Origin of the sequence: Sphingobacterium sp. UBA5639 (genome assembly GCF_002421245.1) — a bacterium.
Taxonomy (GTDB): domain Bacteria; phylum Bacteroidota; class Bacteroidia; order Sphingobacteriales; family Sphingobacteriaceae; genus Sphingobacterium; species Sphingobacterium multivorum.
Genome location: NZ_DIJR01000019.1, coordinates 346029 through 461371, shown reverse-complemented (window position 1 = coordinate 461371; position 115343 = coordinate 346029). Strand labels below are relative to the sequence as shown.

General features: G+C 39.5%; 96 protein-coding genes (2 of these 96 cut by a window edge). 41 read left to right on the top strand and 55 right to left on the bottom strand.

The genetic code is table 11. From position 1 onward, the window contains the following. On the top strand, positions 1–521 hold the 3' end of the coding sequence (locus B4Z90_RS12905) for a hypothetical protein (protein ID WP_286802411.1). It extends 1093 nt beyond the left edge of the window; only the last 521 of its 1614 coding nucleotides appear in the window; the start codon falls outside the window, past its left edge; it ends in the stop codon at positions 519–521. A 97-nt stretch (positions 522–618) separates the two neighbouring features. Here the strand turns inward: B4Z90_RS12905 and recN are convergent, their stop codons facing one another. After that, positions 619–2292, bottom strand: a complete 1674-nt coding sequence (recN, locus tag B4Z90_RS12900; protein ID WP_112374212.1) for a DNA repair protein RecN — start codon at positions 2290–2292, stop codon at positions 619–621. Between the two features lie 302 nt (positions 2293–2594). Here recN and B4Z90_RS12895 point away from each other — a divergent pair, with 302 nt between their 5' ends. Both B4Z90_RS12895 and B4Z90_RS12890 read left to right on the top strand, forming a co-directional pair. Next, positions 2595–3209: a sprT domain-containing protein gene (locus B4Z90_RS12895; RefSeq protein WP_112374213.1), complete on the top strand. Its 615-nt coding sequence runs from the start codon at positions 2595–2597 to the stop codon at positions 3207–3209. A 67-nt stretch (positions 3210–3276) separates the two neighbouring features. Next, positions 3277–3690, top strand: a complete 414-nt coding sequence (locus tag B4Z90_RS12890; RefSeq protein ID WP_112374214.1) for a hypothetical protein — start codon at positions 3277–3279, stop codon at positions 3688–3690. A gap of 175 nt (positions 3691–3865) precedes the next feature. Here the strand turns inward: B4Z90_RS12890 and B4Z90_RS12885 are convergent, their stop codons facing one another. From B4Z90_RS12885 to B4Z90_RS12875, 3 genes are all read right to left on the bottom strand, one after another. Next, complete coding sequence (locus B4Z90_RS12885) at positions 3866–4126, bottom strand: hypothetical protein (protein WP_070567197.1); 261 nt, start codon at positions 4124–4126, stop codon at positions 3866–3868. 167 nt (positions 4127–4293) lie between these two features. Continuing rightward, the gene (locus B4Z90_RS12880) at positions 4294–5307 is read right to left on the bottom strand and encodes a PDDEXK nuclease domain-containing protein (RefSeq protein WP_070567198.1); all 1014 of its coding nucleotides are present in this window, start codon (positions 5305–5307) and stop codon (positions 4294–4296) included. A gap of 170 nt (positions 5308–5477) precedes the next feature. Beyond that, the gene (locus B4Z90_RS12875; protein ID WP_112374215.1) at positions 5478–7658 is read right to left on the bottom strand and encodes a S41 family peptidase; all 2181 of its coding nucleotides are present in this window, start codon (positions 7656–7658) and stop codon (positions 5478–5480) included. Positions 7659–7863: 205 nt separating this feature from the next. On the opposite strand from B4Z90_RS12875, the gene B4Z90_RS12870 reads away from it, so the two are divergent. The 3 genes from B4Z90_RS12870 to B4Z90_RS12860 all read left to right on the top strand — a co-directional run bounded on the left by B4Z90_RS12870 (position 7864) and on the right by B4Z90_RS12860 (position 9467). Beyond that, on the top strand, positions 7864–8067 hold the full coding sequence (locus B4Z90_RS12870) for a hypothetical protein (protein WP_070567203.1): 204 nt from the start codon (positions 7864–7866) through the stop codon (positions 8065–8067). Positions 8068–8209: 142 nt separating this feature from the next. Beyond that, positions 8210–8995: a lipase family alpha/beta hydrolase gene (locus tag B4Z90_RS12865; RefSeq protein WP_070567205.1), complete on the top strand. Its 786-nt coding sequence runs from the start codon at positions 8210–8212 to the stop codon at positions 8993–8995. Positions 8996–9005: 10 nt separating this feature from the next. Next, entirely contained in the window at positions 9006–9467 is a 462-nt protein-coding gene (locus tag B4Z90_RS12860) for a hypothetical protein (protein ID WP_070567207.1), read from the top strand. 89 nt (positions 9468–9556) lie between these two features. Here B4Z90_RS12860 and B4Z90_RS25210 read toward each other — a convergent pair whose 3' ends face one another. After that, a complete protein-coding gene (locus B4Z90_RS25210) occupies positions 9557–9760 on the bottom strand; it encodes a WGR domain-containing protein (RefSeq protein WP_083296024.1) in 204 nt (67 codons plus the stop codon). A 212-nt stretch (positions 9761–9972) separates the two neighbouring features. Here B4Z90_RS25210 and B4Z90_RS12855 point away from each other — a divergent pair, with 212 nt between their 5' ends. Together B4Z90_RS12855 and B4Z90_RS12850 are read left to right on the top strand one after the other, a co-directional pair. Beyond that, complete coding sequence (locus tag B4Z90_RS12855; protein WP_139145027.1) at positions 9973–10713, top strand: hypothetical protein; 741 nt, start codon at positions 9973–9975, stop codon at positions 10711–10713. A 393-nt stretch (positions 10714–11106) separates the two neighbouring features. Then, positions 11107–11634 (top strand): hypothetical protein, encoded by a 528-nt coding sequence (locus B4Z90_RS12850; RefSeq protein ID WP_070567618.1) that lies wholly within the window; start codon positions 11107–11109, stop codon positions 11632–11634. A gap of 69 nt (positions 11635–11703) precedes the next feature. Here B4Z90_RS12850 and B4Z90_RS12845 read toward each other — a convergent pair whose 3' ends face one another. Beyond that, positions 11704–14055, bottom strand: a complete 2352-nt coding sequence (locus B4Z90_RS12845; RefSeq protein ID WP_286802410.1) for a BamA/TamA family outer membrane protein — start codon at positions 14053–14055, stop codon at positions 11704–11706. An 8-nt stretch (positions 14056–14063) separates the two neighbouring features. Between B4Z90_RS12845 and B4Z90_RS12840 the strand changes: the two genes are divergently transcribed. Next, on the top strand, positions 14064–14813 hold the full coding sequence (locus tag B4Z90_RS12840) for a TrmH family RNA methyltransferase (RefSeq protein ID WP_070567214.1): 750 nt from the start codon (positions 14064–14066) through the stop codon (positions 14811–14813). 25 nt (positions 14814–14838) lie between these two features. Here B4Z90_RS12840 and B4Z90_RS12835 read toward each other — a convergent pair whose 3' ends face one another. Continuing rightward, positions 14839–15219 carry a VOC family protein gene (locus B4Z90_RS12835; protein ID WP_112374217.1) on the bottom strand — a complete coding sequence of 127 codons (381 nt, stop codon included), beginning with the start codon at positions 15217–15219 and terminating at the stop codon, positions 14839–14841. Between the two features lie 221 nt (positions 15220–15440). Between B4Z90_RS12835 and B4Z90_RS12830 the strand changes: the two genes are divergently transcribed. From B4Z90_RS12830 to B4Z90_RS12810, 5 genes are all read left to right on the top strand, one after another. Then, positions 15441–16616: an MFS transporter gene (locus B4Z90_RS12830; RefSeq protein ID WP_070567216.1), complete on the top strand. Its 1176-nt coding sequence runs from the start codon at positions 15441–15443 to the stop codon at positions 16614–16616. Positions 16617–16724: 108 nt separating this feature from the next. After that, entirely contained in the window at positions 16725–17639 is a 915-nt protein-coding gene (locus tag B4Z90_RS12825; RefSeq protein ID WP_286727382.1) for a hypothetical protein, read from the top strand. Next, the gene (locus B4Z90_RS12820) at positions 17636–18313 is read left to right on the top strand and encodes an ATP-binding cassette domain-containing protein (RefSeq protein WP_286727383.1); all 678 of its coding nucleotides are present in this window, start codon (positions 17636–17638) and stop codon (positions 18311–18313) included. The genes B4Z90_RS12825 and B4Z90_RS12820 overlap by 4 nt, the downstream gene beginning before the upstream one ends. 26 nt (positions 18314–18339) lie before the next feature. Next, positions 18340–18888, top strand: a complete 549-nt coding sequence (locus tag B4Z90_RS12815; protein ID WP_286727384.1) for a GNAT family N-acetyltransferase — start codon at positions 18340–18342, stop codon at positions 18886–18888. Between the two features lie 143 nt (positions 18889–19031). Further along, positions 19032–21767: a DNA gyrase/topoisomerase IV subunit A gene (locus tag B4Z90_RS12810; protein WP_115047656.1), complete on the top strand. Its 2736-nt coding sequence runs from the start codon at positions 19032–19034 to the stop codon at positions 21765–21767. A 96-nt stretch (positions 21768–21863) separates the two neighbouring features. Here B4Z90_RS12810 and msrA read toward each other — a convergent pair whose 3' ends face one another. Together msrA and B4Z90_RS12800 are read right to left on the bottom strand one after the other, a co-directional pair. After that, a complete protein-coding gene (gene msrA / locus B4Z90_RS12805; RefSeq protein ID WP_286709853.1) occupies positions 21864–22379 on the bottom strand; it encodes a peptide-methionine (S)-S-oxide reductase MsrA in 516 nt (171 codons plus the stop codon). Positions 22380–22530: 151 nt separating this feature from the next. After that, a complete protein-coding gene (locus B4Z90_RS12800; protein ID WP_070567228.1) occupies positions 22531–23562 on the bottom strand; it encodes a N(4)-(beta-N-acetylglucosaminyl)-L-asparaginase in 1032 nt (343 codons plus the stop codon). A 420-nt stretch (positions 23563–23982) separates the two neighbouring features. Between B4Z90_RS12800 and B4Z90_RS12795 the strand changes: the two genes are divergently transcribed. From B4Z90_RS12795 to B4Z90_RS12780, 4 genes are all read left to right on the top strand, one after another. Next, the gene (locus tag B4Z90_RS12795) at positions 23983–25209 is read left to right on the top strand and encodes an NlpC/P60 family protein (RefSeq protein ID WP_286709854.1); all 1227 of its coding nucleotides are present in this window, start codon (positions 23983–23985) and stop codon (positions 25207–25209) included. A gap of 8 nt (positions 25210–25217) precedes the next feature. Then, positions 25218–26273, top strand: a complete 1056-nt coding sequence (locus tag B4Z90_RS12790) for a dipeptide epimerase (RefSeq protein ID WP_083296002.1) — start codon at positions 25218–25220, stop codon at positions 26271–26273. 122 nt (positions 26274–26395) lie between these two features. Next, complete coding sequence (locus tag B4Z90_RS12785; protein ID WP_286727385.1) at positions 26396–29602, top strand: SusC/RagA family TonB-linked outer membrane protein; 3207 nt, start codon at positions 26396–26398, stop codon at positions 29600–29602. Between the two features lie 16 nt (positions 29603–29618). Next, positions 29619–31088, top strand: a complete 1470-nt coding sequence (locus tag B4Z90_RS12780; protein WP_201639512.1) for a RagB/SusD family nutrient uptake outer membrane protein — start codon at positions 29619–29621, stop codon at positions 31086–31088. A gap of 50 nt (positions 31089–31138) precedes the next feature. Here B4Z90_RS12780 and B4Z90_RS12775 read toward each other — a convergent pair whose 3' ends face one another. The 6 genes from B4Z90_RS12775 to alaS all read right to left on the bottom strand — a co-directional run bounded on the left by B4Z90_RS12775 (position 31139) and on the right by alaS (position 39880). Beyond that, positions 31139–32557 carry a M14 family zinc carboxypeptidase gene (locus B4Z90_RS12775; protein ID WP_070567235.1) on the bottom strand — a complete coding sequence of 473 codons (1419 nt, stop codon included), beginning with the start codon at positions 32555–32557 and terminating at the stop codon, positions 31139–31141. A 1-nt stretch (position 32558) separates the two neighbouring features. Further along, positions 32559–33614 carry a S66 peptidase family protein gene (locus B4Z90_RS12770; RefSeq protein WP_070567237.1) on the bottom strand — a complete coding sequence of 352 codons (1056 nt, stop codon included), beginning with the start codon at positions 33612–33614 and terminating at the stop codon, positions 32559–32561. 9 nt (positions 33615–33623) lie between these two features. Next, a complete protein-coding gene (locus tag B4Z90_RS12765; RefSeq protein ID WP_070567239.1) occupies positions 33624–34961 on the bottom strand; it encodes a dihydroorotase in 1338 nt (445 codons plus the stop codon). A gap of 238 nt (positions 34962–35199) precedes the next feature. Beyond that, positions 35200–35895, bottom strand: a complete 696-nt coding sequence (locus B4Z90_RS12760; RefSeq protein WP_046672195.1) for a response regulator transcription factor — start codon at positions 35893–35895, stop codon at positions 35200–35202. 103 nt (positions 35896–35998) lie between these two features. Continuing rightward, the gene (locus B4Z90_RS12755; RefSeq protein ID WP_070567241.1) at positions 35999–37096 is read right to left on the bottom strand and encodes a TlpA family protein disulfide reductase; all 1098 of its coding nucleotides are present in this window, start codon (positions 37094–37096) and stop codon (positions 35999–36001) included. A 168-nt stretch (positions 37097–37264) separates the two neighbouring features. Next, positions 37265–39880, bottom strand: a complete 2616-nt coding sequence (gene alaS, locus B4Z90_RS12750) for an alanine--tRNA ligase (protein ID WP_112374227.1) — start codon at positions 39878–39880, stop codon at positions 37265–37267. Between the two features lie 422 nt (positions 39881–40302). Here alaS and B4Z90_RS12745 point away from each other — a divergent pair, with 422 nt between their 5' ends. The 7 genes from B4Z90_RS12745 (at position 40303) to B4Z90_RS12720 (ending at position 49350) form a co-directional block, all read left to right on the top strand. After that, on the top strand, positions 40303–41151 hold the full coding sequence (locus tag B4Z90_RS12745; protein ID WP_070567245.1) for a universal stress protein: 849 nt from the start codon (positions 40303–40305) through the stop codon (positions 41149–41151). A 10-nt stretch (positions 41152–41161) separates the two neighbouring features. Next, positions 41162–42004 carry a universal stress protein gene (locus B4Z90_RS12740; protein ID WP_070567247.1) on the top strand — a complete coding sequence of 281 codons (843 nt, stop codon included), beginning with the start codon at positions 41162–41164 and terminating at the stop codon, positions 42002–42004. Between the two features lie 90 nt (positions 42005–42094). Next, positions 42095–43444: an OmpA family protein gene (locus tag B4Z90_RS12735; RefSeq protein WP_070567249.1), complete on the top strand. Its 1350-nt coding sequence runs from the start codon at positions 42095–42097 to the stop codon at positions 43442–43444. A 145-nt stretch (positions 43445–43589) separates the two neighbouring features. Then, positions 43590–44915 (top strand): OmpA family protein, encoded by a 1326-nt coding sequence (locus B4Z90_RS12730; RefSeq protein ID WP_070567251.1) that lies wholly within the window; start codon positions 43590–43592, stop codon positions 44913–44915. Between the two features lie 110 nt (positions 44916–45025). Further along, a complete protein-coding gene (locus tag B4Z90_RS25205) occupies positions 45026–45187 on the top strand; it encodes a S41 family peptidase (protein WP_112374317.1) in 162 nt (53 codons plus the stop codon). Positions 45188–45539: 352 nt separating this feature from the next. After that, complete coding sequence (locus B4Z90_RS12725) at positions 45540–47405, top strand: DEAD/DEAH box helicase (RefSeq protein WP_286802409.1); 1866 nt, start codon at positions 45540–45542, stop codon at positions 47403–47405. Positions 47406–47583: 178 nt separating this feature from the next. Beyond that, on the top strand, positions 47584–49350 hold the full coding sequence (locus B4Z90_RS12720) for an AMP-dependent synthetase/ligase (protein ID WP_112374231.1): 1767 nt from the start codon (positions 47584–47586) through the stop codon (positions 49348–49350). A gap of 60 nt (positions 49351–49410) precedes the next feature. Here B4Z90_RS12720 and rlmB read toward each other — a convergent pair whose 3' ends face one another. Further along, a complete protein-coding gene (gene rlmB, locus B4Z90_RS12715; RefSeq protein WP_046672182.1) occupies positions 49411–50199 on the bottom strand; it encodes a 23S rRNA (guanosine(2251)-2'-O)-methyltransferase RlmB in 789 nt (262 codons plus the stop codon). A 76-nt stretch (positions 50200–50275) separates the two neighbouring features. After that, positions 50276–52120, bottom strand: a complete 1845-nt coding sequence (locus B4Z90_RS12710) for a DNA polymerase III subunit gamma/tau (RefSeq protein ID WP_070567258.1) — start codon at positions 52118–52120, stop codon at positions 50276–50278. Between the two features lie 375 nt (positions 52121–52495). On the opposite strand from B4Z90_RS12710, the gene B4Z90_RS12705 reads away from it, so the two are divergent. Continuing rightward, complete coding sequence (locus B4Z90_RS12705) at positions 52496–53191, top strand: hypothetical protein (RefSeq protein ID WP_201639516.1); 696 nt, start codon at positions 52496–52498, stop codon at positions 53189–53191. A 113-nt stretch (positions 53192–53304) separates the two neighbouring features. Here B4Z90_RS12705 and B4Z90_RS12700 read toward each other — a convergent pair whose 3' ends face one another. From B4Z90_RS12700 to B4Z90_RS12675, 6 genes are all read right to left on the bottom strand, one after another. Further along, positions 53305–55320, bottom strand: coding sequence for a calcineurin-like phosphoesterase C-terminal domain-containing protein (locus B4Z90_RS12700; protein WP_201639517.1), 2016 nt, complete (start codon positions 55318–55320; stop codon positions 53305–53307). A gap of 100 nt (positions 55321–55420) precedes the next feature. Then, positions 55421–56695 (bottom strand): BACON domain-containing protein, encoded by a 1275-nt coding sequence (locus tag B4Z90_RS12695; RefSeq protein WP_236560146.1) that lies wholly within the window; start codon positions 56693–56695, stop codon positions 55421–55423. 13 nt (positions 56696–56708) lie between these two features. Beyond that, on the bottom strand, positions 56709–57602 hold the full coding sequence (locus B4Z90_RS12690; protein WP_070567266.1) for a DUF1735 domain-containing protein: 894 nt from the start codon (positions 57600–57602) through the stop codon (positions 56709–56711). Between the two features lie 78 nt (positions 57603–57680). Continuing rightward, entirely contained in the window at positions 57681–59729 is a 2049-nt protein-coding gene (locus B4Z90_RS12685) for a RagB/SusD family nutrient uptake outer membrane protein (RefSeq protein WP_070567268.1), read from the bottom strand. 23 nt (positions 59730–59752) lie between these two features. Continuing rightward, entirely contained in the window at positions 59753–62884 is a 3132-nt protein-coding gene (locus B4Z90_RS12680) for a SusC/RagA family TonB-linked outer membrane protein (RefSeq protein WP_070567270.1), read from the bottom strand. A 19-nt stretch (positions 62885–62903) separates the two neighbouring features. Further along, positions 62904–64229 (bottom strand): IPT/TIG domain-containing protein, encoded by a 1326-nt coding sequence (locus B4Z90_RS12675; protein ID WP_070567272.1) that lies wholly within the window; start codon positions 64227–64229, stop codon positions 62904–62906. 1260 nt (positions 64230–65489) lie between these two features. Here B4Z90_RS12675 and B4Z90_RS12670 point away from each other — a divergent pair. The 3 genes from B4Z90_RS12670 to B4Z90_RS12660 all read left to right on the top strand — a co-directional run bounded on the left by B4Z90_RS12670 (position 65490) and on the right by B4Z90_RS12660 (position 67513). Then, the gene (locus B4Z90_RS12670) at positions 65490–66506 is read left to right on the top strand and encodes a helix-turn-helix domain-containing protein (protein WP_070567275.1); all 1017 of its coding nucleotides are present in this window, start codon (positions 65490–65492) and stop codon (positions 66504–66506) included. Between the two features lie 287 nt (positions 66507–66793). Continuing rightward, entirely contained in the window at positions 66794–67027 is a 234-nt protein-coding gene (locus tag B4Z90_RS12665; RefSeq protein ID WP_139145028.1) for a hypothetical protein, read from the top strand. Positions 67028–67150: 123 nt separating this feature from the next. Then, positions 67151–67513: a hypothetical protein gene (locus B4Z90_RS12660; protein ID WP_070567277.1), complete on the top strand. Its 363-nt coding sequence runs from the start codon at positions 67151–67153 to the stop codon at positions 67511–67513. A gap of 57 nt (positions 67514–67570) precedes the next feature. Here B4Z90_RS12660 and B4Z90_RS12655 read toward each other — a convergent pair whose 3' ends face one another. Genes B4Z90_RS12655 through B4Z90_RS12645 form a run of 3 tightly spaced genes read right to left on the bottom strand, consistent with a single transcriptional unit; the run spans position 67571 to position 73143 of the window. Next, positions 67571–68941 (bottom strand): RagB/SusD family nutrient uptake outer membrane protein, encoded by a 1371-nt coding sequence (locus tag B4Z90_RS12655; RefSeq protein WP_070567280.1) that lies wholly within the window; start codon positions 68939–68941, stop codon positions 67571–67573. Positions 68942–68956: 15 nt separating this feature from the next. Then, entirely contained in the window at positions 68957–72166 is a 3210-nt protein-coding gene (locus tag B4Z90_RS12650; RefSeq protein WP_167450453.1) for a SusC/RagA family TonB-linked outer membrane protein, read from the bottom strand. Continuing rightward, complete coding sequence (locus B4Z90_RS12645; RefSeq protein WP_112374241.1) at positions 72163–73143, bottom strand: TlpA family protein disulfide reductase; 981 nt, start codon at positions 73141–73143, stop codon at positions 72163–72165. The genes B4Z90_RS12650 and B4Z90_RS12645 overlap by 4 nt, the downstream gene beginning before the upstream one ends. Before the next feature lie 1151 nt (positions 73144–74294). Here B4Z90_RS12645 and B4Z90_RS12640 point away from each other — a divergent pair. Further along, a complete protein-coding gene (locus B4Z90_RS12640; protein WP_070567287.1) occupies positions 74295–74567 on the top strand; it encodes a helix-turn-helix transcriptional regulator in 273 nt (90 codons plus the stop codon). Positions 74568–75013: 446 nt separating this feature from the next. On the opposite strand, the gene B4Z90_RS12635 is transcribed toward B4Z90_RS12640, so the two are convergent. Both B4Z90_RS12635 and B4Z90_RS12630 read right to left on the bottom strand, forming a co-directional pair. Further along, positions 75014–75244 carry a hypothetical protein gene (locus B4Z90_RS12635; RefSeq protein ID WP_070567291.1) on the bottom strand — a complete coding sequence of 77 codons (231 nt, stop codon included), beginning with the start codon at positions 75242–75244 and terminating at the stop codon, positions 75014–75016. Positions 75245–75292: 48 nt separating this feature from the next. Then, positions 75293–75874, bottom strand: coding sequence for a PD-(D/E)XK nuclease family transposase (locus B4Z90_RS12630; RefSeq protein WP_115047619.1), 582 nt, complete (start codon positions 75872–75874; stop codon positions 75293–75295). Between the two features lie 174 nt (positions 75875–76048). On the opposite strand from B4Z90_RS12630, the gene B4Z90_RS12625 reads away from it, so the two are divergent. Next, on the top strand, positions 76049–77248 hold the full coding sequence (locus B4Z90_RS12625; RefSeq protein ID WP_236560145.1) for a hypothetical protein: 1200 nt from the start codon (positions 76049–76051) through the stop codon (positions 77246–77248). Positions 77249–77409: 161 nt separating this feature from the next. Here the strand turns inward: B4Z90_RS12625 and B4Z90_RS12620 are convergent, their stop codons facing one another. The 3 genes from B4Z90_RS12620 to B4Z90_RS12610 form a co-directional block, all read right to left on the bottom strand. Next, positions 77410–77847, bottom strand: coding sequence for a hypothetical protein (locus B4Z90_RS12620; protein ID WP_115047617.1), 438 nt, complete (start codon positions 77845–77847; stop codon positions 77410–77412). Between the two features lie 105 nt (positions 77848–77952). Further along, positions 77953–79410, bottom strand: a complete 1458-nt coding sequence (locus tag B4Z90_RS12615) for a hypothetical protein (protein WP_070567296.1) — start codon at positions 79408–79410, stop codon at positions 77953–77955. A gap of 83 nt (positions 79411–79493) precedes the next feature. After that, a complete protein-coding gene (locus B4Z90_RS12610; protein ID WP_236560144.1) occupies positions 79494–82262 on the bottom strand; it encodes a TonB-dependent receptor in 2769 nt (922 codons plus the stop codon). 433 nt (positions 82263–82695) lie between these two features. On the opposite strand from B4Z90_RS12610, the gene B4Z90_RS12605 reads away from it, so the two are divergent. From B4Z90_RS12605 to B4Z90_RS12595, 3 genes are all read left to right on the top strand, one after another. Next, on the top strand, positions 82696–83337 hold the full coding sequence (locus B4Z90_RS12605; RefSeq protein ID WP_115047615.1) for an ABC transporter ATP-binding protein: 642 nt from the start codon (positions 82696–82698) through the stop codon (positions 83335–83337). Between the two features lie 46 nt (positions 83338–83383). Continuing rightward, complete coding sequence (locus B4Z90_RS12600) at positions 83384–84778, top strand: ABC transporter permease (protein WP_115047613.1); 1395 nt, start codon at positions 83384–83386, stop codon at positions 84776–84778. 120 nt (positions 84779–84898) lie between these two features. Beyond that, entirely contained in the window at positions 84899–85375 is a 477-nt protein-coding gene (locus tag B4Z90_RS12595; protein ID WP_115047611.1) for a hypothetical protein, read from the top strand. A gap of 82 nt (positions 85376–85457) precedes the next feature. Here the strand turns inward: B4Z90_RS12595 and B4Z90_RS12590 are convergent, their stop codons facing one another. From B4Z90_RS12590 to B4Z90_RS12550, 9 genes are all read right to left on the bottom strand, one after another. After that, positions 85458–86171 carry a 16S rRNA (uracil(1498)-N(3))-methyltransferase gene (locus B4Z90_RS12590; protein WP_286802407.1) on the bottom strand — a complete coding sequence of 238 codons (714 nt, stop codon included), beginning with the start codon at positions 86169–86171 and terminating at the stop codon, positions 85458–85460. A gap of 17 nt (positions 86172–86188) precedes the next feature. Continuing rightward, positions 86189–87502, bottom strand: coding sequence for a hemolysin family protein (locus B4Z90_RS12585; RefSeq protein ID WP_115047607.1), 1314 nt, complete (start codon positions 87500–87502; stop codon positions 86189–86191). An 8-nt stretch (positions 87503–87510) separates the two neighbouring features. Continuing rightward, on the bottom strand, positions 87511–88053 hold the full coding sequence (locus tag B4Z90_RS12580; protein WP_115047605.1) for an inorganic diphosphatase: 543 nt from the start codon (positions 88051–88053) through the stop codon (positions 87511–87513). A gap of 8 nt (positions 88054–88061) precedes the next feature. Continuing rightward, a complete protein-coding gene (locus B4Z90_RS12575; RefSeq protein ID WP_115047603.1) occupies positions 88062–88712 on the bottom strand; it encodes a DedA family protein in 651 nt (216 codons plus the stop codon). A 143-nt stretch (positions 88713–88855) separates the two neighbouring features. Beyond that, positions 88856–89272 (bottom strand): HIT family protein, encoded by a 417-nt coding sequence (locus tag B4Z90_RS12570; protein WP_046674212.1) that lies wholly within the window; start codon positions 89270–89272, stop codon positions 88856–88858. A 238-nt stretch (positions 89273–89510) separates the two neighbouring features. Beyond that, the gene (gene greA / locus B4Z90_RS12565) at positions 89511–89984 is read right to left on the bottom strand and encodes a transcription elongation factor GreA (protein ID WP_046674213.1); all 474 of its coding nucleotides are present in this window, start codon (positions 89982–89984) and stop codon (positions 89511–89513) included. Positions 89985–90127: 143 nt separating this feature from the next. Continuing rightward, positions 90128–90826 (bottom strand): response regulator transcription factor, encoded by a 699-nt coding sequence (locus B4Z90_RS12560; protein ID WP_046674214.1) that lies wholly within the window; start codon positions 90824–90826, stop codon positions 90128–90130. A 15-nt stretch (positions 90827–90841) separates the two neighbouring features. Beyond that, on the bottom strand, positions 90842–92500 hold the full coding sequence (locus tag B4Z90_RS12555) for a sensor histidine kinase (protein WP_088160664.1): 1659 nt from the start codon (positions 92498–92500) through the stop codon (positions 90842–90844). A gap of 12 nt (positions 92501–92512) precedes the next feature. Continuing rightward, entirely contained in the window at positions 92513–94393 is a 1881-nt protein-coding gene (locus tag B4Z90_RS12550) for an alpha/beta hydrolase family protein (RefSeq protein ID WP_070567315.1), read from the bottom strand. A gap of 177 nt (positions 94394–94570) precedes the next feature. On the opposite strand from B4Z90_RS12550, the gene B4Z90_RS12545 reads away from it, so the two are divergent. Continuing rightward, positions 94571–94861 carry a DUF4286 family protein gene (locus B4Z90_RS12545; RefSeq protein ID WP_070567317.1) on the top strand — a complete coding sequence of 97 codons (291 nt, stop codon included), beginning with the start codon at positions 94571–94573 and terminating at the stop codon, positions 94859–94861. A 20-nt stretch (positions 94862–94881) separates the two neighbouring features. On the opposite strand, the gene B4Z90_RS12540 is transcribed toward B4Z90_RS12545, so the two are convergent. From B4Z90_RS12540 to B4Z90_RS12515, 6 genes are all read right to left on the bottom strand, one after another. Continuing rightward, positions 94882–95232 (bottom strand): DUF983 domain-containing protein, encoded by a 351-nt coding sequence (locus B4Z90_RS12540; RefSeq protein ID WP_070567319.1) that lies wholly within the window; start codon positions 95230–95232, stop codon positions 94882–94884. 109 nt (positions 95233–95341) lie between these two features. After that, on the bottom strand, positions 95342–95605 hold the full coding sequence (locus B4Z90_RS12535; RefSeq protein WP_070567322.1) for a hypothetical protein: 264 nt from the start codon (positions 95603–95605) through the stop codon (positions 95342–95344). A 27-nt stretch (positions 95606–95632) separates the two neighbouring features. Further along, complete coding sequence (locus B4Z90_RS12530; RefSeq protein WP_070567324.1) at positions 95633–96334, bottom strand: RluA family pseudouridine synthase; 702 nt, start codon at positions 96332–96334, stop codon at positions 95633–95635. 141 nt (positions 96335–96475) lie between these two features. Next, entirely contained in the window at positions 96476–97480 is a 1005-nt protein-coding gene (locus B4Z90_RS12525) for an MlaD family protein (RefSeq protein WP_070567326.1), read from the bottom strand. Positions 97481–97485: 5 nt separating this feature from the next. Continuing rightward, positions 97486–98259, bottom strand: a complete 774-nt coding sequence (locus tag B4Z90_RS12520) for an ABC transporter ATP-binding protein (RefSeq protein WP_046674221.1) — start codon at positions 98257–98259, stop codon at positions 97486–97488. Positions 98260–98265: 6 nt separating this feature from the next. Beyond that, positions 98266–99024: an MlaE family ABC transporter permease gene (locus B4Z90_RS12515; RefSeq protein ID WP_046674222.1), complete on the bottom strand. Its 759-nt coding sequence runs from the start codon at positions 99022–99024 to the stop codon at positions 98266–98268. Positions 99025–99278: 254 nt separating this feature from the next. Between B4Z90_RS12515 and B4Z90_RS12510 the strand changes: the two genes are divergently transcribed. From B4Z90_RS12510 to B4Z90_RS12500, 3 genes are all read left to right on the top strand, one after another. Beyond that, positions 99279–100808, top strand: coding sequence for a DUF6600 domain-containing protein (locus B4Z90_RS12510; protein WP_286802405.1), 1530 nt, complete (start codon positions 99279–99281; stop codon positions 100806–100808). Between the two features lie 159 nt (positions 100809–100967). Then, the gene (gene pncB, locus B4Z90_RS12505; RefSeq protein ID WP_070567330.1) at positions 100968–102149 is read left to right on the top strand and encodes a nicotinate phosphoribosyltransferase; all 1182 of its coding nucleotides are present in this window, start codon (positions 100968–100970) and stop codon (positions 102147–102149) included. Further along, a complete protein-coding gene (locus B4Z90_RS12500) occupies positions 102142–102843 on the top strand; it encodes a class I SAM-dependent methyltransferase (RefSeq protein ID WP_046674368.1) in 702 nt (233 codons plus the stop codon). The genes pncB and B4Z90_RS12500 overlap by 8 nt, the downstream gene beginning before the upstream one ends. A gap of 26 nt (positions 102844–102869) precedes the next feature. On the opposite strand, the gene B4Z90_RS12495 is transcribed toward B4Z90_RS12500, so the two are convergent. The 8 genes from B4Z90_RS12495 to B4Z90_RS12460 all read right to left on the bottom strand — a co-directional run bounded on the left by B4Z90_RS12495 (position 102870) and on the right by B4Z90_RS12460 (position 112947). Continuing rightward, positions 102870–103802 carry a DUF4097 family beta strand repeat-containing protein gene (locus B4Z90_RS12495; RefSeq protein ID WP_070567332.1) on the bottom strand — a complete coding sequence of 311 codons (933 nt, stop codon included), beginning with the start codon at positions 103800–103802 and terminating at the stop codon, positions 102870–102872. A gap of 97 nt (positions 103803–103899) precedes the next feature. Further along, on the bottom strand, positions 103900–104721 hold the full coding sequence (locus tag B4Z90_RS12490; RefSeq protein WP_201639522.1) for a hypothetical protein: 822 nt from the start codon (positions 104719–104721) through the stop codon (positions 103900–103902). After that, entirely contained in the window at positions 104711–105268 is a 558-nt protein-coding gene (locus B4Z90_RS12485; protein ID WP_201639523.1) for an RNA polymerase sigma factor, read from the bottom strand. The genes B4Z90_RS12490 and B4Z90_RS12485 overlap by 11 nt, the downstream gene beginning before the upstream one ends. Positions 105269–105495: 227 nt before the next feature. Then, a complete protein-coding gene (locus B4Z90_RS12480) occupies positions 105496–105978 on the bottom strand; it encodes a hypothetical protein (protein ID WP_201639524.1) in 483 nt (160 codons plus the stop codon). Positions 105979–106046: 68 nt separating this feature from the next. Next, positions 106047–107642 carry a SusD/RagB family nutrient-binding outer membrane lipoprotein gene (locus B4Z90_RS12475; RefSeq protein WP_201639525.1) on the bottom strand — a complete coding sequence of 532 codons (1596 nt, stop codon included), beginning with the start codon at positions 107640–107642 and terminating at the stop codon, positions 106047–106049. A 12-nt stretch (positions 107643–107654) separates the two neighbouring features. Next, on the bottom strand, positions 107655–110912 hold the full coding sequence (locus tag B4Z90_RS12470) for a SusC/RagA family TonB-linked outer membrane protein (protein ID WP_236586105.1): 3258 nt from the start codon (positions 110910–110912) through the stop codon (positions 107655–107657). A gap of 187 nt (positions 110913–111099) precedes the next feature. After that, positions 111100–112200 (bottom strand): FecR family protein, encoded by a 1101-nt coding sequence (locus tag B4Z90_RS12465; protein ID WP_115047588.1) that lies wholly within the window; start codon positions 112198–112200, stop codon positions 111100–111102. Positions 112201–112389: 189 nt separating this feature from the next. Beyond that, positions 112390–112947, bottom strand: a complete 558-nt coding sequence (locus B4Z90_RS12460; RefSeq protein WP_201639526.1) for an RNA polymerase sigma factor — start codon at positions 112945–112947, stop codon at positions 112390–112392. A 215-nt stretch (positions 112948–113162) separates the two neighbouring features. Here B4Z90_RS12460 and B4Z90_RS12455 point away from each other — a divergent pair, with 215 nt between their 5' ends. The 3 genes from B4Z90_RS12455 to B4Z90_RS12445 all read left to right on the top strand — a co-directional run bounded on the left by B4Z90_RS12455 (position 113163) and on the right by B4Z90_RS12445 (position 114490). Continuing rightward, entirely contained in the window at positions 113163–113681 is a 519-nt protein-coding gene (locus B4Z90_RS12455; RefSeq protein ID WP_070567343.1) for an NADPH-dependent FMN reductase, read from the top strand. Between the two features lie 82 nt (positions 113682–113763). Then, positions 113764–113985 carry a VF530 family DNA-binding protein gene (locus B4Z90_RS12450; RefSeq protein WP_046674232.1) on the top strand — a complete coding sequence of 74 codons (222 nt, stop codon included), beginning with the start codon at positions 113764–113766 and terminating at the stop codon, positions 113983–113985. A gap of 55 nt (positions 113986–114040) precedes the next feature. Further along, entirely contained in the window at positions 114041–114490 is a 450-nt protein-coding gene (locus B4Z90_RS12445) for a KTSC domain-containing protein (RefSeq protein ID WP_070567345.1), read from the top strand. 128 nt (positions 114491–114618) lie between these two features. Here the strand turns inward: B4Z90_RS12445 and B4Z90_RS12440 are convergent, their stop codons facing one another. Then, positions 114619–115343, bottom strand: partial view of a carboxypeptidase-like regulatory domain-containing protein gene (locus B4Z90_RS12440; protein ID WP_147282011.1) — the 3' portion only. The gene runs 1066 nt beyond the window's last position; the window shows 725 of its 1791 coding nt (coding positions 1067–1791); the start codon falls outside the window, past its right edge — the gene reads right to left on this strand; it ends in the stop codon at positions 114619–114621.

The window sequence follows — 115343 nt, the reverse complement described above, 5'->3', positions numbered from 1 at the left end:
AATATTTCCTACCACTAGCACCTAAAGATCTTTTTAGAGTACAATATAATTATACTACTCGCACGACAAACGGAAAAAATCCTCAACTATTGATAGTATACACATCCGTAGAGAGTGCTCCGGGAGATCGTCGTACGATGGTAAATCTTAATATCCCAATCATAAATTGGAATATCAAATCTAATGCGCCAATTTGGAAAATCTCTTTAGCAGAAGTTGATACTCAGGAGGAAATTTTTGAAAAAGAGACTGTAACTAATGAATTTGCGACTAATTTTGGAACAAATTTTTCCATCTTCAAAATCGGATTTAATTTTGGTCACTCAAATAAAGAAACTTTCTCGAGAGAAATATCTACCAGAAGAACTTTAGGAGAAGATAATTTAGGTAGTATTTTAGTAAATTTTGGTGATCCTATTCTTAAAACGACCAAAGATAGATTCGGAGCTGATACGTATGTATTAAACTCATATAGTAATGCTTATTTTACTATCTCCGTGATGCCGGTCAAGACATTTTAAAATAACGAAGAAATAGGGAATTCCTTTAAAAATTTAGAAATTCCCTATTTCTTCGTTACTAATGATAGATTATACTAATACAAATCCCGAGCTATTTTCAGGGTTTAAGAGATTTTTTCAACAATAACTCTGCGTGTTCAAGTGCCGCATCTGTTGGATTAGCGCCACTAAGCATCTGAGCAATTTCCTTGACTCTCCCCTCTTGATCTAAACGAACAATGTTAGATATGGTTCGGTTGGCTTTGTCTTCCTTATATACCTTATAATGCGCAGCACCTTTAGCTGCAATTTGGGGCAAATGGGAAATAGCAATAACCTGCATATTCTCAGCAAGACTTTCCATCACCTCTCCTACGCGTAGCGCAACCTCTCCAGAGATTCCTGTATCAATCTCATCAAAAATAATAGTAGGTAATGCGGAAGTTTTAGCAACTAAGGATTTAATGGCCAACATAACACGAGAAAGCTCTCCTCCGGATGCAACCTTATGAATGGATTGCAATGCCTGTCCTTTATTGGCCGAAAATAAAAACTGTATTGAATCCATCCCCGATTCCCGCATATCCCCTTCCTTCAATGGTTCTAGATTAATTTGAAGTCGTGCATTCGGCATACCTACATTTGACAAGGTCGCCTGCACATCCTTTGCGATCATCTCCAGTACCTTTCTTCTGGCTGCTGATAGTTCCTTTGCATTTTTTTGGGCAATGGCTAATTTAGCCACAACCTCTTTTTCCAATCGCTCCAATTGCTCATCCGAAGAATTTATAGCAAACAGTTTGGATTCAAGATCATCACGTAATTTGATCAGCTCCTCAACGGAGTCCACATGATGTTTTTTCTGTAAGGAATACAATAAGCTCAAGCGCTCATTGATTTCCAATAAAGTACCTTCGTCGATTTGGGTATCCTCCTCAAGAGAGCTCAGCTCTGCTGCGACATCCTTCAGCTCAATCCATGTGCTCTTCAATCGTGCAGCCAAATCTGCAGCCTCAGGCAGAAATGAGGCAATGCCTTCCACCTGGCTCATCGTCTCTTTTAAACGGCTTAAAACTGCTGTATCTTCGTTTTCCAAAAGATGTGATGCCCCAGTTAGTGCACGCTTGATATCTTCTGCATTTTCCAACTGCCGCTGTTGTACTTCGAGTTGTCCCTGTTCATCTGCTACCAATCGGGCGGCGTCAAGTTCATCAAATTGAAACTGAAAATAATCCTGTTCTATTGCAGCCTTTTTTACAAGATCTTTAAATTCTTCGAGTTCTTTTTTTGCTTTCTTATAAGCGAAGAAGCTCTCTCGATAGCTTTGCTTCAGTCCGAAAGAGCCTGCTACACTATCCACTACCAAAAACTGAAAATCTTCTGTATTAATCTGCAATGTTGCATGTTGAGAATGCACATCAATCAACTGCTCGCCTAAAGCTTTAAGGATAGCAAGGGTGACGGGAGAATCATTAATAAATGCCCGGGATTTACCATCGGGAGATATCTCTCTTCGAATAATCGTGTGGTCCGCGTAATCGAGATCATTTTCCTCAAAAAAACGAAGTAGCTGGTAAGGACCAATTTTAAATTCCCCTTCAATCACACATTTCTTGGTTGGGTCGAAAAAATGCTTGCCCTCTGCTCTATTTCCTAAGATCAACGATAACGCTCCCATGATAATAGATTTACCAGCACCGGTTTCACCGGTAATCATATTTAAACCTTTATCAAATTGGATTTCCAATTCGTTGATGAGCGCATAATTTCTAATATGTAAGGTATCTAGCATATTCTTGAAGGTCTTATTACAGTTTAGAGGAAATACCGTTCCTCAATCGGATCCTATGTTTCATGAACCTTTCTGTAGGTAATTTACCTAAAACTCAGGCGATTTCAATATATTTTATTAAAAAAAACAGCTACTCTGCTCCAATAACATGCCCACTTTTAATATTCGCAGGTACTAAATACTAAAAATAATATCATTTTTCCAAATTAAAAACTACTATTTTTAGCAAAATGATTTTATTTTTGACAAAAGAATGTTCTCATTTAGCACTATTGACATGAATAAATTCCTATTTTTATGTCATGCAAGATTATAGTGCTACGCTTAAAAAATACATGCCTGAAGAAGCTGCGCCGATTATATCCAACTGGATTAATCATACCCGCTGTTTATTTAAGATCTCTCGTTCAAGGAGTACCAAACTAGGAGATTACCGTGCACCGTTTAGAGGAAGCCCACACCGCATCTCAGTCAACCATGACTTAAATTCCTATTCATTTCTGATTACGACGATCCATGAATTTGCCCATTTACAAACCTGGAACAAACACCAGCATCGTGTCAAGCCACATGGTACTGAGTGGAAAAATAATTTCAAGGAATTGATGGAGCCCTTCCTTAAATTGAATATTTTTCCAATCGATATTAGCAGTGCCATTCATCGCTACATGGAAAACCCCGCGGCTTCAAGCTGCACGGACCTTCACCTGTTTCGCACCTTAAAATCATACGATACCGTCAAAACCAGTGCCCTTACGGTGGAATCTTTGGAGGATGGCCATTTCTTTAAACTAAAAAATGGTCGTTCATTTCAACGCATTGAAAAGATAAGAAAACGCTATAAGTGCATGGAATTGACCAGCAAACGCATGTACCTATTCAATCCAATAGCGGAGGTATTTCTGTTGGAACAATGATTTTTGATAAATACATTCATTATATTTTTATCTTTGCTAACTTAGGAAATAATTAAAGAGAGCTTTTATGTTACACTTACACTCGACTATAGCAATTGTATTATTGCTAGCCCTGGTGATATCGATCGTGATCACCCTATCAAACTACCTAGGCAACAAACCGTACAACCGTAAAATTGCTTTATTGGGTTTTATCGCATCGCATATTCAATTATTGGTGGGATTGATTTTATTCTTTTATTTAAAGTATCCATCGATGATCTCTGGCGCCGTAATGAAAGATCCGACATTACGTTTTAAAATCATCGAACACCCTTTGACAATGATCATTGCTATTGTATTGATCACAATTGGTTACTCTAAAGCTAAAAAGATTGAAAATGCAAAAAAAGCAAACCAAACGGTTGTTATTTTCTATATCATCGGTTTGATTTTGATCCTTGCTCGTATTCCTTGGTCTACTTGGTCACTTTTCGCATAGTCTGCGATAATCATACAAAAGAAGGCCTCACCGTTGTGAGGCCTTTTTTGTGCCTTATAGATCATGAAAGCATAACGGGACGGGATCGTCAACAATGAACTTGAGTTTAAAAAAAGGATTAAAATAAAAAAGCCCCAGTAAACTGGGGCTTTCAAATATCTTAGTTTACTTTTAATTAGTCACGGTTTTTTCCAAATCCCAAAATTCCGAAAACGGTTTTGAATGCGATAAGTGCACCTACGATCATAGCAATATTAGCTATTGCGGAAAACAAAAAAGTTTGTTGGCCCAATGCCGTACATACATCCGGTACAAAACGGATAAATGTACCTATTAAACCTAAAGCGATCGCTACTACCAATGTTTTGTAGTAATGAGTTTGGTTCGCATTATTATCAGTTGTCTTTGGACCTCTTGGTTGTACAGTTTCTGCCATTTCAATTTCGATTTTATTCGATACAAATGTACAAAATAATCTATGTTAGAAAAATAAAAATGAAAAAAGCGGAACCACTGTCATTTCATCCCCCAATACTGATAAATTAACCCCGTTTGACGCATTTAAAATATCTTTAAATGGCGCCGTATAGACGCTTGAAAAATCTACTCAGCGTCACCTTTACCTACAAAACTATCCAACTCTTTATTTACCTCATCCAGCAACTGTTGCTCTGTTGGTAAATAAAGCTCATATTGACTGGCGACAATCTGCTTTTGGTCTTCCGGAAGGGTAAATTTGACGACCGCATCGTTTTTACTGGCACAAAGTAAGATGCCAACTGTCGGATGCTCATGCGGAAGTTTTTCTATACGATCATAGTAATTGACATACATCTGCAATTGACCGATGTCCTGATGCGTTAATTTATGGGTTTTAATTTCAATGATCACAAAACTTTGCAGCAGACGGTTGTAAAAGACCAGGTCAACGAAAAATTCATCGCCCTCGATATGGATCCGTTTTTGTCTAGCGACGAATGAGAAGCCATTTCCTAATTCGAGTAAGAACTCTTGAAGATGGGCAATAATGGCTCCCTCAAGATCTTTCTCATAGTAAGCGCTTTCGCGTTTCAAACCCAAAAATTCCAGTACCATTGGATCTTTGATAATCTCCTTCGCATCAGAAGGTATCTTTTCCTTTTTTGCTACAGCCAGTACACTTTCCTTATCGTTGCTAAGCAGCAGGCGTTCATATAGATTAGTATTAATCTGCCGCTCAAGCTGTCTGACTGTCCAATTATTCTTTATGGTTTCGGCAATATAAAACTCCCGCTGTTCCTCGCTATTAAGACTTAAAAGCAGCTTATACTGGCTCCAACTCAATTGCGTCCACAGTGTAGACACAATTGGAAATGTGCGATAAAATTGGCGGTACCAATTTAGCTGTCTATACGAAAAACCACTACCAAACTCAGGCTGTAATTCTGCTGAAAGATATTTTATGATGTATTTCCCATAATCCGCTCTATCCTTACCTTCCTGCTCCTGTTCAAAAATACGTTGGCCAATATGCCAGTACATCAATGTGCGCTGATGATCGACAGCACGAATCGCATTATCTTTGGACTGCGCAATAATTGCCTTTATATCGGATACTAAAGTTTGATCGGACAACATAATTGTTTATTTTATTGGTATTACTTCTGTAAGTGAGCAATACAAAGATAGCAAAAAAACAAACAATATACTAAATATTTTAGTAAATAAATTAAAAAATAATTTCCTTTAGCATGTCTGACTTTAAATGTATAATACCTCAATAACAACCATCCTATGGAAGGGCTAATCTATTGACTTAGATACTCCAATGCTTTTTCCATTACCTCATCCCTACCTTCGCGAATCCCCTTGATACTCGGTTTGACAATCTCATCAATTTTAATACCTACACGCTGGGTTTCACGTTGATCGGGATAATATATCCCCAGTCCGGAAAGCATTGTCCGCTGATTGCCCGGTAACTCTATGGAACTGACATTGCCATCAGCACCCGCTGTCGGTGATCCGAAAACCTTGACATTGGAAGCTGCCTGATAAGCCATCACATGATATTCCGCAGAACTCTGGGTATCTTCATTGACCAGAATAGCCACTTTCCCCTGATAGCAATCATTGGTATTCTCCCCAACTTGTAATGGGCTGCTCATTACAAAAGTGCCGGGATATTGAAGGCTCGTACTGCTAAAACGAACGAAATCAGTAGGCTTGGTCAACAACAAGGGTGTAAGCTTGAATACTAAAAAATCACCGGGATAATTGCGGTTATCAATCACAATACCTTTTACCTTGCTCCAGTTTGCCATATTTTCTGTGATCATCTTAGCACGCAGTAAACTGTGATTGATATACAAAATATTATTGTCCAGCATCTTAAAAGGCACGGTATCTCTTGAAGCAGGTTTAATTTGGCTAGAGGGTATCGCAGCAATATCTACTTTAATCGGCCGGCCATCACGCACTAACTCACAGGGCACAATCTCGCTATTGCTTGTCACAAGCTTTCGCGCCAGATCACGGTTGGCTACAGCTTCATTCGGTGTACTCATATAAGCCCAAAGCGAATCTCTGATTTCTTCAATCTTTTTATGTTCCTTACTGATGAGCACATCTCCTATGCTAAGTTTATCTCCGGATTTCTCACTATCAAAAACTTTAGTTACCACAGCTTTTCCTTCTATCATTCGGATCTCCACCGGCATACGGTACTTGCCATAATAATTTATCAGTCCTTTGGGCATGCTCCAGAGTCCGGTATGTGCATCTTTTACCTGGGATACCATCTTGAGAAGTGAAAGGCCATAAGAACGATCATCCCGACTCAGGATCATTTCGGGCACAGCGGTCTTTAAAACAGCATCCCATTTCGGATCCGTCAGATGTTTATAGGGGGAAAAATATTCGATCATATTCCAAAAGCGAAAGAGCGCCAATAAACGAAACCCCGCATCTGCAGAAAATACATTTTCATATTTTTTTTCATTCTTGAAAAGAACATTGCCAGCACCTCCAGCAAAACCAAAATAATGATGTTGATCAAAATTACTGTAGCGAATACGTCTTAATTTATTCTTGATATCATTGTTAAAAGAGAGACCATCAATCCAGCTATAATCTACTTCATGAACCACATTTTCAAGCTGTGGCTTGGCATAGTTGGCCGTGGCACCGAGACTGTCTAAGAGCATCGCATAATGAGCCTCAACAGATTTATTATCCTTTGCTCTAATAATAGCGTCAATGGACTTAAACAACTGCTGATCCCAATCATATTTTCCTTGCGCCACAGCGGGATGTCTATATTTCAGGAAACCCCATATTCTCCCTAAATCCACTAAGCGTTGATCAATCTCGGGCGTAGTATTAAAATCAGAAATCCCCGAACTTGCAGGTTCACTGATCCCTTTCGCAAATGGCACAAACATTCCTACTTCTTTGGTAATATCCTTACCATCTACAGTAATGAGCACATCATCAACCCACATCTTACCTTCCCCAGAAAGAAAAAATGCAATGGATATCCCTTCGGTCTGGTTTGGCACCAATTTAGTTTTCAGCTTAATATTTTCCCAGTTTTTTGTCCCATTCATTTGGCGGTTAGCCATATTGTCGAAAAAGACTTTGGGATCGATCCGTAGCATCATCGACGCATAAGACCCTGCGATGATATTCTCACGCTTGATCATCGCAGACACTTCAATGGAATCCCCCTTTAAATTTGATGGTAACCACATCATAATCCCTCCGAAAGCGCTGTTCTTCTTTATACTTTCAATCCGAAGTGCTCCTTTTGCACTATAATACGTATCGTGATCTATACCACTCTTAAAAGCCGTCGTATCCCCAACCTTGAACCAGGGATTTATAATCGGTTGATCAAATGAAAAGTTAAAATTTTGTTGACTAAACACAGGAGTAGCTACCGTTGTTAGAAAAACAACAAGGAAAATAAATAGGCGATTAGATTTCATAATTGAAAATTTTCATTAAATTAACCATTTAATGAATTATTAACAAAACATTTTTAACTTTCCACAACAATCTTTTTCTCGCTTTCCTCCGAGATTTTAAAATTTTAGGTTCGTTATAACAAGCAGACAGAAAAGGAAATACACTACAATTTACTTTTATTCTATCATCAAGTTTGACTAAATTCACAAACAAGAAGAAAAGCAAATGAAAATAGTAGACAATTATTTATCTGGTTTAAAGAAAGCATACTATAGTAATGGTGGTGAAGAAACCTGGGATCATTTTGAACGGATTAAACATGGTGCAAGCAAAATAGATCTAGCGAAACTCCAGGAAGCATTTCCGGCAATCCCTCAGGGACTGGTAGATTTGCTCGAATATGTCGACGGGACTTATTGGCGGACCTGACAATAGACTAGCCCTTTAATGAAAATGAGTCGAATAGCTTAATTATAGAACCTGTTCATATAATCAATCCAGATCAAAAAATAGCAAGATAAAGCTGATTTACAAAACCTATTGGATGGATGAAGATGTATAAAAAAACTCAATGACTGCCTTTACATTAAGATATCCCATCATATTGATCCACGGCACGGCTGCTGGGGATAACAGTTTATTTTGGGGCAGGATCCCCAAGACTTTCAAAAAAAACAATATCTCATTTTTTTATGGCAAGACCGATGGTTGGGGCAGCGTGGCTAACAATGCACAGATGCTGAAAAGAAATCTGTCAGATCTTGCAGAAAAAACAGGTGCCACTAAATTTAATCTCATCGCGCATTCTAAAGGAGGGATCGACGCCCGCTATTTTATTTCAACGCTAAAGGGACATCAAATGGTAGCCTCCTTAAGCACAATATCCACACCACACTTAGGAACACCAATAGCAGACTATCTAATGGAAAAACATCTATCCAGAGATTGTGTTACAAAAAAACTGATCCAACGTCTTTCTTTCTTATTTGGAGGGCAATCTCCCGCACCAATCGAACTAATTCGAGATCTCAGTGTAAAAGAAATGCGTGTTTTCAACCAGCTCAACCCCAATATGGACAATGTATTTTATCAGAGCTTTGCTTCGACAATGACTAAGCCACAAGATGATTTGTTCTATGCTTTGAGTTTTAAATACCTGAGGCGACTGGTAGGTGAAAATGATGGGATGGTCCCATTAGAAAGTGCAGTTTGGGGAGCAAACTTTAAACATATTCATGCTTCTCAGGGTATCTCACATGCTGGTATTACCGATGTCATCCGTAAAAATATTGGGGATGTGGATATACCGCAAATCTATTTAGACATTATTCGTGGATTAGGAGCTTTAGGATTATAACTATTAACAAATGTATACACTATACACGCTGATTTTTTTGATATGGTTTGGCATCCCAGGCCTATTCATCTATTTCACGTACTGGATCCTAAAAAAGTCTGGCCGTAAAAAGTTGGGAACTATCGTCTCGATTATTTTAATCTTGCATTTTCTTATATTCACGCTATACTTGCTATTTGATGATCTATTATTCTCTAAATCTGATGCAAGAAAACTACTCAGCGAACACCATATCACGCTAAAAGATGATTTTAAAATTATTTCCAATCAAAGTGGCGGCTTAAGAGATTACACACATCAATTTGAACTATCTATCTCCGAAAAAGACAAACAATCTTTTATTGATCAACGAAGCTGGAGTGACAAAATGGATGAAAGAATAGAAGTTCATACCACTGCAGTAGACAGATATGAAGGTGACACACTACGCGCTAATTATCACGACAAAGATTCCTATATTTATTCCATGTAACGTCCGAATGGCAAAGGTATCGTTCCGACATTTATAACTATTCGCGTATCAAAGAGTAAAAACACATTGACATACGAAGAGATCTTAGACTAATTCAATAACTGGCTGGCAGCCGTTGACTGTCGAACAGCGGATCCTCTTTCCTTGCTATCTGCATCTACAGCACCATTCTCAGAATAGCCTTTTTTAGTCTTCTCCGCAATTAGTTTTTCAGCATCCTTTAGACGGGCTTCCTCAGAATCAAAGGTTTTACTTTGCCCAGCCGTTCCGTTTCGTCCGTAGTTGACATCAATTAATTCGCTTACTGTTTAAATATAATGAAAGTAGCGCAAAAAAACGTATATTGACATTAAATCACAGACAGATCATGCGTATATATTTCTTATTCAGTTTTTCACTGCTATTAGTTACATTAACTTCAGAAGCCAAAATTTCAACAGTGGAAGAGTATACCCGAATATGGTCCGATCCCCCTTCTGACAATATGAAAAAGTACATGATTAAAATGGCTATTTCAGAAGGCTTAGATAAAAAATCCATAAAAATAGAAACCGATAGCTGGGGAGAAGTTATTCTTTCAGATATGTGGAGAAATACCATTAAATTTAGACGAGGTAGCCTGGGTGAATATACAACCGTAAATAAGAGTGGTATTAAACTGACTATAAAAGAAGACTTTTCAGGAAATATTGCCGTAAAAGATGAGGATGGAGGTGAAACTACTGTCAGAAAAAACAGTAGCGGCGATTTCGATCTTCCTAATCTAGACAGAAGTCCGTCCACAGTTTTTAAAAATATACACGGCAATTTAGAAATACGTGATGAAAAAGGAAATGTAAAAACTGTATCAAAAAATATTTTTGGAGGTCTCGACATCCGAGATAATCAAGGCAATAGCTCAACGATATCTAAAGATATTTTCGGCAATATGGAGATTCGAGATAACAAAGGTAATTCAAGCCGGATAACAAAAGATATTCTTGATAATCTCACTATCGAAAATAGCAATGGTCAACGTACCACAGTGAGAACTGATATTCTAGGTGGTAAAACAATTGAAGATAACAGGGGAAATCGTGTTTCCGTTCGAAAAGATATATTTGGAAATTATGAAGCTAGCGACAACAATGGAAATAGTGCATCCATGAAAAAAGACATTTTTGGCAAAATAGTTATTGATGATCCAAAAGGTATTTTAAATGACGCAGTGAAATTGCAATTGATCCAAGAACTTTCAAAGAACTAATTTTTTTCGAAAATTCACCTATTTTACAAGTGAATAATCCAAAATTACGATGGATCAAATATTATCGATTTAATTATAAATGAACTAACAAAACATCCTGAAATATCATACCGCAGGTCAAACACAAATGAGCTAAATATCTTTTGCACTCCTACTCAGGATTTTGACAGCACCTTTTTTTGAGGAATGATGAAAGGCTCAAGAACGTATTTACAAAGGTTTCAACATTCGCATAGTTAAAGATTTTCAAAAGAAAATTAAAATCCCTAAAATTGCAGTCTCATTTCAAGGAAATCGGATTTGATGTATTGATGCTATCAATCCTCAAATGATATTAGCGCTATGCAAATAGACCCTAAAAAGGGAAAACGCGAATTGAATAAAAATAAAACGATGAAAAAGATTATATTTTTTCTATTACTGATACCTTTTTGGGCAGCTGCTCAAGAACAAAATATTCAAAACTTTATCGTAAAAGAAAACCTTTCCAAAAATGGAAAACTGGCTGTAGTTGCATTGGATTCATTGGGAAACACCAATGAGACCATTAATGGCAATTACCTATTTACCATCAATGGTTTCTCGCAACCACTACAATTTCATGAGGGTGTTGCTGTCCCTAATCAGAAAATTGAGTCATCAACCTTTGTTTTCTTTAGCCATAAGAATCAACAAACTTCCAAGGGACGTTTATTCTATATCTATAAGAGCGATAGCGGACTCTCTCCTTTTGCCATTAGCGGATTGATGTTTTTGATTATCCCGGCCATTGTGTTAGGAATAGCTTACATGTTTAAAAAAGTGATTATGACGGCCATCGCGCTGGCTATAGTTTTCTTTTTATTCAACCATTCCCAAGGTTTGGATTTGAGTAAAATTTTTGAATCAATATTTTCAAGTCTCAAAAATCTCATCGGTTAACAAAGCGGTTTGTCTGAATGTCCCATCAACTGGTGGGATCAACGTAAATCATAACGAAACAGTTAGACATTAGAACGGCATACCGATTCCAAAATTGTATTGAATAAAATTGTACCTGTCGGGCCTATGGGTTTCATAATATTGGGCCTTAAATTCTTTGGAATCAAAGAAATGCTTGATAACCCATTGATCAGCACCTGAGAATTGCGGATCTTTTAGTTTAAGCCCGGCATCTAAGCGAATGACAAAATAGTCCGAATCGAAACGAAGTCCGAAGCCGGTACCAATGGCGACCTGCCCAAGAAATTTATTGAATTTAAACTCCCCCCCCGGATTTAGTTCTTCATCCTTCTTCAGTCGCCAAACATTTCCCATATCCAAAAATGTTGCTCCATTCATCTTTGCGCCCAGGAAGTTATTGAGTAACCTGAATCGATATTCGGCATTTGCTTCCAGTTTAATCTCCCCCAGTTGATCCAAATTACGCAGGTTTAAACGCAAATCCTCACTAAGACTCTGCCGGTTATAGGCACCTGGCCCCAAGGTACGTGCCTGCCATGCGCGTATGCCATTCATCCCGCCGCTATAAAAGCTCTTTTCAAAAATCAACAGTTTAGAGTTATTACCATAAGGAATCGCTATCCCCGGATTAAAACGGAAGACAAACTGCCTATTTCCACCGAGATTTCGGTATAAACGATAATCGAATTCTGTCTTGGCGTATTGAAGAAAGGGCACACCGAATATTTTTTTCTCACCATCGGCATTCTTAGGCAATTTTGCCAAGGAGCTAATAAGATCCAATACGTTTCCACTCACGTCCAATGTTCCTCTGAAATATTGAAAGTCCTCCTTGCTATTCAATTTTTTACCATTCAGGATAAAGGTATATTGTGTCCCTAAACCAAAATACTGACGGTCGTTGCTACGTACATACAGCTGATAACCTTCCTGTACAAGCTTGTTCCGAAAATTGGAATCCAAGCGTCCATCCCGATACTCCAACACAATAGGCGTAAAACTATGGTACTTATTTTCTGTTTCATACCATGAGTAATTCAGCGACGTGATGAAATAGCGGTTTGAATAGGTTTTATCTTGATCGAACAACTGCAATGTCATCGAGTAGGTCGTTTTGGGCAAACCAAACTTTCCACCTGGATTAATATGAAAGGGAACCATTAGACGAGGAATGACCAAATTTACGCCCGCTTGAAAATCGTTATTGAATATTTTGCTGGAAAGCCCACCTGCGAGGCGCGGATCAAACAATACACCATAACGTAATTTCACTTCCAATTGCTCCGAACCACCAAAGATATTACGTTGAGAGAATGTATTTCCAATATTAAATCCGCTCATACCCGAACTAAAGGTATACTCGCCCTCTATCTGGTTTCCCATCCGCGGTCTTGGAACGAAATCATAGTGCACATCGAGTTTATTGGAATCTTTTTTGACAAACTGCATCTTGACAGAACGAAAACCATTCATCTCATACAATCGGTCATATGACTTATTTTCCTCCCGCAAGGAATAGTACTGACCTGAGCGTAGATACATATAGCGTTCCAAAGGTTTCCACCTGAAACTATTTGTTTCATCAACAAATAAAAGACGTTTTGCAGAATCTAGGATACGACGTGGCTCCTTCTTCGACATTGTTCCATAATTCCTTATCGTCATATAAACACTGTCTATTTGATACTTTTTATGTATCGTAGAGTCAGATGGATTTTCGACATTAATTTTCAAGTCGATCAAAGGTCCATCGATAGTTGAATCTACCCCAGCACGCATATATTGCCTTACATAATCGTAATACCCATTGTTACGCATCGAAATATAAAGTTTCTCCCGCTCATCGAGCAACTTTGCGGCATCGTACTGGGTATTGGATTTTACAGCAGTTTTGGGGAGTACCTCCCGTTCAAATATTGCCTTAATATCTTCATCCTCAAATTTTCGATCTATATTTCTAACTTGATATGGGACACCTTCATCCACTTTAAAATCGATATGTGCTCCCTTTTTGGAAACTGAAATTGTTGGTTCGACCTTAGCTTTGAAATAACCTTTTGAAAATAGAAAGCGTCGGATTTGATTGGCGGATAAATCGACCATTGCCGAATCCAACAAATGAGGTGGTTCGCCAACATTCCGAATTTTCTTGGTTTTATAACGCCCGTTTTTAGTATTGAACGTATTGTAAATAAATAGATTTACCCTTGAATTAGGTCTTATTTGATTGGAAATATACGTTTCGGATGATTCTTTCAATGCAGGGGTGACACCAGAAATCTGTACTTTTGTAACCAGAGCTTGGTCATCGTCAAGATATTTTGAAGAACGGCATGATGCAAAAAATAACACTAAAAGCGTTATACTTGCAAATCCGATAAAACGAGGATACTTAATCATCAATAAAAATGTTGTCAAAAGCGCAAATCAGTCTAATAACGTCTCTACAAAATAAAAAGTATAGAAAACAACACGGCCTGTTTATCGTTGAGGGTATAAAATCCGTGATGGAATTTATTTCATCAAGCTATGAGGTTGAGTCTATTTTCTACACGGGCGACGCAAACACAAAAGTGGGTAAAATCTCGCATAATATAAAATCCTATGAACTAACGGATACTGAATTCCAAAAGATTAGTACACTGAAATCGCCACAAGGTATCCTCGCTTTGGTCAAACTTCCTTTACAGCAGAAAATTGTACCAAGTAATTTAAAAAACAAGTTTAGCCTTGTACTCGATGATGTGCAGGATCCAGGCAATCTGGGTACAATTATCCGCACGGCGGAGTGGTTTGGAATCGAACATATTATCTGTTCCATTGGAACTGTAGACGCCTACAACCCTAAAGTAGTGCAAGCAACCATGGGCTCACTGGCTAGACTGCAAATCCACTATACTGATTTAACGGATTTTATTCCGGCTACTGGATTAAAAGTGTATGGCGCCCTACTTAATGGTCAATCCATTTATCAGACTGTGTGGGCTAATGAGGGGCTAATTGTTATGGGGAACGAGGGAAATGGCATCAGTGATGAAATAATAGCGTTGATCGATCAAGCTATCACTATTCCGCGCATAGGCCAAGCCGAATCACTCAACGTAGCCGTTGCAACGACCATCTTCTGCAGCGAAATAGTCCGGCAACAGTTGATCTAGTAAGCTATATGATCTGAATTGCCGCTTATAACTTTTGATGTAGCCCGATCCTATTTCCTTCAGAATCTTCAATCTCCGCAACAGCAAATCCCAGATCGGCATGAAAAGTGGCGGGATATAGCTCTTTTCCACCCAAGCTCATGGCCCTTTCCAACGTAGTAGATATGTTTTCTACATGTAAATAAAGGAGTACTCCCTCGCGTGTAGGTTTATAAATTTCGCCTTTCGCCAGGGCGCCAGTAATCCCAGATAAGGTTTCTTGAAATGGAAAGTAAGCCATGTGGTTATCGTCAAAATCTTCCTGTTCAAAGGTAAAATTGAATAACTGGCTATAAAACGCGATTGCGCGATTCAAATCCGATACCGGAATTTCAAAATAAACACCAGGATTTCTAAGTTCTTGCATGTTCTAAATAAAGGGTCTTCCCAAAAATAATCTTTTTTTAGGCACTAACGTCCTCGCCTTCGTATTTTCTATCTTATATAAAGAATTCTATTATTTTTCCACCAAAAGAAACCGCTTAATCGTTCCAAAAACTGTACATTTGCTCCATTCCCTAGAAGGATGGATAATCGCCACAATCCATTATTCTTTTTTGAATACTCACACACGATAAAAATAGCGCCATGCCAGCTGAACAGAAATCCATCTATACGCTTCAATTTATTTTACTTTGCTTAAGCTCACTCCTATTTTCTTCTAGCTTCAATATGATCATCCCCGAACTACCCAATTATCTGAGCAGTTTGGGCGGAGCAGAATACAAAGGGTTGATCATAGCGCTGTTTACATTGACTGCCGGAATTTCGCGGCCTTTTAGTGGTAAATTGACCGATCGCTGGGGACGTGTACCAGTCATGGCCATTGGATCCATTGTCTGTTTCATCTGTGGTTTTCTTTATCCCATTTTAACATCAGTCGCGGGCTTTCTATTCTTACGATTGATACATGGTTTTTCCACTGGTTTTAAACCTACCTCAACTTCTGCTTATGTCGCCGATCTGGTTCCACAAAAAAGATGGGGTGAGGCGCTTGGGATGCATGGATTGGCCTTTAGCGTCGGTACAGCTGTCGGCCCAGCAATTGGCAGCGCTATTTTCGAGGCCTTTGGTATCAATGTGATGTTTTATTGCTCTTCTTTCATGGCACTTCTCTCCATCCTTATCGTCATTAACATGAAGGAAACACTGGCGAAAAAAGAGAAATTCAATCTCTCCATGCTCAAAATAAACCGAAAAGATATCATTGAATGGCGTGCACTACCTGCGGGAATCGTCACGTTTTTATCTTACACCGCTTATGGAGTCATTTTAACCCTAATTCCCGACTGGAGTGAATACCTTGGACTCAAAAATAAAGGGCTATTTTTCCTAGCCTTCACCATTGCGTCAGTATTGATACGTTTTGTTTCCGGCAAAGTTTCGGACCGTTATGGAAGACCTAAGGTTATTGTTGTCGGAATAGTTATTATCGCGATTGCACTCGTTGCTATTGGCATTGGAAATAGTTTCATTGGCATGATGATCGGCGCAAGCATCTATGGTGTAGGCACGGGTATACTCTCCCCTGCTGTGAATGCCTGGACGATTGACCTTAGTTTACCCGAACATCGCGGCAAGGCGGTTGCAACCATGTATATCTCCCTTGAAGCCGGAATAGGACTTGGCGCACTGCTTGCTGGATTGTACTATAGTGATGTTATCCTACGAATTCCAGTCATTATGTATGCCAATGCAGTAGTTTTGCTACTTGCTCTGACCTATATGCTGAGCTGGCAGAAAAGACACAGGGCCGTAAAATAAAGAAATTCAAGCGTCAAAACGACCAACAATCGATCGTTGCAAGGCCGAAATAAAAATAAGGGAACAGTCCCTTGTTTTTAACTTCGATTTTTTACTTTTGATCGTATCATGGTTAGCAATTATTTAAAGCTTCAATATACTTTACTGTCTCGGCATATTCGCGCTACAGGACTGCCGGTTTGGCTCGCCTTTCTCCTGTTGTTTGGATTATGTTATTTTGCTTATTATGCATTGGTTCAATATCCGCTTTTTGGTTGTTATGCCCTACTGCTTGGCAATTTCCAAGCACTGTTTCTGCTCACAGAAAAAAACAGAAATGACTTTCTCAAAAATACATACAGTAAATACGATTTCCACAAAATCAGAATATTGGAAAATGGCTTGTTAACGCTGCCGTCCTTCATCATTCTTTTCCTCCACAACCAATGGGGCTATGCAGTGTTATTAGCTATTTTGGCTATTATCTTTGCATTTTTGACATTTAAGGCTTTCGGAAAATCTATTCCGACACCTTTCGCAAAAAAACCTTTTGAATTTATCATCGGATTCCGACGGAGCTACCTGCTCTTGCTTGTATTGTATCTCTTGGCCGGAATCGGCTTTTATGTGGCCAATTCCAATCTTGTTTTATTTTGTGTGGTTTGCATTGCGCTCGCCTGTGTTTTCTATTATCAATTACCGGAACCTATTTTTTACCTTTGGAATAACCATTATACACCAACAGTCTTTCTGATGCGAAAGTTTAAAAGAGGAATTTTACAATGTCTACTCTTGGTACTGCCCCTTCTTTTTCTGTATGTTATAATCTTTCCATCGGATTTATTTAATGTCTGTATTGTATTGGGCGGAATATTACTTTTGCTTCCTTTTGCAATCATCTTAAAATACGTCGCTTATCCACGGGAGATCAATTTCCCCGAAGGTTTTGCATTGGCACTTTGTTTTAGCTTTTACCCCTTGATCCTTGCGCTATTGCCCTTTTATTATATCAAAGCAATCAACAATCTAAAAAACCACTTATGATCGAGCTTACGAATATCAGCAAGTCCTTTGGACGGCATCAAGTGCTCCACGAGATTACTTACACTTTTGAAAGCGGAAAAGTATATGGTATCGTCGGTGAAAATGGCGCCGGAAAGACAACGCTGTTTCGATGTATTGCTGGACTGGAAACCGCCTCGGGAAGTATAAAATCTGATTTGGCGCCGCTCAAAAACAATTTAGGTTACCTGACCTCCGATCCATATTTCCTCTCTAAGCTCACAGGTGAAGAGTATATTTATCTGCTGACAGATGCGCGTGGTAAACAGATCAAAAACCTCAGTGAAAGAAATATTTTCGAGTTGCCCTTAAAAGAGTATGCGAGCGACTATTCCACGGGTATGAAAAAAAAACTAGCCCTGACAGCTACTTTACTTCAGGACAATAATTATTATATCCTTGACGAACCTTTTAATGGCATTGATCTACAAAGCAGCATTATTCTTACGGAGATTATATTACGCTTAAAAGCGATGGGTAAAACGATCCTAATTTCGTCGCATATCTTTTCCACACTAAAAGATACCTGCGATGAAATCTTGGTACTCGAAAATGGCAGAATCAGTAAATCTGTTAACAAAGAACTGTTCGGAGACTTTGAGGAGGAAATGAAAGACAAAATACTACAAAAAGATATCGACAAATTGTGGCTTTAGCATGCCTAACACTTGAGATAAACAATATGGAAAAACACTTACCTATACTGGAAACTGAACGTTTAATTATCCGTCCAATAGAGATGGATGATGCCGCTTATTTTTTCGCGATGGATTCACAGCCGGAGGTTCATACCTTTCTGAATAAGGAGCCTGTTCAATCCATTGAAGAAATGAAAAAAGCCATCGCGCCTATTCAACAACAATATGAAAAATACGGTATAGGCCGTCTAGGGGTCGTTGAGAAATCAAGCAATCAATGGATAGGCTGGACGGGATTTAAATATATTGATGAATTGGAGAACGGACGTATCGGTTTTTTAGACCTTGGTTACCGTTTCAGAACGGAATCTTGGGGAAAAGGCTATGCGACAGAAGCTGCACAAGCCTGCATGCAATATTATAGAGAACAGCTGATCCATTTTGAAGTACATGCCATCACACATACGGGAAATCTGGGTTCAAGACATGTCTTGGAAAAAGTAGGATTTCAGGTGACTGAAGAATTTCATTTCGATCTATGGGATATTCCCTGTTATTGGTATGATTTGGCCACTGACAACGAAACAAGCTAATTATATTAGTTTTAAAAACTAATTTTTTTAACTTTTCATAGTTTCGCTGGGATAAAACAAAATGGTTTTGTATTTTTACACGTTCGAATAAAATACTATTTCGAACATTTCTGTATTGTACAATTTAATCTATTGCTGAGTAAATGAGTGACGAAACGAACTTCCCAACGGAAGATAATCAAGAAGAACTGGGATCAGGAAAAACAGAGAGCGGAAGTCAGACGATACCTTTATCAGGACTATACGAAAACTGGTTTTTGGACTATGCATCCTATGTTATCTTGGACAGAGCCGTACCACATATCAATGACGGTTTGAAACCCGTACAACGTCGTATCCTCCATTCCTTAAAGGAAATGGATGATGGAAGATATAATAAAGCTGCCAACGTCATTGGTAACACGATGAAATATCACCCACATGGTGATGCTTCTATCGGTGATGCCATGGTACAATTGGGACAAAAAGATCTCTTGATTGACTGTCAAGGTAACTGGGGTTTCCCAATTACGGGTGACTCTGCTGCTGCTCCACGGTACATCGAGGGAAGATTATCCAAATTTGCAAATGACGTTGTCTTCAATCCCGAAACGACTGAGTGGCAATTAAGTTACGATGGACGGAATCGCGAACCTGTCACCCTTCCTGTAAAATTCCCGTTATTATTGGCTCAAGGTGCCGAAGGGATTGCTGTTGGTTTAGCGACCAAGATTATGCCCCACAATTTCATTGAGCTAATTGACGGATCAATTCAGGTATTACACGGTGAACGTCCGAATATCTTCCCAGACTTCCCTACGGGTGGTATGGCCGACGTTTCAAATTATAATGAGGGGCAACGTGGTGGTAAAATCCGTGTACGTGCAAAAATTGAAGAACGCGACAAAAAGACGCTCGCAATTACAGAAATTCCATTTGGAACGACAACCGGCGGTCTGATTGAAAGCGTGGTTACCGCAAACGATAAGGGAAAAATTAAGATCAAAAAAATCGAGGATAATACAGCGGGAAATGTAGAGATCATTGTACATTTGGCTCCTGGAATTTCTCCCGATGTAACGATCGATGCATTATATGCCTTTACCGCCTGTGAAGTCTCTATCTCTCCTAACACCTGTGTTATCAAGGATGAGAAACCTCACTTTATGAGTGTCAACGACATTCTGACTGAAAACACAATAAACACCAAAAATTTATTGAAACGAGAATTGGAGATTCGTTTAAACGATCTTCAAGAAAAAATCTTCTTCAGTAGTTTATTAAAAATATTTATTCAAGAGGGGATGTACAAGCATCCGGATTATGAAAATGCAGGTGACTTTGAGGTTGTTGTGCAAGTTCTGAATCGCTTATTTGAGCCTTTCTTCGATCAATTTTACCGCGAGATTCGTCCAGAAGATTACAAAAAATTGATCGATAAACCAATGAGTAGCATTACACGTTTCGACGTTAAAAAAGCGGACGAAATGATGAAAACACTCGAAAATGAGATCAAAGAAGTCAAGCGTCATCTACGTCAATTGACGGAATATGCCATTGCATGGTTTGAGAAATTGCGTGATAAATATAGTAAAGACCGCGAGCGTAAAACTGAACTGCGGGTATTCGACAAAGTAGAAGCGACCCAAGTTGCGCTAGCAAATACCAAACTATATGTCAATCGCGAAGAAGGATTTATTGGTTCGGGAATGAAGAAAGATGAGTTTGTATGCGACTGTTCGGATATCGACGATATTATTGTATTCCGCGAAGATGGCAAATATGTTGTCAGTAAAATTCAGGATAAAGTATTTGTTGGAAAAGGAATTATCCACGTTGCTGTTTTCAAAAAAGGTGATGAACGGACAATCTATAACGCCATCTATAAAGAAGGTGAAACTGGAACCAGTTTTATCAAACGTTTCTCGGTAGTAGGAGTTACGCGAGATAAGGAATATGATGTGTCCAAGGGATCCAAGGGCTCAAAAATCCTGTATTTCACAGCCAATCCCAATGGTGAAGCGGAAGTCGTTAATATACAGCTTAAGCCGCACACAAAATTGCGTAAGTTGAATTTTGACATGGACTTTGCCGAGATTGCAATCAAGGGCCGTGCTTCACAAGGAAACATTGTATCAAAATATCCTGTCAAAAAAATCAGCTTTAAAAGCTCTGGAGTCTCCACACTAGCAGGACGAAAAATATGGTACGATACCATCATGAAACGTCTAAACGCAGATGAGCGTGGACAATACCTTGGCGAGTTTGACGGCGACGACAAGATATTAGTAGTCCTTTCGGATGGTAGCTACGAATTAGCAAACTTTGATCTAAGCAACCACTTCGACGAGAAAATGATCCGGATCGAAAAATATTATCCAGACCATATCTATACAGTCGTGCATAAGGACGGCAAGAGCGGAACGTACTTTGTCAAACGTTTTAAATTTGACGATCAGCCTATTGGAAAACGTATTTCCTTTATCAATGAAGATGCAGGATCCAAACTGATCCTGATGAGTAATGCAGCTGAACCGATGGTCAAATTGGAGATTTTAAAAGGCAAATCCCAAACGGAAGAAACCCTTGATCAACCTTTGACTGAAATTATTGACGTAAAAGGAATAAAAGCGCAAGGAAACCGCCTATCTTTCCATACCGTAAAATCGGTTACACTATTGACAGCGGATGAAGATTTAAGTCAAAAAAGTAAAGAAAAGGCAGCCGAATCAAGTACTGATACCACAGAACCAACAGTTGATAGTACGACGACAGAAGTTGACAGTTCCGTGAACGAAAAAGAGGTCGAGTCAACCGAAAAAAATGACGACATCAAATTGGAGATCACCAATCCAAATGATATTCAAATCGATGATAAAGGACAGATGGAAATGTTCTAACTCATATTAAATACACAAAAAAAGCTCGAATAAATATTCGAGCTTTTTTTTGGGATACAACACCTTAAATATTGTCTTTTTAAAAATATTGTCTTTTTAAGCTTTAAATTCTTTTAGGAATTTTTGAAGTTTTGGAGCAATGACTACTGAACAAAATGGATTTTCAGGATGATCATTGAAATAATTATGATGATAATCTTCTGCCAACCAAAATGTAGACGCAGGTTCTACCGCTGTGACAATAGGGTCCTCGTAAACATCCTCATTTTCCAATTCATCGATAAAATTCTGTGCTAAGATCTCTTGTTCTTCATTATGATAAAAAACAACTGATCGATACTGCGTACCCACATCGTTACCTTGACGGTTTAATGTCGTCGGGTTATGGGTCTTAAAGAAGATTTTCAAGAGATCTTCATAATTCACCAGCTCGTCGTCATATTCTAGCTCGACAACCTCAACATGATCAGTTGTCCCCGTACAGACCTGCTCATAAGTCGGCTTATCTACATGTCCCCCCATATAACCAGGTAATACCGATGTTACCCCTTCAGTGTTTTGGAAAATAACTTCTGTACACCAAAAACATCCTCCTCCAAATGTTGCTTTCATACTTTTATAACCTTGCGTATTTTACTCTCACTTTTATAAACCTATAGCCGATGCATCAGCTGCGGCTATAGGTTTAAACAAATATAATGATTAATCGGCAATGATATACCTTGCTTTCATCGCTCCTCGAACCCGTAAGCCCCTATTTTTACTATTTATAGTAGTGCTTTCCTTTAATCAATAAATCTTGTTGTTTACTGTCACAAACCGCATAGGAAAAACCTTGTTGTAGCGCATAGGCACCATATTCCCCTTTTTTATTAATTGCTAAGAATCCAACTTGGATTTCCTTTGCAATTGCAGGCTTCTTCTTAACGATACGCATAACAGCTTCCTTACAGGCATCTTCGGGAGAATAACCCTGACGCATCAATTCGACTACCAAAAAACTACCTACATTTCGGATAACTTCTTCACCAACTCCGGTCGAAGTAGCACCCCCAACTTCATTATCGACATAAAGTCCGGCTCCAATAATAGGGCTATCTCCTACCCGACCATGCATCTTGAAAGCCATACCACTCGTGGTGCAGGCTCCAGAAATATTTCCATTGGCATCCAACGCCAACATACCGATCGTATCGTGGTTGTATTGATTTCCCGGCAAACGTTCTGCGGCAAAAGATTGGTTTTCAATATTGGCTACAGGTTTGTATTTTTTCTCTTTCAACCATTCCTTCCAGGCCTTTTCACCTTCCGGGGTCAGTAGATTTTCTTCCTTAAAACCATTTTCTAACGCAAATTGCAATGCGCCTTCGCCTACTAGCATGACATGGGGTGTTTTTTCCATAACCAGCCGTGCTACAGATATTGGATGTCCAATTTTTTCCATTCCGGCAACAGCACCGCAGTTACCATCCGCATCCATGATACAAGCATCAAGTGTGACGTGACCGTCGCGATCTGGATAACCACCTTTACCAACTGTCATATTTTTGAGATCAGCCTCGGGTACACGTACGCCTTGTTCAACGGCATCCAATGCCTTACCACCTTTCGACAATATTTCCCAAGCGGCTTTATTTGCTGCGATCCCAAAGTCCCAAGTTGAAATTACAATAGGGTATTTTTTAACACTGCCTTTTGCTGCAATCGTCAATCCTTTCGCATCAAATGCGGTTAATGTCCCCATTGTCGTCGCAGCAATCAAACCTTGCCGAATAAAATCACGTCTTGAACTCATTTCCTTATTACTATTTTATAAAACTATCGCTATTTATTAATCCGGCAAAAAACAATCATTAAAACTGCTTTCAGTCTACCGAATACAAGAAATTTTCATCATTGACTGTACAAGTGCATCACTTTCTTTTCTAGCATATTACACTATCTTGCATCAGATCTCCCCCAAACCTACTTCGTCAATATCCGCTGTAAAATGTTATGCTACATTTTTACAGCTTCGCCGTAAACGGAAGAAGAATGTTGCCGTCACAATCAATAAGCAATATTACAAAATGGTTTTAGCAAATAGATGATTTAATTAAAATTAAACCTAAAAATTCGTTTTTTAGCAACATAACATCAAAATCACTTAAAAATCGACAATAAAAATTGACTTATATTATGAATTAATCCTATCTTTAGAAACAAACTAATTCGCATGAAAAACACTCTTAAATTCGCTATTTTAGCTTATGCAAGCCTTATAGGGGTTGAAAGCAGTCAGGCGCAGCAGCTAGATTCCACGACTTATTTCACGATCAAAGAGTTGCAAGAAAACGTAAAACGTGAATTTGCTCCCGATAAAAGAACCAAGATCGTGGCCATCCAGAAAGCGGATATAGCACAGAACCAATATGTGCTCGAAACAACTGAAAAAAATGCTAAATTCGTTTTAGAGCAAAAGGCAAAAGATATATCAGCCAATATTCAAGTACAGCTCTTGCCCGATGCAAGTGTAGGCGAAAAAACGACTGGAGTAATCAGACTCTCCGTCGCAAATATGCGCACATTTCCAGATAATGCTGCCGAGCTGACTAGCCAGGTTTTATTAGGAACGCAAGTTGACCTTCTTCAAAAAAAGAGCGGTGACTACCGTGTCCGTACACCCGACGGCTATATCGCATGGGTTCCTAGTTCGTCTATTGAAGCCATGGACAAAACCATGCTGGCCAATTGGCGACAAGCGGAAAAAGTGATTTATACAGCTGAATTTGGAAAATCATATTCTGAACCCAATGAAAAAAGCCAGCGGGTATCTGATCTCGTTTATGGTGACATCCTTCAATTGAAAGGACAGAAAGGCAATTTTTATGAAATTGCCTATCCGGATGGACGTTTAGGTTATATTAAAAAATCAGAAAGTCTAACCTTAAAAAATTGGTTTGAAACACGCCAACCTACGGCGGAAAATATTATTGCCAGTGCAAAAACAATGTTGGGTCTACCCTATTTATGGGGTGGGACATCAGTAAAAGGCGTAGATTGCAGCGGTTTTACTAAAACAAGTTTCTTTATGAACGGCTTCGTAATTCCGCGAGATGCATCGCAACAAGTACTTGCAGGTGAAAAAATCGACATTTTAGATCAAGAAGGGCATTTCGACCCTGAGAAAGCACTTAAAAATCTGAAACCGGCAGACTTATTATTCTTTGCGGCAGGCAAAAATAGCAATCCTAATGCGCGTGTAACACACGTTGCACTCTATATCGGCAATGGAACCTTTATTCATGCTGCAGGCTTGGTACGGATCAACAGCATGCTAAAGGATGCAGCTAACTATGATGATTTTCAAACCCGAACTGTGGTTGCTGCACGCCGTTACCTCGGAGTTCACGATAGCGCAATACAGAAAGTCGTTGAAAACAATTACTACAACAATAAATAAACATAGCGATGAGCAATCAATCTGAATGGATTAGTAAAGATTTTGGGGCCTTTAAATTAAGGTTTCGGCCTTACACGCTAACTTTGCGCCATGTCTTTACAGTAGCTTCCTTTAGCCGAAGCACAACACCGGTTGTATTGACCGAATTAGAGTATGATGGCGTTATCGGTTATGGCGAAGCGAGTATGCCACCCTATCTTGGCGAGTCGCAAGATAGCGTGATTTCGTTTTTGAATCAAATTGATCTCACAGGTTTTAACTCACCTTTTCAAACCGAAGAGATTCTGCATTATATTGATCAGCTTGCTTCGAAAAACACGGCTGCAAAAGCGTCCATTGATATTGCCCTACATGATATCCTTGGTAAAATTATGAACCAGCCCTATTATAAAATCTGGGGGTTAAATCCTGACCTTATCCCACCGACGTCCTACACCATCGGAATCGATACAGAAGAAATGATCCGCCAAAAAGTTGCCGAGGCTGATCAGTTTAAAATTTTAAAGGTGAAGCTGGGGCTCGACACCGACAAAATGATTATTGATACCATCCGTCAGGTTACGGATCGACCATTATGCGCCGATGTGAACCAGGGTTGGAAAACACGTGAAGAAGCCTTGGAGATGGCGCATTGGCTTGCAGAAAGAAATGTTTCTTTCTTAGAACAGCCTATGCCTAAAGAGCAGATCGATGATAATGCTTGGTTGACAGAACATAGCCCAATTCCCACAATCGCCGACGAAGGATGCCAACGATTGGTCGATGTGCCGGGTTTAAAGGGGGTTTATTCGGGTATTAACATTAAACTGATGAAATGCACGGGCATGCGCGAAGCGAAGCGAATGGCAGAACTTGCTCGTTCTTTGGAAATGAAAGTTATGATCGGCTGTATGACAGAAACTTCTTGCGCCATCAGTGCAGCGGCACAACTTGCACCATTAACAGACTGGGCAGATCTAGACGGTGCTTTATTAATTGCAAATGATATATACGACGGCATGACCGTGGTAAATGGCAATTGCCTTCTCCCCGACCGTCCGGGAATTGGAATTGTAAGAAAATAACCCTATATTCAGTGCAATGTTTTTTTCTTAAAGAAAAGATTGCACTGAATTGCTATCGCAAGTTTGACCAACACTCGACAGCACCAAAATATTAACAACTAAATTAATCAATTCACACTTTTATGAAACAACATGTGCTCACAACGTTGTGTCTCATAGCCTGTAGTTCGATGCAGTCTTTATATGCACAACAGATCCAAATTGCTGGTAAAATAACAGACAGCAACGGAAAACCAATTAGCGGAGTTACGATTAATGTAAAAGGCGCTAATCAAGGGACATCCACAAACGAAAATGGCCTGTTTACCCTAAACGCAAACGCCAATGCAACATTGAGTATATCTGCCGTAGGTTATAGCTCACAAGAAGTACAGGTCAATGGCCGCAAAACTATCGGTATTTCACTTAACAGTGATGAAAAAGCTTTGGACGAAGTCATTGTCATTGCTTATGGAACGGCTAAAAAAAGCACCTATACCGGTTCGGCGGCACAAATAAAATCAGATGCTATTGATAAACAACCTGTCACCTCTTTTGAAAAAGCACTTACCGGTCGTGTCGCGGGTCTACAAATGTCAAATGGATCGGGGCAAGCGGGGGCTACTTCGGCGATTCGTATTCGAGGCATAGGCTCCATGAACGCATCGAATGAGCCATTATATGTTATTGACGGTGTTCCAGTTATTTCGGGAAGTGTCGGACAAATGGGAGATTACATTGTTAATACAAACAACGTCATGAGCACATTAAATCCGAGTGATATAGAATCAATCTCTGTGCTTAAGGACGCCGCTGCCTCTTCTCTTTATGGATCCCGAGCCGCAAATGGCGTCATCATCATCACCACCAAAAGGGGTAAAAATGGAGATCCAAAGATCAATGTCAAGTCTTCTATTGGCATTAGCCCTTCCTGGGCAACAAAAAATAATGAACCTGCTTCCGTACAGGATCAAATCAACATGCTTTATAGCGTTTTATATGATTCTAGAATAGCAGCTGGTCAAACCGCTGAACAGGCGAATAAAAATACTTTATTCCGCTTAAATTCCTTGGACTGGAATCCAAATTCGGCAAATTATGGTAAGCCAACTTCTTCTTATGGTTTTGGTATTCATGGTTATCAATTTAGTACGGATGGGACCACCCAATGGGAGAACGTACATATTTCAGGAAAAACTGATGGTGTCGTGAATAGAGATGGTCAATATTATGACTGGAACAATGCTTTATTCAGAACGGGAATATTCAACAGTAACGATATTTCGGTAAGTGGAGCAACTGAAAAAACCAATTATTATGCTTCCTTAGGCTATACGCAGGACAAAAGTAGGGTGATCGAGAATAATTTTGACAGAATTAATGGGCGGATTAATTTGACGCAAACAATTGGAAAATATCTTGAATTTGGATCAAATGTCAACTACGCCAACAACAAGCTTATTGGAATGAATGACACCCGAAATACAGGAACAAATTACCTGTATCAAACCAGTAATTTATTATGGCAGATGTATTGGCCAACGGATTATAAAACTGGTAAGGAATATACGGCTCGCTACGGTAGTCTTGCATACAATCCTTTATACTATAATAAAGAATGGGAAAACTCTTCGAAAACGAGCAAATTATCAGCTATAGAATCTCTATCATTGAAGTTATTGCCTGAACTTACCTTGAAGACTATTTTCTCCTATGACAGAACAGAGGTCAAAGATCATATTTACTATAGTGCGAAACATTATAACGGAATGGCAGATAATGGCCGTGTTACCGAGGTTTCTACGTCCATTGAGAAATTGGTATCATCCACAACCGCCAATTACAACAAAAGCTTCGGCTTACATCATATCGGGTTGTTAGCAGGCTTCGAGGCTGAAAAAAATACAACGGATTTTATCCGTGCCACGGGGAAAGATCTACCATCCTCTTCCCTTCATACGGTCGCCACTGCAGGTATATTGGATGCATCGGCCTATTCTTGGGGCAATAATATGATGTCTGTACTATCGCGGGCCGAGTACAATTATGATGAACGCTATTTTGCATCAGCATCCTTTAGAAGGGACGGTTCATCACGCTTAGCACCAGGTCCTCGTTGGGGTAATTTTTGGTCTTTAGCCGGCTCCTGGAATCTGGCAAAAGAATCTTTTATTAAAGGGATTGAGGAAATCAACAACCTCAGAATCAAAGGTTCATATGGCGTAAATGGAACATTACCTACCGACCTTTTTGCCTGGAGAAATCTGACAAGCTATTCCAACAAATACATGACGCAGCCAGGAGGTGGTCTAAATAATCTAGGCAATCCGGACGTCGCTTGGGAGAAAAATTACTCCACAAACGTCGCATTAGAATTTGGCCTGTTCCGCAACAAACTATTTGGTACTATTGAATATTTTAACAGAGACTCGAAGGACCTACTACAGAACGTTCCAATCTCCACAATAACTGGTTTCGGCTCCATACTGCGAAATGTTGGTGAAATGAACAATAAAGGGATCGAGATTGAATTAGGTTCAGATATCGTTAAAAACGAAAATTGGAAATGGACATTAAGCGCAAATGCCGCAATCATCGGATCTAAAATTACAAAATTATATGGTGGACGGGATATCGTTTGGTTCGATCCCACAGGGGGAGACGATAGAGCCCGATTTATTTACCGTGAAGGAGAGTCATCCTTATCATTCTTTGGCTTGGAATGGGCAGGTACCGATCAAACCAATGGTAAAAATGTCTGGTATACAAATGATGGCACTAATGGCGACTTTATATTTAATGGAAAGGCGGCAAGTTATGACTACAAAAAAGCGAAACAAACCATCATCGGAAATGCAAATCCTAAGTTATACGGAGGTATAAACTCTGATGTTGACTATAAAAACTTTTCACTAGGATTTAATTTCGCTTATAAAATAGGCGGTAAACTTTATGACGCTACATCCAAAGATGTTGCCGACGATGGCTATTATTGGGAGCGAATTCATGCGGCTTATTTTACGGAAAACAGCTGGTCACCATCAAATACCGGAGGATCTTACCCAATGGTAACGGGAAGAGATCTGGAAGATGTTAACCAAATCAGTAGCAGGCAGCTATTTGACGCATCCTATCTTAGATTAAAAAACATTTCTTTGAGCTATAGATTACCAAATGAGTTTTTAAAGCGGGCCGGCATTTCCAATGCAAGAGTATTTTTCAATGGAAGCAATTTGTTGACTGTTTCGAAATATAAGTATATGGATCCGGAAGTCAACCAGTTTGGTACGCGCGGTTGGGAAACACCATTGGCAAAAACATACACTTTTGGTGTCGAATTTAGTTTTTAATAAAAAAAACAGTATTATGAAAAAGCTTTTTATTGCCTCGTGCATAACAATATCATTAGCAATCAGCTCTTGTAGCAACTTTCTGGATGTCACACCGACTAATATGGGTGACTCTAATTCCTCTATCCAAACTGCTGCCGACGCAAAAGTTATCATCAATGGGTTAATGAGTAAAATGGCAAACGTCGCCTACTACGGACGAAATTTCCCACTCTATGCTGATGCTAAAGGAGGAGACTTTACGATAGCATCTCAGGGTCGCGGTTATGATTATCTTTATGTTTTTAATCATTCAGCCTCTTCTAATCCTTACTCAGGTATCTGGACACAAGGATTTCATGCACTTGTGCAGATTAATAATCTTTTGACGAATATCGATAAACTAGTCGCTGCCGGTTCAACCGAAAATTTTAATACCTACAAAGGACAAGCATTGACCGCAAGAGCCCTCATCAATTTTGATCTTGTGAGGCTATATGGAAAACCCTACAATATGGATAAATCTTCCCTTGGTATTCCTAATGTGACAAAAGTCCTCGAATATAGTACGCAGGAAAAACGCATTTCTGTCGAAGAAAACTACAAACAAATTGTACAGGATCTAAAGGATGCGGAAAACATTTTGCCAAAATCTAAATCGGATGGATATTTTAACTTTTTCGCCAATAAAGCGCTTCAAGCTCGCGTGTACCTTTACATGAACGATTATGAAAACGCGCTAAAATCCGCTCAAGAAGTAATAGACTCCAAAGTTTACACATTATATAGCAATGAAAATTGGGTAAAATCCTGGACAGGTATGTTTGGAACTGAATCTATTCTAGAATTGGGTGTTTATCCGAATGAAGCTGATGCAGGGACTAGTTCACTGGGTGCGATGTTCCGCAGAAAAGGACATGGCAGTACAGCCATATTGGGAAACTTTATAGCCGCAGATCCATTCTTGGCCAAACTTAAGAAAGACGAGACAGATGTCAGATGGGGTGTTATGGCGTATGATGAAGTCGGCACCACCCATTTAGGAGCGGTTTATAAATATAGCGGTAGCACCACGCTTGCCGGTGATAAAAATTCAACAGCAAATAGTACCGCTGTCAATATTAAGGTCATCCGTTTGTCCGAAGTATATCTTATCGCTGCTGAAGCTGCTCTACTAAAATCATCTCCTGACAAGGTCCTTGCAGCAAATTACCTGAATGCAATACGCCAACGTTCTCCAAAATTAGATGTCGCGACCTCAGGCACGATTACTTTAGATATGATTGCCGATGAGAGAAGCAAAGAGCTCCTTGGAGAAGGTCATCGCTTCTTTGATATGATGCGCTGGAACAAATCGATAACTTTTGATGATGATTTAGGAAATATAAGCACAACAAATAGACAAAAAACGATCGATAGAACCTTCTTTAAAACCATTCTTCCTATTTCACTGGATGAGATGAATGCAAACCCAGCTATAGCAAATCAACAGAATACCGGCTACTAGTAGTCTCAAAAAAGAAAAAAGGTCACNNGTGACCTTTTTTCTTTTTTGAGCTATATTAAGCATTCCTGACTTATCTGATTTTTATACTGCTGTTGCCTTGGTTTTTTCAAATCGACCACCCAACCATTAACTACGGCGTAAATGATCTTACCTTCTTTCCGAAGGAAAAAATCCGCCTGAGCTCCGAGAGCTAATTGTTGTGAAAATTCTATAGCTTTTTTAGTTAATACACGAATTGGAAGGTTATGCAAAACTTCTCCCGGGATCACATTTTCAATCATAACAGCGGCATAGCCTTTTTCAAGTAATCCCATCACGATGGCATCATCTAAATCTGCCAACGAAGCAAATGGCTCCATATACATCTTGGCTGGGCCAAACTCCATTCCTGTAACATCAATATCTACATAACCATAAAAATCTTGCAGATCGCCAATATCTTCAACAATACCCTCTACGTAATAGTCTGATCCAATTGTCTTTTCATTCTGCCGGATGGCAACATCGACAAGCAATGTTTTTCCACTCCGCTCAATGGTCAAATTTCTCAGCAACACATCATGGAGCTTTTCATCATTGAAGGGAATTGCATCGTAATCGGTAATCGAATGCTGTTTAAAGGATTGGTCAGCAATTTCCTCAAATGCTTTAAACAAAGCCACGAAATTACATTTTCGGACCAGCATTTTTTCGATATCACCAACATAAGCTCCTGATTCAATTAAAATCGTCCTGGCGCCCCATTTTTGAAAATTATCACCGAAACCGCGCGGTGTATGCTCATCGTCATATTTTGCCACTGCATTTGGAACAAATTCCTGAAGGATCTTGTTTATTCCGACAATCACCCGCATCGCATCTCCCCGAGTTTTATTGATACTCCGCGCATAGTCATAAGCAGGCGCCAATAAGGAAATTGTCACTGGCGTATTTGTTCCGGGAATGTTGTAGTAATTGTTTTGGTTATGCAGGTTAAAAGCAAAATCAGGTTTTAGCAACATGGCTTGCGACTTCAATAAGGCTCCTTCCACTGTTGCTGCTGCCCTTGCATCTCTGTTCATATCCACATCCATGGCTGTCCTACGCTGAAACCTTTCGGTTCCATCAGGATTTAGCATCGGAATAAAATATAAAGTCATTTTTGATGCGATGTCATCTCTAAAGGCATCAAAACCATCATTTTTCCCGCCAAAGAAATTAAATAGATCAAACAGGGCCATTGTCGCCGTAGGTTCATCACCATGCATTTGTGACCATAAAAGTATCTTGATTGGCCCTTGTCCGTATTGTAGTCGAAAGATCAAACGATCTTCAGTGGACTTCCCAATTTCCGCTACAGTGAAACGTCCATAGCTCCTGATATTTTCTAATAACGGTAAAATATCAGCATGTTTAAATCTTCTATGCATCAAAGCCTTTTCTTCATATAAAGAAAAGGCTTTGATGAAATCAACTTTTACTAATTTCATATTAATCTTTTAATGCAGGCTCCATTAAAGCAATTGTACCTTGAGAAGCATCTACACGGACTTTTGCTCCTACGGGCAAAATAAACTGTTCGGCAATATGCCCAACGACAGCCCCTGTATACGCCGGAATTTTCAAAGGTTTGATATAATCATTGAACAGTTGGTCAAGTGTTACGGATCCATAGCCAGCAGATGGTTTGCAATTGGTGCACTTGCCAAAAATAAAGCCCTTAATTACGCCTAATATACCCGCATTTTTCAATTGACAGAACATCCGATCTACCCGTTCCATATCTTCGTCTACCTCTTCAATAAAAAGAATTTTATCTTTAAAGTCCGGCAGATAAGGTGAACCACATAATCCGGTCAATACGGTCATATTCCCACCCAACAATATTCCTTCTGCTATGCCAGGATGAATCGTTGCTATTCGGTCTTTGGTCTGTACAATGGTATCCCCCTTCAACTTGGGATTCTCAAATATCGCTGGCTGATTGGCAACAAACTGGGCTTTAAAAGCCTCTGCAAGTTTTTGGGTCCATGTACTGATACCTACTGCGCCATGAAATGTAACAAGTCCTGTTTTTGTATACAGGGCCAAAAGAAGCGCTGTTATATCTGAATAACCCAATAGAATTTTGGGATTATTGAAAATCAGTTTATAATCTAGCCGATCTAAAAGGCGCGAAGTACCCGATCCACCCCTGATACAGACAATCGCTTTGACAGTCTTATCTGCAAACATATCGTGTATGTCGGCAATACGCTCCTGATCTGTACCGGCCAAATTACCGTAGCGACTGCGAATATGTTTACCTTCTTTTACTCTAAAACCCAGTGTCTCGAATATTTCACGCGCAATGCTAATGGACTCTTCCTCATCCAATACACCTGCAGGTGTAATTAAACCTATGGTATCCCCCAATTTTAACCTCGTTGCAAGCAAAGCCGCTTGGCCGTACAATTCATTTTTGTCTCCGGTTGGCAATCCCATTCCCAGTACAGGAATAGACAACATGCTTAAAGCAACCGATTTTAGAAAGGCTCTTTTTTCCATTGTTAAATACTATCGGTTGAACAACAGACGTTCACCAGCACCTTTCTCAATAAGTCGCCCATTGGAGAAAGCAAGTTTACCTGATACGAAAGTATGTTCAATCGTTGAACTAAATGTGTGTCCCTCAAATGGTGACCAGCCACATTTTGACAGGATATTTGCTTTCGAAACCGTATAAGGTTTATTCAGATCGACCAACACAAGGTCGGCCCAATATCCCTCACGAATGTAACCTCTATCTTCGATTTGGAACAATGTAGCCGTATTGTGTGCAGATTTTTGCACCAATTGTTCCAGGGTCATTTTTCCCGCTTTGACCATATCCAACAAGGCTTGCAATGCATGCTGTACAAGAGGTCCTCCGCTTGGCGCTGAAGCATAGGGCTGCGATTTTTCCTCCATTGTATGCGGAGCATGATCTGTCGCTATCACATCGATATGCCCATCTAATAAAGCTTTTAGAATTTGGTCGCGATCATTGGCTGTTTTTACAGCTGGATTCCATTTGATAAAATTACCTTTTGAAGCATAATCCTGATCAGAAAACCAAAGGTGATGGATACAAGCTTCAGCCGTTATTTTTTTATCCTTTAATGGAATATCATGACTAAATAATGCAATTTCTTTGGCTGTTGATATATGAAGGATATGCAAGCGTGTATTATGCTTTTTTGCCAATTCGACAGCTTTCGACGAGGATAAATAGCAGGCTTCCTCAGAACGAATCAATGGATGCATCTCAATTTTCAATCCATCCTCACCATATTTTTCCTTAAATAGGGCCAGATTTGCCTTTATCGTCGCCTCGTCTTCACAATGCGTAGCCACCAAGGTCGGAGCATTCGCAAAGATCCCTTCCAACGCTTTTTCATTATCCACCAACATATTCCCTGTAGATGACCCCATAAAAACTTTGATACCACAGACATCTCTTGGATTAGTTTTAAGCACCTCCTCAAGATTATCATTAGCCGCCCCCATAAAGAATGAGTAATTGGCCAATGCATTTTTTGCTGCAATATCATATTTATCTTGAAGCAACTGCTGAGTCAACGTATTCGGGACAGTATTAGGCATTTCCATGAAGGAGGTTGTCCCACCAGCAACTGCGGCGCGGCTCTCATGCCATATATCCGCTTTATAAGTTAACCCGGGTTCTCTAAAATGAACCTGGTCATCGATAAGTCCCGGTAGCAAGTGTAGCCCCTCAGCATTTATCTCCTGATCAGCAGGATGATTAATTTCCTGAGCAATCATTTCGATTCGACCATTGCTGATATATACGTCAGCAACCTCAACTTTACCTTCATTGACTAGTTGTGCAGATTTTATAAGAATAGATGACATGTTGAAATTTTTACTTTGCTTTAGGTCAAAAGTAAAGATTTGTTGCGGTGATATCAAGTCATCTCGAGAAAGAGTTCCCTATAACGATGGCAATTCCTTCACTAAATCCGCTCCTTTCTCTTATGTTAAATTGGAAACATCTGCCCCAGATTTGTCCAGATTTGGCGCAAGGCGAATCGTATAGAATCTATACTGCGGAAAGTTAATCAATAAAAAAAGAGGCTTTGGCCTCTTTTTTTTATTCTTTATCAAATTTGTATCCCACTCCTTTTACAGTGGTTACATAATCGTCTCCTATCTTTTCACGCAGCTTGCGGATGTGAACGTCAATTGTACGGTTAGTCACAACAACAGAATCTTCCCAGATGCTCTTTAAGATCTGTTCACGCGTAAACACCTTATTCGGTTTTGAAGCCAACAAATATAATAGCTCAAACTCTTTCTTTGCAAGAACGATCTTTTGTTCCCCTTTGTAGACTAAGAAAGAATCTCGATCAATAACCAAATCGGCAATTTCAATTTTATCCTGAACGGCAGCATCTGACTCTTCGGAAGCATTTCTTCTTAAGATAGCATTGATGCGACTCATTAGCGCACGCGGTTTGATCGGCTTTGCAATATAGTCGTCTGCACCGACATGAAATCCTGCGATCTCCGAATACTCTTCGCTTCTAGCAGTCAAAAACACCATAAATGTACTTTTGAATTCAGGCATTGCGCGCATGATGCGACAAGCTTCAATTCCGTCCATCTTTGGCATCATCACATCCAAAATGATGAGGTCCGGATTTACTTGTTTAGCAACGTTGATTGCCTCTTCCCCATTTTGCGCTGTAGAGACCTGATAACCTTCACGATTTAAGTTGAATGCAATTAAATCCAAGATATCTTTTTCGTCATCAACAATTAAAATCTTTTGTTTCGAAGAACTCATTTGTCTTATTTTTTTTGCTAAATTATAAACAAAATGATAACAATCAGTTAATCTAATGTTACCAAATTATTAAGTAATATAATATTTAACAATAACAGATTGATTATTTAATTGTTTTCTTCAAAAATGCCTCCAGCTCCTCGCCGCGCAGGTTCTTTGCTATAATAATGCCGTTCGGATCGAGAATATAAGAGGTAGGCAAGGCTTTCACACGGTAATCAATCACAACTGGTGAGCTCCAAGCTTTCAAATCTGATACATGTGTCCAGGTTAACTTGTCATCTTCGATAGCACGCATCCATGAGCCAGGATTATCATCAAATGAAACGGAGAGTATATCAAAGCCTTTAGCGTGGTAAGTATTGTACAACCTAACGAGATTGGGGTTCTCCTGGCGACAAGGCATACACCATGAAGCCCAGAAATCAACCAAGGTATATTTTCCTTTAAAACTCGACAATTTTACCTCTTTGTTGGAAGGCGTAAATGAAGTCAGTTCGGGAGCAGGTTGTCCAATAGCCATTTTTTTTAGCTTTTGGGTCTCCTCCTTAAACTGTGTCACATATCTGTTCTCCGTAAATTCATTCTTTATTTTCTCTGCATAGGTAATGATTTCATTTTCGGCGACTTCGGGATCTAAGGTAGAGATCGCATAAAAACCAGCAAGATCATTGTGTTTATTAGCGAAATCGACGGCTTTTTTTGTATATGTACGCAATTCTTCCGCAAACTTTGATTTATATTCAGCACGAATCTTTTCGATCTCAGCTGCTGTTGAATTGGCTGTCAGCTTAGAAAACACCGTCTGTAAGGAGTCCTGTAAATAATCGCGATAATTTCGCTCTTTGGCAAAAGGCTGTATCGTCTTTGACAATTCAGACCCATCCACTTGATAATCATTTACATCTTTATGAAGATCTGTCTTAAATGTGATCGTCTCCCCCGGAGAAGCAATCAAATCGTACCGATTTTTACCTACACGCAAGGACAACAGTCTGGATTGGCTAGCAGGTCGTACGAACTGAAATTTGTTATTATCGCCAAAAAACATTGAATCTAGCTTGGTATCACCTTCATACAATGAAATAACTTTGATATTGCCAGGATTTTCGACATTTCCAGCGATGGTAAATTGCTCTTTATTTTGGCAACCCATCATCAAACCAACGATCCCTACTGCTAAAAAAACTGCCTTTTTCATCCGTTTATTTTTATTTGTTAAGTACCTATTCCCAATTACGCAAATGGCTTTGCTCTGTTTGATTCACGCTACATGTCACAGCTTTAAGAATCGTGAAAACTATCCGATTTATTCGGATCTCCCAAGGAAGGCGCCGAATAAATCCGATGGCTTGGTATTGTATAAAATTTATTTCAAGAAATCTATTGCTCGCTCAATTGCAACCTTTAATCCAGCAGGGTTCTTACCTCCAGCTGTTGCGAAAAATGGTTGACCACCTCCGCCGCCTTGGATATCCTTAGCCAAATCACGAACAATATGACTTGCGTTCAACCCTTTTTCTTTGGCCAATTCATCTGATATGACGACGGTCAAACTCGGTTTACCTTCAAACTCAGCACCAATGACCAAAAACAAGTTGTTAACAGCTCCCTTTACCGCATACGCCAAAGTTTTTACAGCTTCGGCATTGGGCAGATCAACAATTGTGGACAAGAAATTTATAGATCCAACTTGTTGAATCTTCGCTTCCAGATCTGACTTCAATGCCAAGGATTTTTCTGTAATGCTCTTCTCGACTTCTTTCTTCAAAGCGCCATTTTCGTCGATGATTTTACCTAATGCAGAAACGAAATCCTTTGGATTATTCATAAGCTCTTTCAGGTGATGCACCAATTCGAAATGCTCACGGATAACTGAAGCTGAACGAGTGCCGGTAATTGCTTCAATACGACGTACACCGGCTGCAACAGCAGATTCAGAAACAATTTTGAAAAACCCGATTTGACCAGTTGCTTTGACATGCGTACCACCACACAATTCTTTAGAATATTGATCTTCAAAAGTGATCACACGAACAAAATCGCCATACTTTTCACCAAATAGTGCTGTTACACCAGAATCTAATGCCTGTTGATAAGGGACATTACGTTCCTCTTTCAACGGAATATTTTCACGAATTTTAGCATTGACAATATCTTCAACTTGTTTAATCTCTTCGTCAGTCATTTTCGCAAAATGAGAGATGTCAAAGCGTAAAATATCGGCGTTGACCAATGATCCCTTTTGATTCACATGGCTTCCTAGCACCTGTTTTAGCGCAGCATGTAATAAATGGGTCGCCGAGTGATTGTTTTCAGTATCGATTCTTTTGGATTTATCGACCTGAGCAACAAATGTTCCTTTCAATTCTAATGGCAATTTGTTTGTAAAATGTACAAATAGACCATTTTCCTTTTTTGTATCCGTGATATAAATCTTCTCGCCCGTTTCCTCGGAAACCAATTCTCCAGAGTCACCAACCTGGCCACCACCCTCAGCATAAAAAGGACTGACAGAAAGCACCAATTGGAATTGTTCTTTATTTTTTGCTACAACCTTACGGTATTTAATAACCTCTGTAACGGCAGTTAATGTGTCGTAGCCTACGAATTCAAATCCCTCATCATCATTTACCACAACCCAATCACCTGTATCTATAGCAGTGGCAGCACGAGAACGATCCTTTTGAATTTGAAGTGCTTGGTTGAAACCTTCCATATCAACCGTTAACCCTTTCTCCCGGGCCAATAATTCAGTTAAGTCGATCGGAAATCCGTAAGTATCATAAAGCTCGAAAGCAAAATCTCCATTAATTACGCTGTGGTCCTCTACATAATTTTCAAATCGTTGGACCCCCGTAGACAATGTTCTTAGGAAAGAAACTTCTTCCTCTAAGATTACCTTCTGTACAAAATCCTGCTGTTGAATCAGTTCGTCGAATACACCGGCAAACTGTGATGCCAAGACAGGGACGAGTTCATTAATAAAAGGAGTCTTAAAACCTAAAAATGTATAAGCATAACGCACCGCGCGACGTAAAATACGACGGATCACATAACCAGCTTTATTGTTAGATGGCAATTGACCATCGGCAATTGCAAAACTAACCGCACGAATGTGATCAGACACTACACGCATAGCAATATCAGACTTTTCATCTATACCGTATTTTATGCCTGATTTCCCAGAAATAAAATCAATGGTAGGTGTAAATACATCCGTATCATAATTAGATGTCTTTCCCTGGATGCATCGCACCAGACGCTCAAAGCCCATTCCCGTATCAACATGTTTAGCTGGGAGCGACTGAAGTGAACCATCTTTCAAGCGATTAAACTGCATAAAAACAAGATTCCAGATCTCAATTACCTGAGGGTGGTCGGCATTGACCAAACTCTGTCCTGAAGTTTGTGTACGCTCTTCTGCACTGCGCATATCGAAATGAATTTCGGAACAAGGCCCACAAGGCCCAGTCTCTCCCATTTCCCAGAAATTATCTTTTTTGTTACCAAGGAGAATTCTATCTTCGTCAATCCATTCCTTCCAGAAATCGAAAGCTTCCATATCACGTTCTAAACCTTCTTTTGCATCCCCTTCGAAAATGGTTACATATAAACGATCTTTGTCTAACTTATATACTTCTGTCAACAGCTCCCAGGCCCAAGCAATAGCTTCTTTCTTAAAGTAATCACCAAAGCTCCAATTTCCTAACATCTCAAACAATGTATGGTGGTAGGTATCAATCCCTACTTCTTCCAAATCATTGTGTTTGCCGGAAACGCGCAAACAGCGTTGTGTATCGGCAACACGCGGAAATTTGATGGGTGCTTCACCAAGAAACAAATCTTTGAATTGATTCATCCCCGCATTGGTAAACATTAATGTAGGGTCATTTTTTACAACTACTGGTGCTGAAGGTACTATCTGATGCCCTTTACTTTTAAAAAAGTCCAAAAAGGCTTGACGAATTTCTCTACTTGTCATTTAATTATCTAAAAATATGTGCAAACTTACTCAAAATTGGTAGGTTATGCAATGTAGAATTCCATATATTGACCTTGAAACGACCGTTTTCTCTAAACGAGAAAAACTCCAATATTGACTTTTCAAACAAAAAAATCAGGAGATAACATACAGACAGTTAGAGCACGGGTATTTTATAGGTGGCAAAAATCACAAACTGACATTAAATACAACATTTTAAAAGCGTTATTCGTTATTCATATTTGTCTAAAGCTCGTCAAATTCAACATGTAAAACAACAAAAACTATTTGACTTAAGGTCATCCACAATTACATTTGTTTTATTACATTTGATAGTAAAATAGGGAATCTAGTACACTTTCGCGCACATTCCCTAAAGGCAAAATAAATAAGATTAGATTTTGTAGATTAAATTCCTTCTAATGAAAAAAAACATTCTACTACCGGTAGATTTTTCGGCTCATTCTAATAATGCTGTAGATTACGCAGTGGACCTTGCCCTCGAAAAGGGGTATTCACTCCATCTTTACCACAATTATACTTCAGCTTCTGCAGTATTTGAGGAGGAAAACAGCCGTAATGAGGCTGATTCTCCAACATTCAAAGCTGATATCCTTATTAAAAATCTGGCAGAATCAATAAAATTAAAACATCCTACGCTTGAAATAACAACACAATGTGAGCGCGGTATGATTACAGAAACACTACCCGAGCTCGCCACTCCTAATCGATTTGATTTTGTCATCATGGGAACTAAAGGCATCACCAATGACGACAGCCAGCTAATTGGCAGCACAACCTATGTTATTAGCAAAAAAGCCAAAATACCTGTCTTGGCCATTCCAACTGAAGCATCCTTTACTCCTATTGACAAAGTTGGCTTACTGTCTAATTTTAAAGAAGAAGAGGTACAAACCGTACAGGATTTTGTCAACATTATCGGCAAGGATTTTGAATTAAAATTGATGCATGTTCACTACGATCATTCCTCAGAAAACAGAATCGAAGACAAGCTTGAAGTATGGAAATATAAGATCAAAAAATATATCGGTGTGACCAATATTGCTATCGAAGTCGATTCAATACAGGGTGATATTGAGGACCTCGATACCGTTCCGGAAGTCATTAATGAGATGATCCATGAGGAAAAGATCAAAATATTATTGGTGACACGATCGAGAAAATCGTTCTTTGAACGTGTCTTCACGCGTTCAGTTGCAAAAGCACTATTTAGTCATCCGTTAGTTCCAATATTTTTCACTAAAGCATAACCTTATAGCCATGTCTAAACTATTAATACCTGTAGATTATTCCGAAAACGCACGAGTTGCCGCATTTTATGCCGCTCAAATCGCAGTGACAACAAACGATGAGATTACACTCTTTCATTCGTTCACTTCACATATCAACAAATTTGCAAATGCGAAGCATTTAGTAGACCCTACCGAGGGAGAAGCCCGCCATCAGATGGAAAAACTTGTAGCTGAACTTCTACAGGAATATCCTTCGCTTAAAATTTCTACCTTATTTGCTAACGGTATTTTAGCGGAAACACTGGATAAACAAGAGATAAAAGAGGTCTATCAAACGGTGATTATGGGTACAAAAGGCGTGACTGGACTTGAATCTGTATTGATTGGAAGCAATACATATGATGTCATTAAAGAGTCGAAGATCCCTGTTTTAGCCATCCCGAAAAACGCGATAAAATTGAAAAATGATAACATTGCGTTATTGACAAATTTCAAACCCGGTGAACTTGAGGTCCTCAAACAAGCCATACCATTGTACGGAAAAAACTTCCACTTACAGCTTATCCATATCAATAAAAACGAACTAGAAATCAACATATTAGGTAAAAAACTTGAAAATTGGATTGAACAGATCATTGCTGAAACCGGTATCGAGGATATTTCCTATATTATCAAGTCGCCAAGTTATTTTGCAGGTTCCCGAGAGAATATTGCAAACGGTATTCATACCATTATCCGGGATGAAGATGTCGATGTTATTTTGATCACAAAAAGCAGGAAAACTTTTTTTCAAAACATTTTTACTGAAAATATTGTTAAGCATCTGGCTTTTGAAATTGAGGTGCCAAACTTTTTTGGGCGAGTAGAGTAACCAAATAATTTTTGGCAAATTTATTGCAAGAGTGTTCAGTGAGTTAATTTAACAACAGTATTATAGTAGATAATTTTACAAACACGCATTATGAAAATTAGCCTTAAAAAATCAGGATTACTTGTTGCGGCAGGAATTTTATCCACCGCATCCTTTGCGCAAAGCACAAAAGAAGCATCTATTGAAGGCACAACACCATTAGGCTCGGCAACACAATATAGAACGTGGTCGATCGGTGTGGGAGCAGGTGTAACGAGCTTGCAAAATATCGCCAAGTTTAACAATGGTGGTTACGATAAACTGGATTGGAATTTGGGTTATAGTGCTTACATCAAGAAGCAGATCTCCCCATCCTTTGGATTGAAAGCTACTTATTTTGGTGGAAAAACATCAGGCTATGTTAATAGCGATAAACAGACAGGATTTGAAACTAAAACACCTTGGTCTGTAGCGTTGTCGGGCGAGTTTTTAGCAGCAAATACCAACTGGAGATTTTTCAACAGCTTTATTAAACCGTACGCATCCATTGGTGTTGGTGTAATGAACGCCGAGACCGCTGGAATCGCTAACGGGAACAGAGGAGAATATGGTGACTCGTATTCTAAGATTTATGTACCGGCAGATTTTGGTTTTAAATTCGCCGTAGCAAAAGGTATCAACTTTGAACTTGGTTACCAATTGAATTGGGCGAACCAACGTTTTGACAACAGAATGGGTACCGATAACCCAGTGGGTCAACAATACAAAAATGACTTATTCACTTATGCTCACGCAGGCCTAGAATTTGCATTGGGTAATGGTAGCAAACCTGCTTTAAACAATTCTAACCCTGTCGCAACGCTTGTCAATGACTACACGGTTAAGTACGATGACTTAAAGGCTCAAAATGATGCGTTGAATGCTAAAAATCAAGCGTTACAAGGACAGTTAGATGGTCTCAACAATGATCTAAAAGATGACGACGGCGATGGTGTGGCTAACAAATACGATAAATGCCCAGGTACACCTTCTGGTGTCCAAGTGGATGGATCGGGTTGTCCAATTGTCGTTAAAAACGAAACCAAAGTCGTAGAGAAAGTTGTGGTTACAGAAGCAGATAAGAAAGTTGTTGCTGATGCGATCAAAAACTTGGAGTTTGATTTAGGTAAAGCAACTATTCGCTCCAGCTCTTATGCGACATTGAATAGAGTTGCCGCATTATTGATCGAGAAAAATTTTAGTTTAAAACTCGCAGGTCACACCGACAATACAGGTTCACGCGAATTAAATATGCGTTTGTCTAAAGAACGTGCAGAAGCGGTAAAAGCATATTTAGTATCTCAGGGTGCTAATGCGTCGCGTATCGAAGCAACCGGATATGGTCCAGACCAACCAATTGCATCCAATAAAAATGCAGCGGGCCGTCAACAGAATCGCCGTGTTGAATTTACACTTTATTAATAACTAACAAATTACACTAATAAAAAGGTGTTTTTAAACAGAAACACCTTTTTATTTACCAAATGTCATATTTCAACTACAAACCTATAGTGAATTTAATTTTTAACTTATTACTTTTGCATCGGTTTATACAAACACAAATTATATGAAACTAAAATTACAATTCGTACTCGCGCTTGCATCTGCGGGCTTATTTGCGAATACAGCAAATGCTCAAAATGCAAAAGCATCATCCATTGAAGGAACAACACCATTTGGACCAGCTACACAATATAGAACATGGTCTATCGGTATTGGTGCCGGGGTGACAAATCAAACTAACATTGCTGGCTTTAACCGTGCAAACTATGAGGATTTAGCATGGAATTTGGGATATAGTGCTTATATTAAAAAGCAAATCTCTCCTTCTTTCGGCATTAAAGCGAGTTACTTTGGCGGTAAAACAGGTGGCGCATTTAAAGATGGATCACAATCTTTTGAGGCTAAAACACCATGGTCTGCTGCATTGTCAGGAGAATTCCAAGCGGCTAATACGAACTGGAGATTCTTCAACAGTTTCATCAAACCTTATGCGTCAATTGGTGTTGGTGTTATGAACAGCAAAACAACATTGACAACAGGTTCTACTTCTCAAGAAGCCGATGGTATTTCTAAAATATATGTACCATTGGACATGGGTTTCAAATTTGCTGTTGCCAAAGGAATCAACTTTGAGTTGGGTTATCAGTTAAATTGGGTTAACCAAAACTTTGACGGTATTCGAGGTGGTCAATATAAGAATGACTTGTTTACTTACATCCATGGTGGCTTAGAATTTGCACTGGGTAATGGTAGCAAACCTGCTTTGAACAATTCAAATCCTGTCGCGACCTTAGTAAACGACTACACATTGAAATACGATGATCTTAAAGCACAAAATGATGCTTTAAATGCTAAAAACCAAGCACTACAAAATCAACTGGACGGACTAAACAGTGACCTGAAAGATGATGATGGTGATGGTGTAGCTAACAAATATGACAAATGCCCAGGCACACCTTCAGGTGTTCAGGTAGACGGTGCAGGATGTCCAATTGTTGTTAAAAACGAAACAAGAGTGGTTGAAAAGGTTGTTGTAACAGAGGCTGACCGAAAAGTTGTTGCTGACGCAATCAAAAACTTGGAGTTCGATTTAGGAAAAGCAACCATACGTCCTACATCATACGCGACATTAAATAAAGTAGCAGAACTGTTAATCGAGAAAAACTTCAGCTTAAAACTAGCTGGTCACACCGATAATACAGGTTCCCGTGAATTGAACATGCGTTTATCAAAAGAACGCGCAGAATCGGTAAAAGCCTATTTAGTATCTCGAGGTGCTAATGCATCGCGTATTGAAGCGACAGGTTATGGTCCTGACCAACCGATCGCATCAAACAAAACCGCCGATGGTCGTCAACAAAACCGTCGCGTAGAGTTTACGCTTTATTAATCGATATTCTTTGATTTATACAAGCCAAAGGCATCACTTCACGGTGATGCCTTTTTTATTACTCCTTTTCTTATCGAAATCTTATTCTTTGATAAGGTAAACGTAAAAAGATCCCCCTATTTAAAGTAATTATATGCCAATTTGATTTCGATGGAGCCTATTCGCTATTAGAAGCAATACAAAATCTTAAATCAAAACAAATAGAGGAATTGATCGTCGATTTACGTTATAATCCAGGTGATCAGGTTGCTTTTGCAGCATTTTATACCTAGTTAACAGCAGATTTAAATAGGAATATATTTTTGCACAATATCGGAGAAATAGTCAAATATATGTTTACGCCAGTGCTCCAACAATCTATCTTTGGCTTTATCGGAATTAAAGAAATCTATAATTTTATGTTGAGCATCCCTTTCAAATAAGCTAGGCTGTAAATGGTTTCACATTCAAAATAAAACTTGTTAAAGGGCGCTAAATCTAAGTAACACGACCCAATTTATTATCACTTAGTACAAAAGAATCAGATCACCTTAAAAATCAATTGTTTAAATTATTTGTTTATTCCAATATTATTCTTATCTTTGCATCGCCTTAGGCAATAGTGCCTATTGTATAAAATATTTCATGAACCCATTTTTAGAACTGGGAATCCGTGAGGAAGTTGTTAATGCCATCTCAGAATTAGGTTTCGAAAAACCTTCTGAAATTCAGGAAAAAGCCATTCCTGTTTTATTGACTGGTAACGACGATTTTGTCGGATTAGCCCAAACTGGCACAGGAAAGACCGCGGCATTTGGTCTTCCATTATTAGAGCAATTAGACTTTTCTCAAAAACACCCACAGGCATTAATTCTTTGCCCTACTCGGGAATTATGTTTACAAATCTCAAAAGATTTAGAAAAATTTGCTAAATACGTTGACAACATACATGTTGTTGCTGTATATGGAGGTGCAAATATCTCAGACCAGCTACGTCAAATTAGACGTGGAGTGCAAATTGTAGTAGCGACCCCAGGTCGTATGTTGGATATCATCGGCAGAAATGCGATTGATTTTTCAAATGTAAAATATGTTGTATTGGATGAAGCGGATGAGATGCTCAATATGGGCTTCAAAGAAGACATCAACAACATTTTGTCAGAAACTCCTGACGAGAAAAAAACTTGGTTATTTTCGGCGACAATGCCTGCTGAGGTACGTCGTATCGCAAAGAATTATATGACCGATCCAGTTGAGCTTACTGTAGGTACAAAAAACACCGGTAATGCCAACATTGAACACCACTATTATTTGATCAAAGCAAAAGATAAATATGCTGCATTCAAACGTATTGTGGATTCAAACCCTGATATCTTTGGTATCGTATTTTGTCGTACAAAAATCGAAACACAGGATATCGCTGAAGCGTTGATTAAAGATGGTTACAACGCTGATTCACTGCATGGCGACTTGTCCCAACAACAACGTGATAAAGTTATGAAACGTTACCGTGACCGTAGTTTACAATTATTGATCGCAACAGACGTCGCCGCTCGTGGTATTGATGTAAGTGATGTAACTCACGTTATCAATTTCTCTTTACCTGATGAAACAGAAAACTATACGCACCGTTCTGGCCGTACAGCCCGTGCAGGTAAAACTGGTATTTCGCTTTCTTTGGTAAACGTAAAAGAGCTAAGCAAAATCCGTCATCTTGAAAAAATCATCGGTAAGCCTTTTGAGAAAAAACAAGTACCTCAAGGTGCTGAAGTTTGCGAAAAACAATTGTTCTCTATCGTTAAAAAGATTGAAAATGTTGAAGTAAACGATGAACAAATCAGTCCATTCTTGCCTGCAATTATGGAAAATTTGGAATCACTTTCAAAAGAAGATATCATCAAAAGATTCGCTTCTCTTGAGTTCAACCGTTTCTTGGATTATTACAAAAATGCACCTGATTTAAATATCGAAGCGCGTGATGGTGGTCGTGAAGACCGCGGTGATAGACGTGATGGTCGTTCACGTGAAGGTTCAAAAGGCTACACGCGTTTATTTATGAACTTAGGTTCAGTAGATGAATTCTCTCGTGGAGACATGTTAGGCTTTATCTGTAACAATGCGAATATTTCAGGAAAATCAATCGGTAAAATTGATTTGAAAGGTGTGTTCACATTCTTCGAAGTTCAAGATGCAGAAGTAGAAAAAGTATTCCAAGGATTCCAAGGTGTAGATTACAATGGTCGTCAAGTACGTATCGAAGTATCTGGTGAAGCTAGAGGAGAAGGTCGTAGCGACCGTGGTGGAAGAAGCCGTGGCGGAAGACGTGAAGGTGGATACCGTGGTGGAGATCGCGGTGGAAGACGTGAAGGTGGATATGGTGGCGGCGAACGCAGCGGAAGACGTGAAGGCGGATTCAGTGGTGAGCGTCGTGATCGTGGTGAGCGTAGCAGCAATGGCGGTGGCTTCCGTGATTTCTCTGGAAAACGTAAAGAATCAAAAAGCAAATACTAGTCATTAGTATTTAAAATAAGAGTTTAAAGACTCTGGTATAAAAGCACGTAGCTTGATTTACCAGAGTCTTTTCTTTTATATCCCCTTCTAAAAGTACAGGCACTAATATCTCCTGCCAATATAATAGTCTCTATAAAAAAGCTTAAATTAGCTGTATTATACGAACTGGACTTCTAACATGCCAATAGTAGCAACAAGATTATTTGATTTAGCATACCTGCAATATAATATTGCTCCGGATTTCCCGATGTTTTCTTTCAAAAAAGGTAACGAATGGGTAAAAGTAAGCAATACTTATTTTATTGAACAGGTCAACGAGACATCTAAAGGTTTGATCGCATTAGGCGTTCAGCCGGGAGAGAAAGTAGCATTAATTAGTGAGAACCGCATCGAGTGGAATATCCTTGATTTTGCTATTCAACAAATTGGAGCTGTAGTAGTCGCCATTTACCCTAATATTTCGACCTTAGATTACACATATATCTTCAATCATGCCGAAATCAGGAAGTGTATTGTCAGTTCAAAGACACTATACACAAAGATATTAACGATACAAGATGATTGTCCGCAACTAAATGCTATTTACAGTCTAGACAAAGAGGATGGTCTAAACCATTGGCATGACTTCGTCTCCAAGGGCGAGATCATTACAGATGAAACGCTAAACCAACTACGTGATGGTATAAAAACCGATACATTAGCGTCCATCATTTACACCTCTGGCACAACAGGAAATCCCAAAGGTGTTATGTTGTCTCATAAAAATTTATTGGCAGATACGTTGAGTAGTGAATATTCCTTTCCTGTCGAACGAGGTGATCGTGCCCTCTCCTTTCTTCCAGTTTGTCATGCCTATGAACGCGTATTCCAATATGTATATATGTACAAAGGTTTGACAATCTTCTTTGCTCAATCGATGGATACGATAGGTGAAGATTTTAAATCCGTTAAACCGCATATTTTTTCCGCTGTACCTCGTGTATTGGAGAAAGTTTATGAAAAGATTATGGCTACAGGAGAGCAGCTAACAGGAGTCAAGCGTAAGCTATTCTTCTGGTCCTTGAGCATCGGCGAACAATACAAACTGGAGGGACGTACATGGTGGTATGACCTTCAACTGAACATTGCCCGTAAATTAGTTTTTTCAAAATGGCGCGAAGCATTAGGTGGTGACATCAAAGGGATTGCCTCCGGGAGTGCTGCTTTACAGGAAAGATTAATCCGTCTGTATATGGCAGCAGGAATTCCAATATATGAAGGTTATGGCCTCACTGAGGCGGGACCATGTATCGCTGTAAACTGCTATAAACGAGGCATGAAAATTGGGACTGTAGGCTTACCGTTAATTCATATCGAAATAAAGCTTGCTGACGATGGAGAAATATTGACTAAAGGCGAGAATAATATGATTGGCTATTATAAAAATCCAGAGGCAACAGCAGAAGCGATCAAGGATGGCTGGCTTTATACTGGGGACATTGGTCAATGGGTAGACGGTAAATTTCTTAAAATTATAGACCGAAAGAAAGAGATGTTCAAGACTTCTGGAGGAAAATATATCGTTCCGCAGCAGATCGAATCTAAACTGGTCGAATCTTCATTTATCGAACAGGCTATGGTACTTGGAGAAGGCCGCAAATTTCCTGCGGCGTTGATTGTTCCCAACTATAATAATCTTCTAGAATGGTCAAGAAGTGCTTTTCCCGCCCTTGCCAATCTTTCTAGGCTAGATTTTCTAAATAGTCCTGAACTGAAACAGAAAATGAGATCGGAACTCAACCGTATTAATCAAAATTTTGGCAGCTGGGAACAGATCAAGAAGTTCATCATAGTCCCAGACGAAATGACCGTTGAAACCGGTGAATTGACACCGACTTTAAAAATGAAAAGAAAAGTTATCTTGCAAAAATACGAACAAGAGATTGAAGATATTTATCAAAACTAGTCTACAAAAAAGCCTTTGTCAAAAACAAAGGCTTTTTTGTAATCAACTAAATTATATTCTTTATTTTTTAACAATCCGTTGACGAATCGCTTCATAGATCACTACTGCGGCCGACACAGATACATTTAACGAACCTATTTCACCGTACATTGGTATCTTGGCCAGGTGGTCGGCAATACGGATTAGGTCATTGGAAACACCAACGTCCTCTGCACCCATAATCACACAGGTTGGAGCTGTATAATCCACATCATAAATGCTCGAGGTTGTTTTTTCTGTACTGGCAACTAATTGCACACCTGAATCAATCAAAAATTTACCAACTTTGGACAAGCTATCATGGCGACAGACAGGGATTTTATAGAGTGCTCCAGCAGATGTTTTAATGGCATCGGGGTTAACCTCAGCTGAGCCCTTTTTAGGGACAATGATGGCATGTACTCCAGAACATTCCGCTGTACGTGCAATAGCACCCAAATTGCGCACATCTGTCACTCCATCCAACATCAGAAGTAAAGGAGTTTCACCTTTTTCATAAATCTGAGGGAGAAGTTCTTCTATATCATGATAGGTAATTGGAGAAATAACCGCAATTACACCTTGATGATTTTTACGTGTTATGCGGTTTAATTTTTCAATTGGCACCTGTTGAGAAGCGATATTATGTTCCTTTAACAAGGCTTTCAATTCTAGAATCAAACTGCCGCTCAAACCGCGTTGTATAAATAATGACTCGATCTCTTTACCACTATCGATTGCTTCGATGACAGCACGAATACCAAATACCATCTGATTCACTTCACGTCTTTCCCCGTGGTCGCGATCACGTCTCTGAAAATTTCCTTGCATAATAAAACTAAATATTTCCCTCTTCATGGAAGAGTTTGCAAATGTACAAAAATAAAAAACAACTAGCGTGCTTGAATTAGCTTAGTCCCAAGTTAAACTCCTTCCGCAAAGTATCTAAAAGCGGGTTTTTGTTGACCATCGCTTGATACTTCTCCTGGGAAGTATAGGGCTTGCGTGAAATCGTATGTTCCATCATCACCCCCTGCAGATCCAACGAAAAATTCTGGAGTTTCACACGTAGGTAGTTCAACACATCAACCTTTGCACTTTGCAATACATCCATCTGAACACCATTTTCGACATCAATTTCAATCAATACCCCATTTAACCGCGGTTGCATAGCCGTCATCATGGTATACAAGTTAATCTTGTTTTCCGCTTTCAGCTGTTCAGCATAACTATTCCAAACAGCAATAAATTGACCGAATGAAACATCACGTTGTTCGCTTCCACGTATTAATTCTGGCTCATCACCTTCTTTGGCAACCGCATTGTTATCGTATATGGTATTCAAATCCGGCAAAGACGGAATAATTGCTGCAGTAGATGCTCCCCACCCGCCTTTTTTTACTTTAGGAGGCACGTTGGAAATAGGATCTTTTTTCACCTCTTCCTTAGTCTCGGAAGCCTGATAATTTACGGGGTTAGCTTGCGAACGCGGTGTCACAGGGTTTTCAACGACAGGAGCATTCGCTGGAGAAGTCGCTTGCGGAGTAGGGACTACCGAGGTTTGTTGCGCTTGTCCAACTACTGGCTCAGGAAGTTTTTTTTTTACGCCCTCGGTTGCCGAAGGAATCTGTACGGATCCAAGCTGGCTCAATTTAATCGCACTTGCGATATGACATGTCTTGAGGAGTGAAAGTTCAACTTGCAGGCGTTGATTTTTACTTGTCTTATAGTTGATCTCACATTGATTGGAAATATTCAATGCAGATAACAAAAATCCTGGAGAAGCTTTTTGGGACTGCTGCAGATACTTTTGACGAATACTATCACTGACTTCCAATAATTTTAGCGTAGCCGGCTCTTTAGCAACCAGCAAATTTCTAAAATGTGCAGACAGACCGGCTATGAAATGACTGCCATCAAACCCATGATTTAAAATCTCATTGAAAATCAATAAAGTTTGTGCTGCATCCTCAGTTAAAATAGCATCCGTTAGCTTAAAATAATAATCGTAATCCAAGATATTCAAATTATCGATTACCGCTTGATAGGTGACATTTTTATTGGAAAAACTGACGATCTGATCGAACATCGACAAGGCATCCCGAAGGCCACCATCGGCCTTTTGGGCAATGATATGTAATCCGTCCTGATCATAAGCAATACCTTCCCTGTCAGCGATACGGGCCAAATGACTGGCCATATCTTCCACTTTGATCCGGTTAAAATCAAAAATCTGACAGCGCGAAAGAATCGTTGGTAAAATCTTATGTTTTTCAGTAGTCGCCAGGATAAAGATAGCATAGGAAGGAGGTTCCTCCAATGTCTTCAAAAAAGCATTGAAAGCCGCTTGAGAAAGCATATGCACCTCATCTATGATATAGATTTTATATTTTCCAGCCTGTGGTGGTATGCGTACTTGATCAATCAGGTTGCGGATATCATCTACGGAATTATTGGATGCGGCATCCAGTTCATGAATACTGAAAGAATTTCCATTTTGGAAAGACTTACAGCTAGCACATGCACCACAAGGTTCAGTGCCTGCTAAGATATTTTCACAATTTATTGTTTTAGCTAAAATACGCGCACAGGTAGTTTTCCCCACACCGCGGGGACCACAAAATAAAAATGCCTGCGCCAACTGATTGTTGTGTATCGCATTCTTTAAGGTACCAGTAATGTGTTGCTGACCTACAACCGAATCAAAGGTAATCGGGCGGTATTTACGTGCAGAAACAATAAAATTATCCATTGCACGAAGATACGAATTTTAATATTATTTTTCTACGTAACATTAATTTGTAGCGGTAGTGGAGTGCGACAATTTCGCGGTATTATCTCATTTTCTGGCATAAAAAAAGACATCCCTGTACAAAGTAATTATGGACAACCCTTGCCTACCTGCACATTGTATCAAAACAAGTCGTATAGAGATGGTTAGCAATAATACTACACTAAAGTGTTTTAGACTAAGTCATTTTTAAATGTTAATTTCGCCGAACTAAAGACTATTCGAAAACAACTTTATTAATTATTGATAATAAAAAGCAATATATCCCTGCATTAGAATACCTTTGACTGTAGCAGATAGTTAATAGCTTTCGTTAATCTTACAAAAACCAAATTTATGAAGCACTTAACACACCTATTTTACTTTTTGTTATTTAGTACATTTTTATTTGTAGGCTGTAAAAAAGAAGACGACTATGGAGAACTCACTAGCCTAGCAGACGATAAAATCCAACAAGCTGTTAAACTAACTGAAAATCTTTCCTGCAATGACCTAAAGGAATGTCGTATTGACACGCTTTATTACACCTATGTCCCCGTACATCCGAGCTTTGAGCAAGCTTATAATAAATTAATTGCCGAAGCTGCAGACCTTAAAGAAACGGCACAGAAAGTATATAAAGGGCCTATTGTTTACAATACCAGTCCAGCTGAAAATTATCTTCCGCCTCATTTTGGAATACGCTGCATTGCAGGCAAAGTCAAAGTCGCCAGCGCTAGGGATCTGGAGCTGCCTGAAATTAACCAGCGGCTGGATGAACTGTTACCTAAAATGACCACATTTTTCAATGACATTCCCTGTACCGACCCAAGTAAATGGCATATCGCCCCCTTTCGTAAAGACTGTGAATTTATCTCTATATTGTATACTGACAAAGAAAACTTTGCTGAGTTTGGCAATATGGCAGAACAGTATAATCATTTGGATCATGCAAAAAGAGTGCTGGACAAAAGCTTGAACTGTCCAGACAAAAATGACAAACCAGCCAAAGGGGTGGTTTGTGAAAATGGCAAGCCTAAGATTACCTATTAATAGACCCTGTACCATCAAATCTTATATTCGATAATACAGATCATTCTTTATAGGAATAACTTGATTTAGATAAAGCTCAGTCTTCAGGTGACGGAGCTTTATCTAGCTCTCTACTACTTCATCAGGTATCCAAAAGCTTTGGGTCTAACCATAGTTTCTTGATAAACCTTACCAAAACGATCAGTTACTTTAATTAACAAGGTGCTGGTGGGAGAAGAGGCCTTCACTTTAAACATATGCGCTGTCAGGGTGCTGACAAAGTCCTCGGTGGGGGTAGCATTTCGATTAAGCCGCTGTGCTGAATAGGAAACAATATGCAATGGATCTCGCATACGGACACGGGAGACTGTCAACGGTTGACCATTTTCACTCACTTCGACTTTCCAATTTTTATCGTAGTTCCAAACATTGATCAGTACCTCATTGTTGTTATTGGGATTCGCATATTCCGCCGCATAACTCTGCCATTTCAGATCACTTGTAGGCTTAAAATTTGGGGCATATTTATCTTTGGTAAGATGCACCTGATTAAGATCATAAGCCCTAAATTGATAATCAGCATGCTCACCAATACTCTTATACCCCCACTTTAAATCTCTTCCGTCTATCGCCCATATTCCATAGCCTCCTGGGGCCCCATCCTTACAAATATGATTGCCTGCATATCCCGCGTTACCGGTCCACCACCAGGTCGCACAGATGGCAGCTGTATTATGCTCCATGATATGCGGCGTAGCAGCTGTTTCTACGTTATAATTGATATGCGTATGTCCCGTGAGCACATGCACGGTGTTAAATCCATTCAAGGTATTCACAAAATCCTGCGCATTGCTTATCCGATATCCTGTGGTTTCGGCACCGCTCGTATTGAGAATTGGATTGGTATGTAAATGTGCATGCATAGCGATCACAATCGGCGTATCCTTATCCGTAATGGTTGCTAGATCTTTTTTGAGCCATTCAATCTGATCGGCGACAATTTTTGTATTATAGTTCCTTGCATCACCGGCATTAATATATTCAATATTATCTAAAACAATGTAATGTACCTTACCGATATTGAATGAATAATAAGTCGGCCCCAATACATCACGGAACTTATCTTCAGCCCCCCAATCTTCATAAAACTTTGGATCGTTATCATGATTGCCCATGGTATTAAATACCATCGCGTTGATCTTATTCATTTCAACAATATACTGCGGCAGTGCATAATTATTGGTATACCAGTACCCATCCCAAGTCATATCTCCCAATGTCAGCGCATACACTTTATTGCCCGCATTTTTATAGTTTTGTATTGATTGATTAACATCGGGCAGGAATCCTTTCTGAAACTGATTCAGGTCATCCGTACGTTTAGCCAAGTGCATATCCCCCAACACCATGACCACATGTTTTTCATTATTTACAGCCTTAAGCTCAAAATCTTTAATCTCAACAATATTAGCCGGCTGCGAAAGGCGTTGAAAGAATTGAGGCGCATTGACGTTTGAATCAACTTCGTAGTTTCCCGGTATGGAGATAAACACATATTTTCCTTTTTTGGAAGAAGGTAAATAATATATACCAGCTGCATCCGTCATTGTCACTTCAAAGCCGTCTGATACCACAACATTGGCAACACCTACACCATTAGCGTAAACAACACCCTTTACAGTCATTCCTGTTTTGTCGGGGATATTCGCATTAAAAAATAAATTGACAATGGTTGATCCCAACAAAAATGACTGGGCTCCGCGTTTTACGGATATCCGATAACTATCCGATGGCAAGTCCGTTGGGAAAACAAAAACAATATGATCTGCAGAAGCAGATTTGCTTGCGACGGTAAATTTCCCCATTACACCGGGTTTATTCAGTGATTCAAAATATAGCTGATCTCCCGTCTTGAATCCCATTCCTTGTATTGTATATTCGCCCCCCTTGGAAGATTCTATCCGGGCGGACAATAGCACACCGGTTATCCGTAATGTATTATCTTCATTCTCCGGTTCGGGTTCACCGGGCTTATTTTCGGGAATAGCTGAAGCTTTGGTGCAGCTGTATAAGTTTAATGTTAGGCCAAGTCCGGTTACCAATGTAGTTCGAATAAAGACCCGTCGGTTATATTGTTCTTTTTTTTTCATAAAAAATAGGTGATTAAAGGCTATTAACAATTACTTAGCAGGGGGCACAAAATAGCCCATGCAATTTTTCTGAAGAGAAAGTATGCATGGGCCAGGTTTATTATTTAGCGACGGTAACAACGATATCGTCGACAAAGATACGGTTAACAGTAGCTGGCCAATTACCAGCACGCTGATCAAAAGCGCCACCCAATAACCAAATTTGAGTCTCCGCAGTAGCTCCCGTAACAACAAAAGAATAGGTCGCCTCTGGAGCTTGCCATGCAGCCCTGCACGATTCTAGATTCGAATTAGGAGTTGCAACGTTCATCACATTAAATTGGCTCACGCTGACCGTTCCCGGTCCTTTGACACCAACGTTGAGTAGATAATGATCACCAGTGGCATATCGTACAGCTTTGAAGGTAACCAATAGATTTTTTGTACGCTGTACATTGGCCAGCTTCGGCGAAATTAGATCGCCGCCGTAGTTCGTACGCCCTAATTTAATAAAGCCTGGTCGCGCATAAATCGATGCATAATTACCGCCACCTTCTGTCGTATTGATCGTACTGGTCCAGCCTTTGGCCAACTCTTCCGTGCTCCATAAAGCAATCCTGGTTTCGCCTGAAGTCGCATTAAAGATCTCGCTTCCATAGGTCAGCCAGTTAAAGTCCTCCTGAAGAACGACATCGCCCTCTACTTGCAATTTTTGGCCTTTCTGATATACCGTTAGCGGAGATGCCTGTTGCACATCGTCTAAAAATAACAATAGATTTGCTGTACGCTCAATGTCGGTATTTTTATTTACAGTGATTGTTATCGGGGTATCGCCCTCACCTTCCATAGGGGAAACCTTAACCCAGTCAGACTCGTCCTCCACCGCAACTTTCCACTTACCTGTAGAACGGAGAATATATTGTCCATTACTTCCCTCTTCCAGAACTTCCAAACGGTTGGATATGCCATCTATTTTTAAATAGGGATCTTTCACCTGTCCTTGATCTGTGGTTCCTGCCTGTTCTACCTTCAGCACGTTATTTTGTAACTTTCCATCTAAAGTAAAAAACAAAGTCAGTTCACGCGCTTCGGGATCGGTATTTTTGTGGACGGTAACGGTAAATGTTCCATTTCCATTCCCCTCCATTGGATCGATTTTAAGCCAGTTTTCTTTTCGGAGGGGCTCAACCTTCCATTTGCCTGTCGCCTGAACAGTGTAGGTTTCAGATAAACCATCAGCCGCAGCGGTCAATTTTGATGGGTTATCTTTTAGTGCAAAAGCACCATCTACCGCAAGATCGTCTTTACAGGATGTTAGTATCATTATCAAACTAAGACAAAAGACAACTATTGATTTTGGAAACGTATCCAATTTATAATAATTAATCGTATTCATGAATTCCATAATTTTATTTAACCTGCATTTCAACACGTTCCTTCATAATTGTCGTCACATTGCCTATCGTATATTGATATGACAATAAAAACACGTTTGTGCGCATACCAAATGCTTCTTCCACTTTGAATTTATTCGGATACATTGGGTCATTGTCCAATTGTACGACCTGAATATCTTTGTAGGGCTTTATCTTTACGTTATTAAAATCATCTATCTCCAACGTAAGACAGTTTTTCGTAATATTAGGTACTTTAGATATAAAGGTTTCATTTCCGGCGACCATCCGCACGCTATTGCTGGTTAATGGAAATAGCTGTTTATTCGCCGCTGTAGACAAACCATTGGCAAACCCCACCATTGAATACATGGTATTTTTGGCCTGTGATGCATATTCATTCTCTATGATGACCTGATACAATATGGTGCTTTTCTTAGGATTGATTTCAACACCGGATGAACCTGTTGCTTTCAGCCCAATAAAATAGGTAGAGTCCGGAGATAATCCATCTGGTCGCAATTTAACCATGGTACGGCCTGTTAGCTCGCCTGCTTTGATCACAATCCTTTTGTCCATGATGTCATACTTCTCTTTAGGAAGTAATTTGGCATACAGATCTTCCGAATTATCGTAAACAGCAAAATTGTATTTTACTAAAGGTTCTGAATCCTCTTCCAGTGCAATAACAAGATCTTTATCAGGCGCATGGGTACCTCCTGAAGATGCCGCTACATAGCCAATTACCTCTTCTCCCGTCAAGCGAACCACTTCTTTAAACGTATTGTGATAATCAGAACTTATTAATGCTACCTCATTTTTATACATTTCCTTTTCGAATACTTCATTGTCCTTACAGGCAACTAAAGCCATCGAAGCTGTCAGTATAGCGATAAAACTTCGTTTCATAATTTAATATTTTAATGTCTTCCACAAACCAAAACGGTTATGGAAGACGGTTATATTTTCCTTTTTTAATGCTTAATCCTAATTATAGCCCGGATTCTGATCCAATGATGGTAATCTGCGCATTTCGGCACGAGGTATAGGCACCCAAATTAATTTTTTGTCTACCTGACGTGTCAAGAATGACGATGTACCTGGTGAAATTCGCTTGTAGAAAGATTCCCGGTCCGCACCATCGGGGTTCATACCACGAATTGGTTCGCGTTCAGTCTCTTCGTATTTACCCCAGCGGCGTACGTCGTAAAAGCGTCTGTTTTCCCATAGAAACTCCACCATACGCTCACGTTCTATTTGCTTCTGTACCTCTGCCTTGTTGGCAAGCTGCGCAGCAGACAATCCTGGTAAACCCGCACGGTATCGAACAGCATTAAAAGAACCTTTTATTTCACTTTCATCCCGGCTCACGGTATAGGTTTTATCACCAAGCTGTACCGTATGGCTTCCAGTAAGGTTATTTAGTGCTTCAGCGTAGGATAACAATATTTCTGCATAACGTATAATAGGATATGCTTTGGGCATCATTCTGGCCCCCGTGCCACTGATTGCATCAAATGGATTTACCCATTTCTTAATAACATAACCAGTTAATGGATAGTTAGGCGACGATGCCGAGACACCACCTCGACCATCAGGTTCCTGATAAAAATATTTAGCCGTATGTGTATTCAACGTTGTACTCGACAAAGCCTGCCACACAGCACCGTTGAAACCTATCGATGCATAAAAACGCATTTCACGGTTTGCATACATCTTAAATATCCCCGCATTCAGTGGGTAACCTGAAAATTTACGCGGTTGAGCCGTAAATAAATCGCCAAAGGTTCCACCGGCAGGAAGATCAGCCACCGCCTCAAAATACGTATCGCCACGTGCTTCTTCTTTGGTACGTCCGTCATCCATCAGATAAGCATCTACAACTTTTTGTGTCACCGAGAAACGTCCCCATCCTCCTAAAGTTGGCGGAAATGCCCCCTGATTCAAATCCGTTCTAAAATATTCTGTATTACGCCCCCAAATGTATTCGGGATTGATTGAAGCGACAGCCTCACCGGTAAAGACGTCAGAATATGATCTAAATGCATCAATATCAGCCGCCCCATTCGGAAAGCTTCCATAGAAGTTGGGATCGGACGTTACGCCAGCTGGAAGTGTAGGCGTTCTTTCGTCCGCAGGCACTGTATATAATTTATACCGGCCCATATCCATAACACGCTTAGCAGCGGCAGCGGCTACTGCCCAACGTTTTTCATCGTATTGTTGTGATACATAATGTGTGCCATCGGTCTTGCGAATCCAGCTACCAAAATAGGATGCGGCAACAGGTCCGCCATTAAACAATGGACTGGCATGGATCAAGCGCAAACGGGCGATCAATGCAAATGCGGCACCTTTTGTCGGTTTGCCGAAATCCAATAGACTAACATCAACAGGAAGTTGTACAGCAGCCTTTTCAAATTCACCACAGATGTATTCCATAGCCTCATCATACGTCGCCCGGGGCCGGTCATAATACGCAATATCCTCATTGGTATTCACAACTTCATCTCCCAACAAGATTGGTGGGCCAAAATCTATAATGAGGTTATAGTATGCGTAAGCTCTAATAAAACGTGTATATCCTTCGATACGGTTACGATCTGCGTAGCTCATGTCCTTTGGCACATCAATGTTTTTCAATACATTGTTCGCCTTGCGGATAATTTTATAATATTTTCCCCATTGGTTAAGTCCACCATAAAAATCAGGCGTAATATTTCCGGTGACAAAATCCATCCCGTAGTAAATATTGGTTGTCCCAGTACCTGTAAGGCCATTTATAGCTTCATCTGTCGCCATTGGCCCTGGTGTATAGTTGGATCTGATCGTATTGGATTCGTCAGGGAACATTGCTGCCGCCCCCCACATATACGCTTCTAAGTAACGTGTATTTGCATATGCCGAATCAATATTAAATTCATCGTCAAAGTACTGATCAATATTTAGATAGTCCTTACAAGATGTCACCATAAACAACACTAGTATCGCTAAGCTGGATTTGGCAATTCTATTCATGATTATTGACGTTTTCATGTCTTTCGATTATTTCTATGGTATTAAAAATTAATATAAGCCTGTAACGAATAAGTCGTCGGAATTGGGTATTTACGTCCACCCCAAGCCGCCTGTTCGGGGTCAAAAATCTTAACGTTATCCCAGATATATAGGTTGTTTCCAACAAACTGAAGATCCATGGATTTGACACCTAATCGCTTTAAGAAATTCGGGCTTACATTATAGCTCAACGTAAGTTCTTGCAATCGCAAATAGCGGGCATCATCCATCCAAAAGGAGGATAACTGACTGTTGTTCCTGTTATTACCATATTGCAAACGCGGGAATTTGGCATTTGGATTTTCGGCTAAGGATAAATCAATACCATGCTGTAGCGCATAATCTCTCGGGATCCAACGATTGGCAGGATCATTAGCCATGGTAATGACGTTACCATCTGTACCGCCGAAGAAGGGCATATAGCCCATACCCGTATTTTCAGTAACATCTTTATATTTCATCGGCTGCCCAACATAGAAGAAGGAAGTCTTACCTGTTCCTTTGAAAAGGACACCTAATGATAGATTTTTGTAACGGAACTCTCCCCCGAATCCATACATGATTAATGGATAGTTACTATGGGTCAATGGTACTTTATCAAGGGTATTAATGATACCATCACCATTCACATCCTTGTATTTAATATCACCGGGTAATACCGTTCCAAAGCTTTGTGTCGGACTGTATTTAATGTCATCTTCGTCTTTAAATAAGCCTAATGCTTGATAACCACGAATGGAATTATGAGGATAACCATTATACTCTAGGTAAGAATACTCTAGGTAAGCCTGTTCCCAGTTTTGCACAACATTTTTTGAATAAGTGAAGTTACCCCGCAAAGTAAGGGTCATATCACTATTCAACTTGGTGGTGTAGCTAATATTACCATCAGCACCCGAGCTCTTCATACGCCCCACATTGGCATACGGATTAGAAATTACGCCCACATAATCCGGCACTTGCACCCGCGGTTGAAAAATACCGTTCCGTTGATCTTGGAAAAAATCAATCACAAAATCAATTTTATTATTAAAGAGCTTTCCTTCAATACCCAAATTGGATTTAATAGCTCTTTCCCACGCTAGATTGTCTGCACCGATACGGGTTTCGGTAATCGTTTCTATCCCATCAATTCCCCAGACCTTATTCCGATCTATATCCGCCTTAGTGAGGTAGGGGAAACGTACGTCATCTACAATTCTATCGTTACCTACAGTACCATAAGACGCCCTGATTTTGAAGTAATCTAACCAAGGAGCTACATTCTTCATAAATTGGTAACTTGTAGGTACCCATCCTATCGCTACCGAAGGAAAAAAACCATACTGGCGACCAGGTTGAAAATTCTCGGAACCGGTATAACCGAAATTGGCATCCAATAGGTAAGTATCCTTATAACCATAGGTAAATCTACTGGAAACACCTTGATAACGAACAGGTATCGCCGTCAAATTATTGGTTGCATCATCCGTATTTTTGGCATCGCTCAGGTAATAATAAACTAAAGCTGAAGTACGATGATCTTCTCCAAATTTTTTATCATAATTAAGTGTAGACTCAAAATGATACTTTCGATATTGGCTTACGAATTTTGAATAGGACGCGGGCCTTTCCTGTACCTTTTGAACCATGATCAATGACCCATCCAAATTACGGCCTGTTGCTTCATACAATGCAGGCTGCATCCACCTACGTTCAGAAAAATAGCTCTGGATATCATAAGCACCTTGACCACGGATTTTCAGCCCTTCAAGCACACTGCTCAAGTCCTGATCCAATGCCAGTGTTACCTTACCTTTATAGTTTTGATTATTATAGTTACCTGTACGGTTGATCATCACATAAGGTGATGAACGCTGCCCTGATCCAACCCCGGGTAATAAGCCATTAGAGTACTGAAGCGGGATGGAAATGGGCGTAAGTGTCGATTGTGTTTTCCAGATATCATCCGTATTACCATAACCAGGTTCTTTTTTAACAGATAGAAAGCCATCTGAACCCAAAAATACCTTCGTTGTTTTGGTTAAGTTAATATCAAGATTAACACGGTAATTGTAAGTATTGTAGCCAACATTAGAACTGTAAATACTATTCTTATCGACTTTGTACGCTGCTGTTTCGCTATTACCGCCCAAACTCAGGAAGTATCGTGCTACCTCAGAACCGCCGCGCCCAGAGGCATAATAGCTCTGACGCCAAAAGCTTCGGTTTAGAATCTCATCCTGCCAACTGACATCTGGATACATATCTGGATCTAGATGTTGTTGTATAATACCTAATTCTGTATCATTAAACAAGGGCTCGCTCCCCCGCACTACGGAAGCTTCATTAGCCAATAGGGCATAATCATAAGCACGTAGGTATTTCGGTAGGCGATTAAGTCGTGATAACGTAGAGTTTGCTCGCCCTGTAATCTGGATACGGTCTACGGTACCGCGTTTAGTGGTTACCAATACAACGCCATTTGCACCCCGCACACCATATACCGCTGTTGCCGAAGCATCTTTCAGAATGGAGAAACTCTCTACATCAGCGGGATCGATCGTATTTAAATCACCTTCAAGTCCATCAATAAGCACTAAGGCTTTCGCATTGGCACCAAATGTACCAATACCACGCACCCAAAAATCTGCAATATTTGCTCCAGGCTCACCCGAGGTCTGCATCGAAATAATACCAGCGGCGCGGCCCCCTAACATATTCGCGATAGAAGGTGCGGGACTTTGTAACTGTTTTACATCTACTGTTGTAATGGCACCTACAGAACTAATTTTTCGCTGTTTGGCTCCCAGACCGACAACCACAACCTCGTCGATATTGGTGCTCTTGTCCAGCATCTTTAATTCAAGATTACTGGTGGATTCTACCACCAAATGCTCGGCAACGTCATAGCCCACACTGGTAAATACCAACCAGTCTCCATACACAGCTTTAATAGTAAACTTTCCCTTATCATCTGTAGAAGTTGCTCCTTTCGGTTTATCCTTGACATAGATTGATACTTTAGATATAGGTTGCCCCTTGCTATCAACGACAGTTCCGGCAATCGTTAACTGTTCTTCTGTTTGTTGTGCAAGCGCAGGTGATAGCCAGAGGCACAGCGGCAGCATGCACAAAAAATAAAAAATCTTCATAATATAATAAGTAGGTTAATTATTCGATAACTAATTTACGGATGCGCGCATTGCTCCAATCGGCGATATAGATATCGCCCTGATCATTCACCGCAACTCCCCAAGGTTGGTTGAACTGCGACTCTACAGGCCCACCGTCTTTATAACCAGCTTTAGTCGGTTGTCCGGCAACAGTAGAAACAATTCCATCAGCCGATAGCATACGGATACAGTGATTACCATAATCGGCAATAAACATATTTCCGGTCTTGTCAAATTTGATATCCTTTGGATAATTGAAAATTGCATCTTTAACGGGGCCGTCGCGAAATCCCGACCCACCCGGTGCATTGATACGTTTGAAGCCTTCGTTGATATGTTCAGGACGTAGGTCTAATACAGAAATTCCTTGTGCAAACGTGTTCGGGCTAGCGTTTGAGTGTAACGTAATATACAACTCCCAAGGTTTTGCTGGATTAATAGCCTGTCCATATTGTGAACCATAAGGCCCTTTGTGCACGATCGTCGCAGCATATGTCACCGGATCTATTTTAGCGATATGACCATCACGGAAGCGTGTATATAAATGGCCATCGTAGGGGCAAAAAGTCACAAAGTTGGCATATCTATCCGCCTGAACAATTTTGCCGTAATCAGCTGCTGAGAACTGTGCATTCCGCTGGCGAAGTGTCCAAGCTTCTCTTGGATCAAAGGAAAAAAACACTTCCGCAACCGACTCGTGCGAAACTGTCATAATACCTGTTTCCCGATCCACTGTCACCCCGTTGGCATAAGGGTTTGGTGAGGATGCAGCTGAATATAAAGGGGTAACGATATTTTCCTTTTCGTTGATACGCGCTATCCCAAATGATCCACCATCACGCCAGGTCATAAATAGGTTGCCTTGCGCGTCCATATCTAGGTATTTGCCATAGACATGTGCCTGATCGAGTGTACCTGCTAAAAAGTCCTTATCCCCTGTACCGGTAACTGTACTGACCTGCGCCTGGATATGATAAGTAAATGATTTATCATAAATCAATGAATCTTTACCGATGACAACCGAAATTTTGGGATCATCACCAGGAAGACGTGGCACAATAGCATAAATACGTTCTCCACTTGAGGAGACTACTGCAGCCCGTGCATTATTAAAATACACTTTGATCTTATTTGGATCGGATCCAAAGTTTTGACCATCTAATAAGATTTTATCCTTAGCTCCGCCTTCTGCAGGATAGAAAGAAGAGAGCACGACCGGTTTATTGGGATCATGCTCACCTTGCCTTGTTGCAACATCTTCTTTACAATAAGAAAAAAACAGCAACGATAACAAAGAGAATGTTAATTGATTATATTTTTTCATAATAATTTTGGTTAAACAAATCTATAACTGGTTCTGACTTGAGATCGAATACAATTCAGAAAAACAAACAAAACAAATATTTCAAAACAAACAAAACAAATGTATTTCTTAAAAATTGAAAGAATAAGAAATAAACAACACAAGTTAAAACAGGTATAAGATTTAGATTAAAACGCTGCAAAACTAACAAACAAGACCACAAAAACTACCATAACAATGATTACCATATTGTTAACATTGTTTTAATTTAAAAATAAGTAGTTAGTCTCATATTTAAGAAAAAAAAACAAAAAGAAACATCACCAAAACAAAACGAAACAACATTATTGTAACATCTCAATTCACAGTTTACGCAGATACTAAGACAAACCGTGGTGTTTTCTTTCACTTCCCATATTTTGGGGATTTTTGCGGGACATTAAAAAAAACAAAAAAATTGGCAGTTAAATGATGATATCGCAACTAGTTCATCCTTTTTCATAAATCCTTCGTACCTGCCTCGCCCCTTATTCGGAGGCCGCCCGCTTCTTCTCCACTGTTTCCCTACTCCTTCCCTACTGATTATGTAGGCAATATGTAGATAATCTGTAGGAAATATGTAGGCGCATTCCGAAGATGGCACGAACCAGACACGAAAAAATGGTGAATAAAGGGGAGAGAAAAAGAGCATAATGATTAGCCAATTTTCGGCCACCATATGGCCGCTTTTCGGCCAAAAAACCTTCCATATCCTTGAACTGGTAACAGTTAAAAATTCAGGAAAATGAAAAAAAATCTAGCGCCATACAGCCATTGTTCAGTGCGAGCATGTCCTAGTCTTGTCCTAATTTCTCCAAAAGTGTCCTTATTTCGCAAGAGGTGCGAGCATTCCCACTAAAATCCAGTATTATGTATTTTGAAAACTAGTGGGCTAGTACGGAAAATGTACAACTCTTTCTCCAGATTTGGACAACTTTTAACCTTATATACTCGATATATTTGGGATCAATTCAGCAGTGACAGGAAGTAGTGTCGATCAATTGAGAAGTAATGCAGTTGATTTAGGAATTAATTCTACAATATAAAACAATCACAAATTCTATGTTTGAATTCACTCATCCATTAGCTGGGATTTAGGCGTAGTCAATAAATAACAGTCAAACCGAGCTATAAAATAGCAAAAATATATTAAATAAACATGTGCTGGACGGTAGTATTTAGTAAATAAATTATAAATACTTTTCCATACCGTAAAAGTTGAAAAATAAACCACGATCAATTATGAAGAAGACCTTCAAATTTATATTACCAAAAGTAGCTTATTTCGAGGACGAAAAACACCCATTTCTCACCCAATTACCTGGTGCCAAGCGTAATCTATATGAGGATCCTTCTATCCAGCTTGTAGAGGAATACATAGATTACCGGCAGACCATATTATATCGGCTACAGGCCCATGTGCCCACTGATTGTATCGTGCAACTTAAAACAAACAGGCCAGACTTTCACCTGATTTATACCAAGAACGCGACGGACGATATTATCGTTCAAAAACATGGTACCAAAAACGAAATAGTACTTCCCCATAGACATAGTACTTTTACCTACATTCCGCGCAGTAAATTCGATATACTGCTAAAGCCCGGGAATTACCTGGTCTACGGGCTATTGATTGATATCGGCCTGGTGCGGGACATCATCTACCATCACGGCCACTTTCTATCCGAATTAAAAAATGCCAGAAAAAGGGATAAATCCAGTCTTTACCAGACCGCCTTATGGCCGATCAAAGAGCTGACTGATTACCAGCTCAACCGCATTGAAACAATCTTTTTCAACTATAGCAAACAAAACGAAGCAAAGGTTGTCGAGCAGATTTACCAGTTATTTGATATCGCCGAATCAAAACAATTTGCATTCTATGAGAAACTGAGCGAAAGTGAAATACTGGCCAGAAAAGCTAGAACAATGATCCATGATATCGTCAACCAAGGTTTTCAGGAAGTGAATATAAGCCTGATTGCCACTATCCTAAGCGTTTCTGATGCCCACCTGACGCGCTGCCATAAACGCCATTACAGACAGACTCTTTTACAGTATAGGGACGAAATACTCCTTCCGCTGGCAAAAGAAAGATTGCTTTCGACTTATAGTATTGGCGAAGTAGCCAATTTTTGCGGATTTAAATACCCAAGTGGTTTCTCCAAATATTTTGAAAAACGGGTAGGCCTGTATCCCTCCGATTATATTGAACTCCATCGTAATCCCGACAATGACAAAAATGAATACATCATATGATCAAAAATGGATAAATGAATTCACCGAGGCTGCCTTACCTTTGAAATACGCTTAAAGAACGAAAAGCAAAAGAGATGGCAGGCGTACAAGTGCCATGCGATCCCCGTCTTTCCCGACTGGGAGTCCAGCTATCTTCGGTACGTCTGCGAAAGGTTGGGAGGAGATAGCTGGAGCAAAATAAAATAGGGACGCGGGTACAGCGATAAAGTGCAAAACAACACAGAGGGCAGGCCGCACCCAGGATGTGCCGCTGCGCTACAGGTTATGGATAGGTAAAATGAACGAAGATGAAAAGTCTACAAACAGTAAAAACGAAAATCAGCCAGCTAGGCCTGCAGATCAGGTCGGGGCTCCAGTCCTTAGGGATCCTACTGTTTGGGCAGTTTGTCCTTCGATTCAGGTATAGAGCCATTCTTTGGTTCAGCACACTGCGCTATGCTCCTATCTGTCTATCCTTGGCCCTAAAGAGAGTCGCAAGCAAGATGTTGTATCCGCGTAAGTTTGCACTGTTCCCGAGTTAGCTGGCTTCTCGGCTTCCAGGAAGCTGGCCGACCATACAATAGGAACCCTCGATTGCATAACTGTGAGGCAAAACCGATGTGCAAAATGATTACCAACAGAATTTCAAATTAAAACATTACACCATGATAACGTTAAAATCAAAAATCATAGCTGGATTTACAGCATTAATACTATTATTCGGAGCTTTCTATATTGTGAGAGCGAACCAGAACAAAACGGAGCCTACTGTAGCACCAAAGATGCTTGCAACGCAATGGTTTGAATTTATCGGGTCTTCATCGGATTCCCCGACCGATCCAACTAAGTATCGGCTCATAGAAGAAGATGAACCGATGCCGACCTGTAACCCAGGGGATCAGGTATGTGCACTACGGGCACCTGTAGATTTAAACGGGCAGCCCGATATAGACAGCACATTGCAGAATGAAATACAGACTGCGACTTCAAACGAGCAACATTCGGCAAACGTACGGGTGAGGGAATAATCTGACTACTCCTGAAAAAGAGAGGAAAGACTGATTGTTTTTCCTCTCTTTTTACTGTCAATTCTGAGTGAGCGACCCATTATCAATCACTTCATCAGGTAGTTTATACAGATACCTGACCACATCGGACGGCTTCATTGTATATGTTTTCCCTTCGGCGGTCCTGGTCATTGTTTCCACCTGTTCACCGAGTAGGATATACCTTCTGATATCTGACCACCGCTGTCCCCTAAATATCAGTTCCCTTTGACGTTCCTTTTTTATGTATTCCAGTGCCCTCCTTTGGTCTGTAAACACTACGGGTTTAAAGTCATCTGTGGAAAAACGCCCTGCCCGAACCAAATCGATGTCTTTTGCCGCATCGTTCAGCCTGTTTTGGCGGATATTCGCCTCCGCACGGATAAGGTACATTTCGGCCGTCGTTGTCCCGCAAAATAACTGGGAGGAATTTAAACCATTATAATTTCCCTTAAAGAGGATTTCCCCGAGGTTGTTCAGGGAGAAAAATGCCACTTTCCTCAGATCCCCCTTTTCATAATTGTCATATTCAAGCATGTTTACCCGTCTCCTTGAAGGCGCAAGGGCTACGCCGCCGTTCATGGCTACGTCGAAAATCACTTCCTTATTCCATTTGGAAAAAGGAAGACTCGCGGTAGCGGTTATTTCCGTTCCATAGTCCATAACTTCTGACCGGATCATCAGGGCGGAATCCGCGTACCGTCCAGCAGTTTCAAATTCGGACATGACCAGGTATATTCTGGCCAGTTCTGCATAGGATGCCGCTTTTGAAGGTCTTGTCGGGATATCGGTTCTGTCCGGCAATAACCCAATGGATGTTTTCAGGTCAGTGATGATAAAATCATAGCATTGACGGACAGTACTTCTTGAGATCTGTTCATCCAGGGATGGCTCAGTCCGTAAGACCACTCCAAGCTGGGCATTGCTCCCCGAAGGATCATAAGGAAGGGAAAATACCTGCAGCAGGTTGAAGAGCTGGTGCGCCCTATAAAAAAGGGCTGCCCCCCGAAGCGTATTCACCTCCGCTTCATCACTGGTGGCCGTTTTTATAGAAGGCAGGTATTTTAGTACCGTATTGGCATACAAGATCGCCTGATAGGGGCCGGTCCATTGGCTGGCCACGGGACTATACGGTTGCCAGAGATAAAGCAGCCTATCTCTTTCGTTGGTCATTCCTGCCCACGAAGTTTCATTTAGGTAGTAACTGTCACAGGCTGTTTCCCCAAGGCCTGTTGTGGCAAAGTTCATTACCACCTCGCTGTTGCCAAGCAGGCCCCGCAGGTCCTGCAGGCTGCTGGGAATGGAGAAACTGTCATCAGGTTTTAAGTCAAGATATCGGGAGCAGCCTGAGAGGACGCATGCTACAAGGCTAATAATTGCGCCACTTTTTAAAAATTTAAGTTTTTTCATTGTTTTCTACGTGTTTTAAAATCCAATCTTAAACCCTCCCGTTAGTGTCAGCGGAGGTGCTATCGCACCGTTGGATACGGGGTCTATCCCTTCTTTGTTCGCTGTCCAGATCAGCCCCATATTTGTACCCATGAGAAATAGTTCCAATGACCTTATCCGCTGTCTTGCGATGTTGGAGAAACGGTAGGAAAGCCTGATATCCTGTAGCCGGATATGGTCTCCCCGCCTGACAAGAACTTCGCTGAGGCTATAGAAAGTTTCCCGGTCTGTATTCAGGGGATAGTACATTGCTGGTACATCGGTGTGCAGTTCATCACCTGTCTTTTTCCATCGTATGGAAATATCTGAATGCCCTGACCAGTTGCTGAAAAAGGAAGAATAGTTGATGCTGTTCTTTCTGAAAAAGTAAACAAATTGCCCTAAGACGGTGAATGCAAACTCCAGGTTCCTGTAGCCTATCCTGTTCCGGTAGGATGCCGTTAGCCGGGGTACACTTGAGCCATGATATACCAGATCATCCAGATCCGTGTTTCTGATTATATTTTGATAATTGATCGAAGGTTCTCCATTTTCGAATCCCCTTGGAGCTCCCTGATCAGCTGTTAATCCGTCCCAGCGGAAGCTGGTCAGCATATTTCGGTCCTTTCCCACAAAATACCCGGCATACATCGCCTGATTGGTCACAGCCAATATCCTACCATGATATTTTTCCAGGGTGGTCCTGTTGTACCCGGTCCGTAATACCCCGTTCCATGACCAGTTGCGGCTGCTTATAGCCGTCGAGACGGTGAGGTCTAATCCCTGGCCTTTGAGTTCCGCGGAATTCATTGTCACGGAGGAGGTACCCAGTGTTGGATCGACAAGAGCGAAACCGATCAGGTCGAGCGATTTCTTTCTGTAATAATCAAATGTAAAATCCAGTCTTTTATTCCACATTTTCCATTCTATGCCTGCATTGAAAGTTTGAACTCTCTCCCAGCGCAGCCCCGGATTCTGCAAGGACAGGATATTGGTAAACGGCTGGTTCGAATAAAAATCCAGATAATTGGCCTGTTGGAGTACAAGTTCAGCAGGGATACTTGCATCCACATTTCCGCTATAGCCGAAGGAAGAACGTATTTTAAGATAATTCACCGCATCGGAATGATAGAATGGTTCCCCCGATATTTCCCATCCACCGCCCAGGGACCAAAGCGGGGACCATTTATTTCTTGTGTCCACGCCGAATATATTGGAGGCATCGCTTCTGGCACTGGCAGACAGAAAATACCGGTCGGCAAAGCTGTAATTTACAGTTGAGTAGATGGATACATATCTATTTGCCGTTCTTCCTGTCCCCAGCCCATTTGGTATATAACCTTTACCGCCGATGGCGGGGAACAGGGGATATGTGTTGGCAAAATCGACTGGCGAAAAAGTATTCCTGTCTGCCTGGACCCCATAAGTTCGGTAGGATGAATTGCTGTTATTGATTTCCCTTACCTCGGCCCCGGCTATCCCCTGAAGGCGGTGCCCCCTGCCCAGCTGCCTGTCGATGTCCAGCTGGGTCCGGAGGGAATAGCCCCATAGTTTGGCATTGCTTCTGTCCTGTATGCCACCATCAGGTATCCCATAGGTCGTCTTGCCTCCGTTTATGGCTGTAAAGCGGTTGTACAGGTTCCGGGTATAATAACTGTTTTCTTCCAGTAATGACGAGGATTCTGTTAGGGCACGGTTCAGCTGCGACTGAAGGGTGAACCGTAGGCCTTTAGCTAAGTCGTAACCCAGATCAAGCCCCGCGACAATCTGCTGATTTTCTGACCTGCTACCGGTTCTTTCGAGCTCATCCAGGGGGACAAAATTCCAATTCCTGGATACCAGCCCCTGATTTTGGTCGATAAACGTTCTGTCATAGTCCGTGTAGAGTATGTCATTAACCCCGTCGCTGTTTTTCAATTGTGCATATGGATAGAGTTCTTTGTTGTTGACCTTGATGTGGCCGTAGCCTACCATATTGGAAGTGTTATACATGGTGCCCGTGATCCTGCTAAAAGAAAGGTCTGTCGAAAGGGTCAGTTTTGATACCGGCCTGTAGGTCTGGCTAAATCTGGCCGTGATCCTATCCTGGCCGTTTGTTGGCATACTATAGGTATTTTTATTGTAACCGAGCGAAAAAGAATAGCTTACCTTATCCCCGCCTCCACGCAGGCCTATGGAAGAGCTGCTTTCAATAGCATTTCTGTAAACAAAGTTCAGAAAATCATTTCTTACGTCAATTCCCCGCAGTACTCCTAATCGTTCCTCGAGCTCCTTTTCGCTGATTTCCTGTTTCTGTTGCTGAATGAGAAGCTTTACGACTGGCGTGATCACCGGCTTTTTGCTGTCATTGATCTGTGTACCATAAAAACCTTTTTCAAAAAGAAACCTCTCCATGTCAATAAAATCACTGGACGAGGCGGTCTGGCGCGAGAACAGGTCCGGTTTTCTCGAAACCATCAAGCTGGAGGAAACATCTACGAAAAGAGGCTGGTTCAGTTTGCCTTTTTTTGTTGTGATGACCAGTACACCATTTCCGGCCCGTACACCCCAGATTGAGGCGGCGGCAGCGTCCTTTAGCACGGTAACTGTTTCTATATCCTGGGGATTGATATTTTCAAGCGTGCCCTCAAAAGGGAAGTTATCCACAACGATCAGGGGAAAGGTCTGGCCTATAAGGCTGGACTGTCCCCTAATGGTGAGGTTGGGCTGTTGCGCCGCTCCATTAAAATTATAGCCGGTCCTATCCGTATAGGCACCTGAAATAAGACCATCTATCCTGTCAAGTAGGTTTCCCGATGTATTATACTGTATTTCCCGCTCGCTGATCGTTGCTACGGAGCCGGTAGAAGCCCTTCTGTCAATACGCTGATATCCGGTGTTGATCTTCACTTCCTCCAGCGTGTTTGACCTTGGGAGCAATTCAACAGAAATATATTGCGCGTTTCCCAATAAAATCGGTCGGGATACCGGTACATATTGCACATCCCTGATCAGGATCGTGTCTTGGCCACGGGCAGTCGGCACAAGGGTAAAATTACCTGTAAGGTCTGATGATGTCGACACATTGTTCCCTTTAAGCATAATGGTTGCGCCCCGGATAGGTCTTCCGTTGGATTTATCCACTATCTTTCCTGAAATTGTGATATTGGTCTGCGCAGATAATGAGCTCCACAATATCAGCAGCAGGAGTGTTGTCCATATTTTCAAAGCAGCCCCCCTTTCTTTTGAGTATTGACCTGTTTTCGGCTTTGGATATTTCCGGCTGCTTTGGAGCTTATTGTTGACCAGTCATCGGCTTGTGCCTTTATTATGTTTTCAACGTCAAGATATTTGGCAGATGTGATTGCCCTGATCTTATTGCCCTTGATCCATACAATATGCGGTACAGACTGTACTCCGAAATAATAGGTCAGAACGAAATCTTCGGCTACAGAGAAGGGCTTGTAGTCCTTGAACCAATATAAAATGGTCTTTGAATGTTCGATTTCGTCGGTAGTTTGCGCAGTAACAGGTATCACGGAAACGGATGCTGGCAGTTCTATTTCTTTTAGCTTTCGCAGTGAATTCAGGCAGCTTCCGCACCAGGTTGCCCAAAAGTCCAGTACAATGAGTTCCTGCTTTCCAAAATCATTCAATGTAATCCTTTGTTTTCCGTCTGGGTGGTTTACAGTCAGTAGGTGGAGCCCCCACAATGCGTCTGGAATGGTATCTCCGATCTGTAATGGCTTGATGCTATTTAGCCCATCCGCCCCGCTGTCTTGGCGGAGCGTCTGAGCAGATAAACCAAACATATAAAACATAAGAGCTAATAAGATAAACGCTCTTATGTTCTTCAATGCCTTAAAAGAAAAATATAAATATTGAAAAACTATAGCTGTAAGCAGAAGCAATCCCCTACCAACTCCTGACCAACTTCGCCCTTTCCGCGGGTTTTCATCGAGTCGGCTGCGGAATTTCAGTGGGTCACACCGATGAAAACCCGATGCCAATTCGAAGCGAATAGCATAAAAGGCAGAAGAAAGGCCGGTATTAACTGGGAAAAAGTCCAAAGCCAGTAGGCGTACTTTTTTCAGCACTCGGCCAGTACCCTTACAATAGGATCTGCTCGAGTATCTGGCCAGTGCTTGGCAGATGTAGGTATTTATATTTATCTTGACTAGCGTCAATAATTTTAACGTATTCATAATTTGTTTGTTATTGGTTATTTCGATAACCGACTGAAAAAATCAGCGATTTTTTTGCTCAATTCCAGTTCTTTTTCTATAAGCTCGTCTGCTTCCGATTACAGCTCAGCTTTAGTAATATCTAGTTTACGATGATTGACGATACAGTATACGATCAACAGACGATACACTGCAATTGCAAACTCCTGCATTTCTTCATCTTTCAAAAGCTGACGCCTTTCTACTCCATCATCAACATAAGCACTCAACAGCACTAGGATATTAGCAGATATCGCATTTAAGGCATACCGATCTCAGAATATTTCGATCTCCTTTATAGAGCCATAATCGACCTTGTGGACATCGTAAATCATCCAATCAAAAGCAAATTGTAGCACCAAAATCCTTTTCATTTTTCAGTTTGTAAATCCGTAACCCAAAGTACATAAGATCCCCTTTCCGATCGAAATCAGCTTTTTTGAGGCCTGATCATACTCAGGTCAGTTTGACAATAATTTAATTAATTCAGTAAGCCAGATCGCGTTTGAATGAGGGGTCACACAGGTAAATATATTGGCGTTACGCGATCAATGACTAAAAGAGACCAAATAGTATTTGGCAGAGCCAGCCGAGCTATTCGGGAGCTGTGATGATGTTTTTTTGTAATTGCTTCCGAAAAACAAAAGCACCGATAAAATCACATTTTTGTAATGTTAATTGGTGCTTTATTTTTTTGATTTTATTTCTCATAATTCGTCAAATTAAAACGAACTCAAAGAAATAGTCAAAAATGGATGACTACTTGCTTGTCGTAGCAGCAGAGGCTCTGGCGGAACCTTTACTCATTACCCTAGGAAATAACTTTCAGTACCATTATTAAAAAATAATGGGTGATGCCAAAGATCAAGCAAGCGCCATCCTACCCTAGGAATATTTTCCAAAGATAGGATAAATTGACGCATTACTCACCCTCCATATCACAATAATCGCCAGATCCTGCTACGAGAGTTCGCTATTAAGTTTAGTTTAATTCCTACTTTTTATTTTTTACCATTAAATTCAGATAATTATATTTAACCACCACAAATATATAAAATCATTTAAATAACTCCAAATAAAACGTATCGTTTTATGGAGTGGTGTTTTACCTACAGCTTCCGTTCTTTTATAGAATGGAACATAAAAACAATAATAATATACTAGTTCTTGATGTTGAACAAAAACTAATTGGCCTGCGTTTCAAGCAAATAAGAAAAACCATGGGCTATTCTAGTCATGAGAACTTTGCTTATGATTACAATCTTGACAGAGCTCAATACGGAAAAATCGAAGCGGGATCGTCCAACATGACACTAAAGGTTTTCATTAAACATCTAAATGCCATTGGTTATTCCTTTCCAGAGTTTTTTAATGAAGATTATGACTCAATAAAATTAGATTCTTAAAAGCAAGGTGAAAATTTATAAAATCATGAATCTTCAATCGTAGTAAGTGTCGCTGGATTCTTATCCAGCACACGGCGTTGATCTGCAAGACGTTGATCTTGATAAAGTCCAGAAATTTACGAATAAAGTAAATGCGGCAGTTGGAAAATTTAAAGACGCTCAAGCTGATCGATTAGGAAAATCATGTTACCAGCGCGGCCCTTTTTTATTCGGGAAAGCTATATTGGCTATAATGTCCACGTAGGCCGGCTGAAAACACCATCTTTTATCATCGATGACCGAAATGTTTAATAATGCTCTTTTTAATGTTATTGAAGATGCAATGCGTTTTTGAAAAACTAAATGAAATCAACATGATACAATCCAAGATTATTCAGACCATCTGTATCAAACGAAAAAGCCATCCTCTAAAGAATGGCTCTATAATATTTTATAAGCAAAAAATCCTATTTCAGCTCCTCCACCTGTTCGACAGTCAGTCTTAAAGCTTTAGCAATATCTTCTACAGCTACAACAATTTTCTTAAATTCTAACGCTGATTTAAGCTTTTCAGCTAATTTCTCAGCTTCGGCTTTGGCACGCTCTTCCAATCGGCCTTTCTCCATACCCTCCTTTTCAGCATACGCAATTGTAGCATTATAGACACGTTTCTGTTCTAAGCTTGATATGTATGACATCTTCTCTTCCAGCGTTAAATTTGCCAGTTCTCCTATAGCAAAACTAAGCTAAATTTCAATACGAAAGAAATTTAGCGATCTCTCATCCGCTTTATACATATTATTAAGTCGGATGAAAATACGCGATAACATTCTTTTATCCAAATACTTAGATGATCCGTCCAGCTCATCCAGATGCTTCATCAGGTACATCCATTGATCTATGATTGTATCCAACCTGGACAGTGGCTTAATGAAATTGGGCAAGACAAACATCTTATAGCTCAGCTTGGGATAAAGAACTTCTTGGTCAAGTTCATCAAAGATCTTGGCACTGTAATAATATTTCGCCCTGTTCAATGGATCAAGCCGAAACCCCAGTACGGCAATAAAATATACCGGTGGCAGCTCATAATTATTTCCCGCAGTTGCTTTCTTGGTCAAGCGACTAATCGTTCGGGAGGTATAGCTTACCCCACGGTCAAAAATCACTTTCCGATCATACGGCAAATCGCCGTCTTCTTCAACATTGCTGTAACTGAGATCCTCGACCACATGCTCTCCCTCAAGCAGACTATTTAACAAATTGATTAAATTCTCTTTATTTTCCTCCCGTCCAAAATATAGCTTCCAGCCAAAATCAGAAAGCATACTAATGTATTTTGATGTTTTAGTAAAAAACACTCACAAATGAATCATATCCACAATATTTAGTAGAAATAACAGACTTATTGCAATCCCAAAAACATTATTCAATAATCGGTATAAAAAGCAACTACAATTTGTTAAATTTACATTACATTAATGTTATCAATTTGTTAATAATTGAATATCAAAGGATACTATATTGCGTTTTTAACCATTTTATTTTGGTTAACCTACAGTCCAAAACTCGTTAGGGCGCAGCATCATGATTTCGATTTTTATGATGGCAAAGTATCTATTGATATTCCATCGTCCTTTAATATTCCATTCAATGACAGCCTAACAATAGCTCACATACAAAAATTCTATCAAATAGCTGATCAAACTAATTACATACAGCTTATAAATAGCCTTCTCGAATACAAAGATGAACATCATCTAAATGATTGGGTATATTATCAGCTGATTCGCCGCACCGCACAACAGATTGCTCCCAAAACGGAAAATTACACCCGCTACACATTATATAAATGGTTTTTAATGTGTAAATCTGGTTATGATGCTCGTTTGGCTGTGGGTAGTAATCAGATCATATTTTTCATTCAGAACAAAGAAGATATCTCTGATATTCCCTTTTTTGAAATTGATGGCAAGAAATACACCTGTTTAAACTTCCATGACTATGGAAAGCTCTTTCAACGCGCAGACACCTATATTCCTGTTAAAATTAAAGTACCAGAAGCTATCGAAGATTTCAGTTACAAAATCACAAAATTACCTGATTTTGTACCCGCAAATTATAAGGAGAAGCAAATTGAGTTCAATTATGGACATAAAGCCTACCATTTTAATGTCAAGTTGAATGAAGATATCAGTGATCTTTTTAAAAACTATCCTGGCGTAGATTTTGAAACTTATTTCAATATTCCACTTAGCAAAGAGACTTATCAATCACTGATTCCTGCGCTCAAGGAAAATTTAAAAGGAAAAAATCAGCAGGAAGGTGTCGATTATTTAATGCGGTTCACCCGCTATGCATTCTTGTATGAAAATGACGAAGAGAATTTCGGGACCGAGAAACGTCTTTCTGCAGAACAAACGCTATTGAATAAATACAGTGACTGTGACGATCGTGTTGCCTTGTTTTTTTACCTGGTAAAGGAAATCTACAATCTACCGATGATCACCCTGCTCTATCCCACCCATGTAACGATGGCCGTCCAATTTGAACATCCTATCGGTGATGCTATTTTGTACAATGGAAAATATTATTCTGTCTGTGAGCCTACTCCTCAAGCGCAAACACTGGATATAGGTCAATTGTCTGAAGAGCTTAAAAATCAGTCTTATCAGATTGTATATCACTACGATCCGAGATGAGACAGCCCTTTTCAAAGGTCCCACGGAATTAATTAAAATATCAACAAGTTTACTCTGTTGGTATTCTAATTGATAATCGGAATTTTACATCGCTATCCTAAAATTTCAGTAGAATCAAAGCTTACGGTAGAAAATATATCATCAAGTAAGCTTTATATGTTCTAAAGTTTGCTTATAAAATCAAGTACATCTGTATATTTCCCATCTGTACGCTGCCCTGCAATTGTTACCGTATTTTTTTTACCTTCGGATTTTACTGTAATCACATAGTCTGCTCCATCTACACAACGTGCACACTCGTCAATTTTGGTGTTCATTAAATCATACGTTTCGACATATGACGATAACTTTCTAAAAGTGTCTTCACTGGTTTTGTAGCTTTTATCTTTTACAGTTTGAGGATTGCCAGTGGTTCCAGCGGGATACTTTACCTCTGTCTTATTTTGATCGACAGTAATATTTACAAATTCGCCCCAACCAGAAATTCCTTTTATTTCTACTTTAAGTCCAGAAGTTGAAGGATCATTGATATCATTCGATTTTTTACACCCAAAAAGGAGGAAAGCACCCATTAAAACCAAATAGATTGTTCGTTTCATAATTTAGAATTTATTTTATTTGACTATTTAACGAATTATTTAAAATATATGCTACATAAAAAATCCCGCCAAGGCGGGATTTTTCATCTATTTACTAAACTATAATTATTTTACTTTTCCAGGAGTGGTATATGCCAAGTTCTGTGGATCATAATGAGCCCAACCACTTGTCCAATCCGTCGTACCAAAAGCACCTTTATAAGCCACCTTCTCAAAGAAACTTCCCGACACCTTAGCATTGGTAAAACTTGCTCCACTAGCAGCAGCGGATCCAGATAACACTTGGAAATTTGGAGTGTTGCTTGTATTTGAAAAATCTGAACCAAAGTTATAAGGGGCTACGAACAGTTCAGATGCATATTTACCATTTTCGAAAACATTTTTAGCACGTATAAGTGTAGAGACAGCCGCAGCATTTGTAGCTGAGCTAACTTTTAAATCAGCGTCTTTAGAACCATATACCAAATTATTTTCAAAAACTGCATTTCCACTTAAGAAATTATTCGAAGTCGAATTTGCTGTGATTACCTTTGTATCATCAACATATAATCCAGCCAAAGGAAAGCCTGAAATAACGGAGTTTAAAATGCTGATAGAAGAGTTCCGACGCACTTGAGCACCATGTTGGAAGTTCGCATTAAAAGATCCTCCAGCCTTTTGAATTGGGCCTAGAATTGTCACGTTAGAAAATACAGCAGAAGTTTTTGGAGTTTGGTCGGTCCCTGTAGCGTTGTTATCAGATTCAAAACCATTAGAGCCTGATTGATCTGCAACAGTAGGTACACGTTGTGCTAATGCAAATTGAACATTACCAGAATACCCAAAATCTGTATCAAAATCATCATCCCAAGTACCTACAGCTAAAAGATGCTTCGCATTTACTGTTCCGCCAAACCATTCAAAGGCGTCATCGCCTGAGCGATAGATCTGAATATATTCCAATGTTGTACCATTTCCAACACCACCCATTGTCAATCCATTAATTTCATTATCTACAGAATACGCGATACCGCCATATTCGATACGGACATATTTCATTACACCAGAGTTATCTGCAGCATCAGAACCGCCATAATAAATATAATTTTTTTCATCCTTACCTGTCGGTGCAGCAAGACCACCTTCGATCTTAACATCGGTACCTTGGTTAACTGGCGCTTTACCTAAAAGGATTACTCCCCCCCAATCTCCCTGAGAACGAGCTCCCGCAGCTAAATTAGATGTAAATACAATAGGCTTATCAGCTGTACCTGTTGCATTAATTTTTGAACCTCGTGTAATTGTCAATGTTGCTTTTGAAGCTTTATCTCCTTTAATAATAGTTCCTGGTTCAATCGTTAAAGTGGCACCGTTACTGACATATACGAATCCTTTTAAAACATAGATTTTATTTGATGTCCAAGTTGTATTACTAGTTATCTCGCCTGAGATTTCTACGACATTCTCATTTCCAGGATTTGTTGGAGTTTCTGTTCCACCTCCATTATCCGTAATTGTTGTTTCTTTACAAGCTCCAGCCAATAATAATGCTGACAGGGATAAGAATAAGAATCTTTTTTTCATTTTTTAAGTTTTAAAAATCTTGATACAAAAAAATACTTTAGATATGTCCTTATATTTAAAGTAATATTAAGTTTATATTACTATTAAAATGTATAATTAAATGATACTGAATAATTTCCACCAGTCTTATAACGATATAGAATTTCCTTAGCTTTATTATCAAAATATACGTTTACAGGATTATTCAAAATATCACCCAAATTGACTTTTACCTCTGCTTTATTATTCATCAATTTGTAGCCGACTTGTGCATCTAATACATTACGAGGTGCTTCGTAAGCGCTCGCAAATGTGATTCCTCCTGCTTGCGCTATTCGCTTACCAATGCGGTTAAAAAGAACATTAACATTCAATTTATTACCCAATGCGCTATGTTGCAATCCTGCATTGATAGTATAAGGTGATTGTCCAACCATAGGTCGAGTTTTCTCTTTATAGTCCTGATCAGTCGGATTAGTCACCTTCGAATGCACATAAGAAAGATTTAAATATGCGGTTGTGTTAGAAAACAGTTGATTTTCACTGACAAAATCCAATTTCTTTCTTGCCTCTAACTCAGCTCCATATAAGGTTGCTTTCGGTGTATTGAAATAGGAAACATCAACTGTCGAATTTACATCATAGCGAGATGCTTCAATAGCATCTGTAAACTGTTTATAGAATGCAGAGACCGAAAAGATTTCGCCAGCTTTGGGATATATTTCAAATCTCAAATCCGCATTATTGATTGCGCTTCGTTTTAGTTTTGTATTCCCGGAAATAGTTCCGAATTGCTCGTAATCATAATAACTAAATGGTGCTAATTCTCGTAATTCAGGACGAGCAATTGTTCGATAATAGGAAGCCCTAAGATTTGTCTTACTATTTAAACTATAAGTCATATTAATTGACGGCAAAAAGTCTAGTTTTGTATCATCAACATCCTTTTTGTCTGTGTCAATTTGAACATTATAATTTTCAACACGCAAACCATAGACTATGCGAAACTTATCCATAAACTTTTGGTCCATCATCGCGTACCCAAATCCTGTCATTGATTTTGCAGTATAGAAGTCACCAGGCATTTGGATTTCATCATATTTAAAGTAGTTTTTATCGATCAAATCTGCAGCAAATATTTTATCTGGAGAAAGTTCACGTATTTGATCAGCTAATTTTGAATCCATCTTAATTACATCTAAGACAAGGCCAACAAAACGCGCATCAAAATCACGATGACGATAATTCGCTCCAGCACCAACTTTCAATGTACTTGGTGCAGATAAAAAATTTATTGGTCTAGCATAGTTTAACTCACCAGAGAAAACATTTTCATTAAGATCAGAAAACAAACGCGTATTCTCTTTACTAGGACTGGTAATATTAGCCAAATAAGGAACTGTAGAATCATTTTCTTTATCAATCGCTTTTGCATAATTGATTTTCATCTGATTCGGTTGATTGTTTTTAATGTTGCTATATGATGCTGTCCATTTAATTCTATCATTTAGATCCGAAAGTACATGATCGCCTTCCAAGGTTGACTTGAACAATGATTTTTGCAAAATATCAAAAGCATAGAATTTATTTACTGATGTCGTTCCAAGATGTGTTCCTGTCCGCTCAGTATACACGTTATCATAATTTCGATTATATAAATTTTTCCAGGAGATTTTATTCTTTCCAAAAGAATAACCGAAATTAGCCATTGCTCCCAAATTCGTTGTAAACTTATATTGATTGTCTTTGTAATCGTATTGATACCAGTTACGTTCAATATTTGACAAAATATTTTGGGAATTCCGATAATTAACAGAAAATAGCGCACCAAATTTATTGTTATTCTCATATTGCTTTACTCGACCCAAAGAAAATTGATAAGCTTGTGAAGGAAGGGCCTTCTTATTTTCAACTGAAAAATCATTCGACAATGATTTCATCGTTAAACGTTGCCACTTTTGCGACAGACCAGCAGCGAATGCTTCTCGCGAAGGATAGTTCTTAGCCAACTGACTTGATCCATCATCAAAACCTAAATAATTTTGAACGTTCTTTTTAGTTTGTAAAAAATCTTTAAATGTCGACGCAGTATTATAACCATATCCCAAGCCGAAAGAGACAAAATTTTGATCAGGAATATCTTTTGTTGTAATCTGTACAGCTCCCCCTGCAAAATCCGCTGGTAAATCTGGAGTAGCTGTTTTTGAGATCGTAATTTTATCAATAAGATTCGAAGGAATAATATCAAATGAAAATGCGCGACGATTGGCTTCTGTACTTGGTAATACCGAGCCATCCATCATAGCAACATTATAGCGGTCACTCAAACCGCGAATAATGACAAACTTATTATCTTGAATTGTCGTACCACTGACACGACGTAATGCTTCGGATGTATTTTTATCTGGCGATCTTCTGATCTGCTCACTTGAAATACCATCAGAAATCAATGCGCTATTTTTTTGTTGCGAATATAATGCACCGATAGATTCTTTCTTAAAAGATCCTGTAACCACAACTTGATCTAACACCTGTCCTTCTGAATTATCAAGAACGATATCTAAATTGGTCAAATCATTCGCTTTAATCTCAACCTCGGTAACTTGCTTTGTCGAGTAACCAATGTAAATATATTCTACAGTATATTTACCTGCCGGTAAAGCTGGAATACTGTACTTTCCGGATACATCAGAGCTTCCGCCCCTTGATGTTCCTAAAATACGCACAGTTACACCAGTGATTGTTTCACCAGTTTTACTATTCGTAATAGTCCCCATTAACTTCCCACTACTTTGTGCATAAACTGTTGTTGACGCAGCTACTGCTAGCGTTACGACTGCAGCGATTCTTCTAAGTTGTAATTGTGGTTCCAATTTATTTGTTTTTTGTTTCTGCAAAGCTATTAGCAGAATATTAGATTAACATTAACAACAAATTACCATTACATCAATCAGCTGTTAATTTAATGTTACCTATAGCCAGTTTTCCTCGATTTTCAGTAAAAAAGGCTGTTTATGGCCGATTTGCGTAGTATTTGGGCAGTCTCCAAAGAGATTATATTAAAGAAGTGTAATAAAATTATTAAGCCCTTAATTTATTAACACAATAGGTTATTTTTCTAATTTATACCTTAATGAATGCCATGTAACGGGTTTACATAGCGACCTGGTACTGCTAGTTGAAAGCGAACAATCATCTTCCATTGCAGCTGTTAACTCACCGCAGTAAATTGCTTTTTATATGCAATNNATTGCATATAAAAAGCAATTTATCTAAGTTTGAATATATTTTCAATTTCTGATCCGCATGAGCACTCCAATCGTATCGACAACAAAGTTATCATTTCAGTATCCCAATTCAAGGCTAATTGAATTTCCAGATATCTATATCGAGAAAGGCCAGCATACGCTGTTATTGGGGGATTCAGGTTCTGGAAAAACAACACTGCTGAATATTTTGGGGGGCTTGGCTCGGCCAGAAACAGGTCAGGTCAAGATCAATAGCCAAGATCTAGCATTGTTATCAAACAGCAAATTGGATGAGTTTCGTGCCCAATATATCGGGTTTATATTCCAAGAGGCACACCTGCTGAGAAATCTAACACTTTTGGAAAACATCAAGTTGGCGCAGTCTTTAGCAGGGAAAAAAATAGACATCAGTGCAATTCATCTTATACTTAAACAACTACAATTAGATGAAAAAAGTGCTGCCTATCCGAACGAATTGAGTCGCGGCCAGTTACAACGCGCCGCTATTGCACGTAGCGTCATCAATAAACCAGCCTTATTAATTGCTGACGAACCTACTGCCGCTTTGGACGATAATAATACCTACAGGGTATTAGAACTTCTCCTATCGATAGCTGACACTGCAGGATCAACTTTACTGATAACAACACACGACAAGAGAATAAAAGATCAGTTCTCCAAAATGTACCTTTTAAAATAATTGTTTTACTTTATTTACGCGTCACCTTTAGTTTTTAAAATTTGTTATGAACACGATACAATTGGTTTGGAAAAATTTAAGTAGGCAGTTTGGCTCGGTCTTTCTCAGCATGCTGTTAACGGCGTTTGGAATTTCCATCCTTGCCGTGCTTTCAATTACCGGAGAAACTTTTGAAAAGCAGCTTGACAATAACAGTAAAAATATTGATTTGGTCGTCGGAGCCAAGGGAAGCCCACTTCAGTTAATCTTGTCCAGTGTTTATCATATCGACAATCCAACCGGTAATATCCTACTAGGCGAACTGGAGCCACTACGCCAAAATCCACTTGTTCGGCTTGCTGTCCCCTTATCTTTAGGCGACAATTTTAAAGGTCACCGCATTGTTGGAACTGATTCATCTTTCTTAGCTATTTATGAAACCGCTGTAGCCGAGGGGCGTATTTGGCAAAATAATTTTGAAATAGTCATTGGTGATCAAGTTGCCAAAAAACAACAGCTAAAAATTGGCGATAAGATCCATAGTTCACATGGCCTGAGCAAAGATGGGCACCATCATGATGATCATCCTTTTACCGTTGTCGGTATTTTAAAACACAATAATAACGTTACCGACAACTTAATACTGACAAACTTGGAAAGTGTTTGGGATGTACATGGCATTGCACATCAGCATGAGCATCATGAAACAGCAGCAGAGAAAGAGCAGCGCGAACGTCAGGAAGACCGGGAAGAAACCGTCAACGCGCACTTACACCACCACGGCGAAGATATAGCAGAAAATTCATCTTCTCCCGTCGAAATGAATGAAAAAGGACATCACGAACAGGAAGACCATCCTGAACACACAGAGGAAGGTATGTTTGTGAAGTCCATAGGGGCCGATATGGTCAAGCAAAATGGACTGGAAATAACCGCCATCCTACTCAAATATCAATCTCCTGCGGCGATCGGAATTTTACCAAAATTGATCGATCAACAAACCGATATGCAGGCCGCATCCCCTGCGATGGAAAGTACACGTCTATTCTCTTTATTAGGTGTAGGGATAGATTCTTTATCTATACTAGCTTATGTAATTATGTTTATTGCAGGTTTAAGTGTCTTTATTAACCTATATAATGCATTAAAGCAACGTAAATACGATCTTGCCATCATGCGTACGCTCGGAGCCTCCAAAGGAAAACTCTTTGCTATTGTGCTCCTTGAAGGACTTACAATTACTATTATTGGTGGATTAATTGGACTTATAATGGCACATTTGGCACTCTACTATATCAGTAATCAAGCGAGTCAAAGCGCTGATTTTATTGAGGCCTTTAAACTCCATCCCAAAGAATTGGTATTTTTGTTTGCTGCTTGTATAATCGGTATCTTCGCAGCAATCATTCCAGCAATCAAAGCTTACAGGACAAGTATTTCTGGAACGCTATCAAGTAAATAAGTTTAACTAAGATCAATACACTACAAAAAAGATCGCAATAAGAAGAGCAGTTTGACCTATAGGTAGGATAACGTAAAATATAGAAGAACAGCTTCTTGATACAAAACAATAGCATAACACATGAAAAAAACGCTGACAGTATTACTATTTATAATATTTTGTACAATACAATCACAGGCTCAAATAGGCAGTAATCCGGATGTTCCTGACCATACGCCTATGATGAACAAAACATGGGAAGCGATTGATAAGATGGCTTATAAAGTAACCTATAATGGGGCAAAGAAAGTATATACTCCATTCTATCCAAAAGAACTTAAAGCCCTAGAAAATAAAATAGTTGAATTACCGGGCTACATGGTTCCTCTTCATAGTGGTCGTAACCATAAAAACTTTATGATGTCTGTATTACCCGTGATGCAGTGCCAATTCTGTGGATCGAATGGAATTCCACCCATGGTTGAAGTAACGTTAAAAGGTAGCGCGATAAAATTTTCCGAAGATCCAATTAAATTAAAAGGGAAAATGATATTTACCAAAGATCCACTTAAGGGAAATGCTGAGATCCAGATTGTAGATGCGGAACCTATAAAATAAACTAGCGTCCATTTGAACGACCAAATTGGCTTTGCAAATTATTCTTCAGAGCCAATTTGCCAAACCAACGCAGCGGCTTATTTTATCTATTCAGCAGCGAAACTTCCATACATGCGGCTAAAGCGGCCGTTTCGGTCCTTAAGCGCGCTTCTCCCAAAGAAATTGGATGAAATCCCATTTGTAGTGCCAAATCAATTTCCTCCTCAGAGAAATCTCCTTCTGGACCAATGAGGATAATATAATGTTGCGAAGGCTCCAAAACCTGGTTTAAATACGTTTTTTCAGCATCAACACAGTGTGCAATTGCTTTTTGAACGCCTTCTGTTGGAATATCTCTCAAAAATTGTTTAAACGATACAGCTGGATTAAGTTTGGGAAGATAGGCTTTCAATGATTGTTTCATGGCTGCAACAACCACCTTGTTCAGACGATCTAATTTTACCTCTTTTCGCTCAGAATGCTCACAGATAACTGGAGTTATTTCCTGAATGCCAACCTCAGTTGCCTTCTCTAAAAACCATTCTATACGATCAATATTCTTCGTTGGAGCAACAGCGATATGTAGATGATACCTCGGCTGCTGAAAGTATTCCTTGACATTTAAAATAGTAAGAACGGTACGTTTGGGATGAGGGTCAATAATTTGAGCTTCGTATAAACCACCACGACCATCGATGAGATGTAAATGATCGCCGGTATTCATACGAAGCACGCGAATTGCATGTTTACTTTCTTCCTCACTAAGGATAAAATTTTCTAACGAAGGATTTAAATCCGGTGTAAAAAATAACTGCATTTATTAGCGTTATTAGGTTATTCTTCTGTATCATCATCGGCCGATTCGACCAATTCCAATTTGACAAACTCAATATTCTGTTGGGCTTTCCGGATAATAGTGAATACGTAGCCATATTCTTCTTTCCGCTCACCTACTTCGGGAATTTTATCAAAAATCTCACTCACCAAACCCGACATGGTATCGTAATCTTGACTCTCTGGCAATTCTATAGGGAGAAACTCATTCACATCATGAATACTAGCTCCAGCATCGACCATATATTCCGTTTCAGAAATTCGTTCAACAACTGGAGTTTCCTCATCATATTCGTCCTGAATCTCACCGACCAGCTCCTCAACAATATCCTCCAGGGTAACCATACCTGCTGTCCCACCAAATTCATCCAGTACAATCGCCAACTGTAGACGCTTTTGCTGAAATTCAGCCATGAGATCATTAATCTTCTTCGTTTCAGGAATGAAATAGGGCTTGCGCATGATATTTTTCATGACAACTTCCTTTCCTTTAGCTAAGAGGGGAAGAATATCCTTTGTATGTACAATACCAACGATTTGATCAATGTTATCTTCATAAATTGGGAGACGGGAATACCCCTCTTCAGTCATTGTTTCAATCAGCTCAGAGGCATCAGCGCTAACTTCAACAGCGACAATTTTGGTACGGGGTACCATAATATTCTTAACGATACGTTCGTTAAAATCAAATACATTTTTAATCAATTCGTGCTCGGAAATATCCAAAGCACCAGACTCTTTACCTTTATCCAACAGGTACTGTAACTCCTCAGAAGAGTGCGCAGATTCACCTTTAGTGACTTCAAATCCCAAAATTTTCAGTAGAAAATTAGCGAAACCATTTAAAATCCAAATAAATGGTCTAAAGATAAAGTAGAAAAATTGCAGTGGAACCGCAATTTTCATGGTTGTTGCAACAGGTTTTTGAATCGCAATTGATTTAGGAGCGAGCTCTCCAAATACAATGTGTAACACAGTAATAATTGTAAAAGCCAATATATGTCCTGCATTCGTCGCGATTGTACCTGTCAATTCAACACCGAAAAAACCAAGAAACCCCTGCACAATTTGGGTCATTACAGCCTCTCCTACCCAGCCTAAGGCGAGTGAAGAAAGTGTAATACCCAATTGTGTAGCGGCCAAATAACCATCCAAATGCTCCGTTATACTTTTGGCTATTGTAGCAACTTTGCTACCTGTTTTTGCCTGAACTTCAATTTGGGAGACTCGGACCTTGACAATAGCAAACTCTGCCGCGACAAAAAAGCCGTTAGCCAATACTAAAAACAATGTCCAAAATATATCGAGCGCCATGCTTGGGGTTATTTGTTAACAAATTCTTTTTTGTACAACTCGATAGCCTCGATCAAGATTCTTTGCGCTTCTTCACGTCCCTTTACACCCTCAACAATGACATGTTTCTTTTCGAGTGCTTTATAACTCTCAAAGAATTGTACAATCTCCTTCATCGTATGCGGAGGCAATTGATCAATATCTTTAATGTAATTAAAAACAGGATCATTTTTGGCGACCGCAATAATCTTATCATCTTGTTCTCCACCATCAACCATATTCATCACACCAATAACCTGTGCTTCAACCAATGTCAAAGGTAAAATATCCACTGAGCAAATAACCAAAATATCCAAAGGATCTTTGTCATCGCAATAAGTTTGTGGTATAAAACCATAATTAGCAGGATAAACGACAGATGAACTCATTACTCTGTCCAAAAGCAACAAACCAGTTTCTTTGTCTAATTCATACTTTCCTTTGGATCCGTTTGTAATCTCAATGATAGCATTTACGGCATTTGGAACATTCTCACCTGGAGAAACCATGTGCCAAGGGTTTTGTTTACTCATTTTTTAATTTACTGTATATTTTGTTTGTTTCTTTTATCTTTTATACGCTTTTTTAGTAACGTTATTGCAATTGGCAAAAATGCGATCACAATCATACCAACGACAACATATTCTACATAATGTAAAATCCAAGGGAACTCTATACCGAGGAAATATCCAGACAGGGTCAACACAAGTACCCAAATAGCAGCCCCGGCAACATTGTACAGAACGAATTTCTTAAAATCTAATTTTACAACACCGGCAAAGATAGGTGCAAAAGTACGAACTATTGGAACAAATCTTCCTATAATTAAAGCTGTTCCACCATATTTATGGTAAAACTCTTCCGCCATGACCACATATTTTCGCTTAAAGATGAAGCTATCTTTTCGCTTAAATAACATTGGTCCGGCTCGATAACCAAACCAATACCCTGTAAAATTCCCTAATACTCCCGCGACAAATAAGCCTAGACAAAGCGTGTATATATTAACGTCAATTTTATTTAGTGCACAAAATAATCCTGCAAGAAATAATAAATAATCACCAGGTAGAAAAAATCCAAAAAATAGACCTGTCTCAGCAAATACAATTAAGATAACCAGATAAAATCCACCAGAGCTCAATAACTCTTCCGGATTTAATAATTGTTGAAATGACAACAAAAGTTCATGCATAATCTTTAGTAAAAATCAATATTGCGTTTCTTTTTTAGAACAAATCCTACGCTTATTCTTGTACAAATTTTAAACAGCAAAGTACAAATATAGCATTCTTCTAAAAAACGAACGTAAATCAAGTGTAATATAATCTTTTCTAGTTATTGATTTTGAGCAGTTATACCGACAATAGACTCGCGAATAGTAGTCGCAATTTCATGAAGTTCATCATTAGACAAGCTCAATTTAGGTCCAGCAAAATTTAAATCACTAATTTTATTAATAGGTACCAGATGTATATGTGCATGAGCTACCTCCAAGCCAACTACTGCTACTCCGACTTTTACACAAGGAATCACTTTTTTAATACCTTGAGCAACAATTTTAGCAAATACCCAAAGTGCCATATATTCATCATCCGCTATATCAAAAATATAATCTGTTTCTTTCTTAGGGATCACCAGAACGTGTCCCTTAGCCAATGGGCTGATATCCAAAAAAGCCAGAAAATCATTACTTTCTGCAACTTTGTAAGCTGGAATCTCCCCAGCAACGATTTTTGAAAAAATTGTCGACATATTATTCTAATCTTGGAATAAATCTTTTAAACAGTGATTAGCAAACAACAGACTTTATAATGCAAAGCCTTCGGTATGTTAACAATTAAAAATTTAACTGTAGATTTTATCACACCCTGTTTTTCTACTGTCAACAAATATAAACAAAAAAGGTCGCGATTACTATATCACGACCTTCTTAATATAAAGTTAATTTGTGGATGCGCGGTTATGGCATACCGCACATAACCGACATATATTATCTTGAAATCTCTACGATTTCGAATTCAATTTTACCGGCAGGCACTTCAATAACAGCTGTATCACCTTTCGATTTTCCCAACAAACCCTGGGCAATAGGAGATTTAACTGAAATCTTGCCCGACTTCAAATCTGCTTCTGACTCCGCCACCAATTGATAAGTCATTTCAGCACCATTCTTTTTGTTCTTGATCTTAACAATCGATAAGGCCAAAACTTTAGATGTATCCAATTTGGACTCATCAATTAAACGTGCAGTCGCCAATGTATTCTCCAAATTGGCAATTTTAGCTTCGTGAAGCCCCTGAGCTTCTTTAGCTGCATCATACTCTGCATTTTCTGACAAATCTCCTTTGTCTCTAGCCTCTGCAATAGCATTGGCAATTTTAGACCTTCCTTCCGTCTTCAGATAAGCCAATTCTTCTTTAAGCTTACGCAATCCTTCTTCCGTAAAATAAGTTACTTCTGCCATAATTTTATCTTTTTTCTTATTTTCTACTTTTTAAAAAAGAAACAAGACCATATTTCCCTCGTCAGGAAACATGGTCTTGCTTTGAATCTATACGAAGATAATAATTGTTTTCAACAAAACAAATTCTTACCCGTTAAATAAAATTAAATCTCTTCCTCATCAACAAATTTATACCCCAGCCCCCGAACTGTTTGTAGATAATGTGGCTTATCTGGATTTGTTTCGATCTTTTTCCTTAAACGAACCACATGCATATCCAAAGTACGTGTGTTGACATTGGAGCTATAACCCCAGACAACCTCCATTAACTCCTCGCGTGTAATCTCCCGGCCTAAGTTTTGTAAAAAATGAAGCAAAATTCGGTTTTCCAAAATGGTCAACTCAACTTTCCTTCCGTCACGTATTAAGGAATGAATATTCGGATGATGTTCCGTTTGCCCAAATTTATATACTTCGGGACTGTTCTTAGGTAAGAAAAATTTCACCTTATTATCGATCATAGCAATAAGCACATCCATATTGAATGGCTTACTAATGTAATCAGTCACACCAAAGCTATAGGCTTCAATTTTGTCCACATCTTGAGACTTCGCTGTCATCATGATAATGATATTCTCAAACCCGGCTTTACGGACATCTTCACAGATTTCGTTGCCTTCTTTTCCTGGAAGCATCCAATCCAACAAAACCACATCGGGTCTCTTTTCCAAGATCAAACTTTCCGCTTCATTCCCATTTCCACTCTGAATGACCTGATAGCCTTCGGATTCCAATCGATGTTTTACCAAGAACCGTAAGTTCTCATCATCTTCAATAACAGCAACAGTGATGTCTTTATTCATATTTAAATTTATTTTTTAAACCGGAAATACCAAGGTAAAGGTGGTCCCCTGTCCCAATTGACTTTTTACTGTAATATCACCGCCTATAAATTCGGTAATCTCTTTACAGAAAGCCAAGCCCAAACCGATACTTCCTTGCTGATTATATTGACTTTTTATTCTATAAAACTTTTTGAAGATGTTGTTAAACTCTGCCTTCTCAATACCTATTCCTTCATCCTTAAAAGTGATAACAAAATTCTTCTTGTTTTGTTGTATCGCAATATCTAAGATTTTATGCCCCGCTTTCGAATATTTATAGGCATTATCGATCATATTTTGAAACACACTACTTAACAGTACCGGATCTGCAAGCATTGATGTCCTTACATCAATTTTTGTGCTAATCTTGAAATCCGCATATTTTATTCTTGACGAAGCTACTAGATTTTCGGTAAATTCCTCCAAATCAACTTCTTCTTTATTTAATTTTATGGTTTTATTTTCGATCTGACTAAAAGACAACAGCTTATTCATCAAGTTATTTAATCGGTCTGCCTCCTGATCTAATATATTTCCATACATTTTCCGCTCTTCATCAGAGAGTACCTGCGCACTCTTAATATTATTTCCAGCAATTTTAATAACACTCACAGGCGTCTTAAACTCGTGGGTAAGATTATTGATGAAATCGTACTGCAATTTAAAAAGTCTTCCGTTAATTTCTAAATTTCTATAAATTAAATATAATATTGCAATTAAAATAATATAAATCAGGGATACCCCTCCCAATACCGGCCAAAAACTGCGATTTATCTCTTTTGACAGAAAACTTTTACTCGACCTAAAAAGAAGTTTGTAGTCTGCTAAGGCTCCAGGTAACGGCATCTCCGTTGAAATCTCGTCATTTTCCGGCGTGATCGGAGCACCAACCAGTGGCACTATTTCTACTTTCTCATAAAGATTTGAATAACTATTTTTTACTTCCAGATACATTGGATCAATCTGAAAATTGAACATATCCTGTTCATATCCGACAGTATGATCCAAATTACCTTCCATAATAGACTTATAGACTATTAAGTCGTTGACCCTTGGAATATTCAGATAGGTAATCTGTCCAGGTCTTATGGTATAAAAAACCTTCAGAATATCCTTATCAGAAAGCTTGGCATTCGGTTGCAATTTATCGATATAAGTTGCCAGCTTCACACCAATATTATTAATCTCTTCGGAATGCAAGCCCATCTGCCCACGATCCCGAATCGTATTTTTATTCAGGCCAGACCTGGAAACGGTAAAAAAAGTAATGGTTTTCGGTTGAATTCTAAGGTTATTAACAATAAAACCATAGTTCAAGTTATGATCATTATTAAATTGTAAATCAAAAAAACCAATTTCTCTAACGAATGGGTAGGAACTTAATATACTATATGCATATTTTCCCGCCTGGACTGAATCCAAAAAACCTTGATAAAAAGATACTTCAGGAATTCTATTCTGAAAAAAATCATTGAAAGGGACTAAGGTTTGATCAAATATCTCCGATTTCCGATTGGTAAATTCGTTCTTAATATGCGATTCTGTATAATTACGCGAAAGAAAAAGGGCAAATATATAAAGACCACTAATCACGATGAAAAACATCAACAATAATCCGTAATTTTTTCGATAGCTATATTTCTCTGCTTTCATAATCTCCCGCCCTTAGTCTACAAGATATTTCGCCAAAAATCGCTCCAACTCATTATAGTAACCAAAGACATTCTCGTCCCGTTTAAAAGTTCTATCCTCGTCCTCTTTTAGGATGTATTGTACGGGAATATTATTATTCTTTAATTTCTGTACAAATTGATTTGCATCTGTTACCGAACTAAACCGATCCTTTCCTCCCTGTACCAATAGCACCGGTATCTTTACTTTATCCGAATGAAATACAGGTGAAATATTTTTAAATAGCTCAGCCTCCCGAATCGGATTCCCAACTACTTGATACATTTTCTGCACATACGATTTAAAATATGGCGGTATATCTCTAAAGTAAGTGAACAGATTGGTATAGCCGGAATAAGACACGGCACATTTATAAAGATCAGAATTAAAACAAGCAGCGTGTAGCGCCGAATAGCCTCCAAAACCTTTCCCTACAATAGCGACACGTTCCCGATCAGCAATTCCTTCTTTAATCAACCATTTTACTCCATCAGTAATATCATCCTGAATCTTCCCGCCCCATTCCTTAAATCCCGCAGTCCAAAACTTCTTACCGAAACCGGTCGATCCCCTATAGTTCATCTGAAAAACCAAATAACCCCTGTTCGCCAAAAACTGCGCTTCGTTATCGAATCCCCAAACCTCCCGTCCGTTAGGTCCATCATGGGGCAATACAACCATTGGAAGATCTTTGCGATTGGAATGTATGGGGTAAGTCAGATAGCCTGAAATCTGAATACCATCGCGTGCTGTATAGGTGATATACTCATTGGGCGATAGCTCTTTGTCTTTTAGATCGGAATTATTATCTGTTAGCTTCGTTAATTTTTGAGTCGAAAAATCATAGAAATAAATACCGCCCGGGTTTACGTCCGTATAGGTTTTGATAATTACTTTGTCACCCGAAATGTCGGTATTTAGCACCTGAAATTCAAATCCATCGATCTGTTTGGACAACTGATCATATTTCTTTTTGGTAGCTTCATCAAAAAAATGCCTATTTTGTCTAGAGGTACTGTAATTTACGAACAATAGCTTATTTTGTTCCGTAAAATACCCTCCAGGACTCACATCAACATCTTTATGGCTGTAAAGTTCCCCTAACTCCTTCTGGTTTGCCAAATCATAGCTAACCAATGCCAGTTTATCCCGGTCTATATTGGATAAGGCATAAATGATCGCATCAGAACTATCTTGATAACCCAAAGGTGTAAAACTGCTCTCCACATCACAGCGTATAATCTCTTTAAAAGGTTCTTTCTCGGAACTCCGATAGAGCACAGACTGCTGTACGGAATCATTGGCTACCGCCAATCTTACCTGCCCATCATTGGACACAACCCAAGAACTCATATTTCCCGGATTCTGTAAAACCAATTCCCGAGGCCTCCCGTCTAAATAGATACGATAAAGGTCAAAAAAAGAAGAGTCTCTATCGTTGATTCCCGCTATAAAACTATCACCTCCGGTCGCCATAGCATGAATCCATCGAAACCGACCTCGTACCGGTTTAATCAATGGCCAAATCTTTTCTGTGTTGATGTCCACAGCATATAAACGTAAACTGTCCTGCGAAGATTGTTCCGTCAAAAAGGAAATTTTTGAATCATTGTTCCAAGCGAAGGATTTTACATTAATATCATTTTGATAAGTAAGCTGTTTGGAACTATCCTTATTGATCAAATCTATTAAATAGATATTTTTGCAATGATTATCTAAGCCAATGTAAGCGATAAATCGACCATTTGGAGAAATCTTAAAATTTGATTTTTCAGGTGTAGAAAAAAATTGATTTATTGGAATAAGATCAACACTATATCGTTGACACCCCAACATGATCATGGCAGAAAAAAACAAACCTATCCAAAATTTCATCCTCATAATCCCAAATACATCCTTATCATTTATTCCAAATATTGCAATTAAATACGGAATTGCATGAAATGCAACCTTATTTTTACAAGATATAGTAATTAAATGTAATATTCAAACTTATCTCGGTTCTGTCCTTTAGAATCTTTTTTATCGCAGAAAAATAGCGTATTTTTGCATATGTTTTTATACAATGTCTCCGTTATAGCAGAAGAAACAATCCATCAAGAGGTCGTTTCATGGATTCAGGATAATATCGTGCAATCCCAAAAATTTCAAGTGCATTTTCTGGAAATGCTCCAGTCGCCGCATGAAGGTATGACCTACTGCATTCAAGTTATACTCCCTACAGAAGACCATATAGCAGATTTTCAGCAAGTGCATCTAATTCCATTACAACAACTCATTTCGGAAGTATATAAAGACAAGGTGTTCCTTTTCGACAGTACCATGAAGTATCTAAAAAAATAAAAGAGCTCTGTGGAGCTCTTTTATTTTTTTATTTCATTAATATCGTTACCATCTTCTTCAAGGTTCTTATTATTCTTTTCACCTATCTCTGCCGCCAATTGATAGCGCGGATCATAACTGATTTTTGGCGTTAAAAAATGAAGTAAAATCAAACGGGCATATCTAAAATTAAAAGGTGCGAAGACCAAAATGGTTACAGCTAGACCAATCAGATAAGACCAAGGAGACTCGCTTCCTGTCAAAATTGCGATAGCAACAGATACAGTAACAATCTCAGCGACAGACAAAGCATAACTCACATACATGGCAGCATAGAAATACCCCGGCTCAACCTCGTACTTGACACCACAATAAGGGCAAGTATCATTCATATGCTGCTTATGTAAACTGTATACCTTTCCTACAAATACATTACCAATATGACACTTCGGACATTTGGAATGTATCATTGCATGGAATTTGGATGTGGGCATTAAGAATCTATTTTATTTCGTTTAAAAATTTCTTTGTTACGGGGTTCTTCTTGCGGTATTTTTTATACCATAAATAACCAAGGCCCGCCGCGGCTAGATAAGGTATTACCAATAGAAACAAAATACCGTCATTCAGACCTCTTCCTTGCATATTCCCTTCCTTCGTAGAATTCTCAGCGTTCAATGTACACATCGCACACTGTCCGTACGAAACAGACACAGCCGAGCAGCTTAAGGTAAATATTAGGAGTAAATATTTAAACCATTTCATAGCACAAAGGTACTGAAATTTTAACGATTAGCGTGCCAAAGATTCAAATTTATCCCAAAAGCCATCTTTCGGCAAAGAAGCGATCAATTCCATCTTATCCTTTTTTATTGGATGCGTAAAGGTCAATGAACGAGAATGTAAACAAATACTGCCCAAAGAACTGCCTCTTGGATATCCATACTTATTATCACCAACAATAGGACATCCCATCGCTGCAAGTTGCGCACGAATCTGATGTGTACGACCTGTTAAAGGCTCTACGCGCAGCAAATAGAATCCATTCAACTCACCCACCAATGTATAATCCAGCTCGGCATAACTTCCGCCTTTCACCTCGCGTGGAAAGGCCTTTGTTACCCTTGTTTGTCTATTCCGAACCAACCAATTGATAAGTTTCCCCTCAGTTTTTCGCGGACGCTGTCTAACGATTGCCAAATAGGTCTTTTTCACATGTCTATCCTGAAAAAATTTATTCATTCGCTCTAGCGCCTTGCTTGTTTTGGCGAACAAAATCATACCACTAACAGGTCTATCTAATCGATGAATAACACCAACAAATGCTTCATTTGGCTTATCATATTTCTTTTTCAAATATACTTTCACCATATCTTCTAAAGATAGGTCTCCTGTTTCATCCACCTGCACAATATCCCCCGCTTTCTTATTTATAGCGATGAGATGATTGTCTTCGTAAATGACGTCTTTATCGGTTATTTCGCTGTGATTCATTTCTTTCAAATATAAAAGGGTTATCCAAATACTACACAGTGCTAAGACCTGTTGAGTTGGATCCCATAATGACGCTATTATTTATTAAAAAAGGCCCTACGCAAGCGTACAGCCTTTCCTTATGTTCTTTTTTAACACAACTTACTTTGCAGTGTCCGCTTTAAGCAACTCAGCTTTTTTCGCATCCTCCTTCATCTTCTTTTTAAAGAAACCACGCAACAAGAAATTATGCTGCAATGCCTCCATATTCTCGTCCAGTTTGGATGTGCTCGAATTTAAATTATTGATTGCCGATTTAATTTGATTTGCCGATGCCGGGTCATTCAATAACACACCCACCGCATTATCTTTATCATTCAATCGACTTGAAGCATTATTCAAATTGTTTATCAATGCATTTGCTGTCTGGGAAACTCCTTGCAACTGCGCTGCAGACTGACGCAGATTAGAGAATATAGCGGTATCGGTCGTTAAATCATGAATCAAGCCCTTATTGCTATTTAAAGAGTTTGTCAAGGTGACCAAATTAGCAGAAGCTTTGTTTGCATTATTCATTGCAGCACTGATCGATAATAACGTCGCACGCAATGTATTTACCATGGACGTATCGGTCAACATCGCGCCAACCATTCCTTTTCCATCCGCCAATCCACGTGATATTTCTACAAAGTCAGTGGTAATCTTTGCTAAGTTTTCATTATTTACCTGCAATGTTTCCATCATCGCTTCCATGTCCGCAGTCTTCGCCGAACGCAAGAAATCACCTGTCTCCACAGTGGGCGCGTTTTGCGACCCTCCAGAAATCACTACGATCTTGTTACCGATCAAACCATCCGAGCCCAATTTTGTTACGGCATCTTTACGAATATACTCAGCAGATTTCTCCTCAATGGTCAATACCACCTCAACATCCTGCACGCTTTTAAAATGTATATTCTTAATGATCCCGACCTTAACCCCAGAAAACCAGACATTACTCCCCACCTTCAATCCAGCGACATCGGGAAATGAAGTCGTAATTTCAATATTTCTAGTAAATTTCTTTTGCTGGCTACCCAAAATAAAAATACCCGCTAAAAGAATCAATACGCCTAAAAAAACAAAAATACCGACAATGATTGCTCTTTTATTTTCTGCCTTACTCATGTATATTATAGAATAAAATTATAATTATAAAACGCTCTTACTCGTGCGTCATCTGTATCAAAAATTTCTTCAAAAGACCCCTGTCTTTCAAACTTACCATCCAACAACATCACAATCCGGTCTCCCACTTCTTTCGCACAAGCCAAATCGTGCGTGATAATAATTGATGCTGTTTTATACCTCTCCTGAACCTCGTTAATCAATCCATTAATCTCCAAACAAGTAATCGGATCGAGCCCTGCTGTTGGCTCATCGTACATCATGATTTCAGGTCTAAGAATCAGGGTACGCGCAATACCAATTCGCTTCCGCTGTCCACCAGACAACTCTGAAGGCATCTGATTGATCGCTTGCGAAAGCCCTACTCCATCCAACACCTCTTCTACAGCTTGATTGATCTCCGAACGAGTTAAGTTGCGTTTATTTCGAACCAATGGAAATTCCAAATTTTCGCGCACAGTCATACTGTCATAAAGTGCGCTATTCTGAAAAGAAAACCCTATTTTCAAACGTAATTCACGCAATTCACGATCATTTAATTCAAGAACTGACTCTCCCAAAACATTGATCGTCCCCTCATCCGGTCTTAATAAGCCCGAAATCAATTTGATCAACACGGATTTCCCTGTTCCAGAACGCCCAAGCACAACGAGATTTTCTTCTTTATATAAATCCAGATTGACACCACGTAGGACGTGATTATCACCGAAAGATTTACTAACATCCCTAATTTCAATGACCGGCTTCGAATGGTCGATGGTTGACTTAATCTTTTCCATAGCTCACTATCCAAAGAACGATAAAACTTGAACAATAATTATTTCCTCAATAAAGACAAGGAACATCGAAGCTACAACGGCCGCATTCGCTGCCTTTCCAACACCTTCAGTTCCCTTTGAAGAAAAATAACCGCAATAACAACTTACAGCTCCAATGGTAAAACCAAATATAACTGCCCGCAACACCATAGCGCCTAAATCCTTAAATGCTATCGTTTCAAATACTTGCGTAAAAAAACTCAAAAAACTTAAGTCATCTTTACTCATCATACTTAGGTAACCACCTAAAAGGCCTATACCTGCCACATAAAAACAAAGTACTGGAATTCCAATAGTTGTAGCTAATATTCTACTTACAATAAGAAACTTATATGGATTAGTCCCCGAAACTTCCATCGCATCGATTTGCTCCGTGACATTCATCGAACTTAGTTCTGCCCCAATTTGCGAGCCCACTTTACCCGAAGCTATTAAAGCCGTCACCAATGGTGCTAATGCACGAACAATAGCGATCGAAATAAGCGAAGGCAACATCGAAGTCGCTCCAAATTCCTCCAAAGAAGGACGTGACTGTTTTGTAAAAACAAATCCAACAATAAATCCCGTTAAACTGATCAAAGGCAACGATTTATAGCCTATTTCATAGCACTGACGGACAATCTCTTTAAATTCATAGGGTGGAGTTACCAATTCACGCCAAAACCGTAGCAAAAAACGGTGAATGTTTGCAAATTCTAGAAAAAAAGTCTGAAGTTTTTTAGCCATTTAAATGATGTCTATTTCAAATTAATGTGTTTTAAAACACGTCTTATGCTGAACAAACACGTAGCAATTCGAGCGGTAAAGGTAAATAAAAATATGTATCTAAAATTGTCGTTTATGTAAAAAGATCATCAATTTGACTTTTATATATAAAAAATCAGATTTCTAATGTACCGATTAAACCATTTTATACGTTATGCTGTCATAATAACAAAGACAATAGCATAGAGTTTGTCACACTTTTAAATATTACAGAAATGAAAAATTTAGGCAACATAAAATATTGGGTACTTGGTTTTATCGGTATCGCTTCTTTTTCAAGTTGCGCTACTTCAATGGCCCAACGGGGTGGATATAATAATGGTTATAACAATAATGGTTATAACAATTATAACAATGATGGAGTTTCGTTCCAGCTATTCTATGATCAGCTTTCACCTTATGGACAATGGGTTAATGATCCCAATTATGGTTATGTTTGGATCCCGGACGTTGGTCCGAACTTCCAGCCTTATGCAACCAATGGTTATTGGACAATGACTGACTATGGAAATACCTGGGTATCCAATTATGACTGGGGTTGGGCCCCTTTCCACTATGGTCGCTGGAACTACAATGACCGTTATGGCTGGGGATGGGTTCCTGACTATGAATGGGGACCAGCATGGGTAAATTGGCGTCAAAGTAATGACTACTACGGTTGGGCTCCTCTGGGCCCAGGCATGAATATTAATGTATCCGTTAATATCCCAATGAATTTTTGGACATTTGTAGGCGTCAATCACTTTATGCGGCGAGACATGGATAGATATTATGTTAATAGAAGAAATTACAATAATATCTACAACAGAACCACCATTATCAATAATACCACGATAATTAACAACAACTATTATGTTGGCGGTCCGCGAAGATCCGATATTGAACGTTCGACAGGAAGAAGCGTAACAGTGAATAGAATCGCAAGTGTCGATAGACCTGGGTCTGTACGCAGTAGCAGCAACCGCAGTAATGAAATCAGTATGTACCGTCCGAATGTAGACCGTAATACAAGATCCTCTGCACGCCCCACGAATGTCGTAGATGCTTCTACCCGAACACGAAATAACAATAGTGAGATTTCAGATCGAACCAATCGTGTCATAACCAACAGAGATAACATCGACTCGAGATCAGGAAATCGTGAGTTATATATTGACAACAGTGGAAATGCTTCTGTAAGGTCTCGTAATGATGCCAACAGCGGTGGTTCAAGCCGTAGTTCAATTAATAATACTCGAACCGGAGACAATGGTACTATAAATAGAAATACGAATGGTACACAACCTAATTCGAATAACTATGATTTTAGAACGCGATCAAGTCGCCAGTCGGATGCTTCAGACAATAACAACCCTACATCTACCACTAGGGACAGGCAAAATCGCTCCGTTGACAATAATGGTGTAGCCAACGGCAGAAGTACAGACTACAATAGAAACACAGATTATAATTCACGCTCGCGGTCTAGTGCGAACGGTTCCGATCAGGCTGTGCCGCCAAGAGTTGCGCAACCTACGACAACGCCGCAACGAAATGGAAATTATGATGGCAGCAGAACACGTTCGAGCCAACCTGTGTCGCAACCTGTAGCACAACCAACTCAAAATCGGAGCTACGAAAACACAAGAAGTAGATCAAATACAGACAATTCATCCTCAGTATCTCGATCAAGGTCTTCAGAAAGCTCAGGCGAACGTAACTCTGGACGTTCTTCGCAAGGATCAGAAAGATCTAGAACAAGATAATGACAGCCGAATAAAATAATAATTCACATTTGGCGGGTAAAATGAAAAATTTTACCCGCCTTTTATATGCATGTCTTTTTATATTTATCATGAACAATCCATACATTTTCACGTTAATTAGTAAATTTACCGCTTCAAACAAAAAACAGATCGATAAAGATGGCTTCATTTACCTCTATATTAGATAATGACTTTTACAAATTCACCATGCAGCATGCCGTGGTCAAGTTGTTTCCAAAGGCCAAGGCACGTTATCATTTTATTAATCGGGGACATCATAAATTTCCCGATGGTTTTGATGTACTCCTGAGGGAGGCCGTCCATGAGATGGCTAATTTGAAGTTAACAAAAGCAGAAAAGGCTTTCTTTGCCAAGACATGTCCTTATATAGACCCAACCTATTTCGATTTTCTTCAAGGTTATCGCTACGATCCCGAGGAAATCAAAATATTTCAGGATGGCCCCGACCTTGAAGTCATTATCGAAGGGTATTGGTACCGTACTATTCTTTGGGAAGTCCCATTAATGTCGCTTATCTGTGAACTTTTTTATGAATCCCAAGGTCTACAACGTGCCTCGGATGCAGCTGTGATCGCCACCGCCAAAGATAAAATCGAAAAATATAAAAAACTCAATATCACAATTGCTGATTTTGGCACGCGCAGACGTCATTCTTATGAAGTCCACGATTTGGTCGTTCGCACACTGAAGCAATACGGCGAAAAAACATTTATAGGCACCAGCAATGTACATTTAGCAATGAAATATGAGACGAAACCAATCGGCACACATGCCCATGAATGGTTTATGTTCCACGCTGCCAAATACGGATATAAAATGGCGAATCTCCTTGGCCTTGAACATTGGTCTGATGTCTACCGGGGTGACCTCGGAATAGCACTATCGGACACCTATACGACGGAAGTCTTCTTTCAGCAGTTTGACAAAAAATTAACCAAATTATTTGATGGAGTCCGACACGACAGTGGAGATCCACTTGAATTTACAGATAAGGTCATCGCACATTATAAGAAGAATGGAATCGATCCCCTCTCCAAAACAATTATATTCTCGGATGGACTGGACTATGAGAAAGTCGAAAGAATCGCGAGCTACTGTGAGGGAAAAATCTTGCATTCCTTTGGCGTTGGCACCAATTTCACCAATGATGTCGGTCTTAAACCCATGAATATCGTCATTAAGATGACCGACGCTTTGCCAGAAGATGATCAATGGACCCCGGTCATCAAACTATCTGACGAACCCATGAAACATACGGGAGATGAAGACTCCATATATATAGCAAAAAAAGTACTAATGATTGATGATGACAATGCATAGAGACGTATACGGTGAAGCTTTAGATGATTATTTCGTACATCAAGAAGAAAAATTTCCTTTAGTACTCCACACGAGTTATGGCGACCGAGACGAAATGCCGGTCGAGATTTTCTTTCGTGAACCTGATGATTTCCCTGAACTGGAATTTATTGGTCTATCCTTATGTGATGGACGTGTACTGGATGTTGGAGCTGGAGTTGGCAGCCATAGCCTTTATCTACAAGAAAAAGGTTTTGAAGTAGATGCACTGGAACTCTCGCAGACCGCCTGCCATATTATGCAACAACGCGGGGTACAACATATTATCTGCGAAGATTTCTATAAATTCGAAGGCCAAAAATACGATACACTTTTGCTTTTGATGAACGGAATAGGCCTTGCTGGCGACGTAGATGGCTTTCGAAAACTATTACAGCATAGCAAAGAATTATTGACTGAAAATGGCCAACTGATTTTTGACTCTTCAGATATCAGTTATCTGTACAAAGATTATAACATCAAAAAACCAGCGCATTATTTTGGGGAAATTCAATATCAATACGAATACAAAGGCAAAAAAGGAAACCTGTTCAAATGGCTCTACTTAGATCAGGATTTGTTGATTAAAATTTCGCACGAAATGGGCTGGGTTGTCCAAATTTTGTATGAAGATGAGAATGATCAATACCTCGTCCGCATGGAACTAAAAAAATAGCCTGTTATTCTAACAGGCTATTTTTTTTATTTCTGTGTTCTTATGTAAATATCTCCCATGGATGTTTTTAAGATAACATCCTGTCCACCACCATTCATTTTGCCTTTCACCGCATTTCCCATTGGCGTTGACTTCGGCTCTTCAGACTGTTTCTCAAACTGAAACTCGTCTGCTGCATAGATGTTCCCCATGGCTGATTTCACATCCACATTAGCACCAAAATTCTTTGGAAAGGCCACATCTACGGCCCCCATTGCTGCGACCAAAGAAATCGGTCCTTTAACAGGTTGAACAAATTTGGCCGTTACATCTCCCTGTGCAACCTTGACATTGATCGGCCCCGTCACGTTCAATAAATTCACATTCCCCATTGTACTAGCAACTTCGACCTCAGCCCGGATATCTTTTAATTCGATTTCCCCAGCATTAAACATCGCTCCACGACCGCCTTTGATCGTCACAGGCAGATCCATCGGTATCCTGATACGAATAGAATCTTCTAAGGGCATCCCTACCATACTTATTTCAGTCACCCCACCTTCTGTTTTGATATTCATACCAAGCCCTGAATTATCCGATAAGCCCGAGCCATTGATCACACGTAGGCCTTTGGCGCGGTCATTTTCTTCACTTTCCTCCACTTTGGCCGTAATCAGCACGTCTTTTCCCTTATACCCTTCGATATAAACATTATCCAATTTTAATAGGAGCTTATTCCCCAAGTTGGGAACTTTAATTTCTTTCCAGCTTTTCGGCCCATTGGAACGGCCGAATCCAGCAGAACTGTAGGTAAAATTATGATTATTACTGACAACAACTCCTGACACCGCTCTAGCCTTTTTAGGAGGATTAGGAGGTTTTGGCGCAGCAACTCCTTCAACATTTTCATTTACCTGGGCCTGCAATGCGCTTGCAAAGATCAGTGCGACCCCAATCATCATTATCCTTATCTTTTTCATTTCGTTTTAGTTTTACTTTATTATGTGTCAAATAATGCATTTTAAGCTTTTTCATTGATTAACATACACAATCCGACTTCCAACTTAATATATTCCGTTATTGATTTAATAATACTGCATAGGCCTGCTCCTTCACAAATTTCAGGGTAAAGGGATCTTCGACAATTTCATTTAACTTTTCCTTTGTCGTCGCCTTCATCGTCGGATCCGCCTGTTGGGCCATCATTTGCATCAGTTCCATTTGTAAAGTGGGATCATTTTGCTCCACAAAAAAGTCCTGAACCTTTTGTTGACGTTCTTCCGGACTAAGTCCATTTAATATCGTTTCAATTGCAGCCATGCGTACATTACTGCTTTGATCTGATACAGCAGTCTTTTCTAAAGCTCCCCTACTATTCCCATCTAAGCTTCCCCCATCTTTCATCGCCAAGACAGCACTTAACCGTGTACTCGCAGAACTGGAATCTTGAAGCATCTGAACATAATCCATCTTCTCTTCCTTTTCGCGATGAGCAGCTTCGGATACGCTTACTTTTGCCAATTGTTTTCCTTTGCTTTCGATACCCGCTATTGCCTTAACGGGAGCTGAAGCCTCTTGGCTACTAGTATGAATTCCCATCACCTCAGCATCAACTGCTTTTGCATTGTCTTCTTTTTCCGGAACAGTAATAGGATGTACCGCAGCCACAGGCTTTTCTACTTCTATTTCTCGTTGTTGATTAAAAGCAATAAAAGTTGCTGTCCCAACTAACAGAGCTGCTGCCGCAATACTAGCCCACTTCCATAAAGGCTTAATCTTTCTTTCCTGAACAGGGGGAACTACTTGTGGTCTTATTTTATTCCATAAGTCAGCCGAAGGTTCTCTCTGATCAAATGCTTCCCGATTAGCGTTCACAAAATCTTTTAAATTATCCCGCATAATTATACCTTTCCTTCAATTCTTCGTAAATTTTCTTTTTAGCACGGTGATATTGACTACGTACAGCAACCGCTGTCATCCCCAATGTTTCCGCAACCTCATCATGGCTCATGTTTTCAAACAGGTAGAGATTAACAACCATCTTAGGCACGCCTGTCAATTGATCGATCACATGCTCTAAATCTGTCAAACGACATTCACGCCATTCTTTTTCCAGCAATTCGTCTTCGCCATCATCTTTGATTTCCAAATCATCCACCGGCGTAAAATATTGCTTATTCTTCCGTAACAGTGAGATTGCCTTATTCACCCCCATCCTTCTCAACCAGGCTTCCACACTGAGCACTAAATGCCATTTATCTGATCTTGAAAAAAAGTCAACAAAGGTTTCCTGTAAAATATCTTCACTTTCTTCCTGATTGGACAAAATCCGATAAATAGAATTAAAAATCTTTTTTGCATACCGATGATAGAGCTGTGCAAATCCAGACTCATTGCCCGTTTGGCACATCGCTAATAATTCCTTATCGCTAAGCTGATTTTGCACGTTCTAAAATTAATACTGTTAATTCTTATGTTTCTACTATGTAGTCGGAGCTCTGCTGAAAATGTTGCAATATAATTTTATTTTTTTTCTAAAATAATTCTAAAAATGCACAAAAGCCCATTAAAGGGCCTCCTTTCAACAAAAAACACTCAAGAATGAACTTGAGTGTCTGCATTAATAAAATAAACTTAATAAGGATTTTAAAACTCCAGGTATAAGATCATCGATTATTTAACTTTTAGATAGGTCTCCACAATAGTATGTTTAACTCCCAATTCAGGTAAGTTTTCCTCACCGGTCTGAATCAAGGTATCTCCTTTTAAAGTAAGTTTAAAATCAAACTTATTGCTTTCCCAATCCCGCATTGAACAATATTGTAGTCTTTCTTGATAGTTGACACCATCAAAAGAATAGGTACCGCCACCGGCTACAAATAGCGGTTCTTTCCCTTTACCTTTTTCCTTATCGTGGTTAAAGAAAGAAAAATGGTCATCATTGAACATTTTAAACATCTCTGTTTTACTGGCATCCGTAAAAGCGGTCACCGTATCTTTCCCGTTGATTGTTTTGCTTTCAATAAGCTTATAGGTACCGGTCAAGGACTTGGCTTTTACTGCATCCACATCTTTCTTTTCGGTAGTATTTTTACATGAAAAAACAAGACAGGAAATCGCAATCACAAATAGCAGTTGATTTTTTAGGTTTATCATATTTTATAAAAGGGTTAAAGAGGCCAAACTACGAAAGTTCAGCCTCAATCAAAAACAAACCATTGTAATTATTTATCCCACCAAACTCGACCAGACAACTTATCTCCGCCAGGTACTGCGGCTGAAGCTGCTCTGTAGTTTTCGCCATTGATAGCCGCTTCAGTAGAAGGATAAGGGAATCTTCTTGGAATAGTCCCCGACGTTGCATTGCCTGGATAATTCACAGGAGTTAACGCTGGATAGCCACTTCTACGCCAGTTGCTCCAAGTTTCATAAAAGTCCATCATCGTTATGGTATGTGCCCAGTATTGAGTATTAATCTGCTTTAAGGCATCAGCAGCATTAAATGGATTTGCTGCCAAGTAAGTCTCGGCATCTGCATCACTTATTGCCAAGGAACCATCATATTGATTCAGATACGTAATGCTTGCCTTCACCCCTTTTTTATAATGGTCGCTCGCACTACCACCGATGCCCCAACGTTGGGCTGCCTCAGCCAACAGCAACTCGGATTCGCCATAGGTCAAAATAAATGTCGCACCGGTCCGCTTGATCATAGTAGGATTGGGCGAAGAATATTCTGCAAATGTCGTATAACTTGGGTCGCTACTAATGTTATACTGTGCATTTGATCCCAAATCTTTTCCATTCGGCATCCCCTTTTGCTTGGTTGGATCTGTGATAAAACTCCCGTTCTGTGTTTTGTCCTTTTCTGACAAATATAGCTTTGTAACAGCAACCTTTTGCAACCTCGGATCATTGTTGCTTTTTAAATAGTCAATAAATGTTTTAGACCATTTTACATAATAATTCTCTTGGCCACCATCGCCCAATAAAACCTGGCTATTTCTATTCTGAGTAACCCTAGATCCTGATTCATCATGTAAAATAAATGCATTGTCAGCATTACTGTCCATTGTCTTGCCCGCAGCCTTCTGCACATACTCTTTCGCTTTAGCTTCGTCTACTTTAACCAAACGCATCGCTGTGCGAAGCAGTAGAGAATTACCAAATTTACGCCATTTGGCAATATCACCTTTATAAATAACATCCCCAGTGACTTTATCACCATCATCCTTTAACGCTGCAGTAGCCGCTTCCAGTTCCTTCAGCAAATCAGCGTAGATATCCTGCTGCTTGTCATACTTCGGTTTATAAACTTTGGTATAAAAACCCAGTCCCGCCTCCGAATAGGGAACATCGCCATACAAATCAGTTAAGCGTGCGAAAATTAAAGCTTTCCAAATACGGGCGACATTGTGGAGATTTGCATATTTTGGTTTGTCTTTTGTAAACTCAACCACATCCACAATATTACGAACCTGCTCAATATAGGCCCCTACTGTACCCGTCCCCCAATAAGCCGCGGTATAACTTTCATTCAGCATATATTTGTCCCCAGCCCAATAACTCACTACGGTCGATAAACCTTGCATCATTGTGGAAGAATAAATCAGATTTCCACGCCATGTATCGTATGCAAAATCAAAACTTCCGGTGTAAAATAATTGTGCTGAGCTCAATGTATAATTTGGATCCCAATTTTCTTTTCCGTAAGCAACTGGATCTGTATTTATCTTATCAAAATCTTTGGTACAGCTACTTTCCATAAATAATGTAGCCGCCATTAAACTAACAAATACCGGTTTAATATATCTTTTCATGATTGTTTGCAATTAGAATTTAACACTTAAATTAACACCGTAAGTACGCACTGCTGGAACACCGCCGAGTTCTAAACCCGGGAAAGTTGCATTATAGCTCGATTCTGGATCAATGTTATTTGTTTTCTTCATGATCGTCCAGAGATTGCGCGCTACAGCACTTACCGTAATTGACTTAACTTTGTTATTGAATAAGTTGGAAGGGAAAGTATACCCCATAACGACCTGTCTCAACTTTACAAAATCAGCGCTGTTTACAAATATCTTGGATACATTATTCGCTGTATTGGTATAATAAGTAGAGGCCGTTCTACCCAAGCTTTCACGATCTGCCACAGTTTCCTGATGCAATCCAAAAATGTAACCGTAGTAGTCTGTTCCTGAGAAAAGCTTTCCACCCCACTTTCCATCAATCAAGAAAGAGAAATTAAACCTTTTGTAGTTAAATTCATTGTTCCAACCTGCAAACCATTTATTCATAGCTGAACCATAAGACTTTAACTCACCCCGGTCAGGAGAACCGTCAGCCAATTTTACGATCTCGCCATTGCTATCATACTTATAATCGAAAGCCATGATCTGAAAAGCAGGCATACCAACTTTATTCATTAAGTAACCTACACCCGAACGGGACGTTGCTACCGTCTGTTCGTCCATTCCTTCAGCCAATGAAATCACTTTATTGTCGTTGTAAGAACCATTCAATGAAGACACCCATTTAAAATCTTCGGTTTTAACAACAGTAGCAGAAATCAACGCTTCAAATCCCTTATTTTGCATCTTTCCGGCATTGAGTACGGCACCGGCGTACCCGCTTGCTGAAGGGGTTGTGATAAAAGAAATCTCATCTTTCGACTTCTTGTTATACCAGGTTAGATCCAAGTTTACACGATCATTAAAAAGACGCAACTCCGTTCCAATTTCCAACTCTGTTGCTGTAGAAGCTTTCAAGGAAGAGTTCGGGATATTCACATTGTTAATAACCCCTAACGGTTGACCGTTGAGTACCTCGCTTCTAAAATTATAGGTTAGCAAGGTTTGATAAGGATCTGTTGCCTGCCCTACCTGAGCAAAACCTGCCCTCAACTTTCCAAAACTCAACCACGATGGCTTTAGATATTCTGAAAAGATAAATGATCCCGAAACTGCTGGATAAACCGAGTTCAATTTATTATCCACTCCCGGAGTTGCTAGCGTAGAAAACCAGTCAGAGCGCAAACTACCTGTCAGATAGGCGACATCTTTATAAGCAAATTCTAAGGTACCGTAAGTAGACTGTGTCTCCGATTCGCTTTCGAGATACGCTACCGATTTATTTTTTGCATTCAAAATATTGTAAACACCGAATATCGCGAAGTCGGTACCCAAATTTGTCGTTTGTCTGATTTTAGTATTTCTGTAACTCGCTCCGAGATTAGGCGTCAGGGTGTAATCACCGAAAGTGAATGACTTACCAACCAAAACATCCGTATTAATATCCGCAAATTTGGTTTCTTGTTCAGCGATTTTACCATTTTCATAATAACCCGTACCAGAAGGCAATACATTTTTATAATGATCAGTATAGCCATCCCGTCCCGCTCTTCCTTGAACAAACAAACCGTTGCCCATCGTATATTTAGCCGTAACAGAGGCTATGGAGCGGTCACGATTGGTGTTATTGATAAACTCATTTGCAGCAAACCAAGGGTTGGTCGCATACACATTGCCTGAATTATAGAGTACCTCTTTTCCATTGCCATCCTTCCATGGCTTCAAATCATTGACATTAATGCTCGTTGGCAAAAACATAACGTTGTAATTGGCGTTTCCTGCACCGTCAGAAACCATTGGACGATTTTTGACCTGCTCCAAAATCATGTTGTAACGCGCATCAATCGTCAAACCTTTGAGTGGTTCAAAAAGTCCGACCAAATTAAACGACTGTCTTTTCAGTCCCGAATTTGGAACAACAGACCTGTTATTGACATCTGTTCCCGACAGACGGATAGATCCGCCATCAAATGATTTATTTAATGCCAGCGTATTTGTCCATGTTGAACCCGTACGATAAAACCTATCTAAATTCCCTTTTTGTAATGAATATGGTCTTGATACACCGTCAAATTGGACTACGGGAGAACCGTCCAATTTAGCTCCCCAGCTCGATCCGCCCACTTGGGCCGCTCCTGCTTGGGTTGTTGGCTTCTCACCGTTCGCCCCCTGACCATACACTGTTTGCCAATTGGTGTTGTCAATGATCTGCTCGGCAACAAGGTTACTATTGAAATCGATCGAATTACCTTTACCTGATTTTGTCGTAATGAGGATAACACCAGCTTTCGCTCTTGAGCCATATAATGCTGATGCTGCCGCACCTTTTAGAACCGAAATACTTTCAATATCGTCTGGGTTGATATTGCCGATCGCATCACCAAGATCGGGTGCATTATCCCATTGGCTTCCTGAGTTTCCCTTGGAATTAGCATTTCCAATTCCTACTGGTTTACTTTCCATGGGGATACCATTGATTACGTATAATGGCTGATTTGTCTGGTTCAAACTTGATACCCCACGAATGGTCACATTGGACGCAGCTCCAGCCCCACCAGATGTAGAACTGATATCCAATCCGGCCACCTTTCCGACAAGTGAATTCATCACATTATTTTCACGGGCTGTGGTTAGTGATTCACCGGCAACCTGCGTAACAGAGTACCCCAACGAGCGTTTCTCTTTCTTCATACCCAATGCCGTCACAACAACCTCATTGAGCATCCGATTGTCTTCCAATAAAACAATTTTCAGATCCCCCTCTTTGGTGACGGCGACTTCTTGCGAAGTATAACCTGCGAAAGAAATAATCAAGGTGTTTCCAGTTGCGGCATCGATCGTAAAACGTCCATTGATATCTGTTGCCCGCCCCACCGCGGTTCCCTTAACACGTACCGTGGCACCAGCTAAGGGATTGCCCTTATCGTCCGTGACGACACCTGCGACAGCTACCTGCTGTTGTTGACTGACAACCACAAGACCTTCCTTAGAAACGGAGTAAACCAATCCACTTTTATTGAAAAGCTTAGCCAATACATCCAATACCTTGGTATTATTCGCATTGACTGACACTTCTTTATTTAAATTTTCGTTCGTCGAATTATAGACAAAGTAATAATCACTTTGCTCTTCGATCATTTTAAGTACCTTGCTCAGTTTTGTTTTTTGGACATCCAAGGAGACTTTTTGTTGGGAAAATACATTTGCCGAAACATTCATAACAGCACACGTAGTCATAATTAAGGCTAGTTTCATCCGGATAATGAATCTAAAATGCACAATATATCCATTGCGCATTTGCAATAAGCAATTTTTAATCATATTTTAGTGTTGGTTAAAATTAATATTAAGCAGCACGCCCCAATGTTGCTGCTTTTGGTTAATCATTTTTTCAATGAAGGATGGTGTTGGTCCACCATCCTTTTTACTTTTCTGATATAGTTATTTTTTTCCCATATACATTAAATTTAAAAGGTTCAACTTCCTGTAAAGCACTTAATACCTGAACAATACCTTCCTTGCTGAAGGTTGCCGTAAAACGATATTGTTTTAATTGATCATTTTGGATTTGTATATCCACATCATACCAACGTTCCAGTGTTCTACGAAGTGATTCAAAATCTTGGTCCACGATTTCTAATCTATTTTCACGCCACGCAATGTCTGGTATTTCAGCTGTATTGGATTCTATTGTAGGGATATTCTCTATGGCAATTTCCTTAATCGGTAATTTGCTCGCGTTTGGTTTATTGGTTTTACGAGCGATTGCTACTTCAGTTTGATTCTTAAAGATCGTGATTTTTTGATTCGGTTTGATGACAACAGAATTTTCACGCTGCCCTTTGCTCGTCATCTCAATAGAGCCTTCCACTAGCAATGCTTCTGCTGTAGGTTCATCGGAATAACTCTTTACATTGAATGTTGTCCCCAGTACCTTGATATCAAAATCAGCTGCCTGTACCACAAAAGGTTTCTCCTTATTCTTTGCTACCTGAAAATAGCCTTCACCAGCAAGCCGCACCACACGCAATTCCTGATTGAAATCTGCGGACAACTCTAATTTACTCGCAGAATTTAGCGTTACTGTACTTCCATCACTTAATTCGAAGGTCTTTTTCTCCCCATTTTTTGTTTGATACACTTGGCCGATTGCGCTTATTGGCAATGAGGAATCAACTTTACCGGGTTGAGCATAATACCAAACTCCGCCCGATACCAATGCAACAAGTACAGCGGCAATGGCTGCCCATTTGGGCCAGTTAAACCGAAAGGATGCCTGATGCTCCACTGGAACATTCTGCAGATCTGTCTTCAATTTTTCCAATTGCTCATTCACAGGTCGACGATTGCCAACCAAGAGTTGATAGAGGCGTTTGGCTTTCAGAATCGTCTCCGCTTGTTCTGGATGGTTCAGGCTATATTGTTGCCAGTACAGAATACAGTTTTTATCTTCTCCCGAACAATACTTTTGAAAAGTATCGTCAATCAAAAAATCTTCTAACTGTTTATAATCTTTTTGGCTCATTCTTTTGGGTATTTACTCTATAGTGCCCAAAAGACGTTCTTTTGCCTAAAGAAAATTTAAAATATTTCATAAAACACTGAAATTCAGATTTTTATTTTAAATAAAGAATACAAGAATAGCATTCTGTAATAGTTTTCAGCGCATGCTAAACGATTATTGGATCTGCAAAGGAACCACAACAGGTTAAACTTAAATATCCTTTAACTCTCCCCGTAGGATTTTCAAAGCATCGTAAAGCGTATTATAGGCTGTCTTTACAGACATTTGTGTAATTTCTGAGATTTTTTCATACGAATATCCCTCAAAGAACTTGAGATTCACCAGCTGTTTTTGACGAAATGATAACTTCTCCAGTGCTTCTTTCAAACGGATCTGTATGATTTCATTCGTCTGTACTTTGATGACAAACTCCTCATAGGGCATCTCCACCCAATCATCTTCAGCTTTTACATGTTGAAGGGCTGTATTTATTTTATGTTGTTTCTCCAGCAAACGCAGAATACGTCTTTTTAAAAAAGTAATGAGATAGGACTGTACATTTTCGACCCGGTCAAGCTGTTCTCGTTTTTCCCAAATTTTCACAAATACCTGATCGGTTGCTTCACTTGCCAGGTCACTATCGCCACATGTACGTATTCCAAAATTGACAAGCTCTTGATAGAGTGCCGCATATAGGTCAAAGAAAGCCGTTTCGTCTCCAGTACGAATACGTTCCCACAATAAGCGGTACCCCATTTTATTTCTCATAATAAAGCATATAATCCGAAAAAAGGCTAATATAAGTCCTCAGTTCCAAAAGTATAAACTTAATCGGTAAAAGGAGAAAGAAACGAAAAATTACATTGAAGCGAAGAACAAAGTCAATCGTTTGAATTGAATAGTGTAATTTAGTTCCTAAATTAAGAATATAAAAAGTAAAAACTCAGCAGCAGTATACAGCCGTTGATTAGATTTAAACTCACATGAAAACTATTTTTGCCATTGTTGGTAGCGCCAGTGCACATTCATCCAATCATCATATTGTAAATCACCTCCAACAGGAGATCAATGCCGATATCCATTTCACCCTATTTGATCGTCTTAAAGAACTGCCTCATTTTGATCCAGAGGAGAGCCAATCTCATCCACCTATTGAAATTATTGCACTTCGCCAGGTAATCAATGACGCCGATTTAGTATTGATCAGCAGCCCTGAATATATTTTCAGTGTACCCAGTGGATTAAAAAATCTACTTGAATGGTGCGCCGCAACGACGGTTTTCACCGATAAGCCCGTTAGTATCATTACTGCTGCTGCGCAAGGCGAAACAGCGCATGTCGAACTACAGCGTATCCTGCAGGGATTAGGAGCTCAAATTGACGAAAAAAGAAATCTACTCATACAAGGAGTCAAAGGAAAGCTGGATGCTACGGGAGCAATTTGGGACGAACAGCTCAATTTAGATCTAGAAAAGCTGGCCACACAACTTAATGAATATTAATACACACTAAGTTCTGTTCCATTTTCATTCAAACCATAGAAATTAGCATAATCCATAATTTGAAGATTATTATCTTTACGACATGCAAGAACAAATTAATAATCCATTACACGGAAAAAGACTCGACACCATTATTGAATATTTAGTGGAGTATTATGGCTGGGAAGAGTTGGGACAACGCATATCCATCCGTTGCTTCAATGAAAATCCGAGCGTCAAATCATCCCTAACTTTCTTAAGGAAAACACCTTGGGCAAGAGAGAAGGTCGAGCAACTCTATGTAAAAACCTTGTTGAAGAAATAAGAAAATTTCTTATTTCATAGCGAATAATCTGATTATTAAGCATATCTTTGCCGCCATGAAAAAAATTGCCGACTACCGGAAGTTACTTAATGTAGATAAATCTGTGGATCTTAAAACCCTAAAATCTACTTACCGGACAATCATGAAAGAATGTCATCCCGATAAATTTGTCAATGATGAAGAAGGTCGTTTGGCTGCAGAGCAAAAAAGTGTTGAAATGATCGAAGCATACCATTTTCTGGTAAGCATTTGTCCGGAAACATTAGAGCAACAGTTACCAATCTACACGGAGACAATTACTAATTCTGGTATTCAGGATATTGACTGGAAAGGACAAATATTGACAGTCACTTTTCACGATGGTAGTCAATATGAATATTTTGGTGTTCAGCGGAATGACTATATTAAATTTGTCAACGCAGATTCTTTAGGTCGATTTGCCCGCAGACACATCTTCCATTCTTATCCTTACCGTAATGTATTAAAGACTGCGACAGTCGCTTAAACACTGTTCTCCAATCAGCTATACAAAGATAAACGCCCGCTATCAAATTGATATTGGGCGTTTACGTAAAATGTTAAATGTTTAAAAGCTATCTATAGAACAACACTATTAACAAATAGTTTTCAGTTTTATAATTTTAACATCAGACCTGCCATTCCACCGCCATAAAATGTATTTCGTGTACGGTCTCTTCGCCAAGCTTTCCACACCGTACTGCCACCATAAATTGAATTCTCATCTCTTTCTGCATAGTTAAGGCTGGGAGCGACAAATATAGACATGCGCTCACTTAGTTTAAAGGCCGGAATTACCCGCAGCGAGGACTGATGGTTATCCAGCATTTTAAATTTCTCGGTCAGAAGATTACGCGCTGTTATTTCAGTGCGGAGACTGAATTTAGCCCCATTGAGCACTACAGCTCCTAACCCAGCTTCAAAGGCATATTTATCAGGTCGATTACCTTCAAGTGCCACATTGATCGATAATAGGCTATAAAGTACACGACCACCTGAACGAAATTGCAGTCCGAGGTAGCTATCTTCATTAATTGCTACTGAAAGACTTTTCTCGCCATTTTTAATAAAATTGAGCAGACCAATGGGATAATCGCTGCTATCCGCGATATTGACGATACCGGCCAATTGAATTCCTTTTACTTTTTTTGCTTTATTGGCGAGGCCTGCAATTTGATTTCCAACAGTCGATTCGCTATGATTAAGTATACTGGCAAGCTGTGTCGTTCCAGAAGCATCTTTCGTCAAATTTACAACTCCGGCAATCTGAACTCCTCTCACCGTATCTGCTTTGTTGAAAACACCTGCTATTTGTAGACCTTTTACTTGCCCGACAACAT

What these genes read in the sequence shown, in the direction of transcription:
- B4Z90_RS12530 (WP_070567324.1), bottom strand. Translation starts at nt 96,334, where the DNA reads ATGAATCACAGCGAAATAACCGATAAAGACGTCATTTACGAAGACAAT.
- B4Z90_RS12515 (WP_046674222.1), bottom strand. Translation starts at nt 99,024, where the DNA reads ATGGCTAAAAAACTTCAGACTTTTTTTCTAGAATTTGCAAACATTCAC.
- B4Z90_RS12845 (WP_286802410.1), bottom strand. Translation starts at nt 14,055, where the DNA reads ATGATTAAGTATCCTCGTTTTATCGGATTTGCAAGTATAACGCTTTTA.
- B4Z90_RS12665 (WP_139145028.1), top strand. Translation starts at nt 66,794, where the DNA reads ATGAAAAGTCTACAAACAGTAAAAACGAAAATCAGCCAGCTAGGCCTG.
- B4Z90_RS12470 (WP_236586105.1), bottom strand. Translation starts at nt 110,912, where the DNA reads ATGACTACGTGTGCTGTTATGAATGTTTCGGCAAATGTATTTTCCCAA.
- B4Z90_RS12480 (WP_201639524.1), bottom strand. Translation starts at nt 105,978, where the DNA reads ATGATAAACCTAAAAAATCAACTGCTATTTGTGATTGCGATTTCCTGT.
- B4Z90_RS12450 (WP_046674232.1), top strand. Translation starts at nt 113,764, where the DNA reads ATGCAAGAACAAATTAATAATCCATTACACGGAAAAAGACTCGACACC.
- B4Z90_RS12785 (WP_286727385.1), top strand. Translation starts at nt 26,396, where the DNA reads ATGAAACAACATGTGCTCACAACGTTGTGTCTCATAGCCTGTAGTTCG.
- B4Z90_RS12575 (WP_115047603.1), bottom strand. Translation starts at nt 88,712, where the DNA reads ATGCATGAACTTTTGTTGTCATTTCAACAATTATTAAATCCGGAAGAG.
- B4Z90_RS12700 (WP_201639517.1), bottom strand. Translation starts at nt 55,320, where the DNA reads ATGAAAAAAAAAGAACAATATAACCGACGGGTCTTTATTCGAACTACA.
- B4Z90_RS12590 (WP_286802407.1), bottom strand. Translation starts at nt 86,171, where the DNA reads ATGCAGTTATTTTTTACACCGGATTTAAATCCTTCGTTAGAAAATTTT.
- B4Z90_RS12475 (WP_201639525.1), bottom strand. Translation starts at nt 107,642, where the DNA reads ATGAAAAGATATATTAAACCGGTATTTGTTAGTTTAATGGCGGCTACA.
- B4Z90_RS12635 (WP_070567291.1), bottom strand. Translation starts at nt 75,244, where the DNA reads ATGTCATACATATCAAGCTTAGAACAGAAACGTGTCTATAATGCTACA.
- B4Z90_RS12605 (WP_115047615.1), top strand. Translation starts at nt 82,696, where the DNA reads ATGAGCACTCCAATCGTATCGACAACAAAGTTATCATTTCAGTATCCC.
- B4Z90_RS12710 (WP_070567258.1), bottom strand. Translation starts at nt 52,120, where the DNA reads ATGGATAATTTTATTGTTTCTGCACGTAAATACCGCCCGATTACCTTT.
- B4Z90_RS12860 (WP_070567207.1), top strand. Translation starts at nt 9,006, where the DNA reads ATGTATACACTATACACGCTGATTTTTTTGATATGGTTTGGCATCCCA.
- B4Z90_RS12545 (WP_070567317.1), top strand. Translation starts at nt 94,571, where the DNA reads ATGTTTTTATACAATGTCTCCGTTATAGCAGAAGAAACAATCCATCAA.
- B4Z90_RS12765 (WP_070567239.1), bottom strand. Translation starts at nt 34,961, where the DNA reads ATGTCATCTATTCTTATAAAATCTGCACAACTAGTCAATGAAGGTAAA.
- B4Z90_RS12640 (WP_070567287.1), top strand. Translation starts at nt 74,295, where the DNA reads ATGGAACATAAAAACAATAATAATATACTAGTTCTTGATGTTGAACAA.
- B4Z90_RS12880 (WP_070567198.1), bottom strand. Translation starts at nt 5,307, where the DNA reads ATGTTGTCCGATCAAACTTTAGTATCCGATATAAAGGCAATTATTGCG.
- B4Z90_RS12755 (WP_070567241.1), bottom strand. Translation starts at nt 37,096, where the DNA reads ATGAAAAAGGCAGTTTTTTTAGCAGTAGGGATCGTTGGTTTGATGATG.
- B4Z90_RS12725 (WP_286802409.1), top strand. Translation starts at nt 45,540, where the DNA reads ATGAACCCATTTTTAGAACTGGGAATCCGTGAGGAAGTTGTTAATGCC.
- recN (WP_112374212.1), bottom strand. Translation starts at nt 2,292, where the DNA reads ATGCTAGATACCTTACATATTAGAAATTATGCGCTCATCAACGAATTG.
- B4Z90_RS12875 (WP_112374215.1), bottom strand. Translation starts at nt 7,658, where the DNA reads ATGAAATCTAATCGCCTATTTATTTTCCTTGTTGTTTTTCTAACAACG.
- B4Z90_RS12620 (WP_115047617.1), bottom strand. Translation starts at nt 77,847, where the DNA reads ATGAAACGAACAATCTATTTGGTTTTAATGGGTGCTTTCCTCCTTTTT.
- B4Z90_RS12550 (WP_070567315.1), bottom strand. Translation starts at nt 94,393, where the DNA reads ATGAAATTTTGGATAGGTTTGTTTTTTTCTGCCATGATCATGTTGGGG.
- B4Z90_RS12535 (WP_070567322.1), bottom strand. Translation starts at nt 95,605, where the DNA reads ATGAAATGGTTTAAATATTTACTCCTAATATTTACCTTAAGCTGCTCG.
- B4Z90_RS12520 (WP_046674221.1), bottom strand. Translation starts at nt 98,259, where the DNA reads ATGGAAAAGATTAAGTCAACCATCGACCATTCGAAGCCGGTCATTGAA.
- B4Z90_RS12825 (WP_286727382.1), top strand. Translation starts at nt 16,725, where the DNA reads ATGGTTAGCAATTATTTAAAGCTTCAATATACTTTACTGTCTCGGCAT.
- B4Z90_RS12630 (WP_115047619.1), bottom strand. Translation starts at nt 75,874, where the DNA reads ATGCTTTCTGATTTTGGCTGGAAGCTATATTTTGGACGGGAGGAAAAT.
- B4Z90_RS12720 (WP_112374231.1), top strand. Translation starts at nt 47,584, where the DNA reads ATGCCAATAGTAGCAACAAGATTATTTGATTTAGCATACCTGCAATAT.
- B4Z90_RS12705 (WP_201639516.1), top strand. Translation starts at nt 52,496, where the DNA reads ATGAAGCACTTAACACACCTATTTTACTTTTTGTTATTTAGTACATTT.
- B4Z90_RS12690 (WP_070567266.1), bottom strand. Translation starts at nt 57,602, where the DNA reads ATGAAACGAAGTTTTATCGCTATACTGACAGCTTCGATGGCTTTAGTT.
- rlmB (WP_046672182.1), bottom strand. Translation starts at nt 50,199, where the DNA reads ATGCAAGGAAATTTTCAGAGACGTGATCGCGACCACGGGGAAAGACGT.
- B4Z90_RS12500 (WP_046674368.1), top strand. Translation starts at nt 102,142, where the DNA reads ATGCATAGAGACGTATACGGTGAAGCTTTAGATGATTATTTCGTACAT.
- B4Z90_RS12885 (WP_070567197.1), bottom strand. Translation starts at nt 4,126, where the DNA reads ATGGCAGAAACTGTACAACCAAGAGGTCCAAAGACAACTGATAATAAT.
- B4Z90_RS12555 (WP_088160664.1), bottom strand. Translation starts at nt 92,500, where the DNA reads ATGAAAGCAGAGAAATATAGCTATCGAAAAAATTACGGATTATTGTTG.
- B4Z90_RS12570 (WP_046674212.1), bottom strand. Translation starts at nt 89,272, where the DNA reads ATGTCGACAATTTTTTCAAAAATCGTTGCTGGGGAGATTCCAGCTTAC.
- B4Z90_RS12675 (WP_070567272.1), bottom strand. Translation starts at nt 64,229, where the DNA reads ATGAAAAAATATAATCAATTAACATTCTCTTTGTTATCGTTGCTGTTT.
- B4Z90_RS12790 (WP_083296002.1), top strand. Translation starts at nt 25,218, where the DNA reads ATGAGCAATCAATCTGAATGGATTAGTAAAGATTTTGGGGCCTTTAAA.
- B4Z90_RS12465 (WP_115047588.1), bottom strand. Translation starts at nt 112,200, where the DNA reads ATGAGCCAAAAAGATTATAAACAGTTAGAAGATTTTTTGATTGACGAT.
- B4Z90_RS12760 (WP_046672195.1), bottom strand. Translation starts at nt 35,895, where the DNA reads ATGAGTTCTTCGAAACAAAAGATTTTAATTGTTGATGACGAAAAAGAT.
- B4Z90_RS12730 (WP_070567251.1), top strand. Translation starts at nt 43,590, where the DNA reads ATGAAACTAAAATTACAATTCGTACTCGCGCTTGCATCTGCGGGCTTA.
- B4Z90_RS12830 (WP_070567216.1), top strand. Translation starts at nt 15,441, where the DNA reads ATGCCAGCTGAACAGAAATCCATCTATACGCTTCAATTTATTTTACTT.
- B4Z90_RS12490 (WP_201639522.1), bottom strand. Translation starts at nt 104,721, where the DNA reads ATGCGGGATAATTTAAAAGATTTTGTGAACGCTAATCGGGAAGCATTT.
- greA (WP_046674213.1), bottom strand. Translation starts at nt 89,984, where the DNA reads ATGGCAGAAGTAACTTATTTTACGGAAGAAGGATTGCGTAAGCTTAAA.
- B4Z90_RS12795 (WP_286709854.1), top strand. Translation starts at nt 23,983, where the DNA reads ATGAAAAACACTCTTAAATTCGCTATTTTAGCTTATGCAAGCCTTATA.
- B4Z90_RS12600 (WP_115047613.1), top strand. Translation starts at nt 83,384, where the DNA reads ATGAACACGATACAATTGGTTTGGAAAAATTTAAGTAGGCAGTTTGGC.
- B4Z90_RS12745 (WP_070567245.1), top strand. Translation starts at nt 40,303, where the DNA reads ATGAAAAAAAACATTCTACTACCGGTAGATTTTTCGGCTCATTCTAAT.
- B4Z90_RS12780 (WP_201639512.1), top strand. Translation starts at nt 29,619, where the DNA reads ATGAAAAAGCTTTTTATTGCCTCGTGCATAACAATATCATTAGCAATC.
- B4Z90_RS12495 (WP_070567332.1), bottom strand. Translation starts at nt 103,802, where the DNA reads ATGAAAAAGATAAGGATAATGATGATTGGGGTCGCACTGATCTTTGCA.
- B4Z90_RS12735 (WP_070567249.1), top strand. Translation starts at nt 42,095, where the DNA reads ATGAAAATTAGCCTTAAAAAATCAGGATTACTTGTTGCGGCAGGAATT.
- B4Z90_RS12740 (WP_070567247.1), top strand. Translation starts at nt 41,162, where the DNA reads ATGTCTAAACTATTAATACCTGTAGATTATTCCGAAAACGCACGAGTT.
- B4Z90_RS12815 (WP_286727384.1), top strand. Translation starts at nt 18,340, where the DNA reads ATGGAAAAACACTTACCTATACTGGAAACTGAACGTTTAATTATCCGT.
- B4Z90_RS12585 (WP_115047607.1), bottom strand. Translation starts at nt 87,502, where the DNA reads ATGGCGCTCGATATATTTTGGACATTGTTTTTAGTATTGGCTAACGGC.
- B4Z90_RS12685 (WP_070567268.1), bottom strand. Translation starts at nt 59,729, where the DNA reads ATGAAAACGTCAATAATCATGAATAGAATTGCCAAATCCAGCTTAGCG.
- B4Z90_RS12525 (WP_070567326.1), bottom strand. Translation starts at nt 97,480, where the DNA reads ATGAGTAAGGCAGAAAATAAAAGAGCAATCATTGTCGGTATTTTTGTT.
- B4Z90_RS12770 (WP_070567237.1), bottom strand. Translation starts at nt 33,614, where the DNA reads ATGGAAAAAAGAGCCTTTCTAAAATCGGTTGCTTTAAGCATGTTGTCT.
- B4Z90_RS12540 (WP_070567319.1), bottom strand. Translation starts at nt 95,232, where the DNA reads ATGAATGATACTTGCCCTTATTGTGGTGTCAAGTACGAGGTTGAGCCG.
- B4Z90_RS12680 (WP_070567270.1), bottom strand. Translation starts at nt 62,884, where the DNA reads ATGAAGATTTTTTATTTTTTGTGCATGCTGCCGCTGTGCCTCTGGCTA.
- pncB (WP_070567330.1), top strand. Translation starts at nt 100,968, where the DNA reads ATGGCTTCATTTACCTCTATATTAGATAATGACTTTTACAAATTCACC.
- B4Z90_RS12595 (WP_115047611.1), top strand. Translation starts at nt 84,899, where the DNA reads ATGAAAAAAACGCTGACAGTATTACTATTTATAATATTTTGTACAATA.
- B4Z90_RS12695 (WP_236560146.1), bottom strand. Translation starts at nt 56,695, where the DNA reads ATGAATACGATTAATTATTATAAATTGGATACGTTTCCAAAATCAATA.
- B4Z90_RS12445 (WP_070567345.1), top strand. Translation starts at nt 114,041, where the DNA reads ATGAAAAAAATTGCCGACTACCGGAAGTTACTTAATGTAGATAAATCT.
- B4Z90_RS12655 (WP_070567280.1), bottom strand. Translation starts at nt 68,941, where the DNA reads ATGAAAAAACTTAAATTTTTAAAAAGTGGCGCAATTATTAGCCTTGTA.
- B4Z90_RS12870 (WP_070567203.1), top strand. Translation starts at nt 7,864, where the DNA reads ATGAAAATAGTAGACAATTATTTATCTGGTTTAAAGAAAGCATACTAT.
- B4Z90_RS12820 (WP_286727383.1), top strand. Translation starts at nt 17,636, where the DNA reads ATGATCGAGCTTACGAATATCAGCAAGTCCTTTGGACGGCATCAAGTG.
- B4Z90_RS12615 (WP_070567296.1), bottom strand. Translation starts at nt 79,410, where the DNA reads ATGAAAAAAAGATTCTTATTCTTATCCCTGTCAGCATTATTATTGGCT.
- B4Z90_RS12645 (WP_112374241.1), bottom strand. Translation starts at nt 73,143, where the DNA reads ATGAATACGTTAAAATTATTGACGCTAGTCAAGATAAATATAAATACC.
- B4Z90_RS12660 (WP_070567277.1), top strand. Translation starts at nt 67,151, where the DNA reads ATGATAACGTTAAAATCAAAAATCATAGCTGGATTTACAGCATTAATA.
- B4Z90_RS12865 (WP_070567205.1), top strand. Translation starts at nt 8,210, where the DNA reads ATGACTGCCTTTACATTAAGATATCCCATCATATTGATCCACGGCACG.
- msrA (WP_286709853.1), bottom strand. Translation starts at nt 22,379, where the DNA reads ATGAAAGCAACATTTGGAGGAGGATGTTTTTGGTGTACAGAAGTTATT.
- B4Z90_RS12855 (WP_139145027.1), top strand. Translation starts at nt 9,973, where the DNA reads ATGGCTATTTCAGAAGGCTTAGATAAAAAATCCATAAAAATAGAAACC.
- B4Z90_RS12455 (WP_070567343.1), top strand. Translation starts at nt 113,163, where the DNA reads ATGAAAACTATTTTTGCCATTGTTGGTAGCGCCAGTGCACATTCATCC.
- B4Z90_RS12460 (WP_201639526.1), bottom strand. Translation starts at nt 112,947, where the DNA reads ATGAGAAATAAAATGGGGTACCGCTTATTGTGGGAACGTATTCGTACT.
- B4Z90_RS12670 (WP_070567275.1), top strand. Translation starts at nt 65,490, where the DNA reads ATGAAGAAGACCTTCAAATTTATATTACCAAAAGTAGCTTATTTCGAG.
- B4Z90_RS12560 (WP_046674214.1), bottom strand. Translation starts at nt 90,826, where the DNA reads ATGAATAAAGACATCACTGTTGCTGTTATTGAAGATGATGAGAACTTA.
- B4Z90_RS12890 (WP_112374214.1), top strand. Translation starts at nt 3,277, where the DNA reads ATGTTACACTTACACTCGACTATAGCAATTGTATTATTGCTAGCCCTG.
- B4Z90_RS12510 (WP_286802405.1), top strand. Translation starts at nt 99,279, where the DNA reads ATGAAAAATTTAGGCAACATAAAATATTGGGTACTTGGTTTTATCGGT.
- B4Z90_RS12850 (WP_070567618.1), top strand. Translation starts at nt 11,107, where the DNA reads ATGAAAAAGATTATATTTTTTCTATTACTGATACCTTTTTGGGCAGCT.
- B4Z90_RS12580 (WP_115047605.1), bottom strand. Translation starts at nt 88,053, where the DNA reads ATGAGTAAACAAAACCCTTGGCACATGGTTTCTCCAGGTGAGAATGTT.
- B4Z90_RS12775 (WP_070567235.1), bottom strand. Translation starts at nt 32,557, where the DNA reads ATGAAATTAGTAAAAGTTGATTTCATCAAAGCCTTTTCTTTATATGAA.
- B4Z90_RS12840 (WP_070567214.1), top strand. Translation starts at nt 14,064, where the DNA reads ATGTTGTCAAAAGCGCAAATCAGTCTAATAACGTCTCTACAAAATAAA.
- alaS (WP_112374227.1), bottom strand. Translation starts at nt 39,880, where the DNA reads ATGACAAGTAGAGAAATTCGTCAAGCCTTTTTGGACTTTTTTAAAAGT.
- B4Z90_RS12895 (WP_112374213.1), top strand. Translation starts at nt 2,595, where the DNA reads ATGCAAGATTATAGTGCTACGCTTAAAAAATACATGCCTGAAGAAGCT.
- B4Z90_RS12835 (WP_112374217.1), bottom strand. Translation starts at nt 15,219, where the DNA reads ATGCAAGAACTTAGAAATCCTGGTGTTTATTTTGAAATTCCGGTATCG.
- B4Z90_RS12810 (WP_115047656.1), top strand. Translation starts at nt 19,032, where the DNA reads ATGAGTGACGAAACGAACTTCCCAACGGAAGATAATCAAGAAGAACTG.
- B4Z90_RS12800 (WP_070567228.1), bottom strand. Translation starts at nt 23,562, where the DNA reads ATGAGTTCAAGACGTGATTTTATTCGGCAAGGTTTGATTGCTGCGACG.